This window comes from Pseudomonas viciae, from assembly GCF_004786035.1.
In the GTDB taxonomy this organism is placed as follows: Bacteria; Pseudomonadota; Gammaproteobacteria; order Pseudomonadales; family Pseudomonadaceae; genus Aquipseudomonas; species Aquipseudomonas viciae.
The window spans coordinates 4,710,080-4,823,247 of sequence record NZ_CP035088.1; the positions used below are offsets into that span (position 1 = coordinate 4,710,080).

Below are 113,168 nucleotides of genomic sequence, written 5' to 3' on the forward strand. Positions count from 1 at the left end.
GCCTTGGGCCAGGGGCACCGGCTCATCGCGTTCAGGCACGCGAACCGGCGGCACGCGCACGATATCGCCCGCCTGGAGCTTGTATTCGGGCTTGATCCGACCTTTGTTCACCCGCACTTCGCCTTTGCGCAAAATGCGGTAGATCAAGGTCTTGGGCACGCCTTTGAGTCGGGCCAGCAGGAAGTTATCGATTCGTTGGCCGGCATATTCCGGCGAGACCTCGAGCAGTTGAACGCCAGGGGTCGAAGGGGCAGTAGTCGTCATGGCGGCGATCATAACAATTTTTTATGGAATTGAAGCACTTAATCATTGCTGCTATAGTCGCGAACGCCGCCAAAAGTGGCTGGACAGCGGACTAACGGTCAAAAACCGGCCCTGACCAACGCAATTCACGAGGACGAGAGGCCGTCCTACGGGGCTTTCGCTACGTAACGGTAGAGTTTGCAGGTGTAACGAGCGCAGGTGACATGAGGCCTGAAATACGCGGCAAAGCAGAGTTTTGACTCGCCTTGCGCGCCACATTCACGGCCAGTTCACAAAGTGCAGTCAGCTACGAACGACCCCGAGCGAGAGCTTCGGAAACAACGCCTAAATTAGCCATGATGCGTGACCTCCCCTTTCGGAGCTCACGGTAAATGCCAACCCGCTGCGGATTCTGCGCGCGGCAGCACCCGATTATCAGGGATACGTGTAGGGTGGAGATGTACAACCGTCGGACTGTGTAGCACTAGGCTTATATTTAGACGCTTCATCTCGTCCACAGGCGCCGGTTGATTCCTCCTCCTGACTGAGTGCTTGAGTACCAGCAAGCAGGACGCGTCCGTCGCGACTTCGCCATCATTGGGTCGAACTCGCTGGACACTGGAATGGCCCTGCCACTTCCAGGACGCACCTGACACCGACCGTGAGAAGTCGTGTGTGCCGAACGCCGTTTCCGGCAGCCCGGAAACCGACGGTACTACATGAAAAGAATGCTGATTAACGCAACTCAACCCGAAGAGTTGCGTGTTGCACTGGTAGACGGCCAGCGCCTCTACGACCTGGATATCGAATCCGGTGCACGCGAGCAGAAGAAGGCCAACATCTATAAAGGCCGGATTACTCGCATCGAACCAAGCCTTGAGGCTGCCTTTGTCGATTTCGGCTCCGAGCGCCACGGCTTCCTGCCCCTCAAAGAAATCTCCCGCGAGTACTTCAAGAAAGCCCCTGAAGGCCGCGTCAACATCAAGGACGTCCTGAGCGAAGGCCAGGAAGTCATCGTTCAGGTCGAAAAAGAAGAACGTGGCAACAAGGGCGCAGCCCTGACCACTTTCATCAGCCTGGCCGGTCGTTACCTGGTCCTGATGCCGAACAACCCGCGTGCCGGCGGCATCTCCCGCCGCATTGAAGGCGAAGAGCGCAACGAACTGCGTGAAGCCCTGAACGGCCTGGTCGCACCGGCTGACATGGGTCTGATCGTGCGCACTGCCGGCCTTGGCCGCAGCAGCGAAGAAATGCAATGGGACCTCGATTACCTGCTGCAACTGTGGACCGCCATCAAAGAAGCCTCGCTGGATCGCTCCGCGCCGTTCCTGATCTATCAGGAAAGCAACGTGATCATCCGCGCCATCCGCGATTACCTGCGCCAGGACATCGGTGAAGTGCTGATCGACAGCGTCGAAGCCCAGGACGAAGCCCTGACCTTCATTCGCCAGGTGATGCCGCAGTACGCCAGCAAGATCAAGCTCTACGAAGACAGCGTTCCGCTGTTCAACCGTTTCCAGATCGAAAGCCAGATCGAGACCGCTTTCCAGCGCGTCGTCGAACTGCCGTCCGGCGGCTCCATCGTCATCGATCCGACCGAAGCCCTGGTGTCCATCGACATCAACTCGGCGCGCGCCACCAAAGGCAGCGACATCGAAGAAACCGCCCTGCAGACCAACCTTGAAGCCGCCGAAGAAATCGCCCGTCAGTTGCGCCTGCGCGACATCGGCGGCCTGATCGTCATCGACTTCATCGACATGACCCCGGCCAAGAACCAGCGCGCCGTGGAAGAAAAAGTCCGCGAATGCCTGGAAGCTGACCGCGCTCGCGTACAGGTCGGCCGCATCTCGCGCTTCGGCCTGCTGGAAATGTCCCGTCAGCGCCTGCGTCCATCCCTGGGCGAAAGCAGCGGCATCGTCTGCCCTCGCTGCAACGGCACCGGCATCATTCGTGACGTCGAATCGCTGTCCCTGGCGATCCTGCGCCTGATCGAAGAAGAAGCCCTGAAAGACCGCACCGCCGAAGTTCGCGCCCAAGTGCCGATCCCGGTAGCCGCGTTCCTGCTCAACGAAAAACGTAACTCGATCACCAAGATCGAACTGCGCACCCGGGCCCGCATCGTCATCCTGCCGAACGATCACCTCGAGACACCGCACTTCGAAGTGCAGCGCCTGCGCGATGACAGCCCGGAAGCCCACACCAACCAGTCCAGCTACGAAATCGCTGCTGCCGCTGCCGAAGTGGAAGAAGTCCAGCCGGCCGCCGCTACCCGCACCCTGGTTCGCCAGGAAGCAGCGGTCAAGACTGCCCCGGCTCGCGCCAACGCTCCGGTTCCGACCGAAGTCGCCGCTCCGGTTGCCGCCCCGTCCGCCGTGCCTGAGCCAAGCCTGTTCAAAGGCCTGGTGAAGTCGCTGGTCAGCCTGTTCGCCACCAAGGAGGAGCCAGCAGCGCCAGCCGTTGTCGCCAAGCCGGCCACGACCGAGCGTCCAGCCCGCAACGAGGAGCGCCGTAACGGTCGCCAGCAGACTCGCAACCGCAACGGTCGTCGTGACGAAGAGCGCAAGCCCCGCGAGGAACGTGCACCGCGTGAAGAGCGCGCGCCACGTGAGCCGCGTGAAGAACGCCAGCCTCGCGAAGCCCGTGAGGAAGCGCCAGCCGTAGCCCGCGAAGAACGCGCACCGCGTCCGCCGCGTGAAGAACGTCAGCCGCGCGCACCGCGTGAAGATCGCAAGCCACGTGGCGAACGCGAAGAACGTGTTCGCGAACTGCGCGAACCACTGGATGCCGCCCCGGCCGCTGCTGCCGTTGCTGCTACCACCGCTGAAGAGCGTCCGGCCCGCCAGCCTCGCGAAGAACGCGCACCGCGTCCTCCTCGTGAAGAACGTCAGCCACGCGCCGAGCAGGCAGCCGCCGCTGCCAGCGAAGAAGAAGTGCTGAACAGCGAAGAGCAACTGCAGGAAGACGGCCAGGACACCGCCGAAGGCGATCGTCCACGCCGCCGTTCCCGTGGCCAGCGTCGTCGCAGCAACCGTCGTGAGCGTCAGCGCGACGCCAACGGCAACGTGATCGAAGGTTCGGAAGAGTCCGAATCCACCGAGAACGCCGAAGCGCCAAGCGCTGCCGACCTGGCTGCCGGCCTGGCCGTGACTGCGGCAGTTGCCAGCAGCACAATCAGCGCCCCTGCTGAAGCCCAAGCCAATGAGCAGGCCGAACGCGCTACCGCTGTAGTGGAAAACGCACCGGTTGAAGCGCCTGTGGTCGAAGCCACTACTCCAGTAGAAGCCACCGCCTCGCCAGAAGTGGAACTGGCACCGGTACGTGAAGCCCAGCCTGAAGCCGAAACTGCCGCCGAGCCTGCACCGGTCGTCGAGCAGCCTGTGCTGGCCGCTGAGCCTGCATTTGAAGCACCGGCCGAGGAAAAAGCACCAGAGCCTGCCCGTGAAGAGCAGACGGCGTTCAACTGGACCGCAGAGCCCGTTGCACCGGCACCTGTTGTCGAGCCTGAACCGACCCCAGAGCCAGTGAAAGCGATCGAACCCGTCGTGGTCGAGCCTGCTCCAGTGGTCGAAGCGCCTGTGGTGGTTGAAGCACCAGCCCCGGTGGAAGAGCCTGCGCCTGCCAGCGCCCTGACCGCGAACGGCCGTGCGCCGAATGATCCGCGCGAAGTGCGCCGTCGCAAGCGTGAAGCCGAGCGTCTGCAGAAGGAAGCCGAACAAGCTGCCGCTGCCGCCGCTCAAGCGCCTGTCGTCGAAGCCGCTCCGATCGTGGAAGCAGTCGAGGCAGCCCCTGCCCCGGTCGCTGAAACAGCCTCTGAGCCAGCCCCGGCCGAACCGGCGCCAGTGACCGACGAGCCTCAGTACTCCGCTGAAGCTGAAGAAGTCGCACCGCGTCACATTGAAGCCTTGGAAAAAGAGCACGAGCCTAAACCTCACGCCTGATTCCATCGCCCAATAAAAAGCCCCGCCTGGTTATGCCAGGCGGGGCTTTTTTATACCCTCAAGTTATGCACACATCCGTATGGGAGCGAGCTTGCTCGCGATTGCGTCGGGTCAGCTTGCATCAATGCTGAATGCCGGACCGCTTTCGCGAGCAAGCTCGCTCCCACAGGGGATTGGCAGCGCTCATACAATGAATGTCCGCCACAGGGGGATTTTGCAGCGGCTGTTATTTGAAATTCAGAGCTTCAGGCACATCGACATCCCAAACAACGCCAGGATCATCCAGCGCCACCTCGACCACTCTCGCACCAGCAAACAACACCTTGGCGCCACGATCGCCGGTCAATGCCATCAATTTCGGCCCAAACCCACGACCAAACCCCACCGGATGTCCGTATTCACCGGCAAGGACCGGCACACTGATGCCATTCTCGCGGATTCCCGCCGTCACCCGCTCAATGCTCGACGGCAGGATGAACGGCATGTCACCCAGCACAATCAGCCAGCCATCAAGGTCCGGACAAGCCTGGACGCCGGCGGCAATGCTGTCCCCCAAACCGGGCGAGTCCAGTTCCACGAAGTCGCAACCGTAGGCCTGGGCCATGCGAATAGCCTGTGGGCGATCCTTGCTCGTCACCAGCACGCGTTTTTCCAGGGCGGCGGGCAAATTCACCAGCACCTGCTCGATCACTGACCGGACAGCGCCGTCACGCCCCGTGCAATCGGCCAACAATTTATCCTTGTCCGGGCCCGCAACCTGACGGAAACGGCTGCCCGTTCCGGCGGCGAGAATGATCACGCCAATCGACTGGGACATATTCCCTCCTCATCGGCGGCCTACAGCGGCTTTTTCTGCCGCAGCTCCACGCCATTCTTGATCGCCACGATTTCGGCCAGCAGCGACAAGGCGATTTCCGCCGGGGTGTGGCTGCCAATGTGCAGGCCGATCGGGCCATGCAACCGCTCGATGGCCTCTGCAGACAAGCCTAGCTGAGCCAGGTTATCCCGGCGCTTCCGGCTGTTGACCCGCGAGCCCAGGGCGCCGACATAAAACGCCTTGGAATCCAGGGCCGTGAGCAGCGCCATGTCGTCCAAGCGAGGATCATGGGTCAAGGCCACAATGGCCGTGCGCTCGTCGGTCTGGATGCTCAACACCGCCTCGTCGGGCATCCCCGAGACAAAGCGACCATGCTGCTCTTCCCAACCATAGACAAACTCCTTGCGCGGATCGCAGATCAGCACTTCAAAGTCCAACAGCCTGGCCATTTCCGCCACGTAACGCGACAGTTGCCCGGCACCGATCAGTAAAAGCCGCCAACGTGGACCATAGATAGCCCGCAGGACTTGGCCATCGAACACCAAGGCGTCGGTTTTGCTGGCCGGTGTCAGCGCCACGCTGCCGCTGTCCAGCGTCAGTTCACGGGCGACAATTTCATGGGCTTCGCAACGCTCCAACAGTTCGGCCACCCATTGCGGATCCCCCACCCGCTCTTCGGTCAGGCGCAAGGTACCGCCACATGGCAGACCGAAGCGCGCCGCTTCCTCGCGGGTGACGCCATAGGTGATGAGCTGCACTGGCGGACCGTCTGCCGGAATGCGACCGTCGTGCAGTCGCGCGATCAAGTCATCCTCGACACAACCGCCCGACACCGAACCAATCACCACGCCGTCTTCGCGCAGGGCCAGCATCGCCCCCGGCGGCCTCGGCGCAGTGCCCCAGGTCTGGACCACGGTGAACAACACCACCCGCTGCCCGGCGCGGCGCCACTCAAGCACGCTGCGCAGGACGTTCAGATCAACGCTATCCATCAGGCTTTGGCCTGTTGCCAGCCTTGCAGCTGATAGCGCACGGGCAGGTTGCGGATGCGCTGGCCGGTGGCGGCAAAAATCGCGTTGCACAGCGCCGGCGCAATCGGCGGCACGCCGGGTTCGCCGACGCCGCCCAACGGCACCTCACCCGGTGGCGTGACCAGATGCACAGCCACCTCCTTGGGCGCGAGGGACATGTGCGCGACTTCGTACATGTGGAAGTTGTCTTGCTGGACCTTGCCGTCCTTGAAGCTGATCTCCCCCACCATGGCATTGCCCAAGCCCATGACGCATGCGCCTTCGAACTGTGAGCGGATGCGCTCGGGGTTGATCTGCGGCCCGCAATCCACGGCGATGTCGGCCTTGTGCACGATCACCGTGCCATCATCCTTGACCTCTACCTCGATCACCGCTGCCACGTAGGTGACGAAGCTGTAATGCACCGCCAGTCCAAGACCACGGCCCTTGGGCAGTTTGCGGCCCCAACCGGCGGCCTTTGCCGCGGTTTCCAGCACGGTGCGGATCCGCCCCGTATCGATGGGATAACGCTCAGGGGACTCGCCGTAGTTCCACTCTTCGCTCAAGGTGCGCGGATCGATCTTGCGATCCGGGCCAAGCAATTTGACCTGATACTTCAGCGGATCCTGACCGGCCTTGTGGGCCAATTCGTCGATGAAGCTCTGAATCGCAAAACCGTGAGGAATGTTCGACACCGAGCGGTACCAGCCGACCCGGGTATGAGCGGTGGCGGCGGGGTTTTCCATGCGCATGTTAGGGATCGCGTAGGCCATATTGGTCACGCCCATGCCTACTTCGAACGGTGCTTCGTGGGTCATGCCCGGCGCAAACAACGCAGTGATGCTGGGGGCTACGGTACGGTGCAGCCAGCCGGACGGCATGCCGTCCTGATTCAGGCCGGCCTTCAGGTATTCGGCCGAAACGGTGTGGAAATACGAGTGATGAATGTCATCCTCGCGGGTCCATTGCACCCGTACCGCCTGACCCGCAAACTCCTTGGCGAGCACCGCCGCTTCGAGGACGAAATCGGGCTTTGACTTGCGCCCGAAACCGCCGCCGAGCAAGGTGATGTTCACCGTGACCTTGTCGAACGGGATGCCCAATCGTTCGGCGAGGCGCTCGCGGGTAACCTGCGGCGCCTGGCTCGGTGCCCAGGCTTCGCATTGGCCGTCCTTGAAACGGGCGACGGCGACCATCGGCTCCATCGGCGACTGAGACAGGTGCGGCAGGTAATAGGCCGCTTCCAGGGTTGAATCGGCCTTGGCCAATGCGTCGTCAAGGTCACCGGTGCTGCGTACGACTTTGCCGGGAGTAAGGGCAGCCGCTTCCAGTTCCTTGCGATAGGCGATGGAGTCATAACCGGCATTCGGCCCGTCGTCCCATTCGATCTTCAGCGCCTCGCGGCCCTTGATCGCCGCCCAGGTATTTTTCGCCACCACCGCCACGCCGCCCAGGGGCTGGAACTCCGAAGGCAAAGGGCGCCCTTCGATCTGCAGCACTTTGACCACGCCCGGTACTTTCAGCGCAGCGCTGCTGTCCACGGTCTTGACCTTGCCGCCATAGACCGGCGGACGGGCCACGACGGCGTAGAGCATGCCGTCGAAATGCACATCGGCACCGAACACGGCGCGGCCGTTGACGATGTCTTCGCCATCGATGGCCCGGGTCGCTTCCTTGCCGATGTAGCGAAACTGCGAAGGCTGCTTGAGGCGCAAACTGTCACCGGCAGGCACCGACAAGGCACTGGCGGCGGCGGCCAACGCGCCATAGCCCAGTTCGCGACCGGATGGCTGGTGCACGACCTTGTGCAACTGGGCACGACATTCACCCACCGGGACATTCCACTGCGCGGCGGCGGCCTGCTCCAGCATGGTTCGCGCGGCGGCGCCGCAACGGCGCATCGGCTCGTACCAGTGACGCATGCTGCGCGAACCATCAGTGTCCTGGTTGCCGAAACGCGCCTCATCAGCTGGTGCCTGCTGCACCTTGACTAGCGCCCAATCGGCGTCCAGTTCATCGGCCACCACCATGCTCAGACTGGTGCGTACGCCCTGGCCCATTTCCGAACGGTTGCAGATCACCGTCACGCGGCCATCAGCGGCGATGCTCACGTACACCTTCGGGTCGTCGACCGCGCCATGGGGCATGCCCTCGGCGCCGAATTTCTTTTCTTCGGCAAAGGCATCCGGCAGCCCCCAACTGGCGGCCAGCACCAGCACACCGGTGGCGCTCGCGCCTTTGAGGAAGCCACGACGGCTGAGGTTGCTCAGCACAAAATCATTGGGCAAACGGCTCATGCCTTGACCTCCTTCAAGTGAGTGGAGGCCTGGCGGATCGCGGTCTTGATCCGGTTGTAAGTGCCACAACGGCAAATGTTGCCAACCATGGCTTCTTCGATCTGCTCATCGCTCGGGTTGGGGTTGGTCTTGAGCAAGGCGGTGGCGGACATGATCTGCCCGCCCTGGCAAAAGCCGCACTGGGCCACGGCGGTATCAAGCCAGGCCTTCTGGACGATTTGTCCAACCGGATCAGCGTGAAGCGCGTCAATGGTGCTGATGTCCTGCCCTTTCACCGAACCAATCGGCGTGATGCAACTGCGCGCCGGGGCGCCGTCGATGTGGATGGTGCACGCACCGCACAGGCCCATGCCGCAGCCGAATTTGGTGCCGTTGTAACCGGCCACGTCCCGAATGGCCCACAGCAGTGGCATGTCCTCGGTCACATCCAGTTGATGGTCTTTTCCATTGAGTTTCAGGGTAATCATGGGCACGCCCGCATAGTGTTCGAGTTATGGGGTCGAGCAATCTGCCGCTTGGGTAACGGTTTGGTTGTCGCAGACTGGCTCAGGCTGATCGGGCTCTCTTGTGCACACACGCAAGGCGTCTGCACCGGGCCTTCAATGCTGACTAAATTAACCCAGGATCAAGCAAAACGCCCTGCACAATCCTGCACAAATGCTTCGTGTGCGAGGTTGTGCAGGGCGTTTTTGGCCGACGGCAAAAACCAGTTTCAGTACCGATTGGGCTCCATTTCCAGATCGACCTGGAAGCGCTCAGCAATGTCTTTCTGGATACGCAGGGCCAGGTTCAACAGTTGCGGGCCAGTGGCATTGCCGTAGTTGACCAGCACCAGCGCCTGCAACTTATGCACCCCGGCGTCACCTTCACGAAAACCCTTCCAGCCGGCCCGTTCGATCAGCCAGCCGGCGGCGATTTTCATCTGCCCTTCAGGCTGTGGATAAGCCACCAGGTCCGGGTATCGCACTTTGAGTTGCGCCACGTGGGTGGCCGGCACCAGCGGATTCTTGAAGAAACTGCCAGCGTTGCCCAGCACGGCCGGATCCGGAAGTTTTTCACTGCGAATGCTGCAAATGGCCCGACTGACATCGGTGGGCGTGGCCTGGTCGACGCCCTGCTCGGTCAACCGTTGACGAACCGGGCCGTATTCCAGATGCAGGTGCGCGGCGCGACTGAGAGCAAAGCGCACCCGCAGAATCAACCAGCGGCCCGCCTGCTGTTTGAACAGGCTGTCGCGGTAGCTGAAACAGCACTCTTCGAGGTTGAAGTCGCGCAACTCACCGGTCTGGCGATCCAGGGCGGTGAGGCCGGCGAAGACGTCCTTGATCTCCACACCGTAGGCGCCGATGTTTTGCATCGGCGCTGCCCCTACCGTACCGGGAATCAGGCTGAGGTTTTCCAATCCCGCCCAACCTTGCGCCAGTGTGTACTGGACGAAAGGGTGCCACGGCTCCCCCGCCTCGGCTTCGACCACTACGCGTTCGCCGTCATCGCTGAGCAGGCGAATCCCGTAGCTGGCCATGCGCAGCACCAGCGCATCGATGTCGCCGGTCAGCAACAGATTGCTACCGCCCCCGATCACCAGCAACGGCACCTCATGCTCGCTGGCATAGGCCAACGCCTGGCGAACATCGTCATCGCTGTAGGCTTCGGCGAACAACCGCGCAGTGACGTCCACGCCGAAGCTGTTGAAGGGCTTGAGGCTGACGCCAGCCTTTACCTGCAAGCTCATAACCGCCCCTTCAATTCGATCACCAGGCGATCCGTGGCGCGCTCGATCAGGTCCAACACCTGCTCGAAACCCTGCTCGCCGTCGTAGTACGGGTCCGGCACATCATCGAGTTCAGCTTCGTAGCGACGCAGGAACAGATCCAGCTCGGCCCGGCCATTGGCCGGTTGCAGGGCCTTGAGGTTGCGCAAATTGCTGCTGTCCATCGCCAGGATCAGGTCGTAGGCGGCGAAGTCGGCACGGGTCACCTGCTGCGCGCGCTGGGCCGACAGGTCGTAGCCGCGGCGCAGGGCTGCAGCCTGGCTGCGCTTGTCCGGAGCCTTGCCCACGTGCCAGTCACCGGTGCCGGCGGAAGCCACTTCCACCTGCCCGGCCAACCCGGCCTCGCGCAGCTTGTGCCGCAGGATGCCCTCGGCGGTGGGCGAACGGCAGATGTTGCCGAGGCAGACGAACAGAACCCGCATCAGGCCTCCAGCAGGCGACGAACGCGCTCGAGGTCTTCAATCGTGTCGACGCCGGTTGGCGGGGCGATCAGTGCATCGGCGACATGGATCCGCACGCCATGCCACAGGGCACGCAGTTGTTCCAGGGATTCAGTGTTTTCCAGCCAGCATGGGCCCCAGGCAACGAAGTCCTGGAGGAAACCGGCGCGGTAGGCATAGATACCAATGTGGCGGCGGTAAGGCACGCCTTCTGGCATGACGTCGCGGCTTTGCGCGAACGCATCCCGGGCCCAGGGCAATATCGCCCGGCTGAAGGTCAGCGCCAGGCCGTTGAGGTCGCTGACGACCTTGACCACACTGGGGTTGAACAGGGTTTGCAGATCTTCGATCGGCTCGGCCAGGGTGGCCATGCGCGCTTCGGGATGGGCCGCCAGGTTCGCGGCGACCTGATCAATCACGCTGGGCGGGATCAACGGCTCATCGCCCTGCACATTGACGACGATGGCGTCGGGTTCCAAGCCCAGTTGCTCGGCGACCTCCGCCAAGCGATCCGTGCCGGAATTGTGATCTTCGCGGGTCAGGACCACCTCGGCGCCAAAGCCCTTGCAGGCCGCCACGATGCGCGCATCGTCCGTCGCCACTACCACGCGTTGGGCGCTGCTTTTGCAGGCCTGTTCCCAGACGTGCTGGATCATCGGTTTGCCAGCGATCAACAGCAACGGCTTGCCTGGCAGGCGCGTCGAGGCGAAGCGCGACGGAATGACAACGGTGAAGGCTGCGGTCATTTGTCCAAACGCTCATCGGTGGTCAGGGTACGGGCTTCGCTTTCGAGCATCACCGGGATGCCATCACGAATCGGGTAGGCCAGGCCGGCGCCCTTGCTGATCAGTTCGGTCTTGTCGGCACTGAGCTTGAGCGGGCCTTTACAGACCGGGCAAGCCAGAATATCGAGCAATTTGGTGTCCATGAAATTCCCCTGGATAAAAGGTTTTAAGGCAAAAGCCGATCTGGCAACAGGCGCATCAACTGCGTATCGAACCAGTCCGCGAAGGCCGGCGACGGTGCTGCGTCTACCACCAGGTACCACCAGTGGGGCGCGGCGAAGGCACGGCATTTGACCGCGTCCTTTTCCGTCATGACCACTGGCAACGAAGGCGTGAAATTCAGCGCCTGGGCACTGTATTCGGCGTGGTCGGCAAACCCGTGCGGTATTGGCCGCCAGTGTAGCGTTTCGAGGGTCTTGAAGAAACGCTGGGGATTGCCGATGCCGGCCACGGCGTGCAAGGCCTGGCCGGGTGGGAAATGATCGAGGGGCCGTCGTTCGCCACTGGCCAGGTTCACCAGCGCGGTGGGGCGCAATTGGAAGGCAAAGCCGTCTTCGTGATCAGCACTGGCGCCGTTGTACAGCACAGCGTCAACCGAGCGCAGGCGCTCAACCGGCTCGCGCAACGGACCGGCGGGCAGGCAACGTCTATTACCCAGGCCACGGGCATCATCGATCAGTACCAGCTCAAGGTCGCGAGCCAGCCGATAATGCTGCATGCCATCATCGGACAGGATCAGGTCCAGCGGTTCGGCTTCCAGCAGTGCCCGGACCGCGCGGCTGCGATCGGGATCGATCATCAGCGGCACGCCGGTGCGTTGGACGATCAACAGCGGCTCGTCACCCGCGACATCGGCGCCCTGCCCGGCCTCGACCCGCCAAGGCAGTTGCGGCGGCTTGGCACCATAACCCCGGCTGACCACCCCGACCCGCAGGCCACTGCGCTGGCAGTGCTGGATCATCCACAGGATCAGCGGCGTCTTGCCGGTGCCGCCTACCGTGATGTTGCCGACCACGATCAGCGGCACGGGCGGCTGGTAGATCTCGCCCTCCCCCGCCAGGAAGCGCTCGCGCTTACCCACCACCACTCGCCGGTACAACCACTCCAGCGGCCGCAGCAATACCAGGGCCGGATGACCGTCATACCACGCGGCAAGCAAGCGATCGGACATGGCCATCAGGGTGCAGGCGCCGCCTCGACGGTGGTCATGCGCAGATGGCTGAAGCCGAGCTTGCCGGCCGCGTCCATGGCGGTGATGACCGATTGATGAGGCGTCTTGCCATCGGCGCTGATCGACAGCGGCAGCTTAGTGTCGCCACCGGACTCCTTCTGCAGGGCGTCGATCAGGCTCGCCAGGTCACTCTTGGGCAGCAACTGGTTGTTCACCGAGAACGCCCCTTCGGCGCTGATGGTAATTTCCAGGTTCTTGAGCTGCTGGTCTTCGGCCGGCGAGCCACTGACGGCTTGCGGCAATTCAACCTTGAGCTGGGTTTCCCGGGTGAAGGTGGTGGTCACGACGAAAAACAGCAACAGGATGAACACCACATCGATCAGCGACGCAAGGTTGATCTCGATGTTTTCCCGTGGTTTGCGGCGGAATTTCACTTCTTGCCCCCGGCCAGGTCCACGTCACGATCGCCCTGCACCACCTCGACCAGCTTGATGGCTTCCTGTTCCATGCCCACCACCAGTTCGTCCACGCGTCGTTGCAGGAACCGATGGAAGAACACCGCAGGGATACCCACCATCAGGCCCGCGGCGGTGGTGATCAAGGCCTTGGAAATACCGCCCGCCAGCACCGCAGCGTTAGTGGTCATGCCGGAGCCGGTGAACGCGCTGAAAATGTCGATCATGCCCAGCACCGTACCCAGAAGGCCCAACAGGGGGGACATGGCAGCGATGGTGCCCAGGGCGTTGATATAGCGCTCCAGTTCATGGATGACCCGGGCGGCGGCTTCCTCGATGCACTCTTTCATGATCTCGCGACCATGCTTGGAGTTCGCCAGGCCCGCGGCGAGGATTTCCCCCAGGGGCGAACTGGCCCGCAGCTCCTTGAGCTTGTCCTTGTTCAGTTGCTTGTCCTTGATCCAGACCCAGACCTGCCCGAGCAGATGCTCCGGAGTCACGCGGCTGGCCCGCAGGGTCCACAGGCGTTCGGCAACGATACCCAGTGCCGCGATGGAACTCAGAATGATCGGCAACATCATCCAGCCGCCGGATTTGACCAATTCCCACACAGTGACAGCCCCCTCGAAAAAGTGCGCCACTTTATCATACAGACTCGCCTTGGAGGCTCGACCTGCCGATAAGTCCGTCGCGCGAGCTGACCCGAGTCAATGTTTGGCCTGCGGCCCGACAGGCGGCGGATCACGCCAATACCGCCGCTGCCTGGCCTGGGTGAAGGGGGGTTCAAAGGCCCCCAGTTGCAGACGAATGGCGCCCTGTTCGGCACTGTCGTAGATCGCCAGGCCCAACCGACGGTAACGAGCGATCACCCGGGGATGCGGATGACCGAACGCGTTGCCTTGCCCCCGGGAGATCAGCACCGAATGAGGATTCAGACGCGCCAGCAGCGCCATTGACGATGAGCTGCGACTGCCATGATGCGGGGCGGCCAGCCACTGGCTCGGGGCCGCCAGGGGCCCGTCGAGCAAGGCCTGTTCAGCATGACTATCGATGTCGCCAGTCAGCAGCAAGCGCTCGCCGCCGGCCTCGACCAGCAAGACGCAGGACTTCTGGTTGCTTTCACGGGCAGCGGACCATTGCCACAATTGGAACCTGACCCCGTCCCACTCCCAACCTTCGCCGCTGTCGCATGCTCCGGCTTGCAGCTCATCAGGCAGCGCGGCAGGATCGCCGCTGATCACCCGCCTCGTTGGCAGCCCGCTGCGCACCGCGCGAGCGCCGCCGGCGTGATCGGCGTCGGCATGGCTGAGCAGCATCAGATCCAACGCCTGTACCCCCAGTTTGCGCAAAGTCGGCAGCACGACGCGCTCGCCCGCGTCGGCCTCGCCGAAGCGCGGCCCGGCATCGTAAAGCAGGCTATGGCGACGGGTGCGCACGAGCACCGCAAGCCCTTGGCCGACGTCCAGGTGCCAGATTTCGGCATGGCCTTGCGGCACGCTTTCTCGCGGTGGAAAAACCATCAGCAGCAGCATTGGCCACCCCAGCACCCGCAGCGGCACCCCCTTGGGCAGCAGCAGCAAAAAAGCCCCGAGGGCGGCAATACACCAGGCCCAGAGCGGAATCGAAACAGGAACCCATGCCGGCATCCGCCCGGCAACCAGCGCCAGCCCCTTGAACAGCCAATCGAGCAAGCCACCGGCTATCCACAGCAGCCCTTCACCGAGCAACGGCACCGGCAACAACGCCGTGCCGAGCAACGCCGGCGGCAACACCAACAGGCTGATCCAGGGCACCGCCAGCAGATTTACCAGCGGCCCGCTGAGGCTGACCGGCAAGCCCAATATCACCAGTAACGGACACAGGCCGAGCGCAACCAGCCATTGGGCACGGGTCCAGGTTTGCCACCAGCGCCAGGGCCCCAGGCGAGCGCCAAAGGTGAACATCAATATCGCCACCGCCGCAAACGACAGCCAGAACCCCGGCCGCAGGCTGGCCAGCGGATCGAACACCAGCACCCCGACAAAGGCCAGCAGCCATGCCCACCAGGGGTCCGGGTGTTTGAAGCGCAAGCGCCAGAGGAGCACCAGGCCGATCATCGCGCAAGCCCGCCGCACCGGCACCTCGAACCCAGCGAGCAAGCCGTAGCCCAGGGCTGCGGCGAAGGCCAGCGCACAAGCCCAAGGCAACCACGGCAGACCCACCGGCCACAGCCCATAACGCGCCGCACCGGCCACCAGCAGGTACACCAGACCGGCGAGCAGACCGATGTGCTGCCCGGAAATCACCAGTAAATGGACGGTGCCAGTGTCTTGCAGTACCTGCCAATCTTCGCGGCTCAGCCCGCTGCCGTCGCCAAGCACCAAGGCCGCCAGCGCACCGGAGCGCCCGTGGGCATCCACTTGGGCCAGAGCCTGTCGCACGCCGTCGCGCCACGCACCTTGGGCCGCTTGCAGACGAAGGCCATCCTTCACCGTGCCGGTCGCCCCGATGCCTCGGCTCAACAGCCAGGCTTCATAGTCGAAACCGTGTGGGTTCAGTAATCCGGCCGGCCGTTTGAGCTTCACAGCCAATCGCCATCGCTCGCCGCTGCTGACGGGCGGACCACCGAACCAGGCCAGACGCATCGACGCCGGTAGCCGGGTGCGACGCGAACGGGCATCGGCCAGTTCGAAACGCACCACGTCCTCGCTGTGCTGCGGCAAGCCGACGACACGCCCTTCGACCCAGCGGGTTTCGCCATCCAGCACGGCAGGCAACCGGTCGGCCAATGCCAACTGCGCCGACAGGCAGGCCCAGGCCAACCCGAACAGAAAAAAACCCAGCGGGTAGGTGCGAAACGGCAACACCATCAACCCCAGCACCGGCATGGTTGCAATCAGCCAAAACGGCGGCAATGCCGGTAAAAAAACCGGGGCCAACAGCCCCAGTGCAAACGCGACCAACCCTGTGCGCATAACCCCATCCTTGAGAGCCCTTTCGTCAGGCATAGCCGGTCAGGGGCACCCTCGGCGTTATCAATTGTCACAAAGTCTGAATCTACCCGCCGTAGAATCCGGACATACTTGCGGCTTTATTGCTTTGAACCGACCGAGAAGCCTTATGCCCCGGCGCCTTTTCAAACGCTACATGCCAGACCCAGAGAGCATTCGGGAACACAAATCCTTACGTTTTCTCGGCACCCTGCTGCACGATCCCAACCTTTGGCACCTCAATCGCCATTCAGTGGCCAGGGCGATGGCCGTTGGTCTGTTTGCCGCGTTCCTGCCGATCCCCTTGCAGATGTTGCTGGCCGCCGCACTGGCCATCACGGTGCGCGGCAATATACCGATTGCCGTGAGCCTGGTCTGGCTGACCAATCCGATCACCATGCCGGCGGTGTTTTTTTGCACCTACCAGACCGGCGCCTGGCTGATGGATGTGCCTGCCCGGACGTTGCCGGAAGAACTGACCTGGGAATGGATCAGCGACCAGCTGTCCACGTTGTGGCAACCATTTCTGCTGGGATCGGTGGTGACCGGCCTGGTGCTCGGCGCCCTGGCCTACTTCGTCACCATGAGCTACTGGCGCTGGTGGGTGACCCGGCAGTGGAAACGGCGCAAGAAAAGCCGGATGTAAGATGCGAAAAAGGCCTCCCGAGCAGGGAGGCCTTTTTTGTGGTGTTTTTACTGGCCTCTTCGCGAGCAAGCCCGCTCCGACAGGGAGATTGTGGTGAACAGGCGTTTTGCGGCCATCCCGGAACAGTGTGGGAGCGGACTCGCGAAGAAGGCGTCGCGATCTTACTAGGTACGCATCCCCCGCCCACTGACCAACAACCGCGCGCACCCGACATAGAGCACCACGGTCGCCACCAGCATGAAGGTAATCGCGACACTGATCTTGATGTCCGAAACCCCGAGGATGCCGTAGCGGAAGGCATTGACCATATGCAGCACCGGGTTGGCCAGGGACACGGTCTGCCAGAACGGTGGCAGCAGGGAGATCGAGTAGAACACCCCGCCCAGGTAGGTCAGCGGCGTGAGCACGAACGTCGGGATGATGGAGATGTCATCGAAGTTGCGCGCAAACACGGCATTGATGAACCCCAGCAACGAAAAGATCGTCGCCGTGAGCACCACCACCAATATCGTCACCCCCAGATGGTGCACCTGCAGGTCGGTGAAGAACAGCGACAGCAGGGTCACGATCAAGCCCACTGCCAGGCCGCGCAACACGCCGCCCAGGGTATAGCCGATGAGGATCGTATGGGGTGAAACCGGCGAGACCATCAACTCTTCGATCGAACGCTGGAACTTGCTGCCGAAGAAACTCGACACCACGTTGCCGTAGGAGTTGGTGATCACCGACATCATGATCAACCCCGGCACGATGTAGTCCATGTACGTGAAGCCGCCCATGTCACCGATCTGGCGGCCGATCAGGTTGCCAAAGATCACGAAGTACAAAACCATGGTGATGGCGGGCGGCAGCAGGGTCTGCGGCCAGATCCGCATGAAGCGCCGGACTTCGCGATAAACGATGGTATTGAGGGCGATGAGGTTGGGGCGCAGTTCGGAATTCATACCGCCACCTTCGCCAGATTTTTCTCCACCAGAGACACGAACAACTCCTCGAGGCGATTGGTCTTGTTGCGCAGGCTCTGCACTTCAATGTGCTGCAACGCCAGCTGGGTGAACAGCCCGGTAATGCCGACGGCTTTATCCACCTGGACTTCCAGGGTGCGGTTGTCCACCAGCCGGGCCGGATAACCAATGAGCTGCGGCGCGACCTGCAGATCATTTTTCAGGTCCAGCAGGAAGGTTTCCACATGCAGTTGGCTGAGCAACTGCCGCATGCTGGTGTTCTCGACGATGGTGCCGTGGTCGATGATGCCGATGTTGCGGCACAGCTGCTCGGCCTCTTCCAGGTAGTGCGTGGTGAGGATGATGGTAATGCCTTTCTGGTTCAACTCGGTGAGGAAGGTCCACATCGAACGACGCAGCTCGATGTCCACACCCGCGGTCGGTTCGTCGAGAATCAGCAGGCGCGGCTCGTGCACCAGCGCACGGGCAATCATCAGTCGGCGCTTCATGCCGCCGGACAATGAGCGGGACGGCACGTCACGCTTGTCCCACAGGCCCAATTGGGTCAGGTACTGCTCGGCGCGCTCGTTGGCGATCTTTGGCGGGATGCCGTAGTAGCCCGCCTGGGTCACGACGATGTCGAAGGTCTTTTCGAACTGGTTGAAATTGAACTCCTGGGGCACCACGCCGATGCAGCGCTTGAGGGCGGCGGGCTCGCGGTCCAGGTCATGGCCGAAGATATTCACCGTGCCGCTGGTTTTGTTCACCAGGGTGGAAAGAATGCCGATGGTGGTGGATTTGCCGGCGCCGTTGGGGCCGAGCAGGGCGAAAAAGTCACCTTCGGCGACGTCCAGATCGATACCACTCAAGGCCTGGAAACCGTTGCCGTAGGTTTTGGTTAGCTGCCGGATGGACAGAGCGGAACTCATATCGGATTTATGCACCAAGAAGGGAGGAAAGAATGAGATAAGGGCGCGCGGCGAGCAATACAACCACGGCGCACGAAGGCAATGGTGCGTGGCGTCGCCGCACAAGTACAGTCACGTGTGTCGATAGTAAGTATTAAGTCAACGCGGTCATGACAGCCTTGCGGTAAGCCGCACGCGCTTGCAGCCGCGCGTACCAGGCCTGTAGATGCGGCCTCGCAGCCCGTTCGATGGGCATCTCGAACCAGGCATAAATGAAACTGCCGAGGGGGATATCGCCCATGCCGATTTCATCACCCGAGAGGTAAGGCTGTTCACTCAAGGCCTGCTCGACCATCGCCAGCAAATCTTCACACTCCTTGATCGCCGCCTTGATGGCCGGCCAATCCTGCTGCTCGGCCGGGGTGCGCAAGACGCCCCAGAACACCGTGCGAAACGGTCCGGCAAAGGACGATGTGGTCCAGTCCATCCATTTTTCCGCCGTGGCCCGCGCCTGGAGATCGGTCGGATACCACGCCGATCCCGCTGCATGGCGAGCCATCAGGTAGCGCACGATGGTGTTGGATTCCCAGAGCACGAAGCCGTCGTCTTCGATCATCGGCACGCGACCGTTGGGGTTCTTCGCGCGATACTCGGGCGTGTCGACCACTCCAAATGCACCGCCAGCGTCGATGGCCTCATAGGCCAGCCCCAGTTCTTCGGCGCACCACAATGCCTTGCGCACATTCGATGAGTTTTTCCGGCCCCAGATCTTCAGCATCACGGCTTCCTCGATGGATAAATGCCGCAGCAGCATACGCCGGATCAGTTGCGACTCAAATCACCCTGCATGTCACCGAGCAGGAGGGGCACTCGATCGCCAAACAGGTGTGGATAACATTTTTCCAAGTGTTCGAAAAAGAACGCTTCGGGCACATCGGCGAACTGGCCGTGGTCGGTGACGTACTCCATCAGCTTGGCGCCTTGACGGTTGAACGGGTGGAAAACGCTGTCATGGCGACCGTCGAACGCCAGCGGTGCCACATCGAACAACTCACACAAGCCCTGGTTGAACGCCGGCGTGGCTTTGACCCAGCGCTCGTTCAGGTACAGCTCGGTATAACCGTGCATGGCGAACACATCACTCTTGAGCAATTCCAGCAGGCGCGGCGTGGACAGGTGATTGCGTACATCCGCCAGGCCGATGCGCGCCGGGATACCGCAATGTCGGGCACAACCGGCCAGCAAGGTGGCCTTGGGCACGCAATAGCTTTCGCCCGCAGCCAATGCATAACTGCCACGCAGGGTCGCCGGATCGCGGCTGAAGGTGTAAGGGTTGTAGCGCACCGCCTCGCGCACAGCGTAATAAAGGTTGATGGCTTGATCGAGGGGATCACGGCCTGTGCCGCGATGGCCTTCGGTAAACTCGATGACTGCCGGGTGATCGCTGTCGATGAACGGGCCGGGGTTCAGGTATTGCTGCATGGGGAAGACCTCTCGAGAAACATCACCACCCGTAGGAGCTGCCGAGTGCAACGAGGCTGCGATCTTTCCCCAGACAATTGAACGCTGAGCGAAGACCGACAGATCAAGATCAAAAGATCGCAGCCTTCGGCAGCTCCTACAGGAGGGCTTGCCTCGAGTTTATCCACAGCCCCTTCGCAGCAATAACGGCATTTCAGCCAAACAATGGCGTTTTCTCACTTTATGAGCGAACGAATTCCCACGGTTGTTGCCAACCAGACTGGCGCAATGCATCCAGGGTTTCCCACGAAATCAATCACATTGCGCTGACCACCGGTTTTGCAGATGCCGTCTAAGCTCTGAGGGTCGGTTTGCCCTGGTTCACGGAGGATTACCTATGCTGTTGTTGTGGATACTGGTTCTGGTCGTCGGGATAGCCTGGCTGGCGCATCGGCGCACCGCCCCGCTGCCGGCGCTGGGGATCGTCGCGGTCTACCTGTTGGCCATGGGCATTTTGAGCCACGCGCCCGGTTGGCTGATGCTGGTCCTCTGGGTGGTACTCGCCGCCGTCGCGGCTCCGCTGCTGTTGCCAGACCTGCGCCGCAAGTATTTCAGCGCGCCGATGTTCGACTGGTTCCAGAAAACCCTTCCGCCCATGTCCCAGACCGAGCGTGACGCCATCGACGCCGGCACGGTGTGGTGGGACGGTGAACTGTTCAGCGGCCGGCCGGACTGGGACACGCTGCTGGCCTACCCCAAGGTGCAACTGAGCGAAGAGGAGCAGGCATTCCTCGACGGTCCCACCGAAGATCTCTGCGCCATGGTCAGCGACTGGCAGATCGGCCAGGCCATGGACCTGCCGCCTGAGGCCTGGACCCACATCAAGGAACACGGTTTCTTCGCGCTGATCATTCCCAAGGAATACGGCGGCAAAGGCTTTTCCGCCTACGCCCACTCCCAAGTGGCCATGAAACTGGCGACCCGTAGCGGCGACCTGGCGTCCACCGTGATGGTCCCCAACTCCCTCGGCCCAGCGGAGCTGCTGCTGCACTACGGCACCGACGAACAACGCGACCATTACCTGCCACGCCTGGCCCGTGGCGACGATATTCCCTGCTTCGCCCTGACAGGGCCATTGGCCGGCTCCGACGCCGGAGCGATGCCCGACACCGGCATCATCTGCAAGGGGCAATGGCAAGGCCAGGAAACCCTCGGCCTGCGCCTGAACTGGGAAAAGCGCTACATCACCCTTGGACCGGTGGCCACCCTCCTCGGCCTGGCCTTCAAGGCTTATGATCCTGACCACCTGCTGGGTGACGAAGAAGACCTGGGTATCAGCCTCGCCCTGATTCCCACCGATACTCCAGGCGTCAATATCGGCCGCCGTCACCTGCCCCTCGGCGCCGCGTTCATGAACGGACCGAACTGGGGCAAGGACGTGTTCATCCCGTTGGACTTCCTCATCGGCGGCCAGGCAATGCTCGGCAAGGGCTGGATGATGCTGATGAATTGCCTGTCGGTCGGACGCTCGATTTCCCTGCCGGCGGTGGGCACCGGTGCGGCGAAGTTCACCAGCCTGGTGACCGGCCAGTACGCCCAGGTGCGCGAGCAGTTCAACGTGCCGTTATCGGCATTCGAAGGCATCCAGGAAGCCATGGCGCGCATCGGCGGCAACGCCTGGATGATGGACGCTGCACGCATGCTGACCGCCAATGCGGTGGACCTGGGGGAAAAACCCTCGGTGCTGTCGGCGATCCTCAAATACCACCTGACCGAACGCGGCCGCGAGTGCATCAGCCACGCCATGGACGTACATGGCGGCAAGGGCATTATCATGGGCCCGAACAATTACCTGGGGCGCAGTTGGCAAGGTGCACCGATCTTCATCACGGTTGAAGGCGCGAACATCCTGTCGCGCAACCTGATGATCTTTGGCCAGGGGGCGATCCGCTGCCATCCGTTCGTGCTCAAGGAAATGGCCCTGGCCACCCGTGAAGACAAGGACCAGGCACTGATCGAGTTCGACGGTTTGTTGCTCAAGCACATTGGCTTCGCGGTCAGCAACGCCGCCAGCACCCTGGTGCTGAACCTGGGCCTGGGGCATTTCGAAAGGGCCCCCGGCAATGCCTTGAGCCAGGGTTATTTCCGCGACCTCAACCGGCAAGCGGCGGCGTTCGCCCTGCTGGCGGACCTGAGCATGATGCTGCTGGGCGGTGAGCTCAAACGCCGCGAACGCTTGTCGGCACGCCTGGGGGATGTACTGAGCAACCTCTATTTGGCCTCCGCCGCGCTCAAGCGTTACCACGACCTGGACTCGCCCGACCACATGGCACCGTTGTTTACCTGGGCCATGGAAGAAAGCCTGGGCCAGTCGGAGCGTGCGCTGGACGAACTGCTGAGCAACTTCCCGAACCGGGTGCTGGGTTGCCTGTTGCGCCTGGTGGTGTTCCCTTTCGGCCGCCGCCACAAAGGCCCGAGCGACAGGCTGGACGCCGAAGTGGCCGCCGTGATCGGCCGGGCCAAGGGCGATCCCACCCTCGAAGAGTTGCTGCAAGGCTGCTATCGACCGCAATCGACCGACGATCCGGTGGGTGCCCTGCAACACGCCGCCGACCTGCTTGCCGCCGCCCAGCCGCTGCATAAAAAACTGCACGTCGCCGTCAAGCAGGGCCAGCTCAACCCGGCCCCCGGTGAACACCTTATTGACGCAGCCCTGGAAGCCGGTGTGCTGCAGGTGGACGAAGCCCAGACGTTGCGCACGGCCGAAGCAGCGCGACGCAAGGTCATCGATGTGGATGATTTCGATAAGGAGGAACTGACGCTGGCCGAGACAAAAGTCCGTTGATCCTCCCTACCATGTAAAAGCGGGCGCAAGAGCTTTATACTCCTGCGCCCGTTTTGCTCTTGAGGACTTATCTCGTGTCCAATGTCGTTGCCGATCACCTTGTCTTGCTTGACCACTTGCGCAGCATCCTGGTCGCCGTGGGTGAGGCCGAACAGGTTCCCGAAGAAAGCCATGCCCTGTTTCTGGAACGCTTCGACGAGTTGCGCGCGCAGTTGCCCGTTGACCCGATCGAAAGCCAATACCTGGGCCAGGACCTGCTGTGCCAGGTGATCGTCCGTTACCCACAGATCGCCCACCTGGTGCCTCGCGACTTGCTCTGGTACTTCGCCGGTGACTGCCTGCACTACATGCCCGACGAAGAAATCGCGCTGTACCAGGCCTTGGAAGAACGTCGCTTCGAAGCCGAACAAAACGACGAACCCTTCGACTGGAACCAGGAAAAGCAATTGCTGGCAATGTCGGACCAGGACAGCAAACACTGATTGCGATCGTTCATGCAAAAGGCCCGCACGGTTAACCTGCGGGCTTTTTTTGCTTTGCCAAAGGGTGTTGCATGGACCGGCCTCATCGCGAGCAAGCTCGCTCCCACACTAGGTCGATGGCGAGCACACATTCTGCATTTACAGCAGTTCCCCTGTTGGAGCGAGCTTGCTCGCGATGAGGCCCGTTAAGACAACCCATCACTCTCTGGCAGCTCATAGTGCGCCGCCTCTTTGCTGGAACCACTCCCCCCACCCACCGTGTGCAAGGTCGGCTCCTTTGCCAGGCACTCCACCAGATAATCAATGAACACCCGCAATTTCGGCGGCAGGTAACGGGTCGGCGAATGCAGTAACCACAAGCCACCGTGGTAGGAAGCCAGGAACGTCCAGTCTGCCAGCACTGGCACGACCGCCCCCTGCTCCAGGGCATACCGAGCCGTGAAGTACGGCAAACTGCCAATCCCGATGTGTTGCAAAACCGCCTCCAGTCGCACGCCCGTGTGATTGGCCGCATAGCGGCCGCGCACGCCTACGGTGACCGACTTGGTGCCTTTCTTGAATTTCCAGCGAGCGTCACTCGGGGTTTCCCCCAGATAAATGCAGCTGTGCTCCAGCAAGTCCTGGGGATGTTCGGGGACGCCATGCTCGGCCAGGTATTGCGGGGTGGCGCAGAGCAAATGATCGATGCTCAACAACTGACGGCCCACCAGCCCGGCGGGAGGTTGATCGGTGATCCGAATGGCCAGGTCGACGTGATCATCAATCAGATCGACTTGCCGATCTTCCAGAAGCAGTTCCACATCGATCTGGGGATAACGACGCAGGAACTCGGGTATGTGGGGATGAATCACAAAGCGCCCCACCGCCTTGGGCACGCTGACCCGAATCCGTCCCTCGGCTTGCTGGGTGAATTGGCCGCTGATTTCCATCACAGAGCGGGCAGACGCGACCATTTCCTGGCAACGCTTGAACACTTCCTCCCCGCCATCGCTCAAGCGCAACTTGCGCGTGGTGCGTTGCAACAAGCGAGTCGCCAGGGCCTTTTCAAGGCGGGAGATGCTGCGACTGACAGCCGATGGCGATGAACCGGACTGGCGGGCCGCTTCGGAGAAGCTACCGGTCTCCACGACCTTGACGAACATGGCCATTTCGACGAGCAGTGGAAGCGGTAGATTTGTGCTCATGACGCAACAGTCCTTTGAAATTTGAACGGATTATCAACAATTTCCACACGACTTATAATCCCGAAACAAAATTTCTAATACGGATATGGAATGACACTTCGCCTCTTTTTCCATAGCGATGACCTCAAGGCCAACGTGGAAGTCCTGGATTGCAGCCCCTGGGAAAATGAATTTGCCGTGGTACTGCGCGCCACACTGTTCCACCCTCAGGGCGGCGGCCAGCCTTTCGACACCGGGTGGATCGGTGAGAGCCAGGTGCTGCGTGTCGTCCAGGACGGGCAACAGATCATTCACTATGTCGACCGCGCAGTGGCCTCGGGCATGATCTCAATTCGCGTGGATGAACAGCGCCGACAGCTGAATTCGCGCCTGCATTCGGCCGGGCATCTGATCGGCCATTTCGCCGAAACCCGTGGCTGGACACCCATCAAGGCTCATCACTGGCCCGGCGAAAGCCGTGTGCAGTTCAAACCTGGGGAGGATCCTCAGGAGCTGGACGCATCAATCATCCAGCAAGGCATCAATGAGTGGATCGCCGCCGACCTGCCGCGCCTGGTCGCATTGCGCGAAGGTTCGCGAGAAGTCGGTTTTGGCGAGCTGGCCCCCTATGGCTGCGGCGGCACTCACGTGCGGTGCCTGCAGGAACTGGGCACGGTCACTGTCGCCGCGCTTTCACAGAAAAAAGGAACGTTGTCGGTTCACTACCACGTGGACTGACACTCCGCGGCCAGGAACACGGCTCACGGTGAGCGTTTATCCGCTGAGCAACGCCTGCAACTCTCCTACTCGCCAGGTGAACCTTCTTGCTTTTATCTCCACCCACCGCGGGAAGTTTTCCCCGGGGACGTTTCTTCGCGCTTTCAAAAGAGGCACGCCATGCCAGACGCCCTTACACCGCAAGCACTGTCCCCTCTTGAGTTGCCCATTGTGTTCACTCCCGGCGCGTGGCAACGCGCAGTCATGCTTGAGCACTCAGATCACCCTGAAAACCTGCTGCTCGATCGACTGAGCAACGTATTGCGCGCGGTCTTTGAGACTCGCCAGGCCTATCCACACGAATCTTATGTGGTATTCGAGTTCATCCAAGTCGCCTCAGCGGCTGGTCCACAGCCTGATACGTTGCTGCAACTGAGCCTCAGTCTGTTCCACGAGCCGGACCAGCCTGATGCTCTGCTGATAGCGCTTGCAGGAGATCACCCGCATTACCAGGCCTGAAATCCGTCAGCAAAAAAAGCATCAAAAGACAGTTTATTGACGGCCATGCAAGCTCCAACTTTCCTTCCGTCACTTTTTAGTCGTTTTTTTTGATCGAGGCGTGGCGCTTTGCCATGCTTGAACTACCGTCAAAAAGAAGCGAACAGGGGGCCAGTCAAACCGCTCCTCAAACAACCTGATCGATGCCGGTCACCTGCTCGACATCCCGGATATTCCGGGGCCAAGAAAGGTTATATGTAAGCTGCCTGCCATTCAGTCAGGCCGGTGTAATGCGCCCGTTTGCTTGCTCAGACGAGGTCTGTCGCCGGAACCACTGGAGGGTTGGGTGAGATATGAAGGGGCAGCCCGGGCCCCTTAAGTGATCCGAGGCATCTGTAAGCCTAAGGACGGCCTCTCTATCGAGGATCACTTCATGACCCATCGTACCGTGCCTGTTTTAAAAAAATTCATTCATGGCCTGTTCTGGATGGGCCTTGGCCTGGATGCGGCGCAGGCCGCAGCGGCAAATTGTTCACAACTGGACAGTTTGCCGGCAACCTTCGAGGTCGGCCAAGGGCTTCAGAACGAACTGCGCATCCTCGCCCCTGTGACGAAGTTGGCGGTGGGCGACCCGAAAATTGCCGATGTGCAGCCCAGTGGCAGCGACGCCTTCATTCTCACGGGCCTGATGCCCGGCGCCACCAGCCTGATGGTTTGGACGGCGTGTTCGAAAACGCCCCGCCAGAGCATGATCTTCGTCAAAGGCCGGGCCACTGCGGCGCTGACCAGCGCCGCGAGCGTGCCTTCCGAAGACCCGATGCTGCTGGCCCAAGTACAGACCGACATCCGTTTTGTCGAGGTCAGCCGGACCAAACTCAAGGAGGCCTCGACCTCGATCTTCGGCAGTCGCGGCAACTTTCTGTTCGGCGCACCGAGAACCCTGCCCACCATCGGTGGCGTGGTTCGGCCTTCATTGCCGGTCAATAACGACATGTTCAACCTGTCCTTCGCCACCGGCCAGACGCTGCTGATGATCAATGCGCTGGAAGGCAGCGGTTTTGCCTATACCCTGGCGCGTCCCAGCCTGGTGGCCCTCAGCGGGCAGAGCGCGAGTTTCCTGGCCGGCGGCGAGGTGCCTATTCCAGTGCCCAGTGCCGGCAGCGATAACGTGTCCATCGAGTACAAGGAATTCGGTATCCGCCTGACCCTGACACCGACTGTCGTAGGCAAAAACCGCATCATGCTGAAGGTGGCACCGGAAGTCAGTGAGCTGGATTTCACCAATGCGGTGAACATCGCCGGCACGCTGGTTCCAGCGCTTACCGTGCGCCGTACCGATACCAGTATTGCCCTGGCCGATGGCGAAAGCTTCGTCATCAGCGGGCTGATCAGCACCCGTAACGCCTCCCAGGTGAACAAGCTTCCGGGGCTGGGTGACGTGCCGATTCTCGGCGCATTCTTTCGTGACAACTCCATCAACCGCGAAGAACGGGAGCTGCTGATGATCGTCACGCCGCACCTGGTCCAACCCTTGGCCGCCGACGCACAACTGCCGACGTTGCCGGGCGAACAGCTGCGCAACTATGACCCGAATTTCTACCGCATGTACTTCCTCGAACACGGCGAGTTCGACAATCGCAGCGGGCTTTCCCAGTGAGCCGGCGCTTGATGGGCAAGGAGCCAAGTGTTCAACCTGATGCGAGGGGACATTCAATGAAAGCAATGATCGCGATTGCAGCAGCGTTAGTGCTCACCGGCTGCGCCAGCAATGGTGTGGCTTCCCGCCAGGCCAGTTGCGCCAAGCCCGGATCCGATCAGGAACTGGCGCTGAACCTGGCCGATGACATGGCCAATGATGGACGGTTGTACGCCAGCCTGGCTAACCTCGAAGGTTTGCCCGAAGACTTGGTCCAGGTTCGCCTGCGCAAGGCCCGGGTGCTGCGCCTGATGGGGCGCAACGAGGCAGAGCCGTTGTACAAGAGCCTGCTCGGGACGTGCCTGGCCGCAGACGGCGAACATGGCCTTGGCCAGTTGGCGGCGGCCAAAAATGATCATGCGACCGCCACCCAACACCTGGAGCGTGCGGTGCGAATGACCCCTACCGACGGAAGAATGCGCAATGACCTGGGGGTCGTCTACCTCAACCAACGGCGGATCCCTGAAGCACGCTTCGAGTTCATGACCGCCATGGAGCTCAAACAGTCCGACTCACTGGCGGCGCTCAATATGGTGACGCTACTGATTTACCAGGACAACTGGAAACAGGCGGCTGAACTGGCAAACATGGCCAACCTGAGCCCCAAGCAAGTGGCAGATGCGCAAGCCCGCGCGGAAAGAATCAGGGGCACGGCCACTGGCGCGGTGACGTCACAAGCGAACCACCTGACCGAGGTGGTTGACGCCTCATCCGGTGCGGTCAAGTAGAGCGTTCTGAGGAGTCCAAGAGATGAAATCCAAACAACTGATGATCGTGTGCATGGCGTGCCTGTCTACCACCGCCTGGGCGATTGAGCCAGGCCCCTCTTCGGCGGCGCAACAAGGCACCGAGAGCTGGATGCAACTGCAGATTCGCGGCGTGGTTGCCTCCACCCATCTGCAAACCGCCTCGGCCACCGAACGCGAACTGGCCATGCAACGCTGGCTCAACAGCTTCAACTACCCGATCCCGGAATTCTTTGACCAGGACTCCGGGGGAGACATCACCAGTAGCAAATGAAACACCGCAGGAACAACGAAAAGATCGCAACCTTCGACAACACCTGCACTCGATCCGGTGTAGGTGTTGTCGAAGGTTGCGATCTTTTGGCTTGTACGGTCGGGTGATAACAGGAGAAAACCTGTGGGGGGCTCGCGAAAGGGCCCTCACATCCAACATCCATGCAAACTGACCCACTGCCTTCGCGAGCAAGCCCGCTCCCACAATGGGCCTGCGGTGAACACAGACTCATGAACACCCAACATCACCTGTGGGAGCGGGCTTGCTCGCGAAAGGGGCCCTCACATCCAACATCCATGCAAACTGGCCCACCGCCTTCGCGAGCAAGCCCGCTCCCACAATAAGCCTGTGGTGAACACAAGACTCATGAACACCCAACATCACCTGTGGGAGCGGGCTTGCTCGCGAAAGGGCCCTCACATCCAACATCCATGCAAACTGGCCCACCGCCTTCGCGAGCAAGCCCGCTCCCACAATAAGCCTGTGGTGAACACAAGACTCATGAACACCCAAAATCACCTGTGGGAGCGAGCCTGCTCGCGATGACGGACTGACATTCAACACCTTCATTGACTGTCAAACCGCTATCGCGAGCAGGCTCGCTCCCACACTAGGGCCTACGTGTTCTACATATTCCCAAAGGCCCTGAACACGCCGATCATGGCAGGGCCGATGGCGACCAGGAAGAAACTCGGCCACAGGCAGAAGATCAGCGGGAAGATCAGCTTGGTGCCGATCTTCGCGCCCATTTCCTCGGCGGCCTGGGTGCGCCGGTCACGAAACTCGTCGGCGTAGATGCGCAGGGTGTCGGCCACGCTGGTGCCGAAGCGAATGCTCTGGGCCAACAGGCTGACCAGCCCCTGGATATCCTCCAGGCCAGTGCGCACGGCCAGTTGCTTGAGCGCCTCGGTACTGGTGATGCCCGCACGAATCTGTGCATTGACCAGGGCCAACTCCTCGGCCAACTCCACCTGGCTGACCGACATTTCCTCAGCCACCCGTTCAATCGTCGTGGGCAAGGCCAGGCCCGATTCGACACACACCACCATCAAGTCCAAGGCATCCGGAAACGCCGCCCGCAGCCGGGTTTGTCGGGCCTGTTTGCGCTTGCCGACATACAGCGCCGGCAACAGCCATCCGATACCGACCACCAAGGTGAGCGCCAGCAGAACGATGGCGGCGTTCACCTTGATCATCGGCAACAACAGTACCGCAACGCCAAGCAGCGACAGCGGCAGTATCAGACGCACGGCCCAGTAAACCTGCACCGCCGAAGCGGAACGATAACCGGCGTGCGTCAGCAGGGTCTGGGTAGCCGATATCCGGGTCGGGTCGTTCGAGGCAAAGCGCTGGCCCACCCGCTCCAGCAAAAGTTGCAGGTTCCCCGGCGCCTCCTGCCCTGCCGAGCTACCTGAATACCCCCGTTTGATCAGCGCCAGGCGCCGCTGCACCGGGTCCTGCAACCCCATCATCAGCAGAAGCACGGCGACCACCGCCAGCACCGTACTGAGACCGACCACGGCGATGAACAACAGCCGTGCCACCTCCTCGTTTCCGGTAAACCGACTGAACAACCCGAGCAAAAAGTCCATGACTGATACCTCGCGGTAAAACAGCGCTTAAACCTGGATCCGAATAATTTTTCGTATCCAGAAAATCCCGATCAACATGGCGCAGAAGGCACCGATGATCAGCTTGTGGCCGATCGGGTCGTTGATCAGCACCGGCATGTAGCTGGGGCTCGTGAGGACGATGGCGATCGCCAGCACGAAGGGGATCGCCACCAGCACCCAGGCCGACATGCGCCCTTCCGCCGACAACGTCCGGATCTTGCGCTGGAAGCGAAAGCGTCCGCGGATCAGCCGGCTCAGGCGCTCCAGCACTTCGGTCAGGTTGCCACCGGTTTCACGGTGGATGAGGATCGACGTCACCAGCATCATCACCGTCATGCTCGGCATGCGCTCCAGCAAGCCAAGCATCGCCCGGCGCACGTCGTTGCCGTAGTTGATGTCGGCGAAGGTCATGCCGAACTCCTGGGCAACCGGCCCCTTATGTTCATCGGCGACCAGACGCAGGGTTTCGTTGAACGGGTGCCCGGCCCGCAAGGCCCGGCACATGGCGTCCAGCGCATCTGGCAAACCTTCCTCGAACGCGGCGAAACGCTTGCTGCGATCACGCATGATTTTGAACAGCGGCAGCCAGGTCACCACAAACGTCGCCAGCAGCGCCATCCACCACAGCGGCGAAACCATCAGCACCACGGCACCGGCCGCCACGCCCAGGACCAGCCCCAGCACCATCACCCGATAAGCCCGGTATTCGTGGCCGGCCTGCTCGATCAGTTGCGTCAGGTTGGCCATGAACGGCAGCTGTTCAAGCCAGGCCTCCAGGGGCGACAGGCGCGTCAGGTATTTCTGCCGCAACACGGTTTGCATGTTGGGCAAATGGTTGGCCTTCTCCAACACATGCAGGCGCCCACGGATGCGCTTGCGCATTTTGCCGGCCTCGCCGAACACCGGCACCACTACGCCCTGGGACAAAAGGAAGACCGCAATGAACACCATGGCGAGAAAAATCAGGATGAACTCACTGGGAATATTGCTCATGACTGCCGGGCCTCCATCCACTCAGGGCGGAACAGCGTCAGCGGCAATTCAATGCCGCGTTTGGCCAACACATCGCGGAACGCCGGGATCATGCCGCTGGGCCGATAGTCGCCAAGCACCTCACCGTGTTCACCGATGCCATGGCGCACAAAGGAGAAAATCTCGGTCATGGTGATGACCTCCCCTTCCATGCCGTTGATCTCTTGCATGCTGACCACGCGTCGCTTGCCGTCTTCTTGACGCTCCAGCTGGATCACCACATCGATGGCCGAGGCAATTTGTTGACGCATTGCCTTGATCGGAAACGTCGCGCCGGTCATCGACACCATGTTCTCGACTCGACCCAAGGCATCACGCGCGGTGTTGGCGTGAATCGTGGTCAATGAACCGTCGTGGCCGGTGTTCATCGCCGTGAGCATGTCCAGCGCCTCGGCACCGCGCACCTCGCCGATGACAATACGGTCCGGGCGCATCCGCAGGCTGTTGCGCACCAATTCGCGCTGACTCACCTCGCCGCGCCCCTCGATGTTCGAAGGCCGGGTTTCCAGGCGCACCACGTGGGGCTGTTGCAGTTGCAACTCGGCCGAGTCCTCGATGGTGACGATACGTTCGTTATGGGGAATGAAACTGGACAGCACATTGAGCATGGTGGTCTTGCCGCTGCCGGTCCCGCCGGAAATCAGCACGTTCAGGCGCCCACGGACGATGGCCTTGAGCAACAAGGCGATGGCCGGGGTCATGGTGCCCACCTGGATCAGGCTGTCGGTATTGAGCAGATCCACGGCGAAGCGCCGGATCGACATGCTCGGACCGTCGATGGCCAGCGGCGGGATGATCGCGTTGACCCGCGAGCCATCCTTGAGGCGGGCGTCCACCAGCGGCGAGGACTCGTCGATACGCCGCCCCAGGCTGGAGACGATACGGTCGATGATGTTCAGCAGATGCTGGTCATCGCGAAAGCGCACGTCGGTCCTTTGCAGTTTGCCGAAGCGTTCGACGTACACCGAGGCAAAGCCGTTGACCAGAATGTCGGACACACTATGGTCGGCCAGCAGCGGTTCCAGCGGCCCCAGGCCAAGCACCTCGTCGGTGATCTGCTTGATGATCAACTGACGGCTGACCGAACTCACCGGCGCCGAATGCTCCTCGAGCAGGCGCTGGCAGATGTCGCGGATCTGCCGCGTGGCCTCGACTTGTTCGAGAGCATCGAGCAAGGACAGGTCCATGACCTTGAGCAACTGCTGGTAGATTTTTTCCCGCCACTCGGCTTCCACCGGGGTGACCTGGCTGCGGGTTTCGTAGAGCACGTCCGGGATGGCCTGCTCCCAGGCCATCAGTGCTTCTGCCGGGTCTGCCAAGTCGTCGCCCTGCTGGGCGGTCACTGAAGAACCCGGTTTACCGGACTGTTTGCGCAAGCGGTTGCGGAAATCACTGATCATGGGTCATCCCCCGAAGAAACGGTTGAAGGCGCGCTTGAGCAGGCCTTTGTTCGTGGCCATCTGGTGACCGACCAGGTCTTCGGTCAAATCGCGCAGGGCGACGGTAATGGCCGCCCTCGGCGCATGCAGCCCCAACGGCACGCCAGTGTTCTGACTCTGGCTGACCAGGTTGAAGTCATTGGGTAATTTCGACAGGTTCGCGCAACGCAGCGCCTCGCCAATATCCTTGAGGCTGACCGCGGCGCCTTTGTCATAACGGTTGACCACCACCTGCAACTGGTCGCCGCGCACACCCAGGTCTTCGCGCAAAATCCGCACCAGGGCACTGGCATCACGCAGATGGCTGACGCTCTGTTGCACCACCACATACACCCGGTCCACTTGCTCCAGCACGGAGCCGGTGAGGTGGTCGATCTGCCGCGGCAGGTCCACCACCACCCAGTCATAGCTGGCACGGGCCAGTTGCAACAGGGCGTCGAGCTGTTCAGGTTGGGCGTCCTGGGGCAAGCACAGCTCGCCGGCCCGACCACCGAGCACATGCAGGGTCGGGCTGAAGTGACTGCAGAAACCGCGCAGCGCAACGCTGTCCATGTCCTCGATCTGTTGCAGCACTTCCAGATGGCTATGGGACTGCGCCACATCCAGGTAATGGGTCACGCTGCCAAATTGCAGGTCCATATCCAACAACAAGGTGTTACCTGCCCGGGCGCTCAACTGTTGAGCCAGATTGCAGGCCACCAACGTCCCACCGGAACCACCCTTGGCGCTGATCACGGCAACCAGCTTGCCTTCGGCACCGTTGCCGAGGCGAACCTCCGCCACCAGACGATTCAGGGCGGCCACCAACTCCATCTCGGCGACGGGCTCGGGCAGTACATCCCGAGCCCCGGCCTGCATCGCCAGGCGCATGCCCTCCTGCTCGCCCAACGGTCCGCACACCAACATCGGCGGACGCTCGTGGGCCGGACGCTGCAACAACGCCGCCAACTCTTCGCGCCACAGGTGGCTGACCCGCAGCAACAGTAGATCGGGCATCCGGTCCAGGCCGTAGAGCGGATCGACATGGCCGTTGCTCACCAGGCGCGTGCTCACTTCCAGGCACGGCATGCGCTGGCAGACGCATTGCAGGTCACGCAGGGCCGAAGCATCGCGGCTGCTGATCAGTATTCGCAACCCGGCTTTGCCGGTGGCGGTCGAGAGCGGAGTTTCCCTGGTATTCAGCATGGTGTGATCTCCCCGGAATCGGAATGACGCCCAAGGCTTTCGCGTGGCAAGGTTGCCCGGAACGCGGGCAAGGTAATGGGCACGCCTAAGCCGGGAATGAACAAATTGAACACGAAGTTCTGCACGCTCAGGCGCACGTAGCGGATGGCACGAAAGCCGTTGGCACCGGACGTATCGGCGGGGTTCGCCACCACGGCACCGTTAACATCCAGATAGGTCAGCGCCAGGTTCGAGGTCGCCAGGCTGCTGATCAGTTGGCTGGTCCCGGTGTCCGTCGCAGCGTTGAAGATGGCCCGGCGCAACACCACCGGATCGCTGATATTGCACACCGCCGCCAGCCGCACGCCACGCCTGGCGGCTTCATCCAGTGCGTTGACAGTGAAATACAGCCGGCCCATTTCCACCACGCCGAACAGCAGGATGAACACCAGCAGGCCCACGAAGGAGAATTCCACGATATAAGTGCCGCGCATGTGTTTATTGTTCATCACAACACCCTCATGACAGTGGTCGCGACCAGTGGGATACCCAGCGCAATGGCATTGCCGAAAAAACCCGGGATCGACCCGCTGCAGTTGCCCGCGCCGATCACCGGACAGAAGGTGTAGGTAATGGTGACGCGCACATGGTCGATGCCCTCGGCGGCGACCTGCACGTTCGCCGTCGTCAACCCGGACACCACTGCGCTGCCGGCCTGGCTGGGCACGCCATACACCGCCACGTTTTTCGTCTGGGTCAGCAGCGTGTTGCTCAAGGCAACGGTGCCGAGGGTGGAATTCCAGGCCTGGCCGGCGACGAAGCGATTGGCGTCACGGCTGGCCTGCAGCAGCACGTTGTACTGAAAAAGCATGCGGCCGAACTCGCCGAAGGCCAGTAACAGCAGCAGCAACAACGGCAGCACCAGAGTGAACTCCACTAGTGCCACGCCTTGCTGGGCCTGCGGTGCTTTGAAATGGACAAGTCCCATGACGCCTCCTACGAGTCGGTGCTCGGAGTGCCGCTGCCGTTGAGATAGGTTTTGTAAAGCTGGATGATCTGCGGGCCGGCGTCGCTGGACGGTGTGGGACCGGGCACGTTGTCACCTTCACACTCCTCGACGAACTGGCCGAAGATGATTGAATCAGAGCCTCCGCCGTTAACCGGTTGTACGACGAAATAGCAGCCGAACCCGAGGACGGGGATCGAGGTCGAACCACTGAGTTTGCCGGTGCAGTCGCCGATCACGATTTTCAGCATCCGCCGTTCGAAAACCCCGTTGCTTTCACAGCCGCTGCCCGCCCCGGCCACGCACGCAGCGACACTCGCCCGCCAGTCGTTGTAGTCCAGTATCGCGGCTGCACCTGCCGTGAGATTGCCGTTGTTCGACGTGATGGGCTGCCCTTGGTATTGCGCCTGGGAGAGCGCATCGTTGTAAGTCATCGCCGGTGTGCTGGACGCGGTGACCAGGTCCGGTGGATAGTCCGAGGAACTGACCGGGCCGTTATAGATACCAAAGCGCGTATTCAGGCCCTGGGACGTCGGCCCGGCTTTGTTACCCGGCGCGGTCTGAACGTTGTCCCCTACGTTGCGACAGACCGAACCACCGCCCGCCAGGTCTTCCCGGACCGCACTGCCGCCGGAACCAAAATCGAGCAGTTGGAAATTACCCGGCCCGATAGGCGAGGTATTACCCGCCGCTGTCTTCAGGACCTCCAGGTCACCGAAGCGATACCCCCAGAAGTTACCGGCGGCCGGGTCGTATTGAGAGGTATCACCGCAGACCATCAACGGCGCCAGATCACAGGGGGCCGTGGGGCTGGGGCCGGCGGTGGCAATTGCCGCCACTCGTTTATTACCGAGGCCGGCGCTGCCCATCGTTTGCACGAAACTCCAGAAAAAACCGTTCAGCTGATAACTGGACACCGACACCCGCACGTATTTGGCATCCGCAGGTCCTGGGTACGAGAACGGGCCATAGACGCTGCTGGAGAGCTCCACCGCGGCAAATGCGCCCGGGTTGCCGGCGACAGCGGTTGCCAGTTCAGTGTTACCCGCGGCGTTGGCATTTCGTGTCAGCGTGTCCAGGGCCGCCGCTCGGGTGGTACTGGCCATGTTTACGCCACCCGTCACCTGGCTCAGGGTCTTGGCGCCGCTCAGGGCCGCAGCATCCACTGCATTTTGCACCCGCGTTTTGTTCAGCAGCATGTGTCCGCCGTCCAAGGCCAATGCCGCCATCATGGAGATCGCCATCAGGGCGATTACCATCAATACACTTACCGCCCCTATCTGACGTTGCGGCACAGTTAAAGGCTGCCGAATACTGGGGTTCATTATCACGTCCTCGTCTACTGACGTTGAGGATCGGCATCGCCTGGGGCCGGGATTTTTCCGCGCCCGTCAGCGAACGTTGACCACACTGCGCTCGATACCGCGGATCACCGTGATCGAGGCATCGTCCTGTGCCTTGGCGATGCGTTGCACTATGGGTTTTGGCGTCGGAACAGCGGCGACCGGCGCGGCGGGTGTCGGCGCCGCGACCACGGCCTTTTTCTCCAGGTTCAGCGGGTTGCGCAGTGCCAGTTGCAGCTTGCCTTCGGTCTGCGCGGTGACCAGCACCTCCGCTTCGCTGGCCGACATTTCCAGCGTCACGGCCCGCACCACCACCGGTTGGGTTTTGTCGGTGCCGGCAGTCTGGTCCACCGCCAGCACCCGCAGGTTTTCCAGGATGGTCCGCGACACGGCATTGTTACTGCCGGCACTGGTGGTCTTGGTCGCCAGGACATCGACCCGGTTACCCGGCAAGAGGAAACCGCCCACACCGACCACATCGTCCACGCGTACCGAGATGGCGCGCTTGTCGGGGGCGATCAGCGAGGCCAGGGTGCTGCCGCCCAAGTGCTCGCTCAACCGCGCCCCCCGCACGATGTCGCCGCGCAGGATGTCGAATGTGGCGATCTTGCCCACCGCTTGCTCGCTGGAATCGAAGGCGTCGTCCGGGATCGTATCCATGGGCATGCGCACGGTCGTGACCTGCTGGGCCTCGACCATCTGCCCGAAAGGAATTTCCACCGTGGCCACCACCACGCTTCGCAGGTGGTCATCAGGTTTGGCGTTAAGGCGCGCGCTCAGCCAGGAGTCAGCCATCCATGCGGCACCAAGGCCCATTACCAGGGAAACGCCTATCAGCGAAAGCGTACGAGAGCTCATGTCGGTATCTCCGAATCAAAGGAAGTCGAGCTGAACGAAGTAGTTGTGCCAGGCCCATTCCAGCTCTTGCGGCAACAGGGGCCCGGAACCGCCCAGGTAACGCTGGCGGTCCAGCGCCATGTTCAGCAGGTCACGGGGATGGCAAGGCACCAGCGGCATGCCTTCGCCTGCATACAGCCGCTGCAGCACATAGCGCACCAGCAGCGGGTCATACGGGATACCCAGGCGTTCGCATTCCTGGCGCCAGATGCGTTCGTACTCCTCGGGCTTGAGGTAACCGAACTGCACCTTGTAGCCGATGCGCCGCAGGAAGGCCTCGTCGGCCAGCTCCAGGGGGTTGAGGTTGGTGGAAAACACCAGCACCAGGTCGAACGGCAATTCGCAGTGCCGGCCACCCCCCAGGTTGATGAAGTCACGCTTCTCTTCCATGGGCACGATCCAGCGATTGAGCAGCTCGGCTGGAGCCATGCGCTGACGCCCCATGTCATCGATGATGAACAGCCCGTTGCTGGCCTTGAGCTGCAACGCGGCCTGGTACTGGCGGGTGAAGGGGTCGTAGCGCACGTCCAGCTGTTCCATGCTCAACTCGCCACCGGTGATAACGATGGGGCGTTTGCAGCACAGCAGGCGGCGGTCGATGCCTTCATTGAGCATCAGGTTGTTCGATTGGCTGTTGTCATCCAGGCGCTGGTGCACCTGCGGATCGTAGATCTCGATCACCGATTCGTTGATGACAATGGCGTGGGGCACCCAGATGGCCTCGGCAAACAGGCGGATCAACCGACTGCTGACATACGTCTTGCCGGTGCCGGCCGGCCCATAAATCATGATCGCCCGGCCGGAGTTCAGCGCCACACCCAACTGGTCGAGCATTCCTTGGGTCAGCACCACGCCAGCCAGGGCCCGGTTCATATCATTGGCGGTGACGCGGCCATGGTGAATCGTCTGGATCTTGATCAGGGAGCGATAGGTACTTACCGGAAAAGGTGCCGCACCGATATAGCCGCTGCGCGCCAGGGCGTCACGGGCGAAACTGCGACCGCGCTCGGTCAGGCCGTAGCGCAGTGCCTGTACACTCGTCTGTCCGACCTGGCCAAGCACCTCGACGCGACCGTCCTTGCGCAGGAACGCCAGGACCTCTTCCAGTACCGCGCCGGTCAAGGCCAGGCGCTCCACCAGCCGCGTCATGTCCAGCACACCGGCATCGTGCAGATGCTTGCACACCAGCTCACCCAGGAAACTGTCGGTCAGGCCGGTGTCACGAATGGTGCACGGCTGAGGCGCCAGGCGTTGTACCGCGTCCCGTTCGCTGGGGTAGGCATCGCTATCGTTGATGACGTGCATGACTAGACTCCCCAGCCGTCGGCAACCAGTTGCCAGTAAACGCTGTTCAAAGTACCGATCAGGATCGCAATCGAATAAGGAAAGGGTTTGCCGGCCACCTCATCCGAAGTGGGCGCCAGATAAGACTGGGCTCGCACAATCAGCCAATAGCGCCCCAGGGTCTGGAGCAGTTGGCCGCGGGCCAGAACGATCAGGAAACCGCACACACCGCCGGCGATAAGGCTGAACAGCGCCGCCCACAGTGCGTAATGAAAAGGCAGGAAGCTGCCGACCATGGTCATCAACTTGACGTCACCGGCGGCCATGCCACCGACTGCATACATAGGCAGGAACAGCCCGAAACAGATCAGCATGCCCAGCAGGCTATCGCCCAAGCCGGCGATCCCGCCGGTATACACCTGGCCGGCCAATCCCAGGGCAAGGCCCAACAGGACCAGCGTGTTGGGGATGCGGTGGCGACGCAGGTCGCTCACCACCGCCACGCCCAGCAGTCCCAGCATTAGTACCGTCGACACCAGCAATTCCATGGACATGATGCGTCTCCCTAGGGGTGGTTATCGTTAGCAGGCAACGTTGCCATTGGCGGCTTGGCACAACGCCCGGATCTTGGTATCCACGGCGCCGCCCAGAAGGACGAATGCCGCCGCTACCAATACCGTGATCAAGCCACCCGCCACCGCGTATTCAACGATGGTCAGGCCGTCTTCATCTTTGGCGAACTTGCTGATCGAAGTGCTTATTGTCTGGAAAGTCATTTCATGAACCTCACGCTCGTAAGTAGTAGTAGTGCTACGAAGTTGGAGGGGACAGCGCGAAGTCCATTTGATTTATTCGTTGTACTCACTGCAAAAGAGTCGCAAGCGTTATTCCTTGAGGGTTACCGTGTCCCCGTCACCGTAAGTCGTCGCTGTCAGCAGGCAACGTTGCCGTTGACCGCCTGGCACAGTGCACGGATCTTGGTATTCACGGCGCCGCCCAGGAGAACAAACGCTGCGGCGACCAATACGGTGATCAACCCACCGGCCACGGCGTATTCCACAATGGTCAGGCCATCTTCATCTTTGGCGAACTTCAGTACCGAAGCCTTGATTGTTTGAAGAGTCATTTCGCACACCTCATCGGGGTTGTTTTTTCAAGGGCAGTACATTGCGAACTGCCTGATGCAACCCTAGTCAGCAGGTGGTGATAGCCGTTAGGAGGATTTTGCACATCGCTAGGATTTTTTTGCGGGGATCCAAGGTTGTGCCGTGCCATCGACACCCCCAGGGACCACCGTTTGAGGGGCATCGCGCTAAAAGGTGGTGGTTTTATAAAAATTTATTCGGCGAGATAGTGGCACATTGGCAATACTGCTAGCTAAAGGGCAGTAAGCACCGCTGAGTAAGCCTATGACCTCACACCTGACGGGCAAGCCAAAGCTGTTGTGGTTCGATCTGACTCACGATCGCTCCACCAAGGAACTCATCAGCCAGTTCGAGGACACCTGCGACTGCACGTTGGCGAAAAACGCCATGTTGTCCAATGGGGAACAGGCCGACATGATCTGCATCCATTTCGATCGTCCGGACACGCCAGGCTTGAGGCGTTTGCTGGAGATCAAGCGCACCGTCCCGACTATCCCCATCACCATGTTTACCGTGCAGCATTCCGAAGAGCTGGCAGTCTGGGCCATGCGCTCCAGCGTCTGGGAATACATGGTGCTGCCCTTTTGCGCCACCGAGCGTAAGCGCTATCTGACAGCCGTGGTGCAATTGTGTGAACTGCGCCGCCATGCCAACGGCCAGCGCAAAACCTCGCAGATCGACCATTCCCCGACCCTGCCGGACAGCATCCGCCTGACCGCAGGGCACCAGAAACACCAGGCCCTGAGCCACATTATGCTGTACATCGACCAGCATTTTCGCGAAAGCATCGATCAACGAGACCTGGCAAAGCGCTGCGGTATGACGACATTTCGTTTCAGTCGCCTGTTCAAGGAGGCCAATGGGCTTGGTTTTACCGACTACGTACTGAACAAACGCATGAGCTTTGCCAAGGAGCTGCTCGACAACAGCCAGATGCCTATCACCAGTATCGGTTATGAGGCCGGTTTCAAGGACCCCTCCTACTTCGCCCGCGCCTTCAAGCAATACGCCAACTGCACCCCCAGTGAATACCGTTCGGCCTACTCGATACGCAGCGCAAGCCCTGCACAAACGCCGGATGATACGGCGATAGAAGCGCTCGAAAGCCTTGTGCATAGCCTTGAAGGTTGAAGGTTTTTTCGAGAAAGAGCCCTGCGAGCGTGCGACGCAAGGGCTCAAAGGCTCAAGGAGCGAGCTTTCTTCTCTCGATAGGGACTGACAGAACAATGCTGGTACGCGTCTCACCGTACGCATTGATATTGGCAATAATACTCTCGATCTCAGCCATCGACCTGGCATAGATCCTGATCAGATAGGAGTCGTTACCGGTGATGTGCAGGCACTCAACGACTTCGGGGATGTCGGTGAGCGTCGCTATGAGTTTGGCTTTCGCCGGTTTGAGGGTGGTGATGCCAACGACAGCGGATATGCCGTACCCCAGTTTGGTTGGATCTAACTGAGCGCTATACCCCTTGATCACCCCGGAGTCTTCCAGTTTGCGCAACCTGTCAGTGGTGGCGGGAATAGAAAGACCCGCGTGTTTGGAAAGCTCTGTGATAGAAATGCGGCCACAGTCCTGTACCTTCCCCAGGATTTTTACGTCTATACGATCCATGTGCGTTTCCCCCAGAAAAAGTATAAATTTTAATGAAAAGCCCGTGTTTTTCATTAAAAAAATCATGCCCCAAAATAAAGCAGAGTGCTAGTCTATTTCCTGCCTGAAAAGCCTAAAAATAATCTGGGCAAGCAATAGCTCTCCTCTTTAGCACGACGCACTGCCTAATAAAATAATTTCTCTCCAGGGATGGTGTTCGCATGGAAGATGAAAAAATAAAGTGCAGCAAAAAGTCTGACCTTTTCACCCGTTACATTGGAACGCAAGTCCTAGAACTTCGCAGTTTCAAGAGGGATCAGTTCCTGATGTACTTGACGGGCGTCAGTTTCTTTTCAATAGGCGCCACGTGTTTCATCATCAGCCAACTGGGCACCGACCCATTAGATGTCCTGATCATCTCGATAGATAAAATACTGACATTCGGAATGGGCATTTGCTCGGCGATCGTGTCGTTATTCTTTCTAACTTGGTGGATGCTTTGGAACAAAAAATACCCGCCAATAAGTCCATTCATTACAACGACACTGACAGGCCTGCTGATTGATCTCTGGTCCCTGCTCGGGCTTGGAGAGTATTTGATCGTCAGAATGAATGCATACACATTATTGGCGACGGGCCTGGTGTTGTGCGCCTATTCATCGGCACTCATCATCATGAGCGGTATTGGCATCAGAATCATGGACCTCGTGGTACTGACCATGGTTTCCAAATGGGGCTGGTCATTCACCAAAGCCAAGATGATCATTGAAATCGGTATTTTCTCGACTGGCTGGCTTTTAGGCGGCCCCTTTGGCGTGGGAACGATTGCCTTCCTGCTGGTGATCGGCCCGCTTATTCAACCCTTCATGAATATGAATGCCAAGCGCTTTTCACTTAAGAACTACGGACTGATCCGCGCTTCTTCTGCTTACTAATAACTACAAGATGACGGCCACCGCTGGCGGCGGCATTGTTTCGCCTCGACTATTTTAACCGATGATGTTGATAGCAACTTCCGTGATGAGGAGTGAGAGATGGACACTGCAAAAAGTAAAAACTGGACCCTGGACAGCACCCCGGCAAAACTGGAAGAAATACTTCCAGGGGGCGCGGTAAAGTGTCATCTTTCCCCACGAAATTGTGTCATACAGGAGGGCAAGGTAGGTTTTTGCAAAGTGCGCGGAAACCGTGGAGGTCGACTCGTTACTTTGAATTACGGCAAAGGCGTTCACAGCACCGAAGAAACCATCGAAACCGAGGCAGTGTTCCACTTTGCTCCTGGTGAGCGAATTCTTTCCCTGGGCAACATCGGTTGCATGCTCAACTGCGGTTATTGCCACAACTGGAAGACCTCGCAGGCCAAGTATGTCACCGACAAAGACGTCTACTACTACACCCCTGAGCAGGTAGTGGAAACCGCGCTCAAGCATGGAATACGCGTTATTTCCTGGACCTACAACGACCCTGTGGTCTGGCATGAATTCATCCTCGACACGGCAAAGCTGGCCAAGGAAGCGGGCCTGATCAACCTCTATAAGTCAGCCTTCTTTATCAGTGAAGAAGCCATTGATGAGTTACTGCCAGTCATTGATATTTTCTCGATTTCACTCAAATCCATTTCCCCCGAATACTATCGGAAAGTCACAACAGGCTGGGTAGAGCCAGTCCTGGCCGGTATCAAGAAAGTCTACGACGCCGGCAAATATGTTGAAGTCAGCACCTTGATGGTGACCGACATCAGTGACGATGAAGACACCGCCCGGAAAATCAGCCAATGGGTACTGGATGAACTGGGTCCGAATGTGCCCCTGCACTTCGTACGGTTTCACCCCGATTACAAAATGAGCAACAGTATCCGCACCCCCGTGGACCGGCTCCTGAAAGCACGGGACGTTGCCCGGAGCATGGGCGTCGAGCATGTCTACCTGGGTAACGTAAATGATATCGAGGGCACCAACACCAGTTGCAATAACTGTAACGCCCTGCTCGTCACCCGCTACGGTTTGAACGCTGAAATAATCGGCCTGGACAGCAAAGGATGCTGCTCCCAGTGCGGACACGATGCGCATTTCAAATTGCTGGGCGAACCCGAAGCGAACACAACTGTTGAACTGCAGGAGGAGGCACTGAGCGATTACGAGAAGCGAAAATTCGAGTGGCACGGGGATATCGTATCGCTGCACGCCCAAGTACTGAATACCGAAGACTTCGAACAGACTGTGTACCTGCGGCGCAATTATACCGACGGGCACAACAGCGATTGGAAATCGCTGACACTGCGAGCGCATGAAAGCTATCGATTCATTATCGCCAAGGCACGCATCGATGAATCAGGCCCTGAGGTCTGGCTTCCCAAGGGAGTGAACTCTAACCTTCATGAAGTATTCGACAGGGCTCACTTCCCAACCGAGTCGATTGAAGAGATTGGTATTTCGCAGAATGACATTACCCCGACCATTGGTTATGAGGGCAAGCAGAACATGTATGAGCAGGTCATCAAAATGGTCAGCCAGTCATGAATGTGTCTACTGAAATACTTCATATCAAGGTGGATGATCGAGAGGCCCATCCCTCGGTAACACCTATTTATCAGTGCAGTGCTTTTAGTGCGGATTCGGCGTTCTTCTACTCGAGAAAAGCCAACCCCAATGTGACTGAATTGGAACAGGTTGTCGCGGCCCTGGAAGGCAGTGAATACGCCTTGGCCTACAGCACTGGGATGAGCGCCATTTACATGGTTTTGGAGCTGTTGAAACCGGGTGGCTCGCTGGTAATCAACAAATTCATCTATGGCTGTTCCTATAAGTTGTTTCAGAGGTATGCGGCACGTATCGGTGCGCAACTGACGATCCTGGACCTCACCACAGAAGAAGGTTTGAAAGCGTTGCCGGCGAACGTCGACATGGTCATTTTTGAAACACCGACCAATCCGTTCCTGAAAGACATCGATATTCACGCGGTCAGCAAGGCCGTCAAGCAAAATAACCCACAGGCCCTGGTGGTCGTTGACAACACCTGGGCCACCCCGATATTCCAGAAGCCACTGAACTTTGGCGCCGACATTTCACTGTACAGTGCAACGAAATACTTCTCCGGGCATAGCGATGTCATGGGCGGTTTGGTACTGGTCAACAATGAAGTGATTTATAACCGCTTGCTCGAAGGGCGCTTTTATTCAGGCTCGATACTCACCCCCAATAGCGCCTGGCTGCTTCGTCGAAGCATGCAGACGTTCAACCTGCGAATGGAGAAACACAGCCGTACCACGTCCAGCATGCTCAACTACCTGCGAGAACTGCCTTTTATTGAGAAAGTTTATTATCCGCGGGTCGATGGCAAACAATTGACCGGCTATGGCGGCATTGTGTTCGTTGATATCCGACCCGACTTGGTTGCCTTCTACAAAACGTTTACCGGTGCGCTCAAGTGGTTTGGCACGGGCACGGGAATGGCCTGCGTGACTTCGATGGTTGCGCAGCCCTTTAGTGGTAGTCATGCCTCAATGACCGATCAGGAAAAAGCCGACATGGGCATTGAAAAAGGCTTGGTTCGATTGTGCTTTGGTTTGGAGGACCTTGAGGATCTTAAAGCCGACCTGCTGCAAGCATTCGAAGCCACGGAGAATAAGGTCAATCAAAAAAGCTCACTCAATCCTGCCTGACGGGTGGTAATCATCAGCAACGAGCCTTAAAAGGGCTCGTTGCTTTTTTAATGGAGCAGCGAGATTGTCCAGCGCATTCGAAAACACAATATTCGAAGACCCCATTCTGAACGTTATCCACCTTCTAAACTCCATCGCCCAGGAAAACCCGGAAGCCATTTCCCTGGCTTCAGGTCGGCCGGATGATGAGCAGTGTGACCCCGTGCTCATCGACAAGGGGTTGACCCGTTACCAACAGCACGTCGCCAGTACTGAGCAGTCACTTGCAACACTGCTTTGCCAATATGGAAAAACCGCTGGAGTCATCAATGACATCCTCGCCGACTATTTGCAGGTGGATGAAGGGATAAAAGTTCTTAACCCTGAAAGCATTGTGGTGTGCATGGGCTTTCAAGAAGCTTGCACTTTGACGCTCTTATCCATCTTTGAGGGCGGCGGTATTTTATTGGTGCCGGATCCGGTGTTTTCCGGGATTACGGGGATTGCAAAACTGCTAAGGATAAAAATCCTACCCGTGCCCATGGCGACCTTTCTCAACCCCACTGCCCTGCGCAAGGTAGCTGAAGACCTTGAATCCAGAGGGGAAAAAATCAAAGCACTGTATGCGATTGCGGATTTCAGCAACCCCACCGCCGACAGCCTTTCCTATCACGACAGGCGGGCGATGCTGCGTTTAGCCAAGGAAATGGATTTTTTCATCCTCGAGGATACTGCCTACAGCTACTTCAGATACGAGGGAGAGAAAATTCCGTCGATGAAGTCGATCGACAGCAGCCGAGTGTTCCTGCTGGGTTCATTTTCAAAGTCGATTTTTCCAGGCTTGCGCATGGGCTATGTGGTCGCTCCAGAAGGCGACGGGGTTATGCCCTTCAGCACCAGGCTGTGCAAGGCCAAAAGCCTGGTCACGGTCAATACCCCGGCCCTGTGCCAGGCTGTTGTCGCAGGGCTACTGATCGAGAACCATTATTCGCTGAAAGGGTTGAACCAACCCAGAGTGTTGTCTTACACAAACAAAAGAGACCACATGATTAAATGCCTTGAGCGGCAATTCCCACTCAAGGCTGACGCCCGAAGAACGATCACCTGGAATCATCCGGCAGGCGGCTTCTTCATCAATGTGCACCTGCCTTTCGTCTTTGGATATTCTGAAATGTGCGAATGCGCCAAGGACTTCAAAGTCATTGTGTTTCCCACTTCCTTGTTCTCACTGACGAACGACGCGGTTACTCAGGTGAGGTTGTCGTTTAGTAATGCGACAACGCCCGAGGTCACACAGGCAATAGACCGTTTCAGGGCATACGTTGAGTTTAAAATGCCCTGAAACACCCCTCTCACGCTGCCGTGGCCAGCATGACGCCAGTGGCTACTTGGTAAGCGCCCAGAATCGTGATGGTTGCCCCGGAAAGGTAGTTGATCAATTTGAGCTTTGATTGGGCGATCCTGGCCTTGAAAATGGAGGAGAAGCCGCTCAATCCCAGCCACCAGGCCGCCGAGCCCAGAAAGATACCTGTCACCATGGGCAGCACTGAGTGCTGACTGCTTTGATCACTGACCATACCGTCACTCAGCGCGGCGAATATCGCGATAAACGATAAGATCGTCATGGGGTTCGACAGGGTCAAGAACAGCGTGGTCGAGTAGGCTTTGAACATGTTGGCACGCTCACCCGCCATAGCGGTTGCGCCGCCCTTCGATCGGATCGTTTGATAACCAATGTAAGCGAGGAATACCCCGCCGAAAATGCACAACCATGGTTTAAAGCTAATGAGCGTTGCGATGATGGCCGTGACCCCCAAGGCCCCAATAAATCCATAGATCGAATCGGCGGTGGCCGCCCCCAACCCTGTCGCGAAACCGGCTCTCCAGCCGAGCATGAGACTTCTCTGTATACACAACAGCCCAATGGGTCCCACAGGCGCTGCAATGCAAAGCCCGATGACCATTGATTTAACGAAAATCAACATAAATGCACCTCCTGAATGGGTACTGGAAGGTTAGGAGAAGTGCATTTTTTTAGAAATTAATTATTAATCTTCGTCACGCCATATCCCTCAGTTTTGCATGAAGTGCTCTCATTCCCCCTTCATTATTAAGGTGAAGCAACACCCCGACCCTCAGACAGAACAATCCACGAAAATTGTTCGTTAGAGGTTCACGGAGACTGACTCTCTACACCCTGAGGATTGAACTGAGTTTTTCACGCGCATAAAAAAACGCCGCTCAATGAGCGGCGTTTTTTTGAATTTGGAGCGGGAAACGAGACTCGAACTCGCGACCCCGACCTTGGCAAGGTCGTGCTCTACCAACTGAGCTATTCCCGCAAATGGCGTCCCCTAGGGGACTCGAACCCCTGTTACCGCCGTGAAAGGGCGGTGTCCTAGGCCACTAGACGAAGGGGACACGCTGCCCGGAACACATGGTGTGTGTTCCAGTGCCCAGACCCGCATCCTAAGATGCCGGCTCTGGTTTCACTCAGCCCTGCCCGAAAGCAACGCTGTTTAAAAATGGAGCGGGAAACGAGACTCGAACTCGCGACCCCGACCTTGGCAAGGTCGTGCTCTACCAACTGAGCTATTCCCGCATTGGCGTCCCCTAGGGGACTCGAACCCCTGTTACCGCCGTGAAAGGGCGGTGTCCTAGGCCACTAGACGAAGGGGACACACGTACAACATTCACTGCTTACCGCGTTTAGCTGAGTGCTTTACGCTGTAAGTGGCGCGCATTCTATGGATGGATTGGAGGGTCGTCAACCCCCAGATATAAATTTATTTAAATCAATGACTTCGCCCGGTTTGGAGGCCATTCGCAGATTTTGCTCGCCTGGTCTCTGACGTCTATATTCTGTCGCCCGCCAAGACGCTATAGTCGCGTCTGGCAAATAGTGGCAATGTGCATCTACTTAGCTGTGCTTCATATAAACAGCACGACGCCCGTCTAATCACGTCGCACGGGCCTATGCGCTTAAAAGCCAAGCCACTACACTCATAACATGCGAACCCCATTAAAGAGGTCTTACCGGTGACACCACTCATGATCACCCTGCTCGTCGTAGCCGGGATCGCACTGTTGATTGCCATTGGCTACATGAACCATGTGGTGGAAAACAATAAGCTGGAAAAGGCCCGCACCAAGGTTGAACTCAACGACCGCATGCGTCGCTGTGGCGAACTCACGGAAACCTTTCCGGGGCAGTTGATGACCCCGGCCCTGAAATTGCTGATGACGCGCCTTGAGATGAACGTCTGCCAGCGCTTGCTGAACCTGGAGAAAACCAATAACGCGGTCAAGGCGCGCCTTGATGAACTGAACGCATTAGCCGCCCAAGGTGAATCGATCCCGGTAAACAATCCACCAGCACCGATCCTGACCGAGGCCAAGGCCAAGGATGTGCGGTTTCTGCTCGAGGCTTTGCATGGTCAGATCACCCGCGCCGCCCAGGACGGTTTTCTGCCAGCCAACGAAGCCAAGCGCTGGATCCGCGAAGTACGGCACATCCTCGTCCTGTTGCACATCGAGTTCTTCAACAACCTCGGTCAACAAGCCTTGCAGCAAGAGCAACCAGGCCAGGCCCGCCTGGCATTCGAACGCGGCGTGCAATACTTGCGCAAACAACAGGAACCGCAGGTCTACGCCGAGCAACTGGCCTACCTGGAGAAACTCCTGGGCCGGGCCAATGCCATGGTCCTGGCCAGCACCCAGCCCGTCGAAGGCGAAGTCAACCAGTTGACCGAAGGCTTGAAGGATGACGAAATAAACGACGAGTGGAAGAAGAAGAAGGTTTACGACTGAAATGTGGCGAGGGAACTTGCTCCCGCCAAGCTGTGTAGGAGCTGTCGAGTGCAACAAGGCTGCGGTCTTTCTCCAAACGCTTGAGTCCCAAGCGAAAGATCAAAACATCGCAGCCTTCAGTAGCGCCTACACAGCCCAACGGGAGCAAGCGCTCATGGAACAAATCACAACCTGAAATGCCCCACCATCCCCTTCAGCTTAACGCCCAACTGTGCCAGCTCAATGCTGGACGCGGCATTGCCCTGCATCGCCAGGGAGGATTGATCGGCGCTGGCCCGAATACTGGTGACGCTGCGGTTGATCTCCTCGGCCACTGAACTCTGCTGCTCGGCCGCAGCCGCGATCTGCTGGTTCATCTGTTGGATCAACGACACAGCAGCAGCAATGCTTCCCAGGGCGCTTTCAGTCTGCAGTGCATCGCTGACCGCCATTTTCACTAGCTCGCCACTGCTCTGGATCTGCTGCACGGAGGTGTGGGCCGCTGAGCGCAAGGCGCTGACCAACCGCTCGATTTCCTCGGTGGACTGTTGCGTGCGCCTGGCCAGGGCCCGCACCTCATCGGCCACCACTGCAAAGCCCCTGCCCTGCTCACCGGCCCGAGCAGCCTCAATGGCGGCATTGAGCGCCAGCAAGTTGGTTTGCTCGGCAACGCTCTTGATCACACTCAATACCGTACCGATGTTCTGGATCTCCGCGCTGAGGCTTTCAATGCTGGTGCTGGCCGAAGTGGCCGAATCGGCCAGTTGCTCGATACGCACCATGCTCTGACGCACCACCTGTTGGCCGCTCTCGACTTTATCGTCGGCGGTCTGGGCCGCTTGAGCCGCTTCTTCGGCATTGCGCGCCACGTCGTGGACGGTGGCGGTCATCTGGTTCATGGCCGTGGCGACCTGCTCGGTTTCCTCTTTCTGGCTGCTGACCTCCAGGTTGGTCTGCTCCGTCACGGTCGACAGCGATTGGGCGGAGTTGGCCAACTGCTCGATACCGGCCTGCAAGCCACTGACGATACTGCTCAGGCCGGCCCCCATCTGTTGCATGGCCAGCATCAACTGACCAATTTCGTCGCGGCGCGTCACTTCGACCGTAGCGCTCAAGTCACCCGCCGCAATCTGCTGGGCGACACGAATGACGCTGCGCAGCGGTGCAACGATCAACCGGGTAATGACCCAGGCCGCGATCAAGCCCACCAACAGTGCCAGGGCCGACGAACCGATGATCAGCAGCGAGTTCTTTTTCAGTTCGGTCCGCATCGCACCGTCTTCGGCGCTGTAGGCCTGGTCTACCCGCTCCACGACTTGGGCGGCCCGCTCGTGCAGTTGTTGGTAGACGATTTTTTCCTTGGCCAACAGCCCGGTGTATTCGGCCAGTTGCTGGTTGAACCCGGCGATGTGCCCGGCCACTTCGTTAAGCACGGTCTGGTAACCCGGGTCCTTGATGACGGCCTTGAGCGCTTCAGCCTGTTTCATGGCCTGCTCGGCCTGTTCAATATTGCCTTGCCCGACCGCCTCATCACTGCCTTTGCGACTCTGGTCCAGACGGACCCGCGCTTCGTTCATGGCCTGCAGCATCAACCGCGACACTTCGCTGATCTGGTTGGCCTGCTCGATGAACTCAGCGCCCTCCTTGCCTTCGGTGTCTTTCAAGGTATAGGCGCCATCGTCCGCCAACCCCGCCTGTAGCACATCCAGGTTATTGGCGACGCTGGACACCGACCAACTGGCCATTTCCAGCGCCAGGTCCTTGCTCTGGCTCAAGCTGACAAACTCGTCGAACGCTTTGCGATAAGCCGCCAGCGCCTGCTCGACGTCGCTCATCACCGGGCCATTGGCCGCCGACTGCGCCTTGAGCACGTTCGCCAGGACAATCAGCCCGTCGACGCCCTGGCGCAGGGCGTCGGCCGTCTTAGCGTCGGAGCGCAGGGCGTAGTCCTGCTCAAGCAGGCGGACCTTGAGTAGCTCGCTGTTAAGGGCGGACATCTGTTTGAGCCCCTCGAAGCGATGGCTGATGGTCTGCAGGGACCAGACTCCGATAGCCGCCACCACAGCAGTGAGCAGTAATACCAGGACGAACCCGATACCCAGTTTTTTTGCCATACCGAGGTTGGCAAAACGTCCTTGCACGGCCGAAATCATTGCGCTCAGTCCTCTGCCAGTGTGTGTTGATTGCAGATTCGCAACGAGACGCCCCGCAACACAAGATGCTGGCGTCGGAATAATGGCAAAAAGCTACAGCCGCGTCGTTTTCAGGACACTCAAGGTCGATCCAAGGCCGCGGCCCGGAAAAATGCTTGTGCCCTGGGGTCCAATGCGTAGGCCACGTTGATCCGCAACCAGTCACTGTCGGCACCTGAAGGGCTGAAGGCCGTTCGCGAAGACAGCGATACGCCAAACCGCTTGGCCAAGCGTTGTAGTCCAGCGTAGTCACACAATGGCGGACGTGCCCAGATGAACAGCCCACCGACCGGTTTGCCAAAGACTTCCCAGTCGGCGTCTTCCAGCACCTGCAACACCGCCGCCCGATCGGCATTGAGACGTTGGCGCTGGCGCTGGACCAGCTTGCGATAGGCACCGTTGGCCAGCAGGCGGGCGAGCACCGACTCACAAAACCGCGATCCGCCCATGCTGGTAATGCCCTTGACCTCGCTGAGGCGCACGATGACGGATGGCCCGGCCGCCACGAAACCGACTCGCAACGAGCTGCTCAGGGTTTTCGAGAAGCTGCCAACGTAGACCACGTCGGCGTCCAGCGCCGCCAGCCGGGTCCGCGCCGAACCCTGGAAATCGGCATAGACATCGTCTTCGATCACCAGCATGGCGTGTTTTTTTGTCAGTTGCAGCAGCCGCTGGGCCACGGCCGGGACCAGGCTGCTGCCGGTCGGGTTATGGCAGGCGCTGTTGACGAACAGGGCACTGGGCCGATGAGTTGCCAGGAGGGTTTGCAGTGCATCGACGTCCGGGCCGCGCGGGGTCCTGGGCAGTTCGATCATGTCGATCTTATACAGCCTGAGCAGCTCGAACAGTTTCGAATAACCGGGGCTTTCCACGACGACGCAGCTCCCCGGCTGCAACAGTGTCCGCACGATCAGGTCCAGCCCGTGGGTGGCTCCGGTCGTGGTCATGATCAGGTTCTTATCGGCTTCGATATTGAGCAGCTTCAGGCGCCGGGACAGTTGCTCGCGCAAGGCGGGCAACCCCAACGGCGTACTGTAGTTGAACAGCCCCGCCATATCGGTGCGGGTAACCTGGCGGATCGCATAGCCCAGGTCATCGCTTTCACGCCAGCTCTCGGGAAGCCCGCCACACCCCAACTTCAACGCCCATTGCGAACTGCCGGGCAAATGCCCCTGGATCGGTGGCGCACCTTGCGGCCGATTTTCGTCGAGGGTGTCAGGTGACGGGGCGACAAAAAAACGAGAGCCGTGACGGGACGCCAACAGCCCTTGGGCAACCAGGCGTTCGCACGCTTCGCTGACACAGGACTGGCTGAGCAGATTCTCCCGCGCCAGTTGCCGGATGGATGGCAAGCGAGTGCCCGGTTGCACCGCATCCTGTCGGATCCAGCCTGCCAGCCCGTCGACAATCTGCTGCACGACGGGCACCAGGGCCTGTCGGTCGATTCTCAATTCCATGAGTAACCAAGCTCCTAAGCGTTTGTTTTATTTCCGGAAACAGTTAAGCACAGGCCGCCACCTGACGATGTACGACAACAGCCTCAAAACCGCTGATTCTCACTCCTTGAAACACATTGTCGGTCCCTTCCCAGGACTTTTCCGCCGCCCAAGAAAAAGCCCGCACCCAGTGCGGGCTTTTCCTACAAACTCAGCAGACGGTCCTCAGAAAGCCGTGACACCGCCGTCCACCGCCAGGGAATGACCCGTGGTGAATGCCGCTCCATCGCTGCACAAGTACAGCACAGCACTGGCGATCTCCTCGACCTTGCCAATACGACCCACTGGGTGCATGGCGTTGGCGAACTCACCCTTTTTCGGATCCGCCTCATAGGCACGACGGAACATGTCGGTGTCGATCACCGCCGGGCAGACCGCATTCACGCGGATTTTCTTCTTGGCATACTCGATGGCCGCCGACTTGGTCAGGCCGATCACAGCGTGCTTGGAGGCCGCATAGATGCTCATCTTCGGCGCCGCCCCCAGGCCGGCCACCGAAGCCGTGTTGACGATGGCCCCGCCGCCTTGGGCCAGCAGCAATGGTAATTGGTATTTCATGCACAGCCAGACGCCCTTCACATTGACGCCCATGATCGCGTCGAACTCATCGAGGGTGCCATCGGCCAGCTTGCCCTTCTCGATCTCGATCCCGGCGTTGTTGAAGGCGTAATCGAGGCGACCGTAGGTATTGATCACTTCGTTCATCAGGTTCTGCACGTCGTTTTCCAGCGTCACGTTGCAGCGCACGAACACCGCCTCGCCGCCCGCCTCTCGAATCGACTGCACCGTGCCCTCGCCGCCCGTCACGTCCAGGTCGGCCACCACCACTTTCAGGCCCTCTGCCGCGAACGCCTGGGCAGTGGCGCGGCCAATGCCCGCGGCTGCGCCCGTTACCACGGCGACCTGTCCAGAAAACGTCATGCTCATTGTCAGTTCCTCGAAGAATGCGGGGGATGACGCCAGTCTAGCCACAGGTCTCGATGACGCGGCAGCACTATCCAATTGCCGTTTGAGCATTCATGGGCGCCAGTGATAAAGCGCCTGGCCGGACTATCACTGTGTTGGATCGAAGTGCATTCGCTGCATCAGCAAACCTTGCGGCAAAGGCTTCGAAGGTCTATCAACAAGGCTTCATTCATCTTGAGTGCCAGCCATGACTGCCCAGACCAATCGCCAGTTCCTGCTCGCCAAACGCCCGGTGGGCGCCGCGACCCGCGAGACTTTCACTTATCAACAAGTACCGGTCGGCGAACCGGCAGCCGGTCAGATCCTGGTGAAGAACGAGTATTTGTCCCTGGACCCGGCCATGCGCGGCTGGATGAACGAAGGCAAGTCCTACATTCCACCAGTGGGCATCGGTGAAGTGATGCGCGCATTGGGTGTAGGCCAGGTGATTGCATCGAACAACCCGGGGTTCGCCGTCGGGGACTACGTCAACGGTGCGTTGGGCGTGCAGGATTATTTCCTCGGCGAGCCGAGAGGCTTCTACAAGGTCGATCCGAAACTGGCGCCGCTACCCCGTTATTTGTCCGCGCTGGGCATGACCGGCATGACTGCCTATTTCGCCCTGCTGGACGTTGGCGCGCCCAAGGCCGGCGAGACCGTGGTGCTGTCGGGTGCCGCCGGTGCGGTGGGCAGCATTGCCGGGCAGATCGCCAAGATCAAAGGCTGCCGCGTGGTAGGCATCGCCGGTGGGGCCGACAAATGCAAGTTCCTGATCGATGAACTGGGCTTCGACGGCGCCATCGACTACAAGAGCGAAGACGTCCATGCCGGCCTCAAGCGCGAATGCCCCAAAGGCGTGGATGTGTATTTCGATAACGTCGGTGGCGACATTCTGGACGCAGTGCTCAGCCGCCTGAATCTCAAGGCCCGCGTGGTGATTTGCGGCGCCATCAGCCAGTACAACAACAAGGAAGCGGTGAAGGGCCCCGCCAACTACCTGTCGCTGCTGGTCAACCGAGCGCGCATGGAAGGTTTCGTGGTCATGGACTATGCCGCGCAATTCGCCGCCGCCGGGCAGGAAATGGCCGGCTGGATGGCCAAGGGGCAACTCAAGAGCAAGGAAGATATCGTCGAAGGGCTGGAGACGTTCCCCGAGACGCTGACCAAATTGTTCAGTGGGGAGAATTTCGGGAAGTTGGTACTTAAGGTCTAGTCACAAAACACCTGTGGGAGCGGGCTTGCTCGCGAAGGCGGTGAGTCAGCTGGCATACATGACGCCTGACACTCCGTCTTCGCGAGCAAGCCCGCTCCCACAAGGGGAACCTCAGAGGTTGATCAGGCCAGTTCGGCCACGACCGACGCCAACGCCTTGGCCGGATCCGCTGCCTGGCTGATCGGACGGCCGATCACCAAGTAATCGGAGCCAGCGTCCAGCGCCTGGCGCGGGGTCAGGATGCGGCGTTGATCGTCCTGGGCACTGCCCGCTGGACGAATCCCCGGGGTCACCAGTTGCAGCGACGGATGGGCCGCTTTCAAGGCGCTGGCTTCCAGGGCCGAACAGACCAGACCGTCCAGGCCGGCCTTCTGCGCCAGCGCCGCGAGCCGCAGCACCTGCTCCTGAGGCTCGATGTCCAGGCCGATCCCGGCCAGGTCCTCGCGCTCCATGCTGGTCAGCACGGTCACGCCGATCAGCAGGGGTTTGGGGCCGCTACGCTGATCCAGCACGTCACGACAGGCTGCCATCATGCGCAGGCCACCGGAGCAGTGCACGTTGACCATCCACACGCCCATCTCCGCGGCAGCCTTGACGGCCATGGCGGTGGTGTTGGGGATATCGTGGAATTTCAGATCCAGGAATACTTCAAAACCCTTGTCACGCAGGGTACCGACGATTTCCGAGGCACAGCTGGTGAACAGCTCCTTGCCGACTTTGACCCGGCAGAGCTTGGGGTCCAACTGGTCGGCCAGCTTCAGGGCGGCGTCACGGGTAGGGAAATCCAGGGCGACGATAATGGGCGTCTGGCAGGCGGACATGAGCGGGCTCTCAGGCAAGTCGAAATCGGCGCGCATTGTAGCGGAACCAGCGCCGGTGCGGGACCCGATGATCGGTAAATCATCATCGCGTCCAGAGCAGCATGGACGATGCCGGCCTTTGTGTCGAAGCCGATACACTCATGACATGCGTGCAACATGCCGGCACGCTACCGTCTGGCGCCGCACCCCGTCCTTTCAGCGCTTCACGCCTCGCGGCACGACGCCTATGCTGAAGCCTCAACCTCGCCGCCTTCTTTGCGGTTGGCAGCCTACCTGGCAGATGATGCATCCATGCAGAACACCCCTGTTGCAAATTCTGACGATCAAAAAGCGCCCGACGATGACAAGCGCTGGAGCACCCGCGCGCTGATCGTCGACGACGACGTGCCGATTCGCGAGCTGCTGATCGATTACCTGGCCCGTTTCAGCATCCGCGCCAGCGGCGTGACCGATGGCGCGGCCATGCGCCTGGCAATGCAGGCCGAGCATTTCGACGTGGTCGTGCTCGACCTGATGCTGCCGGGGGAAGATGGCTTGCAACTGTGCCGCTGGCTGCGCGCCGAATCGGACATCCCGATCCTGATGCTCACCGCCCGGTGCGAACCCACCGACCGCATCATCGGCCTGGAACTGGGTGCCGATGACTACATGGCCAAGCCCTTCGAACCCAGGGAGCTGGTGGCGCGGATCCAGACGATCCTGCGCCGGGTGCGTGACGACCGCACCGAACAGCGAGCCAATATTCGCTTCGATAACTGGCGGCTCAACAGCGTGCTGCGCCAACTGATCTCCGCCGACGGGCTGGTGGTGCCGCTGTCCAACGCCGAATTCCGCCTGTTGTGGGTCTTCATCGAACGGCCGCGCCGGGTACTCAGCCGCGAGCAACTGCTGGACGCCGCCCGTGGACGCTCCATCGAGGCGTTCGACCGCAGCATCGATCTGCTGGTCTCGCGCCTGCGCCAGAAGCTGGGCGACGACCCGAAGGCGCCGCAACTGATCAAGACCGTTCGCGGTGAAGGCTACCTGTTCGACGCTCGGGACATCGGCTGATGCGCTTGCGCCTCGACTCCCTGTTCGGCCGTCTGTTTGGCGTGCTGTTGCTGGCGATCGTCCTGGCGCATCTGTTGGCGTTTGCCTGGTTTGCTCACTACGACAGGCCACCACCGCCCGGGCCACCGCCGGAATTTTCCCGACAAACCGAAGGGCGACCAGCCTTCGGTCCGCCACCCAACCGACCTGCGCGCCCCTGGTTCGGCGGCCCGGTGGTGCCGCTGACGTTCCAGTTCGTGTGCCTGATCGTGGCCGCCTGGTACGGTGCGAAATTGCTGACCCGGCCGATCCAGCGCCTGAGCGAGGCCGCCGAGCGCCTGAGCGAGAACCTCGACAGCCCACCACTGGAAGAAACCGGCCCCCGGGAAGCGCGGCAGGCGGCCCATACATTCAACCTGATGCAGCAACGGATTCGCGAACAGGTGCAGCAGCGCTCACGCATGCTCGGCGCGGTGTCCCATGACCTGCGCACTCCACTGTCGCGACTCAAGCTGCGCCTGGAGCAGATCGATGACCTCAAGCTGCAAGGCCAGATGCGCCAGGATTTGAACGACATGATCGGCATGCTCGACGCGACCCTCACCTACCTGCACGAACAGCGCACCAGCGAAGCCCTGCAATGGATGGACGTGCAGGCGTTGGTGGAATCGCTGAGCGAAAACGCCCAGGACCAGGGCGCCGATGTGCAGGCCAGCGGCTCCTGTGCGCCGCTGCAGGTGCAGCCGATGGCACTGCGCTCGTGCCTCAACAACCTCATGGACAACGCCCTGCGTTATGCCGGTCACGCCTTGATTACCCTGGAAGACCAGCCTCACCAGTTACTGATCCGGGTCATCGACCACGGCCCGGGTATTGCGGCGGACAAACGCGAGACAGTATTCGAACCCTTCTATCGCCTGGAAGGCTCGCGCAACCGCAATTCCGGCGGCGTCGGCCTGGGCATGACCATCGCCCGGGAAGCCGCAGAACGCCTCGGCGGGCAGTTGAGCCTGGAAGAAACGCCGGGGGGTGGGTTGACGGCGGTGATCAGCCTGCCTCGCGCCTGAGAACACACCTATCACCTGTGGGAGCGAGCTCGCTCCCACAGGGGCCAGCGTTGATCCGGAGGTTTTGTACACCCACCGGTACAAACTCCACACACCCACGACAACTGCCCCGCCGACGCTGCATAAGCCGGTGCACCCACCGGCATTCCAGCCCAAGGAGAGCGCCCATGATCGGTAGCGTCAGCAGTTACTCGCCCTACACCAGCACCAGCAGTACCGCGACCAGCAGTGCCCGCAGCCAGCAGTTTCAAAAGGAGCTGCTCAGCAAGCTCGACAGCAGCGGCGACGGTTCGGTTGATCAGGACGAATTGAGTACCGCCCTGTCGCAGAAGAGCGACGACGGTATCCTGGTCAGCCTGAGCGACAATTTCAGCGATCTGGACAGTGACGGCAGCGGTGACTTGAGTAGCGAGGAAATGGCCGCGATGGCCCCTCCACCTCCACCTCCACGGAACCAGGCGCCGGATACCGAACTGGCCGAGGCGCTGCTCAGCACCTTGGACGCCGACGGTGATGGCACGATCAGCAGCGATGAATTGAGCAGCGGCCTGGCCAGTGCTGGCAGCGATGCCGACAGTCAGCAAGTGTTCTCGGCGCTGGACAAGAATGAAGACGGTACCGTCAGCGCCGACGAACTCGCCGCCAGCCTCGCCCCACCGCCTCCACCACCGCAACAGGCCTCCAGCGAAGAGCTGTTCAGCCAGCTCGACAGCGATGGCGACGGCAGTGTTACCGCCAGCGAACTGACCAGCGCCCTGCAGGCCAGCGACAGCACCGCCACGAGCACCGACACCAGCGCAATGCTGATCAAAGCACTCGACAGCGACAGCAGCGGCGGGGTCGACAGCGACGAGTTCAACAGCACCTTGCAGGCCGGACGCAGCAGCGACAGTTCCACCGCCCAGGCCAATGGCAGCGAAGCGTTGAACAGGATGATCGCCAACCTCAGCCGGCAATACTCGCTGGATAACGTCGCGACCGTGGGGAAACACCTGAACGTGGCGACTTGATTCACCGGGGCTGCACTCGTAGGAGCTGCCGAAGGCTGCGATCTTTTGATCTTTCGCTTGGATTCAAGGGTCTGGGGAAAGATCGCAGCCTCGTTGCACTCGACAGCTCCTACACAGCTCCTACGCCCCCAGCGGGAGCAAGCTCCCTCGCCACAGGTGCTCGGCATTCACACTATCGTGCCTGGCTCTTGCTCCAATCCGTCAGCAAACTGTACGCCACCGCCAGCAAGGTCGGACCGATGAACAGGCCGATGAAACCGAAGGCGATCAAGCCGCCGAACACCCCCAGCAGCACGATCACCAATGGCAGGTTTCCGCCACGGCTGATCAGGTAGGGTTTGAGCACGTTGTCCACGCCGCTGATGATGAAGGTGCCCCAGATACCGAGGAACACCGCCATCCCATATTCACCCTTCCACGCCAGCCAGGCCGTGGCGGGGATCCAGACCAGCGGCGGCCCCATGGGAATCAGGCTGAGCAGGAAAGTGACGATACCCAGCACCAGCGCCCCCGGCACCCCGGCGATCAGGAAGCCGATCAGTGCCAGCACGGCCTGGGCCGCCGCAGTACCGATCACACCGTTGACCACCCGTTGCACCGTTCCGGCCACCAGTTCGATGTAATAGCCGGCACGGTCGCCGATCAGGCGCTCCAGCAGTCCATGGACGAACACCGCCAATCGTGGGCCGTCGCGATAGAAAAAGAACACGAACACAATGCTCAGGGTCAGTTCGAGAATCCCACCGCCGATCTGCGCGCTGCGGGCCAGCAGCCAGTTGCCGACCTGCCCCAGGTAGGGTCTGATGGACACCATCATTGCCGCACCCTGCTGGTCGATGCTGTTCCAGATACCCACCAACCGCCCGCCCACCAGCGGCACGCCGGCCAGCCAGGTCGGGGCTTCGGGCAGACCGTCAACCTGCACGTCCTTGATGAACGCCGTGGCATCGCGCACATGATCGGCCAGGTTGAACCCCAGCCACACCAGCGGTACCGCCACCAACAGCATCCAGCCCAACGTCAGCAACGCCGCCGCCAGGGATTCGCGGCCATTGAGCCAGCGGGTCAGCAGGCGCATCAGCGGCCAGCTGGCGAACGCCAGCACCGCGCCCCAGAACAGCGCCGACCAGAACGGCGCCATCACCCAGAGGCTTGCGCCGAACAACACCAGGAGCAGGATCTGCACCAACAGCCGATCGTTATTGAGCATGTAAGGTCTCGAAAATGGACAGGGCCAGGGTCACGGCGTGAAGCCCGTCACCCGCAACAGCTTATCGCAGCAACTCAAGGTGCAGGCCCGCCACATCGCCACGGGCAGCTTCCATCCGCGCCGCCCGGACACCCTGGTCAATCAGCGCCTGGCGCCAGGTCTCGGCCTGCGGACCGGCGATACTGACCCGCAGGCCCGTGTCCAGGTTCAGCGCCCGGGACAGCAGGCGTAGCCAGGTGTCATCCGGCTCACCGGCAAGACGCGGCAAGTCCAGCACCCCGGTGTCCTTGAGTTGGCGCAGCAGCGTGGCCGAGGTCGGCAGCAACTCGCCCAGTGCTGCGCTCGACTCGAACTGCTCGACATGCAGGTAGGCCTTGCGGTTACCGCGCGTGATGCCGTACAGCGCAATCAATGTGTTGTCCGCCGGTGGCGCCAGGCGCAACAGCAGATAGGCCTGACCATTGTCGGCACCGTAGAGCTTGGAATTGCCGAATACTTCGTTGGCCCACAGGCTGCTTTCACCGCAATCGCGGGCCTGGCACCAGAACAACAGCTCGGCGCCCTGCTTCTGCAACGCTTCGCGAGCGGCGGTAAAGGCTTGGGTGGCGGAATGTTCCGGCGGCAGCTCGTAAGTGACCGACGTGACATTGCCACGGGCCTCGACCTGGCCGTCGAAGCGCAACTGGCCGCTGATCCTACGGATCGAGCCCATGGGGTAGACGCGCTCCAGGTCGCTGGTTTGCCGGTAATCGACGATCTGCGCATCGGGCAGGCGTGGCACACGCTCCAGATCGTGACTGCCGGGCACATCGACGGCGAACGACGCCGGGCTGAAGCAACCCAGCGCCAGCAGGGCGAGTGAATGAACGGATAATTTCATCGGATCGGCATGGCCTGAGTCACTTGGACGAAACAGGCGTCGTCGATGCGCCGCGTGGCGGGTAAACAGAGATCTGTCATGGTTGTCTCCCTTTCAACCCGCCCAGCCTCGACAGTTGCCCGGCGCAAGTCAAGAAACGGTGAAGAACCGATTGAAACAGTCTGCTACAAGCGCGGCACCGTCCTCGTCGTTCAGGTGCAAATGATGGCCGCCCGGCAACTGCTCATGACTGAAGGGTAGACGCTCCAGCAGTTCAGGGTGCTGGGCAAGCATGCCGTCGGCCGCCACCACCAGGTGCGCAGGACAAGCGACCCGCGCGACGAAGGCCATGGCCTGCTCATCGGTCAGGCGCAGCGGCGATGGCAAGGTCAGGCGGTTGTCGGTACGCCAGGTGTAACCTCCCGGCACCGGCATCAGGCCACGTTGGGCCAGCAACTCGGCGGCCTCGCGGCTGACCGCCACCAGTCCTTTCATGCGCGCTTCGATGGCCCGATCGAGGGTTTTGTAGACCGGTTTGCGTTTTTGCTGCAAATCCAGCTGCGCTTGCAGGGCCATGCCCATGCGTTCGGCGGCGTTATCGCCTTTGGCGGTCGGAGGAATCACCCCGTCGATCAGGCCCAAGTGCGTTACGCGTTCTGGCAACGAGCCGGCCAGCACCAGCGAGACAATGGCGCCCATGGAGTGCCCCAACAGGGCGAAACGCTTCAAGCCCAGTTGTTCGGCGACTTGCAGCACGTCATGGGCATAGTCCCACAGGGCGTAACCGGCTCCGGGCGGCCGATGCCCGGAGTGACCGTGGCCGGCCATGTCCAGGGCAATCACCCGCAGGCCTGCAAGCCTTGGGGCCAGCCGGGCGAAGCTGTTGGCGTTGTCCAGCCAGCCATGCAGGGCGATCACTGGCCGGCCCTCTTCCGGGCCGAACAGATGGGCCGCCAGTTCGATGTGGGGCAAGCTCAGGCGGACTTCTTCGACCCCACTCATCGGCTGCGACCTTCCCAGCGCTGGAGCAAATCCTTGAGCAGATCAGCCGTGTCTTGCGGCCGCTCCAGGGGGAACATATGGCCGCCAGGCATGCTCAGGGATTCGCCCTGGGGCATGCGCCCCACCGAGCGGGTGTGATGCCCCATCACTACCCGACTTTGCCGGCCGCGCACCACCGCCAGCGGCACTTTGAGCTTACGGGTCCGTCCTGGGCTGGTGTGCGGCACGCCACGGTAGATGCTGATTTCCGTGGCCGGGTCGAAGCGCAGCCGCAACCGATCGCCAACTGGCTGCAGGCCATGTTGCAGGTAGGCGTCGAAGCAGTCCGGGTCAAACCCGCGGAACAGTGTCTTGCCGGCAAAATACGCCCGGGCCGACGCCAGGTCAGCGAACTCTTCACGCCGTCCCAGGGTCCGGCCGGCCGGGGTCAGGCGGTCGATGAAGCCCAGGCGCTTGGCGGCCAGGATCACCCATTGATCGGTGCGAGTCAGCACCGGCGAATCGAGCATGACCACGCCCCGGTACAACTGTGGGCAGCGCAGCGCCGCGTGCAGGTGCAGTACGCCGCCCAGGGAATGGCCGACGCCCCACACCGGCCCCGCCTGCTGTTCCAGGTGGTGGATGAGTTCATCCACCAGGTTGTGCCAGTTGTCGTCCACCGGGAAACGCGGATCATGGCCGTGCAATTCCAGGTGCGCGACCTCGTACTGCGGCGCCAGCGCGGCGAACAGCTTGCCGTAGGTGGCCGAGGGAAAACCATTGGCGTGGGCGAAAAACACCTGTTGCGACATGACAGCCGATCCATTGGGGAACTGGGGCTGATTGTCCGCAGAACCTGGCGGCACGGCAATGACCGTAACTGACAGGAATGATGACAGTCGGGGTTGGGCTATGGGGGGCAATGGGCAGTGAAACTGTGGCGAGGGGATTTATCTCCTCGCCACAAAGGCCCTCTCCTGCCCCGAAAAGTTAACGAGTTTCAACGCGCCGGCGGTTGCTCGCCCAGCGGCACCACGGCCATGGTCAGGCGCGACACACAGTTGACCTTGCCCTCGTCGTTGGTCAGGCGGATGTCCCAGACCTGGGTGGTGCGCCCCAGGTGCACCATCCGCGCCGTAGCCGTCACGCGACCACTGCGCACGCCGCGCAGGTGGTTGGCATTGATTTCCAGCCCCACGCAATAGAACTTGCTGGCGTCCACACACAGATAGGCGGCCATCGACCCGACCGTTTCCGCCAGCACCACCGACGCACCGCCATGCAGCAGGCCAAATGGTTGGTGAGTACGGTGATCGACGACCATGCTGGCGGTCAGGGATTCGTCGTCGAAAGACTCGAACCGAATGTCCAGCACTTCGCTGATGGTGTTCTTCCCGGCGGCGTTCAGTTGCTCGATGTTGGGGGGGGTGCGCCACAGACTCATCGTTGCCCTTCCTTTGTGATTTTCAGGGTGCTCAATCTTAGGGGTGCTTGATGCCCTTGAGCATCATCACCCCAGCCAACGGCAGATCGCCTTCCAGCTCAGCCAGGCCAGCCGTTTTCACCTGCTCAGGTTGTTGCAGATGACCATGTTGCAGCAAGCCCAACAAGCTACCCACCAGAGGGTTATGGCTGACCAGCAGCACATCGCCCTGATCATCGAGGTGTTCCAGGACTTTTTGCGGCCGGGTGTCCGGCGTGAGCCAGTCCACCGTGATCAGTTCCGGCTGAAAACCCAGCGCTTGGCGCACCAATAGCGCGGTCTGCTGGGCGCGCAGGTAGGGGCTGGCATAGATGGCGCTCAACGGTTGACCGATCAACTGCGCGGCGCTGCGCAACACTTCCTCGCGACCATGAGCGGTCAGCGCCCGCTCGGGGTCGGGACGGGCGCCGTAGGGCTCGGCTTCACCGTGGCGCAATACCCACAGCTTCATAGCTTCGGCTCTTCGTCACGAACCGGATGCGGGGCCGGTGCCACAACGTGAGGAGCTTCCCCCTCCGGGGCGCGCGGGGTTGGCCAATCAGCGAACGGCCAGGGTTTCTGGTCACTGTGGAAAGTGCCGAAACGGCCGATCTGGGCCAGGAACTGGCTCAGGCTGTCGCCGAAATTCATCAGGCTGGCGCTGGGTGCGCCGTAGATCAGCCGATAGATCAGTTGCACCAGCACCACGGCGCCGAGGATGAATTGCGCCACCTGCCAGACCAACAGATAAATGACCATCCACAGCACACGCAGCAGGATGGATTCGTATTGGGGCTGCTCTTTCGGATCGTTCATAGCTCGCTCCTGCTTGCGCTCAATAAAGGCTCAGTTGAAACCGCTGGTGGAAATGAAATCGACGTCGGTCTTCGGTTCGCCACGCATCAACAGTTCGATCACCTGTTCCAGCGTGCGCCCTTCGAACAGAATCGCATGCAACCCGGCGACCAGCGGCATGTACACCTCGGCCTCCTGGGACTTGGCCTTGAGGACCTTGAGGGTGTTCACCCCTTCGGCCACTTCGCCCAGGCGCGACACGGCTTCATCAAGGCTAAGGCCCTGGCCGAGGGCGAAACCGACTTGATAGTTGCGGCTCTTGGGCGAGGAACAGGTGACGATCAGATCGCCCACCCCGGCCAACCCCAGGAAGGTCATCGGATTGGCGCCCTGGCTGACGGCAAAGCGGGTCATTTCCGCCAGCGCCCGGGTGATCAGCATACTCTTGGTGTTCTCACCCATGCCCAGCGCCACCGCCATCCCGGCGATGATTGCATAGACATTCTTCAGTGCCCCGCCCAGCTCCACGCCAAAACGGTCGGCGCTGGCGTAGACCCGGAAGGTGCGACCATGGAGCGCGGCCTGGACCTGCTGACACAGGTCTTCGTCTTCACTGGCGACCACGGTGGCGGTCAAGGCGTGTTCGGCGATCTCCCGGGCCAGGTTCGGCCCGGAAATCACACCGATGCGCGCCTTCGGGGCGATCTCTTCGAGAATCTCGCTCATCAGCTTGAAGGTCTGGGCTTCGATGCCCTTGGTCAGGCTCACCAGCAACTTGCCACTCAAGCGTTCGGCATGGGGCGCCAGTACCGAGCGCAGGGCACTGGACGGCAAGGCGACGAAAAACAGCTCGCTGCCCTCAAGTGTCGCCTGCAAATCAGTGACCGGCTCCACTTCCGGGCGAATCTTGATGCCTTTGAGGTAACGCGGGTTTTCGCGGTTGACCCGGATGGCCTCGGCCTGCTCAGGGTCACGCATCCATTGGCGCACCGGGTGACCATTCTCGGCCAGCAGGTTAGCCACGGCGGTGCCGAAACTCCCGCCTCCCAGGACCGCAATCGGGCGCTGTTCAGTCATATGCAATCCGTTCATCCATACCAAGTGGCAATGCCGGGCATTATACGGAGCGGCCGGATCGCGACCAGCCCCGCCAACAATTACCGGAGGCTGTAGCAAGCTGACCATCAATTCCCCGGAAAATGCGGTCAACGTGAATGGAAAAGTCGTTCAGCTCGGTTAACATGCCCGCTATCCTTCCATTCCCAAAGGTCGTTCCGTGCCCGTTGGCCCTTCCCGTTCAGGCTCGTCACTGCTATTGGCGCTGATCATCAGCCCGCCAGTGCTGGCCGACGACTTGTTCGTGGACAGCCAAGCCCTGCCCCAAGTGCTGACGGCCACGCGCCTGAAGCAATCGCCGGCGGCGGTGCCGGGCAGCATGACCGTGCTGGACAGCGAATTGATCAAGGCCAGCGGCGCCCGGGACATCAGCGAACTGCTGCGCCTGGTGCCGGGCATGATGGTCGGCAACATCAGCGGCAACCAGGCCGCCGTGAATTACCACGGCACCAACGCCAGCGAAGCCCGCCGCATGCAAGTGCTGATCGACGGCCGCTCGGTGTACCGCGCCGGCCTGGCCACGGTGGACTGGAGCGATATCCCGGTCGCCATGGAAGACATCGAGCGGATCGAAGTCTTTCGCGGACCCAACACCGTCAGCTACGGCGCCAACGCGCTGATGGCAGTGGTCAACATCATCACCCGCGCTCCCGCCGACAGCCACGGCACCCGGCTGAAAATCACCCGGGGCCAGCGTGGTATCAGCGACTGGTACGCCAGCCAGGGCAGCGGCTGGGAGAACGGCGACCTGCGACTTTCGCTGTCCGGCCAGGAAGACGATGGCTTTGACAGCAACCGTAACGGCGCCGATTACCGCGACAGCCGTCGCTTGAACCGCTTCAACCTGTCCGTCAGCCAGGCATTGAACGAGCAGCAGAGCATCGATTGGCAATTGAACGCCAAGGACGGGACCAATCAGCGGCCCTACACCTACCACCCGGTGTTCGCCGGGATTACCGCCGCCGGCGACAATTCCGACGTTATCGCCAAGGACTACGCCGGTTCGCTGCGCTGGAACCTCGACCTGGACCCCAACCACAGCCTTTATGTCCAAGGCTCGATCCAGCACTGGGATCGTCAGCAGACCTGGCGTGCCTGCGATGCCGAGGTGTCCTTCAGCCCGCAACTGACCGACCTGTGGCAGCTCAACCCGTACTATGCCGAGAAGCTGGCGCGCAATATTCCCAGCTACCTCAGCAGCGGCGCGCCAGCCGGCACGCCACAGGAACAAGCGTTGGCCAACCAGGTGCTCGATCAATGGCGCAACGGCGCCTCGCAAACCCTGTGCGGCGATATCGACCAGAGCGCCCGGGAGTCGCGCTACGACCTGGAGATCCAGGACACCCTGAGCCTGTCCGACAGCCTGCGCCTGGTCACCGGGGCGAACTACCGGTACGACCGGGCCGACTCCGAAACCTATTTCAACGGCACCCTGGACGACACCACCTGGCGGCTGTTCGGCCAGTTCGAATGGCGGGCCACCGAGCACTGGCTGTTGCAGGGCGGAGCGATGTTCGAAGACACCCAACTGACCGGCAGCTCACTGACCCCGCGAGTGGCGGTCAACTACCTGATCACCCCGCGCCATGGCCTGCGGGCGGTGTATTCCGAAGCCGTGCGCTCGCCGGACATGTTCGAGAACAACGTCAACTGGAGCTATCAGGTCACCAACCTGCAGCCCACCGCCTTCGGCCAGAGCAGCGCCCGTTACTTCGTCCGGACCCGTGGCCCGGGGAACCTGGAACAGGAGCACATGCGCTCCCGGGAACTGGGCTACAACGGTTACTTCATGGACCTGGGCCTGACGGTCGATGTGAAGCTGTTCCATGACGAAATCACCGGCATGATCAGCGAACCGCTGCGCAATAATCAGTACATCGCCAGCAACAGCAACCAATCGCAGTTCTCCGGGGCCGAAACCCAGCTCGACTGGCGCCTGACCAGCGCCGACCGCCTGCGCCTGACCTACGCCTATGTCGATGCCCAGGCCAGCAACCCCCTCGACGAACAACTGACCGCCCGCAACAGCGGTTCGGCCGGCTGGCTGCGGAACTGGGGCCAGGGTTGGAACAGTGCGGTCTTCTATTACGCCGCCGATGCCCTCAACGGTTATCGCTTCGAACGGCTCGACACTCGGCTGGCCCGGCGCATCCCATTGGGCAAGGCTAGCCTGGAACTGGCGGGCGTCCTGCAACAGCGCCTGGACAATCAACCGACCACGTTCGTCGACAACCGCTACGACTCCCGTCACGTCCTGTATTTCAGCGCAGAGTTGTCCTTCTAGATGTCCCGGGGCCCATCACGCAAGACGCCATTTCATGGCCGCCTGTCGCTGGCGCTATGCCTGGTGTTTGCAGGGTTGCTGGCGACGATCGAGGCCCGCGCCGCCGAAATACTGCTGACCGGCGCCGAGGACAGCCCCGGCGTGCAGTCCTTCACCCAGGCCCTCAAAGCCCTGCGCCCCGAGGACAATGTGCGGTTCACCCCACTGTCCGGCTTGCCAGCGCCGGACAAATTGCCAGGCAATGTCCGTCTGGTCTTGCTCGACCTGCCCAGCCTCGACTGGCGCCTGCAGAAAACCCACGGACCGGCCACTCTGGTGCTGCGCATCAGTCGCCAGCAAGCCCGGGATCGCTTGGGCGAGGTCACGCCCGAGCACCTGAGCCTGCTCTGGAGCGACCCGCCCATGGCGCGCCAGTTGCGGCTGATCCGCACGGTCCTGCCGCAGGTGCGCCGGGTTGGCGTACTGTTCGACGGACACAGCGAGTTCTTGCTCAAGGACCTGCGCCAGGCCGCCCTGCCCCTGGGCCTGGAGATCGTGGCCGAACGCTGGGACGACACCAGCGACAGCCGCCCCTTGCAAAACCTGCTGGGCCAGAGCGATGTGCTGCTGGGCCTCGACGATCCCGACCTGTACAACCCCAAGACCGTGAAAAACCTCTTGCTCAGCAGCTACGCCCGGCAACGTGCGCTGATCGGGCCGAGCGCCGCCTTCGTCAAGGCCGGTAGCCTGGCCAGCACCTACAGCGACCAGGACGACTGGCTGGCGATCCTCGACGATCTGCTCGACCGCCCCGCCGCAACTTGGCCGCGCACCCTGTATCCGGCCCGTTTCAAAGTCCTGAGCAACCGACAGGTCACCCGTTCACTGGGGATCGAACCGATTGACGCCGAATCCGTCGCTGCGACGTTGGCCGAAGGAGAGCACCGCCCATGACCTTGCGTCGCCGTTGGGACATCAATACCCGCACCCAGCTCATCGCCCTCGGCCCGGCGCTGCTGCTGACCGTGCTGTTGATCAGCTTTTTCACCTTCGTGCGAATCCAGGACCTGCGCCAGGAACTCAATCACACCGGGCAACTGATCGCCAACCAACTGGCCCCCGCCACGGAATACGGAGTGATTTCCGGCAACAAGGAGGTGCTGGAAAGCCTGCTCGCCGCCACCCTGGCGACCCCCCACGTGCGTTTCCTGGAGATTCAGGACAGCACGGACAAGGTGCTGGTGTACGTCGAGCAGTCCGAGCAAACCCACGAGCGCACTCAGCAGGTAGAAGTGTTCCAGGCCCCGGTTCGCCTGCAACGTATTGCCCTGAACAATGATTTCCTGCAAGGCAACAGCACTTCAACCGAGGCGTCCGGCGAGGATTACCTGGGGCGGGTGATCGTCGGCATGTCCAGTGACGCCTTCAGCCAGCGCCAGCAGGAAATCCTGCTCAAGGCCGCCATCCTCGCGCTGTTCGCCCTGTTGTTCACCTTCCTGGTAGCGCGGCGCCTGGCAGCGAACCTGTCCCGACCGATCCGCGACATCGGCAACGCGGTCAAGGCGATCCAGCAAGGCGACTACAGCACGCCGCTGCCCATCGTTGACGACGGTGAACTGGGCGCCTTGTCACGGCATATCAACAACCTGGCCGACGGACTGGAGCAAGCCAGCCGGGAACAACACCAGGCCATGGCGCAACTGATCAAGACCCGGGAAGAAGCGGAAAAGGCCAACAGCGCCAAATCCGAGTTCCTGGCGATGATGAGCCATGAACTGCGCACGCCCATGAACGGCGTACTGGGCATGCTGCAACTGCTGGAAACCACCCGCATGACCGACGAGCAGCACGAGTACACGGCGCTGGCTTCCGAATCCACTGAACACCTGTTGAAGGTGATCAACGACATCCTCGACTTCTCGCGCATCGAGCGTTCGGCCCTGGAACTGGAACACATCCCGTTCAATCTGGCGGAACTGGTGGGCAGTTGCGCCCAGTCGTTCCAGCACAGCGCCGCACAACGCAAACTGGGCCTGGACCTGCAGATCCCCGACGACATGCAGGCCTTGCAGGTCCAAGGCGATCCGACGCGGATCCGGCAGATCCTGGTGAACCTGATCGGCAACGCGCTGAAATTCACCGAGCAAGGCCGTATCACCGTGCAGTGCCAGTGGCAGGCCCTGGATCACGAACTGCTGTGGTTCACCTGCACAGTACGTGACAGCGGAATTGGCATTCCGGCCGAGAGCCTGGAGCGCATGTTCGATGCGTTCCAGCAAGCCGACAGTTCGATTTCGCGGCGTTACGGCGGCACTGGCCTGGGCCTGCCGATCGCCCGCACCCTGGCCGAGCGTATGGGCGGCACGCTGCGGGCCCAGAGTGCAGAGGGCCAGGGTTCTGTGTTCACCCTCGAAGTGCCGCTGGCCCGGTCGCGACAGACCCCGCCGCCCCTGGTGCCACGACTGCCCAGCGGCAACGGCAATGGTGAAGGCCGCAACGTGTTGTTGGTGGAGGACAACCCGGTGAATCAGACGGTGATCGAAGCCATGCTGCGCAGCCTGGGCTTCACGGTGAGCGTCGCCGCCGATGGCGCTCAGGCCGTACGCAGCGCCGAAAGCCTGATTTTCGAAGCGATTCTCATGGATTGCCGGCTGCCCATCGTCGATGGCTACGAAGCCACCCGACAGATCCGCCAACTGCCCGGCTGCGGCGACGTGCCGATCATCGCCCTGACCGCCAATGCCTTGCAGGGCGACCGCGAAGCCTGCCTGGCGGCGGGCATGAACGATTACCTGGCCAAGCCGTTCAAAAGAGTTGACCTGCAGCAAATTCTGCAACGCTGGGTGCATTAGTGGCCGGTGTGACTGGCGTGAAAGGCGAAAGTGCGGCAGTCTTAGGCACCCGAACAGGCCCCGATTGGGGCTTGAATAAAAATTTCAGTGCACAGGTGTACATTCATTTCCCGTGTGCTGTGACTTTCACTACAACGCAATAGTCTATGAGTAAGCTGTCGATTCGAGGCGTGAACGCTTCGATCGGCCGGGAAGATTTGCCCCACCCTGCCGCATGGGACTATTGAGGAGCTCGCATGACCAAACAAAACGCCTTTACTCGGGAAGACCTGCTGCGCTGCAGTCGCGGTGAGCTGTTCGGCCCAGGTAACGCGCAACTGCCCGCCCCGAACATGCTTATGGTGGATCGCATCACCCATATCAGCGAAGAGGGTGGCAAGTACGGCAAAGGTGAATTGGTCGCCGAGCTGGATATCACTCCGGACCTGTGGTTCTTCGCCTGCCATTTCGAAGGTGATCCGGTGATGCCGGGCTGCCTGGGCCTGGATGCCATGTGGCAGCTGGTCGGTTTCTTCCTCGGCTGGCAAGGCCTGCCGGGTCGCGGTCGCGCCCTGGGTTCGGGCGAAGTGAAATTCTTTGGTCAGGTCCTGCCGACCGCCAAGAAAATCACCTATAACATTCATATCAAACGCGTCCTCAAGGGCAAGCTGAACATGGCCATTGCCGATGGTTCGGTTGCCGTGGACGGTCGCGAAATCTACACCGCCGAAGGCCTTCGGGTCGGCGTTTTCACCTCCACTGACAACTTCTAAGGGTTATCCGCATGCGCCGCGTCGTTATCACTGGTCTGGGCATCGTTTCGTGCCTGGGCAATGACAAAGAGACCGTCTCCGCTAACCTGCGTGCAAGTCGCCCTGGCATCCGGTTCAACCCGGAATATGCCGAAATGGGTCTGCGTAGCCAGGTTTCCGGCTCCATTGACCTCAACCTCGAAGAGCTGATCGATCGCAAGATCTATCGTTTCGTTGGCCATGCGGCGGCTTACGCCTACCTGGCCATGAAGGACGCCATCGCTGACTCCGGCCTGACCGAAGAGCAAGTGTCCAACCCGCGCACCGGCCTGATCGCCGGCTCCGGCGGCGCCTCCACCTTGAACCAGATGGAAGCGCTGGACATCCTGCGCGAAAAAGGCGTCAAGCGTGTCGGCCCGTACCGCGTCACGCGGACCATGGGCAGCACCGTTTCGGCCTGCCTGGCCACGCCGTTCAAGATCAAAGGTCTGAACTACTCCATCTCCTCTGCCTGCGCCACCAGTGCTCACTGCATCGGTAACGCGGTCGAGCAGATCCAGATGGGCAAGCAGGACATCGTGTTCGCCGGCGGCGGTGAAGAAGAACATTGGAGCCAGTCGTTCCTGTTCGACGCCATGGGCGCCCTGTCCAGCAAGCGCAACGACACACCGGAAAAAGCTTCCCGCGCCTACGATGCCGACCGTGACGGTTTCGTCATCGCCGGCGGTGGCGGTATGGTCGTGGTGGAGGAGCTGGAACACGCCCTGGCACGTGGTGCCAAAATCTACGCGGAAATCGTCGGCTACGGCGCCACTTCCGACGGCTACGACATGGTCGCACCAAGCGGTGAAGGCGCCGTACGTTGCATGCAAATGGCCATGTCCACCGTTGATGCACCGATCGACTACCTGAACACCCACGGCACCTCGACTCCGGTCGGCGACGTCGCGGAAATGAAAGGTGTGCGCGAAGTGTTCGGCGACAAGGCCCCTGCCATCAGCTCCACCAAGAGTCTGTCGGGTCACTCCCTGGGCGCCGCTGGCGTTCACGAAGCGATCTACTGCCTGCTGATGATGGAAGGCAACTTCATGGCCGGTTCGGCCAACATCGACGAACTGGATCCGGAAGTGGCCGACCTGCCAATCCTGACCAAGACTCGCGAAAATGCCACCATCAACACCGTGATGAGCAACAGCTTCGGCTTCGGCGGCACCAACGCCACCCTGGTATTGAAGCGCTGGCAGGGCAAGTAAGCCCCGCCGCTAACGCCACACAAAAAAACGCCCCGACTGGTTCGGGGCGTTTTTTTGCCTGGCAAATACACCTGAGTTCATTGTGGGAGCGGGCTTGCTCGCTCCCACATGAGGTCTACAGTGGGTGGAATTCAGCGCACGACAAACCGCTGCTGCGTCAGCAACCGATCACCCTGGAACACCATGAACCGCCACTCCCCCGGCACCACTTCGTGGCTTTCGGTGAATTCGTAGGCCATGACATCCTGGGGAGCGCCGGGCACCAGTTTCTGGATGACTTCGAATTTATCGTGGCGCACGCCATCTGGGGTGCGGATGCCAGGTGTGAAGTACAACAGGGTCAACGGCTGGTCATCTGCGACCTTGCCCGCCAACTGGTAGCGCATGCCGAACTTGGTGCCCAGCTTGGCCGGTACGCTTTCGGTCTGGCGGATCTGCTCGTTGCTGCGACGCAGGACCCGCTCCCCCGATTGCAGCTCGGCTTGCGGCCCTTGGAAGACGCCATACTCCACCGGGCCTTCGACACGGACTTCTGCCTGGGCCAGGCCGCAGGTCAACAACAGCGCGACCAGTGCGCTTGAACGGGTGAGGTGCATAGTGCGCTCCTTGATTGAGATGAGCGCGAGGGTATGACGTGGGGGTGACAGGCTGATGACACAACGGTGTTGGCCATGCCACCAATAGCCCGCAGACATGGTTGACCTGTGGCGAGGGAGCTTGCTCCCGCTGGGCTACGCAGTAGCCCCAAGGCCTTGACGACTGCTGCGCAGTCGAGCGGGAGCAAGCTCCCTCGCCACAATGTCTTTCCTATCTCGGGACAGTGCGAGGCAACACCGCCAGGAAATTATCCCGTGCAACCTTGCGCGCCACCTCTTCCGGCAAGGCATCGAGGAACGGATCGAAGCCGTGCAATTCCTTACCGAGCTTGTTGAATCGCCCAACCACATCCGACCCGACCATAAAGCGCTCCGGGAAGCGCTCCACCAGTTTTACCCACGCCTCGCGAGGCTTGCCCGCCTCGTCCAGCAGATACGGCGTGAGCACACTCCAGGACAGGTCTATGTACAAATTGGGATAGGACTCGAGCATGCGGGTCAGGGTCGGCAAGAGAAAATCCAGCTGGGTCTGGTGGCGATGGATTTCCATACTGGTGCCGGCGTGGGCCCAGATGAAGCGCGTGTGCGGGTGATTGCGCAACGGCTCTTCGATTTCGGCCAGGTACAGCGGATTTTTCTCACGCTTGGAGGTGATGTTGGAATGCAGTATCACCGGCAGGTCGTTCTCGGCCGCCAAATGATAGATCCGCGTCATCGCTTCGTTGTTGGCCCGCGGGGTGTCGCCCGAGGTCAGCGCCGTGAGGTCGTCATGGCGGGTGAACACCTCGCCGATGCCTTGCCACAGCCCCGGGTACAGATCGAGCATGCGCTGGATATGCGCGGCGGAGTTCTTGTCGTTGGGGTTGAAGCCCGACAGGAAGGGATGGAAGTGCTGGCGTTGTTCAGCGGTCAATTTGCTCACCGCCGCCGCGACAATCACGTCGGTGGCGCTGTACCAATAGGCGTCCGCATCGTCACCGGCGTAATAACGTGGGCGCTTGGGCTCATCCTCATGCCATTTCTTGGCGACCGGAACGCCGGAAATCATCACATGTTCAACGCGATTGTCCGCCATCGCCTTGAGCAGCTTGGGCATGCCGGCGGTTTCCTGGAAAAAATCGACGTAATGCAGGTGCGCATCGCTGTAGGCATATTCGCGGGCCATGGCGCCGCTGCCGGAAACAACCAGCAGCCAGGCAACGATCAGGCGGGTCAGGGGCACGGGCAGTCTCCAAAGGCCATAAGCAGCGTAGACCCCGCCCGTCCCGCCTGGGTTCAAGCGGCATGTGCCGCGGCTGGCGACGACGGGTTATGCTTTGCCCATTCGCCGTTCACCCTGGAAGACACCATGACCACGCCCCTGACCGTTCGCCCCCGCGCCGAAGACGTCGAAGGCCAGCCGATTCTTCGCCCATTGCCGTCCGCCAAGTGCCGCAGCGTCGGACCTTTCGTGTTTTTCGACCACATGCTGAAAACGGCCTACCCAGCCGGTAAAGGCATGAACATCCGCCAGCATCCCCACATCGGCCTGTCCACCCTCACCTACCTGTTCGAAGGCAAGCTCCAGCACAAGGACAGCCTGGGTTCCGACCAGATGGTGGCTGCCGGGGACGTCAGTTGGATGACCGCCGGCAGCGCCATTACCCATGTCGAGCGTACGCCCGAGTCACTGCTGGGCAGCGACTTCGTCATGCATGGGTTGCAAGTCTGGCTGGCCTCGCCCAAATCCCACGAACAGGGTCCAGGGCATTACAGCCATCATCCGGCACACAGCCTGCCGGTGAGCGAGAACCTGGGTGTGAGCATCCGCATGATCGCCGGGTCTGGCTTTTGCCTGGAATCGCCGGTTCCGGTGCTGTCTCCTACGCTTTATGCCGAATTGAATCTGCAAACCGCGACGACGTTGCTGATTCCCACCGAACATGAAGAGCGAGCGCTGTATGTACTGAGCGGTGAGGCACAACTGGAAGGTGAACCGCTGGAACCCCACGCGCTGGTGATACTGCCGGCCGGGGAAGAACTGACACTGTGTGCCGACAGTGATTGTCATGCCGTGCTGTTCGGCGGTGCGCCGTTGGATGGACCGCGACGGATCAACTGGAATTTCGTCTCCAGCGACCCGGCCCGGATCGATGAAGCCCGTCGACGCTGGGCGGCTGGGGACTGGCCGACCGTGCCAGGGGAAAGTGAGCGGATCGAGTTGCCCTGAGTTGAGAGTTGTCCCGGCCGCCCCCTTCGCGAGCAAGCCCGCTCCCACAGTGGATCGTGTCGTTCACAGATGTTGTGCTCGCCAGAGATCAAATGTGGGAGCGGGCTTGCTCGCGAAGGGGCCAACCCAGACACCGAAAACACTTAGCCCAAAAGCCAGACTCAGTCCTTGAACACCTCACCCAACAAATTATGCATCGACCTGAACGCTCGCCCGGCCACCTTGGCGTTGTACATCATCTTGCCCGGCACGTTGGCCTGTGGATCGGTGAACGAATGCACCGCGCCGCCGTAGCTCAGCAGTTGCCAATCCACCCCGGCAGCGTTCATTTCGTCTTCGAAGGCCGGCAGTTGCTCTTTCGGCACCAACGGATCGGAGGCGCCATGCATCACCAACACTGAACCCTTGATGTTCCGGGCATCCGCCGGGTTCGGTGTGTCCAGGGTGCCATGAAACGAGATCGCGGCTTTCAGCGGAGCGCCGGTACGAGCCAACTCCAGGGCACAGCAGCCACCGAAGCAGAAACCGAACGTGGCGAGGTTCGACGCATCGACCTGCGCATCGAGCTGATTCTGCAACTGCTCGAGCGCCGCCTGCATGCGTTTGCGCAACAGCGCCCGGTCGTTCTTGAGCGGCATCATCGCCGCCCCGGCCTCATCGGCATTGCTCGGGCGCACAGCCTGGCCGTACAGGTCGGCAATCAACACGACATAACCGTTGGCCGCCACTGACTTGGCGATCTCCTCGGCCCCCACCCCTACGCCCATCCAATTGGGCGCCATCAGCAAACCCGGACGCGAACCCTGCTGGCTAATATCAAAGGCCAGCCGGCCTTCATAGGTTTGGCCATCAATCTGATAGACCAGCGAACGAACCGTAACCTGACTCATGACGGACTCCTCTTGAACCGAACACCAGAAATGAAAAAACCCGCCGAAGCGGGTTTTTCCTGCACTTGATTAAGCTGACAGTTCAACCAACAGCTTGTTCAGGCGGCGAACATACGCCGCCGGGTCTTTCAGGCTGTCGCCGGCCGCCAGGGCCGCCTGGTCGAACAGGATGTGCGACAGATCGCCGAAACGCTCTTCGCTCTGCTCGTTGTCGAGTTTTTCCACCAGCGGGTGAGCCGGGTTGAATTCGAAGATCGGCTTGGAGTCCGGGACTTTCTGGCCACTGGCTTCGAGGATCTGGCGCATCTGCAGGCCGAGGTCCTGCTCACCGATGGCCAGGATCGCCGGGGAGTCGGTCAGGCGGTGCGAGACCCGCACTTCGCTGACGGCATCGCCCAGGGCCGTCTTGATCCGCTCAACCAGGCCTTCCTTACTCTTGGCGACTTCTTCAGCGGCTTTCTTGTCTTCTTCCGAATCCAGGTTACCGAGGTCCAGGTCACCACGCGCCACGTCGACAAAGCTCTTGCCGTCGAACTCGTTGAGGTAGCTCATCAGCCACTCGTCGATGCGGTCGGTCAGCAGCAGCACTTCGATGCCTTTCTTGCGGAAGACTTCCAGGTGCGGGCTGTTCTTGACCTGTGCATAAGTTTCACCGGTCAGGTAGTAGATCTTGTCCTGACCTTCCTTGGCGCGGCCCAGATAATCAGCCAGACCCACAACTTGCTCGCCATCGTCACCCTGGGTCGACGCAAAGCGCAGCAGGCCGGCGATTTTCTCTTTGTTGGCGAAGTCCTCGGCCGGACCTTCTTTCATTACCTGGCCGAAATTCTTCCAGAAGCTCTTGTACTGATCCGGCTCGTTCTTCGCCAGTTTTTCCAGCATGTCCAATACACGCTTGGTCAGCGCCGACTTCATGGAGTCGATGATCGGGTCTTTCTGCAGGATTTCCCGCGAAACGTTCAGGGACAGGTCGTTGGAGTCGACCACACCCTTGATGAAGCGCAGATACAGCGGCAGGAACGACTCAGCCTGGTCCATCACGAACACGCGCTGCACGTACAGTTTCAGGCCGCGTGGCGCTTCGCGCTGGTACAGGTCGAACGGTGCACGGGCCGGCACGTACAACAGCGAGTTGTATTCCAGCTTGCCTTCGACCTTGTTATGGCTCCAGCTCAGCGGGTTCTCGTAGTCGTGGGCGATGTGCTTGTAGAACTCCTGGTATTCCTCGTCCTTTACTTCGGTGCGTGGACGGGTCCACAAGGCACTGGCGCGGTTGACGGTTTCCCATTCCACTTCCGGCTTTTCTTCGCCTTCGGCAGCGCTGACTTCCTTCGGCAGCTCGATCGGCAGCGCGATGTGGTCGGAGTACTTCTTGATGATGTTGCGCAGGCGCCAGCCATCGGCGAACTCGTCTTCACCGGACTTGAGGTGCAGCACGATGCGGGTACCGCGATCAGCCTTGTCGACGGTAGCGACTTCAAACTCGCCCTCGCCCTTGGACGACCAATGCACGCCTTCGCTCGCAGCGAGGCCGGCACGGCGGCTGAACACTTCGACCTGATCGGCAGCAATGAACGCGGAATAGAAACCAACGCCGAACTGACCGATCAGGTGGGAATCTTTCTTCTGGTCGCCGGAGAGGTTTTTCATGAAATCGGCGGTGCCGGACTTGGCGATGGTGCCCAAGTGCGTGATCACCTCTTCGCGGCTCATGCCGATGCCGTTGTCTTCGAGGGTGACGGTTTTCGCATCCTTGTCGAAGCTCACACGGATTTTCAGCTCAGCGCCGCCTTCCAGCAATTCTGGCTTGGACAGGGCTTCGAAACGTAATTTGTCGACAGCGTCAGAGGCGTTCGAGATCAGCTCGCGAAGGAAAATTTCCTTATTCGAATACAGCGAGTGAATCATCAGGTGCAGCAGTTGCTTCACCTCGGTCTGGAAGCCCAGGGTTTCCTTTTGAGTTTCCACGCTCATGGTCATCAAACTCCAAGTGGATGGTGGTGTCCGCCTCGCTGAGATTGGCGGCGGGATGTCCTCAAGGTGGGGGCAGCGATGATGATTTCAAGGGCCAGCGGTTTTTGCGGGCTCCTGGATCTTGAAATGCGCCCGGGCGGTGGCAATGGGTTCGGCTTCGACGTCCTGCCAGGCGGTGATCGCAACGTTGGCCACCCGCCGGCCCTGGCGCCAGACCTGGCACTTGGCATAGGTGTCGCGAAACTGCCCGGCGCGCAGGTAATCCAGGGAGAAGTCGATGATTTTTGGCACGCCCGGCGCGCCCGTGGTGATCAGCAGATAAACGGCAGCCGACAGCTCCATGAAACCGGCAATGACCCCGCCATGGATCGCCGGCAATAAAGGATTACCAATGTTGTCCTTGTTGGCCGGCAGGCGAAACAGCAGCCCATCGCCCTGGCGTGAGCATTCCACGCCAATGAGTTGCGCATAGGGGATCGAGGCCAGCAGCAGCGCGTAGTCGCCTTGCTCGCAAGCTTGGCGCAGTTGTTCCTGGGTGATATCGCTCATGGCTTGTCCACCGCAGCCTGCGGGCCGCCTGTTTTGATGCCCCTGGCGTGCTGGCCCAGGCGCATGAAGGTGCCCACTACATGAGCAATGGGGTGCTCCGGGTCGTCCTGATAGGCGAAACCACGGCTGAAGATCACGTCCGGGGTGACTCGGTAGCATTGGGCGAAGCCGTAGACATCCTTGTGGGGTTCGGCAGCGTGCATGTAGTCGATGCGCAGGTCCAGGGTCGGACAAACCTCGAACTGCGGCAGCACACACAGGGTCGACATCCCGCAGGCGGTGTCCATCAGTGAGGTCAACGCGCCACCGTGAATAATGCCTGAGAGCGGGTTCCCGACGATCCGGGGGCTGTAAGGCAGGATCACGGTCAGCCCATCGCGACTGGCGCTGTGCAGTTTCAAGCCCAGTACCTGGCAATGCCTAAGTGCGGATAAAAAGCGTGTCGCACGCTCAAAAACGGGGTCTTCGGCCATTCGGTTAACGCTCCAGTGAGTGACGAGACCTGACAACAGGCGCGATCCACAAAGTTCCATCGCAGTGCAAAGTTATATATCTGTTACGTAACAGGAACTTAATCCGCGGGCCGGCGTTCAAAAGGCCAGTAGTTATTTCCATAAGGAGAAACACCCCATGCGTAAGACTTTTGCTATTGCCTTGATGTTGGCCGCCTCCCTCGGTCTCGCTGCCTGCGATAAAAAATCCGAGGACAAAGCTCAAGATGCCAACCAACACGCTGAGCAAGCTCAGCAAGACATGAACAAAGCACAGGATAAAGTGAACGACGCGGCGAAAGAAAACGCCGAAGCCGCCAAAGCTCAGGCTGAATCGAACGAAGCCGCTGCGAAGGAAGAAGCACCTGCTACCGCGCCTAAAACCAACTGATACGGTTTTAGTGACAAAAAGAAACCCGCCTGGTGCGGGTTTTCTTTTGCCTGGGATTTAGCTGATCGATCAGGCGGCCTCTTTACCAACCTCAGTCGCTGGCGCTTCCGTCGGGGTATAGACCATGACGTCGAGCACGTCGGAGTGAAACTCGCGCTGATACAACACAAACACCACACCCGCACTCATCAGCATGAATAACCAGGGGCTGACGAACCACGCCAACATGGTCATGCCGAAATAATAAGAACGCAGGCCGAAGTTGAACTGGTTGGCCGCCATGGAAATCACCCGCGCCGCCCTGAGTGCAAAGGCCTTGCGCTCCTGCTCCGAGACATGACGCTCGCCGATCATCGGCGCCGAACCGATCAGGACCGCCGCGAAGTTGTATTGGCGCATACACCAACTGAAGGTGAAAAACGCGTAGACAAACACCAGCGCCAGGCACAGCAACTTGACCTCCGCCATCCCCTGGGAAGCCTGCTGCACCATCGGCAGGTCCGCCAGCAACGACACCGCCCGATCAGACGCCCCGAGTACCGTCAGGATACCGGCCAGGATAATCAGCGTACTGGAGGCGAAAAATGACGCGTTGCGCTCCAGGTTACCGATCACGCTGGCATCGGCGATGCGGTTCTCGCGCAGCAGCATGCGCCGCATCCAGTCTTCGCGGTACAGGTGCATCACGCTGGCCAGGCAGGCGGTGTCGCGAGCCTTCCAGGTGGCATAACGGGTGTAGCCGCCCCAGCAGATGATGAACCAGGCGGCGGCAAGCAGATGGATCAGGTTGGCTTGGATGAATGACATTCGATTTCCTGTGTGACGAAAACAAAGCTGTGGCAACTTGCAATGGACCCTGTGGGAGCGGGCTTGCTCGCGAATGCGGTGTATCAGCTACAAATATGCCGTTTGACACACTGTATTCGCGAGCAAGCCCGCTCCCACAAGGTTTTGTGTAAGCTTTTCAAGACACTGCTTCGACGTTAGCCCACGGAAAAAGACACCGCACTCAAAAAAAATGCCCCGTATCGATTGATACGGGGCATTTCGGTTGTAACCGGTGGACCTGCCTGTAGCGGCTTAAGCCAAGGCTTCGCTGCGTTTGCCCAGCAGACGATCACACACCACGGCCACGGCCAGGGTCATCACCGAAGGCACCAGCCAGGCCAGGCCCTGCTCGCTCAGCGGCAAGTGGGCCAGTTGCGTCGGCATCCAATCCGCGAAACCGGCACCCTTGAGCGCATCGATCAGGCCAAACAGGAACGACACCAGCATCACCGGACCGACAATGCGCCCCTGTTCATGCCAGAAGTCCTTGCAGAAGCTCAAGGCCACCAGAGCGATGCATGGCGGGTAGATCGCGGTCAGGACCGGAATAGAGAAGGCAATCAGCTTGGTCAGGCCCAGATTGGACACCAGCAGCGAAAACGCCGCCAGGATCACCACCAGAGTCTTGTAGGACAGTGGCAGGACACGGCTGAAGTATTCGGCGCAGGCGCAAGTCAAGCCGACCGCGGTCACCAGGCATGCCAGGGAGATCAACACCGCGAGGAAACCACTGCCCAGGCTACCGAAGGTGTGTTGCACGTAAGCGTGCAGCACAGCGGCGCCGTTGGTCGCGCCCGTCGCTACTTCATGGCTGCCCGCCCCCAGGCGGAACAGGCTGATGTAGACCAAGGCCAAACCAACCCCGGCAATCAGCCCGGCAATGATGGCGTAGCGAGTGATCAAGGCTGGCGACTCGACGCCCCGGGAACGGATCGCGTTGACGATGACGATACCGAACACCAAAGCGCCCAGAGTATCCATGGTCAGGTAACCGTTGATGAAGCCTTGGGAGAACGGCGCCGCCACGTATTCAGGTGTCGCCACGCCGATATCGCCGGCGGGCAAGGCAAACGCGGCGATGCCCAGCACGGCCAGGGCGATGATCTTCAGCGGCGCTAGGAAGCGCCCGACGGTGTCCAGCAGGCGGCCCGGATAGAGCGAGATGAAGAACACCAGCAGGAAATACACCGCACTGTAGAGCAACAGCGCCAGCGGGCTTTCGCCGGTCAGTGGCGCCAGGCCGACTTCAAACGAAACGGTGGCGGTACGCGGCGTGGCAAACAACGGGCCGACCGCCAGGTAGCACACCGCTGCCAGCAAACCACCGGCGACCTTGCCGATGGGGCTGCTCAGGGCATCCATCGCGCCACCGACCTTGGCCAACGCAACGACGGTGATGACCGGCAGGCCGACTGCGGTGATCAGAAAGCCCAGCGCCGCCATCCAGACATGAGGCCCGGACTGCAAACCGACGATAGGCGGGAAAATGATATTGCCAGCCCCGACGAACAGGGCAAATGTCATGAAACCAAGCGCCAGGATGTCCTGGCCTTTCAACACTTTCATTAAGGAAACCACACTACTGAATCGGAATTTAGAGAGGGATTTCCCCGAGGGTAGAGGGAAATGCTGCCGATCCGTATGAGATCGACCCGTTTAGCGCGTCGCTTCCTTGTGGGCAGCGGTCGCAAAAATGGCTGCTAGCCTAACGAATTTAAGCGACAAACGCACTGTTAAGGGGCGAAGTATCCGATACGCGACATTTCCGTGTCGCGTTTACATATCTATTTTTCCGAGTGGAGTCCTGTGGCAAGGGGATTTATCTGTGGGAGCAAGGCTTGCCCGTGATGCAGGCGCCTTGTTTACCCGGGAACCGCGTCGTCTTCATCACGGGCAAGCCTTGCTCCCACAGTGCCAGAAATGACAAAGGCCACCCGAAGGTGGCCTTTGTTGCTGGAACAAAAAAGTCAGCCGAAGCTTACTTCTTCATTTCCCAGCCAGTCAGCTCGGCCAGGGCCTTGCCGATGTCTGCCAGCGAACGCACGGTTTTCACGCCTGCGTCTTGCAGTGCAGCGAATTTCTCGTCTGCAGTGCCTTTGCCGCCAGAGATGATTGCGCCCGCATGGCCCATGCGCTTGCCCGGAGGAGCAGTCACACCAGCGATGTAGGAAACAACCGGCTTGGTCACGTTGGCCTTGATGTAGGCAGCGGCTTCTTCTTCAGCCGAACCGCCGATCTCACCGATCATCACGATCGCTTCGGTCTTCGGGTCTTCCTGGAACAGCTTCAGGATGTCGATGAAGTTCGAACCTGGGATCGGGTCACCGCCGATGCCGACGCAAGTCGACTGACCGAAACCGGCGTCAGTGGTCTGCTTCACAGCTTCGTAAGTCAGGGTGCCGGAACGGGAAACGATACCGACCTTGCCTGGCAAGTGAATGTGACCTGGCATGATGCCGATCTTGCATTCGCCTGGAGTGATCACGCCTGGGCAGTTAGGGCCGATCAGGGTGATACCCAGCTCGTCGCACTTGACCTTGGCTTCCAGCATGTCGATGGTCGGGATGCCTTCGGTGATGCAGACGATCAGCTTGATGCCGCCGAACGCTGCTTCAAGGATGGAATCCTTGCAGAAAGGAGCTGGAACGTAGATCACGCTGGCGGTGGCGCCAGTGGCAGCTACAGCGTCTTTCACAGTGTTGAAGACAGGCAGGCCCAGGTGCTCGGTGCCGCCTTTGCCCGGAGTTACGCCGCCAACCATCTTGGTGCCGTATTCGATGGCTTGCTGGGTGTGGAAACTACCTTGCGAACCGGTAATACCCTGGCAGATAACCTTGGTGTCTTTATTGATCAGGACGCTCATTATTTGCCCTCCGCAGCTTTAACGACTTGTTGAGCAGCGTCGGTCAGGCTGGTAGCAGCGATGATGTTCAAACCGCTTTCTGCCAGTACTTTAGCGCCCAGCTCAGCGTTGTTGCCTTCGAGGCGAACAACAACCGGGATTTTCACGCCGACTTCTTTCACGGCGCCGATGATGCCTTCGGCAATCATGTCGCAACGAACGATGCCGCCGAAGATGTTGACCAGTACTGCGGCGACGTTGGTGTCGGACAGGATGATCTTGAACGCTTCGGTTACGCGTTCCTTGGTAGCACCGCCGCCCACGTCGAGGAAGTTGGCTGGCTTGCCGCCATGCAGGTTGACGATGTCCATGGTACCCATGGCCAGGCCAGCACCGTTGACCATGCAGCCGATGTTGCCTTCCAGGGCTACGTAGTTCAGTTCGAACTTGGCAGCGTGCGCTTCGCGCGGATCGTCTTGCGACGGATCGTGGAAAGTCTTCAGCTTAGGCTGACGGTACATGGCGTTGGCGTCGATGTTGATCTTGGCATCGAGGCAGTGCAGATCGCCGTCGGCCTTGATCACCAGCGGGTTCACTTCCAGCAGCGCCAGGTCGTGATCCTTGAACAGCTTGGCCAGACCTACGAAGATCTTGGCGAACTGAGCAACTTGCTTGCCTTCCAGGCCCAGCTGGAATGCCAGCTCGCGACCCTGGAATGGCTGGGCGCCAACCAGTGGATCGATAGTGGCCTTGAGGATTTTCTCAGGGGTGTCGTGAGCGATTTTCTCGATGTCCACGCCACCTTCGGTGGAAGCCATGAACACGATGCGGCGGCTCGAACGGTCAACGACCGCGCCCAGGTACAGCTCTTTAGCGATATCAGTGCACGATTCAACCAGGATCTTGGTGACTGGCTGACCGTTGGCGTCAGTCTGGTAAGTCACCAGACGCTTGCCCAGCCACTGCTGTGCGAAGGCTTTGGCGTCTTCTTTGCTGCGAACCAGCTTTACGCCGCCCGCTTTACCGCGACCACCGGCGTGAACCTGGGCTTTGACAACCCATTCGCTGCCGCCGATTTTGTCGCAAGCTTCTGCTGCCGCTTCCGGGGTGTCTACCGCGTAGCCGGTGGATACTGGCAGGCCGTACTCAGCGAACAGCTGCTTACCCTGATACTCGTGAAGATTCATGCTTATTACCGTCTTCGTTAGGTACTGCGCATTCGGTGCTGCACCGTTCTGGTGCCGCACCACCTGTGACTGCTGCTTGCGTAGCGTTCCAGTTAACCGGTTCGGCTACGCAAGGCTGCGTCCAGCGGATATTCCGCGGTGAGTCTTGCTCGCAAGGCTCACGACGGGCCATACCGCCGTGGTTTCTTATTGTCTATTAACGCTTCTTGCGGTTGGCCACGTGGATGGCGCCGCCATTTACGGCCAGGGCCGCTTCGTGCAAGGCTTCAGACAGGGTCGGATGGGAGAAGACCATCATGCCCAGATCTTCAGCGCTGGTGCCGAATTCCATACCGATCGCGCCTTGCTGTACCAGCTCGGCAGCGCTTGGACCAATGACGTGAACGCCCAATACGCGATCCGTCTTGGCATCGGCGATCACTTTCACGAAACCACCGGTATCGTTGGCTGCCATGGCACGGCCACTGGCGGCGAACGGGAAGGTGCCGACGTTAACTTCAACGCCTTCGGCTTTCAAGGCCTGCTCGGTTTTACCGACCCATGCGATTTCCGGGTGGGTGTAGATAACCGATGGGATCAGGTCGTAGTTCATCTGGGCTTTGTGGCCCTTGATGCGCTCGACAACCATGATGCCTTCTTCGGACGCCTTGTGCGCCAGCATCATGCCGCGTACCACGTCACCGATGGCGAAGACGCCCGGGACGGCGGTAGCGCACTGGTCATCGACGTGGATGAAACCACGTTCGTCGATCACCACGCCGCTGTCGGCAGCCAGCAGGTCGGTGGTCACCGGACGGCGGCCGACCGCAACGATCAGCTTGTCGAACGTGATGGTCTGCTCGCCATTGGTGTCGGTGTAGTTCACCACGACTTCTTCGCCGTTGACCTTGGAACCGGTCACGCGAGCGCCCAACTTGATGTCCAGGCCTTGCTTGGTCAGGGTTTTCAGCGCTTCCTTGGAAACCGCGGTGTCAGCGGCCATCAGGAAGGTGTCGAGGGCTTCCAGCACGGTCACTTGCGCACCCAGGCGCGACCATACCGAACCCAGCTCGAGGCCGATTACGCCAGCGCCGATCACGCCCAGGCGTTTTGGCACGGTCTGGAATTCCAGGGCGCCCGTCGAATCGACGATCACGTTCTGATCGACCGGAGCCGGTGGAATATCGATCGGACGCGAGCCTGGAGCCAGGATCACGTTCTCGGCTTCGATCACTTCAACCGAACCGTCCGGCTTGGTGACTTCGACTTTCTTGCCGGCCAGCAGCTTGCCGTGGCCCTGGATCGAGGTCACGCCGTTAGCCTTGAACAGGGTGGCAACACCGCTGGTCAGGTTCTTGACGATGCCAGCCTTGCGGCCAACCATCGCTGCGACGTCCATCTTGACTTCGCCGGTGGAGATACCATGGACGTTGAAGCTTTCTTTCGCTTCCTTGTACTTCCAGGAGCTGTCCAGCAGCGCCTTGGATGGAATGCAACCGACGTTCAGGCAGGTACCGCCCAGGGCCAGTTTGCCCTCGCCATCGGTGTATTTCTCGATGCAGGCAGTGCTAAGGCCAAGTTGCGCAGCCTTGATGGCTGCTACGTAGCCGCCAGGGCCCGCACCAATCACTACCACGTCGAATTTCTGAGTCATGAGTCATTCCTTTTCGAATCAAACCGGACGGTCACTTGTGGCGACCGTCGTGGGGACGAAACCGGTTGTTTCAGCAAGAGGCCGGTCAACCGACCGGCCCTCGCGGCGAAATCAGATATCCAGCAGCAGACGCGCCGGATCCTCAAGCAGGTTCTTGATGGTGACCAGGAACGTCACGGCTTCTTTACCATCGATCAGGCGGTGATCGTAGGACAGTGCCAGGTACATCATCGGACGAATCACGACTTGACCGTTGATTGCCATCGGACGCTGGATGATGTTGTGCATCCCCAGGATCGCCGCTTGCGGTGGGTTGACGATCGGGGTCGACATCATCGAACCGAATGTACCACCGTTGGTGATGGTGAACGTACCGCCGGTCATCTCTTCGATGGACAGCTTGCCGTCACGGGCCTTCTTGCCGAAGGTGGCGATGCCGCCTTCGATTTCGGCCAGGCTCATCAGTTCGGCGTTACGCAGTACCGGAACCACCAGGCCACGGTCGCTGGAGACCGCAACACCGATGTCGGCGTAGCCGTGGTAGACGATGTCGGAACCGTCGATCGACGCGTTGACGGCCGGGAAGCGTTTCAGCGCTTCGGTGGCAGCCTTGACGAAGAACGACATGAAGCCCAGGCGTACGCCGTTGTGGGACTTCTCGAACAGGTCCTTGTACTTCGAACGCAGGGCCATGACTTCAGTCATGTCGACTTCGTTGAAAGTGGTCAGCATCGCCATGTTCGACTGGGCTTCTACCAGACGCTTGGCCACGGTAGCGCGAACGCGGGTCATCGGAACGCGTTTTTCAACGCGATCGCCGGCAGCGAACACCGGAGCGGCAGCCGCTGGCGCGGCTGGCTTGGACGGGGCAGCGGCTGGAGCGGCTTTCTTGGCGGCAACGGCTGCAACCACGTCTTCCTTGGTCACACGACCACCCTTGCCAGTACCGGCAACGGAAGCGATGTTGATGCCGTTCTCTTCAGCGATCTTGCGCGCAGCAGGTGCTGCGACTGGATCGTCTTCGCCATCGGCAGCTGGAGCAGCGGCTTGAGCGGCAGCCGGTGCAGCGGCGGCTGGAGCGGCGGCAGCGGCGCCACCCTCTTCGATCGAGCCCAGGACCTGGTTCGACAGAACGGTAGCGCCCTCCTCGGCAACGATTGCGCCCAGCACGCCGTCAGCTTCGGCCAGTACTTCCAGCACGACCTTGTCGGTCTCGATGTCGACGATCAGGTCGTCACGCTTGACGGCCTCGCCTGGTTTCTTGTGCCAGGTGGCAACGGTGCCATCGGCAACCGATTCCGGGAATGACGGGGCTTTGATTTCGATAGCCATTATCTGTGGGTCCTTAAAATTCGGTTTCAGTCAGCGCGAAGGCGTTAAACAGTGAAGGCATCTTGCAGCAGTTTTTCCTGCTGCTCGGCGTGCATCGACGCATAACCACACGCAGGTGCAGCGGAAGCATCACGGCCGGCATATTCCAGGCCCAGGGCCTTGTTATGGTTGCCAATGCTGCGACGCAGGTGATGCTGGCTGCTGTACCACGCGCCCTGGTTCATCGGTTCTTCCTGACACCACACCACGTGGGTGAGGTTGGTGTAAGCCGCGATGGCTTCCATCAGGTCCTCTTCCGGGAACGGATAAAGCTGCTCGATACGCACGATGGCGATGTCTTCGCGGCCTTCGGCACGACGTTTTTCCAGCAGGTCATAGTAGACCTTGCCGCTGCACAGGATCAGGCGAGTCACTTTCGCCGCGTCCAGGGTATCGATTTCCGAAATAACGGTCTGGAAGGAGCCTTCGGCCAGATCCTCGAGCGTAGAGATCGCCAGTTTGTGACGCAGCAGCGATTTCGGTGTCAGCACGATCAGCGGCTTACGCAGCGGACGGATGACCTGACGACGCAGCAAGTGGTAGATCTGAGCCGGGGTCGTCGGTACGCAAACCTGGACGTTGTGCTCGGCGCACAGTTGCAGGTAACGCTCCAGACGTGCCGAAGAGTGCTCCGGCCCCTGCCCTTCATAACCGTGTGGCAACAGCATGGTCAGACCGCAGAGACGGCCCCACTTGTGCTCGCCGCTGGTGATGAACTGGTCGACAACCACCTGGGCACCGTTGGCGAAGTCGCCGAACTGGGCTTCCCAGATCACCAGCGCATTCGGCTCGGTGGTGGAATAGCCATATTCGAACGCCAGGACAGCTTCTTCGGACAGCAGCGAATCGTACAGGTCGAAACGTGGCTGGCCTTTGTACAGGTGTTGCAGCGGGATGTAGGTGCCGGCGTCTTTCTGGTTGTGCAGCGCCGCGTGGCGGTGCGAGAAAGTACCGCGGCCTACGTCCTGGCCGGTGATGCGAATCGGGTGACCTTCGAACGCCAGGGTCGCGTACGCCATGGTTTCAGCGTAACCCCAGTTGATCGGCAGGCCGCCGGCTTGCATCTTCTGCCGGTCTTCGTAGATTTTCGCGACCTGGCGCTGGACCACGAAGCCTTCCGGGATCTCCAGCAGCTTGGCGGACAGTTCTTGCAAGGTCTTGAGATCGAAACGGGTGTCGTGACGCGCAGTCCAGGCATGGCCCAGGTACGGGCGCCAGTCCACGAACAGCTCTTTGTTCGGCTCTTTGACCAGGCTTTTTACAACGTGCAGGCCGTTGTCCAGGGCATTGCGATATTCATCGACTTTTTCCTGGACGCGCGCTGCATCCAGCACGCCACCTTGGGTCAGGCGCTCGGCATACAGCTCACGAGTGGTGCGCTGCTTGGCGATCTGCTGGTACATCAGAGGCTGGGTGCCGCTAGGTTCGTCGGCCTCGTTGTGGCCGCGACGACGGTAGCAGACCAGGTCGATCACCACGTCACGCTTGTACTGCATGCGGTAATCAATGGCCAACTGGGTCACGAACAGCACGGCTTCCGGGTCATCGCCATTCACATGGAGAATCGGCGCCTGGATCATTTTCGCGACGTCGGTTGCGTACTCGGTGGAACGCGAGTCCAGCGGGTTGCTGATGGTGAAACCGACCTGGTTGTTGATCACGATGTGCACGGTACCGCCGGTCTTGAAACCGCGGGTCTGCGACATCTGGAAGGTTTCCATGACCACGCCTTGACCGGCGAATGCCGCGTCACCGTGGATGGAGATCGGCAGCACCTTCTCGCCGGTCGGGTCGTTGCGACGATCCTGACGGGCACGGACCGAACCCTCGACCACCGGGGAAACGATTTCCAGGTGGGATGGGTTGAAGGCCATGGCCAAGTGGACTTCGCCACCTGTGGTCATCACGTTGGACGAGAAACCCTGGTGGTATTTCACGTCACCGGAGCCCAGCTCGACCTTCTTCTTGCCTTCGAACTCGTCGAACAGCTCGCGCGGGTTCTTGCCGAAGGTGTTGACCAGCACGTTCAGACGGCCACGGTGGGCCATGCCGATGACAACTTCCTTGGTGCCGTAGGAACCGGAACGCTGGATCAGCTCGTCGAGCATCGGAATCAGGCTTTCGCCGCCTTCCAGGCCGAAACGCTTGGTGCCCGGGTATTTGGTACCCAGGTATTTCTCCAGGCCTTCACCGGCGGTAACGCGCTCGAGCAAGTGGCTCTTGATGTCGGTGGAGTACGTCGGACGGCCACGAACGCTTTCCAGACGCTGCTGGAACCACTGGCGCTGCTCGGAATCGGTGATGTGCGTGAATTCAGCGCCGATGGTGCGGCAATATGTCTGCTGCAACGCTTCGTGAATTTCGCGTAGGCTCGCTTCCTCTTTGCCGATGAACAGGTCGCCGGCACGGAAGGTCGTATCAAGATCGGCATTGGTCAAGCCGTAATGAGTGATCGACAGGTCTGCAGGTGCAGGACGCTGCCACAGTCCCAGCGGGTCCAGCTGGGCTGCTTGGTGGCCACGCATCCGGTAGGCCTGGATCAGTCGCAGCACTTCAACTTGCTTCTTCTCATGCTCGCTGCTCACACTGCCGGCAGACACCGGTTGAGCGCGGCGCTGGTTCTTTGCCAGCAGCACGAAATGATCGCGAATTGTCGAGTGCGAAACATCAGTGGCAGAGTTACCGTCAGCCGGCAACTTCTGAAAGTAGGTGCGCCATTCTTCTGGCACAGCGTTAGGGTCGTGCAGGTAGAGCTCGTAGAGCTCTTCCACATAGGCAGCGTTACCACCGGAGAGGTGGGCACTGTTCCACATGCGCTGCATCACGCTTTCTTGCATGCTTGGTCACCCTCGATTAGGGGAACACCACCGGCGAAAACACCGAGCAAACTTGCAGAAGTCCGAGTGCAGCGACTAAAACAAGCCACTTAGGATCACGCTGATAGTCCGGGTACCAGCCCGGATGCCCCTGCTTGTCTCATTTCTTCAAAATAAGAACTGCCGCTTTGTGAGCGGCCGTTCTGGTTATAGCCTGAGCGCGGGTTGAAGCCCGCGCCTGGCCTTCTACGGGTACAGCGGTTCTACGGGTACAGCAGCTGAATCACACGCCGCTTTGCAGCAGCATGTTACGTACGTGACCGATGGCCTTAGTCGGGTTCAGGCCTTTCGGGCAGACGTTGACGCAGTTCATGATCCCGCGGCAGCGGAATACGCTGAACGGGTCATCCAGTGCAGCCAGACGCTCGGACGTCTTGGTGTCACGGCTGTCTGCCAGGAAGCGGTACGCTTGCAGCAGGGCGGCCGGGCCCAGGAACTTGTCCGGGTTCCACCAGAAGGATGGGCACGAGGTCGAGCAGCAAGCGCACAGGATGCACTCGTACAGACCGTCAAGCTTCTCACGCTCTTCCGGGGACTGCAGACGCTCGATGGCCGGAGCCGGCGTGTCGTTCTGCAGGAATGGCTTCACCTTCTCGTATTGCTTGTAGAAGATGCTCATATCGACGACCAGGTCACGAATAACCGGCAAACCTGGCAGCGGACGAACGATCAGCTTGTTGCCCTTGACCACCGCGGACAGCGGCGTGATGCAGGCCAGGCCGTTCTTGCCGTTGATGTTCATGCCGTCGGAGCCGCAAACGCCCTCACGGCAAGAGCGACGATAGGAGAAACCCTCGTCCTGCTCTTTGATCAGGGCCAGCACGTCCAGCACCATCAGGTCTTTACCACCGGTATCGACCTGGAAATCCTGCATGAACGGCGCAGCGTCCTGATCAGGGTTGTAGCGATAAACACTGACTTGCAACATGGCGGCCACCCTTAATAAGTCCGAATCTTAGGTTCAAAAGTCGGAACAGTCTTCGGCGAGAAGTTCACAGCACGCTTGGTCACGCGCTTGTCACCCGGGAAGTACAGGGTGTGGCACAGCCAGTTTTCGTCGTCACGATCTTCAAAGTCTTCACGGGCGTGAGCGCCGCGGGACTCTTTACGTACTTCGGCAGCAATGGCGGTAGCTTCAGCCACTTCCAGCAGGTTCTGCAATTCCAGCGCTTCGATACGGGCAGTGTTGAACGCCTGCGACTTATCGTTGATCTTCACGTTGGCAATTCGTTCACGCAATTGCGCCAACTGGGCAATACCCTTCTGCATGTATTCGCCGGTACGGAATACACCGAAGTAGTTCTGCATGCAGTTTTGCAACTCGCGACGCAGGGTCGCCACGTCTTCGCCTTCGGTACGCTCGTTCAGGGCGGACAGACGCGCCAGGGCGGCTTCGATGTTGGCGTCGGTGGCATCGTCGTATTCGATACCTTCGGACAGCGCTTTCTCCAGGTGCAGGCCAGCAGCGCGACCGAAGACCACCAGGTCGAGCAACGAGTTACCGCCCAGGCGGTTGGCGCCGTGGACCGATACACACGCCACTTCACCCACTGCGAACAGGCCAGGGATGATTTCGTCGACGCCTTCGGCGTTCTGGGTGATTGCCTGGCCATGAATGTTGGTGGCAACGCCGCCCATCATATAGTGGCAGGTTGGAACCACTGGAACCGGCGCGACGACCGGATCGACGTGAGCGAAGGTCTTGGACAGTTCGCAGATGCCTGGCAGGCGGCTGTGCAGCACTTCCTCGCCCAGGTGGTCGAGCTTGAGCATCACGTGGTCGCCATTCGGACCGCAACCGTTGCCGGCGATGATCTCTTTAACCATCGAACGGGCAACCACGTCACGACCGGCAAGGTCCTTGGCGTTCGGAGCATAACGCTCCATGAAACGCTCGCCGTGCTTGTTGATCAGGTAACCACCTTCACCACGGCAACCTTCGGTGACCAGTACACCGGCGCCGGCGATGCCGGTTGGGTGGAACTGCCACATTTCGATGTCTTGCACCGGCACGCCAGCACGCAGGGCCATGCCGACGCCGTCACCGGTGTTGATCAGGGCATTGGTGGTGGAGGCATAGATACGACCTGCACCACCAGTCGCCAGTACAGTGGCCTTGGCGCGGATGTAGGTGGTTTCGCCGGTTTCGATGCAGATCGCGATCACGCCGACAAAAGCGCCATCCTGGTTTTTCACCAGGTCGACAGCGTAGTACTCGTTCAGGAACACGGTACCGGCTTTCAGGTTGCCCTGATAAAGGGTGTGCAGTAGCGCGTGACCGGTACGGTCGGACGCCGCGCAAGTACGCGCAGCCTGGCCGCCCTTGCCGTAGTCCTTGGACTGACCGCCGAACGGACGCTGGTAGATACGACCTTGCTCGGTACGCGAGAATGGCATGCCCATGTGGTCCAGCTCGTAAACGGCAGCCGGGCCTTCCTGACACATGTATTCGATAGCGTCCTGGTCACCGATGTAGTCGGAACCCTTGACGGTATCGTACATGTGCCAGCGCCAGTCATCGTTCGGGTCGGCCGAAGCGATGGCGCAGGTGATGCCGCCCTGGGCGGAAACAGTATGCGAACGGGTCGGGAAAACCTTGGTGATCACGGCAGTCTTGTGACCGCCCTGCGCCAGTTGCAGCGCTGCGCGCATGCCGGCACCGCCACCACCAATGATGATGGCGTCGAAAGAAATCGTTGGAATGTTAGCCATGGATCAGATACCCCAGAGAATCTGCACACCCCAGACGAAGTAAGCGAACATCGCAACGCCGCATACTGCCTGGAAGAGGAAACGTACGGCAGTCGCCGACTTGCCGAACGCCATTGGCGTCAGGTAGTCGGTTGCAATGGTCCACATGCCGACCCAGGCGTGAGCGCCCAGTGCGACAAGCGCCAGCAGACTGAAAATGCGCATCCAGTTGTTTGCGAACAGTTCATGCCATTGGGCGTAGCCAATGCCAGGGTTTGCCACGACATATCCGATCAGGAAAATGAAGTAAGCCGCGAGAACGACCGCAGACACACGCTGTGCCATCCAGTCATAGAGGCCCGAACGCGAGAGGTTCGTGACGTTGGTTACCATATCCAGACTCCTGCCAGAACGATCAACACCGCAGACACGGCGATAATGATTTTCGAGCCCAGCTTGCCGCCTTCCAGCGTCTCACCGATGCCCATGTCCATGATCAAGTGGCGCACACCGGCGACCAAGTGATACAGCAAGGCGGACAGGATGCCCCAAATCACTAGCTTGGCTAGCGGACTGGTCAGACACGCTTTCACCTGACCGAAGCCTTCTTCCGAGTCGAGCGACTTGTCCAATGCATAAAGCATGATGGCCAGGCTGACGAAGAGAATGACACCGGAAATTCGGTGAAGAATGGACGTGTAAGCAGTGACTGGGAGTTTGATGGTCCTTAGGTCTAGGTTTACAGGTCGTTGGCTTTTCACGGCTTTTTTTCACACTGAAGAGCCCCTAACAATCAGGGCAAAGTTGTTGGGGCGCGCACTGGTCAGGTACTCACCACCCAGGGAGTGACGACCCCCAAGAAAGCAGGCCCAAAAGCCCCTGGCGGTCGGTGGCCGAGTATAGACAGTTAGGCTACTAATGACAACGCGTTCACCTTCCCCTAATAGCGCATTGCACATATGAGGCAAAAGGCGTAAACGGCAGGTAATTTCGCGGAAAAAGTCCGGTTAAAGCCTTCTGGAGCAAGACTTTAGGCAAATTGACATTCGGATTTATCTCACTATAGTGGTGCGGGCCCTGCGTGGGGGGTCTGTCTGATGATTCCAAGCATTAATAGGAGGCCACATGGCTGACAAAAAAGCGCAGTTGATCATCGAGGGCGCAGCCCCCGTCGAGCTGCCCATTTTAACCGGCACCGTTGGTCCCGATGTAATCGACGTACGGGGCCTGACGGCCACGGGCCGTTTCACCTTTGACCCAGGTTTCATGTCGACCGCTTCGTGCGAGTCGAAAATCACCTATATCGACGGCGACAACGGCATCCTGCTGCACCGCGGCTACCCGATCGAGCAACTGGCTGAAAAATCGGACTACCTGGAAACCTGCTACCTGCTGCTCAACGGCGAGCTGCCAACCGCAGAGCAAAAGGCCCAGTTCGTCAGCACCGTGAAGAACCACACCATGGTTCACGAGCAGCTGAAGACCTTCTTCAACGGCTTCCGTCGCGATGCCCACCCGATGGCTGTCATGTGCGGCGTTGTCGGCGCCCTCTCGGCCTTCTACCACGACTCCCTGGACATCAATAACCCCCAGCATCGCGAAATCTCCGCGATCCGCCTGGTGGCGAAGATGCCAACCCTGGCAGCCATGGTCTACAAGTACTCCATGGGCCAGCCCATGATGTACCCGCGCAACGACCTGACCTATGCAGAGAACTTCCTGCATATGATGTTCAACACCCCGTGCGAGATCAAACCGATCAGCCCGGTACTCGCCAAGGCCATGGACCGGATCTTCATCCTCCATGCCGACCACGAGCAGAACGCCTCCACCTCCACCGTGCGCCTGGCGGGCTCCTCGGGTGCCAACCCGTTCGCCTGTATCGCCGCCGGTATCGCTGCACTCTGGGGCCCGGCCCACGGCGGTGCCAACGAAGCGGTACTGACCATGCTCGATGAAATTGGCGATGTCTCGAACATCGACAAGTTCATCGCCAAGGCCAAGGACAAGAACGATCCGTTCAAGCTGATGGGCTTCGGTCACCGGGTCTACAAGAACCGCGACCCGCGCGCCACCGTCATGAAGCAGACCTGCGACGAAGTGCTCAAGGAACTGGGGATCAAGAACGATCCGCAACTCGAACTGGCCATGCGCCTGGAAGAGATCGCCCTGACCGACCCGTACTTCATCGAGCGCTCGCTGTACCCGAACGTCGACTTCTACTCGGGGATCATCCTCAAGGCGATCGGCATTCCAACCAGCATGTTCACCGTGATCTTCGCCCTGGCGCGGACCGTGGGCTGGATCTCCCACTGGAAAGAAATGCTCTCCAGCCCGTACAAGATCGGCCGCCCGCGCCAGCTGTACACCGGCTACGAGTCGCGTGATATCACCAAGCTGGAAGACCGCAAGTAAGGCCTGCCTTGCAATAAGGTCTTAAGCTGCACCGAAACAGCCCCTGCTTCTTATATAAGAGCAGGGGCTGTTTTGTTTGTGCCCTCTTTGATATCCGCGGTGACTGGTCCGGCGCCTTCGCGAGCAAGCCCGCCCCCACACTGGATCTGTGTACGACGCCAATTCCCTGTGGGAGCGGGCTTGCTCGCGAAGGCGTCATCACTCACACCACAGTTATCACACGCAAAAAAATACCCCAGCCTCTCGACTGGGGTATTTCTTCAAACACTTACCGCTACATCAATGGTTAACCGCCCCACTCGCCCCCAAACCAGTCTGCGAACGCACGAACTGCGGGAAGAACAGCGCCCGCTCGTTTGCGCCTTCAGCCGATTTGTCGGTGATGGAGAAGAACCAGATGCCGACGAAAGCAATGGCCATGGAGAACAGCGCTGGGTATTCATACGGGAAGATCGCCTTCTCGTGACCCATGATCTGCACCCAGATGGTCGGACCGAGCACCATCAGGCCCACGGCACTGACCAGGCCCAACCAGCCGCCAATCATGGCGCCACGGGTGGTCAGCTTCTTCCAGTACATCGAAAGCAGCAGTACCGGGAAGTTGCAGCTCGCCGCGATGGAGAACGCCAGGCCCACCATGAACGCGATGTTCTGCTTCTCGAACAGGATACCCAGGCCGATCGCCAGCACCGCCAGGGCGATGGTGGTGACTTTCGACACGCGAATCTCATCCTTCTCGTTGGCCTTGCCTTTCTTGATCACGCTGGCATACAGGTCATGGGACACCGCCGAGGCACCGGCCAGGGTCAGACCTGCTACCACCGCCAGGATGGTGGCGAAGGCTACGGCCGAGATAAAGCCCAGGAAGATGCTGCCGCCCACGGCGTTGGCCAGATGCACCGCTGCCATGTTGTTGCCACCGAGCAAGGCACCTGCCGCGTCCTTGAAGGCCGGGTTGGTGCTGACCAGCAGGATCGCGCCGAAGCCGATGATGAAGGTCAGGATGTAGAAGTAGCCGATGAAACCAGTGGCATACAGCACGCTCTTGCGCGCTTCCTTGGCGTCGCTCACGGTGAAGAAGCGCATCAGGATGTGTGGCAGGCCAGCGGTACCGAACATCAGCGCCAGGCCCAGGGAGAAGGCCGAGATCGGGTCCTTCACCAAGCCGCCAGGGCTCATGATCGCCTCGCCTTTAGGGTGCACCTTGACCGCTTCGGCAAACAGCATGTTGAAGTCGAAGTTGACGTGTTTCATGACCATCAACGCCATGAACGAAGCACCCGACAGCAACAGCACCGCCTTGATGATCTGTACCCAGGTGGTCGCCAACATACCGCCGAACAGCACGTAGAGGCACATCAGGACACCCACCAGGATCACCGCGACGTGGTAATCCAGGCCGAACAGCAGTTGGATCAGCTTGCCGGCACCAACCATTTGCGCGATCAGGTAGAACGCCACCACGACCAGCGAGCCGCAGGCGGACAGACTACGGATCTGGGTTTGCCCCAGGCGATAGGACGCCACGTCGGCAAAGGTGTATTTACCCAGGTTACGCAGGCGCTCGGCGATCAGGAACAGAATGATCGGCCAACCCACCAAAAAGCCGATGGAGTAGATCAGACCATCGTAGCCAGAGGTAAACACCAGGGCGGAAATACCCAGGAAGGACGCCGCCGACATGTAGTCGCCCGCGATGGCCAGGCCGTTCTGGAAGCCGGTGATCTTGCCGCCGGCCGCATAGTAGTCGGCCGCCGAGTTGTTTTTCTTGGACGCCCAGTAGGTGATGTATAAAGTCGCGCCGACGAAGGCCACGAACATCAGGATAGCCGCGACGTTGAGGGGTTGTTTCTGCACGGCACCGGTCAAGGCTTCAGCCGCCCAGGCGCCCGGTGCGAACGCTGCGATGCTCAATAGAGCCAGTAGACGCCGGATCATTGCTGAGCCTCCTTGAGAATCGCATTGTTCAGGTCGTCGAACTCACCGTTTGCGCGCCGCACGTAGATACCGGTCAGGACGAAGGCCGAGAGAATCAGGCCGACTCCGATGGGAATACCCCAGGTGATGGTGGACTCAGGCGTGATCTTGGCCCCGAGAATGTGTGGCCCATAGGCGATCAGAAGAATGAAGCCGGAATACAGCCCAAGCATGATCGCCGAGAGAATCCAGGCGAACTTTTCCCTTTTTCTCACCAGCTCCTTGAAGCGCGGGCTGTTTTGAATCGAGAGGTAAATGCTGTCGTTCATTGTTTTTATCCTCGCAGCACAGATTTAAGTTGGAACAACCCTACTCTATGCGGCTCAAGGCCAGGTTCCAGACGACCTTAGTATTAGAACGACATGACGGACTCGCCAGTTTCCCGCAAAACTTTCGCAATCCCCTGTGGGAGCGGGCTTGCTCGCGCATGCGACCTGCCTGTGAATCCGCTGCTGGCTGACCCACCGCTTTCGCGAGCAAGCCCGCTCCCACAGGGGTTTGCGCAAGCTGAAAAACTGCAGGCACAAAAAAACCGCATGACGCAAAGTCATGCGGTTTTTCCGAACAGCTAAACCAGGCCGATTACTTGCCGGTCCACTCCTTCACGCGGTCCGGGTGCTTGGCAACCCAATCCTTGGCTGCGGCTTCAGGCTTGGCACCCTCCTGGATCGCCAGCATGACTTCGCCGATTTCGTCTTTCGAGGACCATTGGAATTTCTTCAGGAAGGCGACCACTTCAGGCGCCTTGGCCTCCAGTTCCTTGCTGCCGATGCTATTCACGGTTTCAGCCGCGCCATAGACGCCTTTCGGGTCTTCCAGGAAGCGCAGTTTCCACTTGGCGAACATCCAGTGCGGCACCCAACCGGTGACAGCGATGGATTCGTTTTTCTTCTCGGCACGGGTCAGCTCGGCAATCATGCCGGCGCCGGAACTGGCCTTGAGTTGATAACCGGTCAGGTCGTAATCCTTGATAGCCTGTTCGGTCTTGAGCATCACACCTGAACCGGCGTCGATGCCGACAATGCGATTTTTGAAGCTTTCATCGGTCTTGAGGTCAGCCACGGACTGGGCCTTGACGTACTCCGGCACGATCAGGCCGATTTTTGCGTCCTTGAAGTTGGGGCCATAATCGACCACTTGATCCTTGTTCTTGGTCCAGTAGTCGCCGTGGGTGACGGGCAACCAGGCCGAGAGCATTGCATCGAGCTTACCGGTGGCTACGCCCTGCCACATGATCCCGGTCGCGACGGCTTGCAGTTTCACGTCATAGCCGAGTTTCTGCTTGATGACTTCGGCCGCCACGTGGGTGGTCGCGACGCTGTCGGACCAGCCGTCAACGTAACCGATGCTCAGGGTTTTGGTTTCGGCGCTGGCCAGGGTGGAGCTGATCGCCAGTACCAGTGCGGCACCTGCGCCCAAGAGTCGTCGCATCTTCATCGTTACTTCCCCGAAAGTGCTGCGCCCGGCGGATGCCGAGCAGCGTCAACGTATTGTTATGGTGCACAGCGCCCCCATCACGCCCGCCTGCAAACCGGCCCGAACGCCAGTGGAGTACTGACCTGTCGATCATCAACCTGCGCCGATATGGAACCTGCTCTGCCTGCGACGTCCAGGCAACGAGAAACGACATCAGAAAGCCAGTAGACGATTTCGGCTGTCTTCGCCACTTATCCCGTCCGAATCTTGCGCAGCCCAATTCCCCGAGTCATCAGATAACTATCCGCTACTGCGCGCGAACGTGTATCGTCCCGCTACTATTATCGCGCCCCGTCCGCGCCTGTTTTGTGTCCGTCATGGCACTTGGCTCTGCTTCGGTGGTCATAGGCTGCGAACCTCATTCGGCACCTTCCTCTTAGGGATCTCGTCATGCTCCGTTCCTTGCGCTTCGCTGCCTTCGCCGGCGGCCTTATTCTGAGTGCGTCCGCGCTGGCGGTGGATATCGATGCCGCCAGCTACGGCTACCCCCTGACCAACCCGTTCGAGGCGACCATCGCCACCACGCCGCCGGACCTGCGCCCGGAGCTGCCAGCGATCGAGGACATCAATCAGGCGGATCACAGCCTGACCCTGCGCCCGGAGCGCGAGTTCATCCTGCCGGACAACTTCTGGCCGGTGAAAAGCCTCACCTACCGCATGGCCACCCAGGATAAACCCGCGCCGCTGATCTTCCTGATCGCCGGCACCGGTGCACGCTACGACAGCACCCTCAACGAATACCTCAAGCAGCTTTACTACAAGGCCGGCTACCACGTGGTGCAGCTGTCATCGCCCACCAGCTTCGACTTCATGAGTGCCGCTTCGCGCTTCGCCACGCCGGGTATTTCCAAGGAAGATGCCGAGGACATGTACCGGGTGATGCAGGCCGTGCGCGCGCAGAACCCGAAACTGCCGGTGACCGAGTATTACCTCACCGGCTACAGCCTCGGCGCCCTGGACGCAGCCTTCGTCGCGCACCTGGACGAAACCCGACGCAGTTTCAACTTCAAGAAAGTGTTGCTGCTGAACCCACCGGTGAACCTCTACACCTCGATCACCAACCTGGACAAACTGGTCCAGACCGAGGTCAAGGGCATCAACAACACCACCACCTTCTATGAACTGGTGCTGAATAAGCTGACCCGCTACTTCCAGCAAAAAGGCTACATCGACCTCAACGATGCCCTGCTCTACGACTTCCAGCAGTCCAAGCAACACCTGAGCAACGAGCAGATGGCGATGCTGATCGGCACCTCATTCCGTTTCTCGGCAGCCGACATCGCCTTCACCTCGGACCTGATCAACCGTCGCGGCCTGATCATCCCGCCGAAATTCCCGATCACCGAAAGCACCAGCCTGACACCGTTTCTCAAGCGCGCGCTGCAATGCGACTTCGACTGCTACCTGACCGAGCAGGTGATCCCGATGTGGCGTGCGCGCACTGACGGCGGCAGCCTGTTGCAACTGGTCGACCAGGTCAGTCTGTACGCGCTGAAGGATTACCTGCAGGCCAGCCCGAAGATTGCCGTCATGCACAATGCCGATGACGTGATCCTTGGCCCAGGCGACCTGGGCTTCCTGCGCAAGACCTTTGGTGACCGCTTGACGGTTTACCCACTGGGCGGTCACTGCGGCAACCTTAACTACCGCGTCAACAGCGACGCCATGCTGGAGTTCTTCCGTGGCTAAATATCTCCTGCTTATCGCTGCGTTAATGAGTGCCGGCATGGTCCACGCCGATAACAGCAAGGCCAACGCGCCTGTGGTGGTGGATTCCGACGGTTTCAAGGAGCCGCTGAGCAAGCTCAAGTTCAACCCGGGGTTGGACCAGCGCGAGTTCGAACGCTCGACCCTCAACGCCCTGAACGTCTATGACCCGCTGGAATCCTGGAACCGTCGGGTCTACCACTTCAACTACCGCTTCGACCAATGGGTATTCCTGCCCGTCGTTGATGGCTACCAATACATCACCCCAAGCTTCGTGCGCACCGGAGTGAGCAACTTCTTCAATAACCTTGGGGACGTGCCGAACCTGATGAACAGCCTGCTGCAATTCAAGGGCAAGCGTTCGATGGAAACCACGGCGCGACTGCTGCTCAACACCACCGTTGGCATCGCCGGCCTGTGGGACCCGGCCACCGCCATGGGCCTGCCGCGCCAGAGCGAAGACTTCGGCCAGACCCTGGGTTTCTACGGTGTACCCGGTGGCGCGTACTTCGTACTGCCGATCTTCGGTCCGTCGAACCTGCGCGATACCTCGGGCTTGCTGGTGGACTACACGGCCGAATCGGCGATCAACTTCCTGAACGTCTCCGAAGTCAGCGGCAACCACCCGGAGCTGCTGCTCCTGCGCGCCGTGGACAAGCGCTACCAGACCAGCTTCCGCTATGGCCAGCTGAACACGCCGTTCGAGTATGAGAAGGTGCGTTACGTGTACACCGAGTCGCGTAAGTTGCAGATTGCCGAGTAAGCCAACACAAAACCAATGTGGGAGCGGGCTTGCCCGCTCCCACAGTTTTAATGCGTTGTCTGGGTTAGCCTTTCAGCGCCTTCCAGACTTTGCCGACCGCCAGCACACCCACCAACACCGCTGCCCCCGCGACGATCCCCGCCACCGCATTGAGCAACATCGGCACGATAAACCCAGCGCCGCCGGCACTGGCTGCCACGCCTTCGATCCAGTGATGCACCACCGGCACACCATGGGTGAGGATGCCGCCGCCCACCAGGAACATCGCCGCCGTGCCGATCACCGACAGGCTTTTCATCATGTAGGGCGCGGCACGCAGGATGGCGCCGCCGATGCTTTTGGCGGCTTGTCCTGGCTTCTGTGTCAGCCAGAGGCCCAGGTCATCGAGCTTGACGATGCCGGCCACCAGGCCGTAGACACCAACGGTCATGACGATGGCGATGCCCGACAACACGATTACCTGCTGGGTCAGCGGCGCATCGGCGACGGTGCCGAGGGTAATGGCGATGATTTCCGCTGAAAGAATAAAGTCAGTGCGTACCGCGCCTTTGATCTTGTCCTTTTCAAAGGCCACCAGATCGACCGCCGGATCAGCCACGGCCTCGACCAGTTGCGCATGTTCAGCCTGGTCTTCGGCCGGGCTGTGGAGGAACTTGTGGGCCAGTTTTTCGAACCCTTCGAAACACAAGTAGGCGCCACCCACCATCAACAACGGCGTCACCAGCCATGGCACGAAAGCGCTGATCGCCAGCGCCGACGGCACCAGGATCAACTTGTTGATAAACGACCCCTTGGCCACTGCCCAGACCACCGGCAGCTCCCGCTCGGCACGCACACCAGAGACTTGCTGGGCATTGAGCGCCAGGTCATCGCCGAGTACCCCGGCGGTTTTCTTGGCGGCCATCTTGGTCATCAACGCAACGTCGTCGAGCACGGTGGCGATATCGTCGATCAATACCAGCAAACTGCTTCCGGCCATGGAGGGGCTCCTTGAATAATAATGCTGCGCAGCATACCGCGAGCGGCGGTGCCATGGGGGCATTCTTGAGCGCCGCGCGAGGCCGGTGCTACCATGCGCCACCGCCAGAACAGGCAAGGAACCCCTGGGTTTATGAGCACTATCCGCGAGCGCAACAAAGCATTGATCCTGCGTGCCGCCAGCGAGGAATTTGCCGACAAGGGCTTCGCCGCGACCAAGACCAGCGACATCGCGGCCAAGGCCGGCCTGCCCAAACCCAACGTCTATTACTACTTCAAATCCAAGGAAAACCTCTACCGCGAGGTCCTGGAAAGCATCATCGAACCGATCCTCCAGGCCTCGACACCGTTCAATGCCGACGGCGTGCCGGGTGAAGTGCTGAGCAACTACATCCGCTCCAAAATCCGCATCTCCCGCGACCTGCCCTTCGCCTCGAAAGTCTTCGCCAGCGAAATCATGCATGGCGCCCCCCACCTGAGCCCCGACCTGGTGGAGCAACTCAACGCCCAGGCCCGGCACAACATCGACTGCATCCAGACCTGGATCGACCGCGGCCAAATCGCCCCGATCGACCCCAACCACCTGATGTTCAGCATCTGGGCCGCGACCCAGACCTATGCCGATTTCGACTGGCAGATCAGCGCGGTGACCGGCAAAGCGAAGCTCGATGAAGCGGATTATGAAGCGGCGGCACAGACGATTATTCGGTTGGTGTTGAAGGGGTGTGAGGTGAGCTGAAAGACTGTGGTGAGCCCATTCGCGAGCAAGCCCGCTCCCACAGGGGATTTGCTGCGTTCAGACATTTTGTGTCCATCACCGAACCTGTGGGAGCGGGCTTGCTCGCGAAGGCGCCAATCCACTCACCGCAAATTCAAGCAGTAGCCCCCGCATCTGCCAGCAACCCCACCCCCTCCACAGCCCTGACCGCCACCTGCTCATCAAGGTCCGAAACATCCCCACTGACACCAATCGCCCCAAGCACTTTCCCATCCTGGTCCCTGATCAACACCCCACCCGGTGCCGGCACGACGCTGCCCTGACCCACCCCATTCAAAGCCGCAAAGAACGCTGGGCGTTGCTGGGCGTCCTGGGCCAACAGGCGTGAGCCTTTGCCCAAGGCGATGGCGCCCCAGGCTTTGCCGATGGCGATTGGTGGGCGAAGCAGGCTGGCGCCGTCTTCGCGCTGCAAGGTGATCAGGTGTCCGCCGCTGTCGAGGACCGCGACGGTCAGCGGTGCAGCGCTGACTTCACGACCTGCGGCTAGGGCCTGCCCCGCCAGGCCAAGGGCGACTTTCAAGGTTAGAGCGCTCATGGGTGCTGTCCTTCTTTTGTTATGGGAGAGCCTTATGGGTTTCGCTTTCGGCAAAACCGGATGCAACAAATAGAACACAACAAACTACATTTTTGTATACAAAAATCGCCGTTACCGACATAAATCATAGGATCTTAGGCCTTCCGACGAATGAAGCAGGCACTTGAGGAAAGGGATTGACCTGTCCAGCCAGCCGTGAATACACTCGACACACCAGCCACTTGTATACAATTACAAAACGTAAGAGGCACAAAACAATGAGCAAAATGAGAGCAATCGAAGCCGCCGTCCTGGTGATGCGCCGTGAAGGCGTGGACACCGCCTTCGGCATCCCGGGTGCTGCTATCAACCCGCTGTACTCTGCCCTGCAAAAGGTCGGCGGCATCGATCATGTCCTCGCTCGCCACGTTGAAGGCGCCTCGCACATGGCCGAGGGCTACACCCGCACCAAGGCCGGCAACATCGGCGTGTGCATCGGCACCTCGGGGCCGGCCGGCACCGACATGGTCACCGGGCTCTACAGCGCATCGGCCGACTCGATCCCGATCCTGTGCATCACCGGGCAAGCGCCCCGCGCCCGACTGCACAAAGAAGATTTCCAGGCTGTGGATATCACCAGCATCGTCAAACCGGTGACCAAGTGGGCAACCACCGTGCTGGAACCAGGCCAGGTGCCGTACGCATTCCAGAAAGCCTTCTATGAGATGCGCTCTGGCCGTCCAGGTCCGGTGCTGATCGACCTGCCCTTCGATGTGCAGATGGCCGAGATCGAATTCGACATCGACACCTACCAGCCATTGCCGCTGGCCAAACCCGCCGCCAACCGCGCGCAGGTCGAAAAGGCCCTGGCGATGCTCAATCAGGCGGAGCGCCCGCTGCTGGTGGCCGGTGGCGGCATCATCAACGCCGACGCGAGCGAACTGCTGGTGGAGTTCGCCGAGCTGACCGGCATTCCAGTCATTCCTACATTGATGGGCTGGGGCACTATCCCCGACGATCACCCGCTGATGGTCGGCATGGTCGGCCTGCAAACCTCCCACCGCTACGGCAACGCCACGCTGCTCAAGTCGGACGTGGTGTTGGGCATCGGCAATCGGTGGGCCAACCGTCATACCGGTTCGGTGGAGGTCTACACCGAGGGTCGCAGGTTCATTCATGTGGACATCGAGCCGACCCAGATCGGCCGGGTGTTCACCCCCGACCTGGGTATCGTTTCCGACGCGGCTTCGGCGCTGGCGGTGTTCATCGAAGTGGCCCGCGAATGGCAAGTCGCCGGCAAGTTGAAAGACCGCAGCGCCTGGTTGCAAGACTGCCAACAGCGCAAGGCCAGCCTGCAGCGCAAGACTCACTTCGACAACGTGCCGGTCAAGCCACAGCGGGTGTACGAAGAAATGAACCAGGTGTTCGGCAAGGACACCTGCTACGTCAGCACGATCGGCCTGTCGCAGATCGCCGGGGCGCAGTTCCTCCACGTGTATAAGCCGCGCCACTGGATCAACTGCGGCCAGGCAGGCCCATTGGGCTGGACCATTCCCGCCGCGCTGGGGGTGGTCAAGGCCGATCCGAGTCGCAAGGTCGTGGCGCTGTCGGGTGACTATGATTTCCAGTTCATGATCGAAGAGCTGGCGGTGGGTGCGCAGTTCAAGCTGCCGTATATTCACGTCGTGGTGAACAACTCCTACCTGGGGCTGATTCGCCAGGCCCAGCGCGGGTTTGACATGGACTACTGCGTGCAACTGTCCTTCGACAACCTCAATGCACCGGAGCTCAACGGTTATGGCGTGGACCACATCGCCGTGGCCGAAGGCCTGGGATGCAAGGCGCTGCGGGTGTTCGAGCCGTCCGGCATCCAACCGGCGCTGCGCCAGGCCCAGGCGATGATCGAGGAATTCAAGGTGCCGGTGATTGTCGAGATCATCCTGGAGCGGGTCACCAATATCTCCATGGGCACCGAGATCAACGCCGTCAACGAGTTCGAAGACCTGGCGCTGGTGGGCAACGATGCACCGACAGCCATTTCGCTACTTGACTGACATCCCAATGTGGGAGCGGGCTTGCTCGCGAAGACGGCTTCAGATCCAACAAAGATGTCGGCTGACACACCGCTTTCGCGAGCAAGCCCGCTCCCACAGGGGCCTGCCAACTATCTACAGGAGACCACCATGCCACGCTTTGCAGCCAACCTGTCCATGCTGTTCACCGAGCTGGATTTCCTCGCCCGTTTCGAAGCCGCCGCCAAGGCCGGTTTCACAGGCGTCGAATACCTGTTCCCTTACGACTACAGCTCCGCCGAGCTCAAGGCGCTGCTCCAGGCCCATGGCCTGACCCAAGTGTTGTTCAACCTGCCGGCCGGCGACTGGGCCAAGGGCGAGCGCGGCATTGCCTGTCTGCCGGACCGGGTTGAAGAGTTCCGCTCGGGCGTTGACCTGGCGATCGCTTATGCCCAGGTGCTGGGCAACACCCAGGTCAACTGCCTGGCCGGGATTTGTCCGCAGAACTGCGATACGGCCCTGGTGGAGAAAACCTTCGTCGCCAACCTGAAATACGCCGCCGAGAAGTTGCAAGCCAAAGGCATCAAGCTGGTGATGGAGGCCATCAACACCCGCGACATCCCCGGCTTCTACCTGAACAACACCGCCCAGGCCCTGTCGATCCGCGAGCAGGTGGGCAGCGCCAACCTGTTCCTGCAATACGACATCTACCACATGCAAATCATGGAAGGTGACCTGGCCCGAACGCTGTCGGCGCACTTGGGCGAGATCAACCACGTGCAACTGGCCGACAACCCGGGGCGCAACGAGCCGGGCACGGGCGAGATCAACTATCACTTCCTGTTCGAACACCTGGACCGCATCGGCTACCAGGGCTGGGTCGGCTGCGAATACAAGCCACTGACCAGCACCGAAGCGGGATTGGGCTGGTTGAAAACCCATAACGCGATCTGACCCAACTCTTTCCTAATGTGGGAGCGGGCTTGCTCGCGAAGGCGGTGTACCAAACCGCATCTTCGTGAGCTGACACACCGCCTTCGCGAGCAAGCCCGCTCCCACAGGAAAGCAGTTCCCCATTTGCTTGAAACAGCGATAAAAACAAGAGGATTTTCCCATGGCTAAAATCGGATTCATCGGCACCGGCATCATGGGCCACCCCATGGCATTGAACCTGCAAAAGGCCGGTCACAGCCTGTTCCTGTCCCAGCACCACGACGCGGCCCCGGCCGACCTGCTGGCCGGTGGCGCGGTGGCGTTGGCCAACCCGAAGGAAGTGGCCCAGGAAGCCGAGTTCATCATCGTCATGGTTCCGGACACCCCGCAGGTCGATGATGTGCTGTTCCGCGCCGATGGCGTGGCAGCCGGTGTGAGTGCGGGCAAGGTGGTGATCGACATGAGTTCGATCTCCCCCACCGCCACCAAGGCGTTCGCGGCGAAGATCAATGCAAAAGGCGCGCAGTACCTCGACGCCCCGGTGTCCGGCGGTGAAGTCGGCGCCAAGGCCGCGACGCTGAGCATCATGGTCGGTGGCGACAGCGCCGCCTTCGAGCGTGCCCTGCCGCTGTTCCAGGCCATGGGCAAGAACATCACCCTGGTGGGCGGCAACGGCGACGGTCAGACGGCGAAAGTGGCGAATCAGATCATCGTCGCCCTGAACATCCAGGCCGTGGCCGAAGCCCTGTTGTTCGCCGCGAAAAACGGCGCCGACCCGGCCAAGGTCCGCGAAGCGCTCATGGGCGGCTTCGCTTCATCGAAGATCCTGGAAGTGCACGGCGAGCGCATGATCAAGGGCACCTTCGACCCGGGTTTCCGCATCAGCCTGCACCAGAAAGACCTGAACCTGGCCCTGCAAGGCGCCAAGGAACTGAACATCAACCTGCCCAATACCGCCAACGCCCAGCAAGTGTTCAGCACCTGCGCGGCCATTGGCGGCAGCAATTGGGACCACTCGGCGCTGATCAAGGGGTTGGAGCATATGGCCAATTTCTCCATCCGCGACAAATAAGCCCTGCACTACCCCCTGTGGGAGCGAGCTTGCTCGCTCCCACAGGGTCCGCATCAACGCTAAGAATAAAAATCGGGAGCCCGCCATGTCGGTCGATCCGCAACAACTGCTCCGCGAGCTGTTTGCCACAGCCATCGACGCGGCCCATCCGCAGCACGTCCTTGAACCCTATCTGCCCAGCGATCGCAGTGGCCGGGTGATCGTCATCGGGGCCGGCAAGGCCGCCGCCGCCATGGCGCAAGTGGTCGAGCGTTGCTGGCAGGGCGAAGTCTCTGGCCTGGTGGTGACCCGCTACGGCCATGGGGCGCCCTGCCAGAAAATCGAAGTGGTCGAAGCCGCCCATCCGGTGCCCGACGCCGCTGGCCTGGCCGTGGCCCAGCGGGTGCTGGAAATGGTCAGCCATCTCAGCGAAGACGACCGCGTCATCTTCCTGTTGTCTGGCGGCGGTTCTGCCCTGCTCGCCTTGCCCGCCAAAGGCCTGACCCTGGCCGACAAACAATCGATCAACAAGGCCTTGCTCAAGTCCGGCGCCACCATCGGCGAGATGAACTGCGTGCGCAAGCATCTCTCGGCGATCAAGGGCGGGCGCCTGGGCAAAGCCTGCTGGCCGGCGACGGTCTATACCTATGCGATTTCCGACGTACCGGGCGACCTCGCCACGGTCATCGCCTCCGGCCCCACCGTGGCCGACCCGAGCACGTCGGCCGAAGCCCTGGCGATCCTCAAGCGCTACCAGATCGAGGTGCCGGCCTCGGTGCACCGCTGGTTGCAAAGCCCGGAATCGGAAACCATCAAACCCGGCGACCCGAGCCTGGCCCGCAGTCACTTCCAGCTGATCGCCCGCCCGCAGCAATCACTGGAAGCGGCCGCGGTGAAAGCCCGTCAGGCCGGTTTCAGCCCGTTGATCCTCGGCGACCTGGAAGGTGAATCCCGGGAAGTGGCGAAAGTCCACGCCGGCATCGCCCGGCAAATCGCCCTGTACGGCCAGCCACTGGCGGCACCGTGCGTGATCCTGTCCGGCGGCGAAACCACAGTCACCGTGCGCGGTGATGGCCGTGGCGGACGCAACGCCGAGTTCCTGCTGAGCCTGACCGACAGCCTCAAGGGCCACCCCGGCATCTACGCACTGGCCGGTGACACGGACGGCATCGACGGTTGCGAAGACAACGCCGGCGCCCTCATGACCCCGGACAGCTATCGCCGCGCCGCCGAGCTGGGCCTGAGTGCCAGCGATGAGCTGGATAACAACAATGGCTACGGCTACTTCGCCGCGCTGGATGGGTTGATTGTCACTGAACCGACCCGCACCAACGTCAACGACTTTCGCGCCATCCTGATTCTCGAGAGCCCCAGGCATGACGCCTGTTGACCCATTCGTGGTGCATCGGAAGGTTGATCTAGCGCCTGTTCTGTCCTCATCGCGAGCAAGCCCGCTCCCACAGGTTATTTGTTTACACCGCAAATCCAGTGTGGGAGCGAGCCTGCTCGCGATGAGGGCACCCCGGTCCATCAGATACACAGCCTAACCATGCCCAACACCCATTGCCCCGACTGGGCCACCGCCCTGCTCAACGGTTTCAGCCAGATTTTCCTCCAGCGCCATCCCCTGTGCGGCCTGTTGTGCCTGCTGGCGACTCTGCTCACAGCGCCCGGCCTGTTTGGCGGCGCACTGCTCGGCGGCGTCGCCGGATTGCTCACGGCCCAGAGACGCGGTTACGCCAAGGTGGATCGGCAGGCCGGCCTGTTCAGTTACAACGGCATCCTGCTGGGGTTGCTGCTGAGCCTGGCATTGCCTTGGTCAGCGTTACTGCCACCGTTGATCATCGCCAGCGCTGGTCTCAGCGCGATGCTGACCCAGCAATGGCTCAAGCGTACTCGCGACCCACAATGTCTCTCGGCCTACACCGCGCCCTTCGTGGGCCTGGGTTGGTTGCTGCTCAGTTTCGCCCCTGCACAACCCGCGCCTCTGCCGGTCGAACTGACGATGCCCAGCCTGCTGGCCGCCCTTTTGAACGGACTCGGCCAGGTGATGTTTCTCGACCACCCGTTGGCCGGAGGGCTGATCGCCGCAGGCCTGCTGATCAGCAACCGTCGCGCCGCCGGCTGGGCACTGTTCGGTTCGGCCGCCGGCCTTGCATTCGCCGTGCTGCATCATGAAAACGCAGCCGCCCTTTCAGGACTTGCTGGATATAACCCGGCGCTGGTGGCTCTGGCTCTCGGCCAACAGCACCGCCAGCCATGGCTGCCACTGGCCGGTGTGCTCCTGGCAATGCTGCTGACACCTGGCTTTGCCGCCCTCGGTTTGGTGCCGCTGACCGCACCGTTCGTCCTGGCCTGCTGGCTGATCCAGGCCACTGGCCGAGCGTGGCACCAGGCCAGCCTTGATGCCGCGCCTTGCGCTCTGCGGGACAATCGCCCTAGGCTTCGCTGATTCTGATTCAGGCGAAGCTTATGGACAGCAGCAACAATTGGCGTGAACGGCTCTACGTCATGATTTTCCAGAGCGACACCGTGGCCGGCCGGCGCTTCGACAGCACGCTGCTGTTGATCATCCTCGCCAGCCTGGTCATCGTGATGCTCGACAGCATCGACAGCGTGCACAAAAACTACGCGACGCTTTTGGCCGCTATCGAGTGGGGTTTCACCTTTATCTTCATCGTCGAGTACGGCCTGCGCCTGTACTGCTCGCCCAAGCCCCTGCGCTATGCCTTCAGTTTCTACGGCCTGGTGGATCTGCTGGCGATCGTGCCGGGAATCCTGGCGTTGTATTACAGCGATGCCCAGTACCTGCTGATCATTCGAATCATCCGTATGCTGCGGATTTTCCGGGTGCTCAAGCTCAGCCCTTACCTCAAGCAGGCCAACTACCTGATGGCGGCGCTGCGGGGCAGCAAGCAGAAAATCATCGTGTTCCTGGTCAGCGTCTCGACCCTGGTGACCGTGTTCGGCACGCTGATGTATGTCATCGAAGGCCCAGGGAATGGCTTCACCAGCATTCCCAAGGGCATCTATTGGGCTATCGTGACACTGACCACGGTGGGTTTTGGCGACATCGTGCCCAAGACGCCACTGGGCCAGGTGGTGTCATCCCTGGTGATGATCACCGGTTACTCGATCATCGCCGTGCCAACGGGGATCTTTACCGCCGAACTGGCCACGGCCATGCGCGCTGATCAGCTCAAGCACGATTGCCCGGTGTGCAGTAAAAACAACCACGAACATGGCGCCGCTTTTTGCTCACGTTGCGGCAATGCGTTGTTTAAGAAACTGGAATAAGCAAAGCACTTTTTGATGCTTGAAGGTCTATAGGCTTGCAGCTAGTGTGCTGGCTAATTGCCTAGCCCCCCCGTTCAAATAAAAGGAATTGGTAAGTGAAGAACTTCTTTGGCGCTTCCCTTCTCGCCGCCGGCCTGACCTTCGGCAGCCTGGCCCACGCCGCCCCGACCCTGCTCAACGTGTCCTACGACGTGATGCGCGATTTCTACAAAGACTACAACGCCGCCTTCCAGAAACACTGGCAGGCCGAGCACAACGAAAACATCACCGTGCAGATGTCCTTCGGCGGTTCCAGCAAGCAGGCGCGCTCGGTGATCGACGGGTTGCCGGCGGATGTCATCACCATGAACATGGCCACCGACATCAATGCCCTGGCGGATAACGGCAAACTGGTGCCTGAGAACTGGGTCACCCGTCTGCCGAACAACAGCGCTCCGTTCACCTCGGCCACGGTGTTCATCGTACGCAAAGGCAACCCAAAAGCGCTGAAAGATTGGCCCGACCTGCTCAAGGACGGCGTGCAGGTGATCGTGCCCAACCCGAAAACCTCCGGTAACGGCCGCTACACCTACCTGTCGGCCTGGGGTTATGTGCTGAAGAACGGTGGCGATGAAAGCAAAGCCAAGGACTTCGTCGGCAAGTTGTTCAAACAGGCGCCAGTGCTAGACACCGGTGGCCGCGCCGCGACGACGACCTTCATGACCAACCAGATCGGCGATGTGCTGGTGACCTTTGAAAACGAAGCCGAGATGATCGCCCGCGAGTTCGGTCGCGACCAGTTTGAAGTGATCTACCCGAGCGTCTCCGCTGAAGCCGAGCCACCAGTGAGCGTGGTCGACAAAGTGGTCGAGAAAAAAGGCTCCCGCGAAGCCGCCGAGGCGTACCTCAAATACCTGTGGTCGCCTGAAGGCCAGGAAATTGCCGCCGCCAACTACCTGCGTCCACGGGACCCGGCCGTATTAGCCAAATACACCGACCGCTTCCCGAAAGTGGACTTCCTGTCGGTGGAAAAAACCTTTGGCGACTGGCGCACGGTGCAGAAGACGCACTTCAATGATGGTGGGGTTTTCGACCAGATCTACAGCGGGCAGTGAATCGCGGGGAGCGGCCCCACCCGCCTCTGTAGGAGCTGCCGAAGGCTGCGATCTTCTGATCTTGATCTTTCGCTTGAGACTCAATTGTCAGGGACAAGATCGCAGCCTCGTTGCACTCGACAGCTCCTACGGGGCTGTTCATCATCAATAGCAAGCATGTCTGATATCAGCCACAAAGCCTGTTCCAGAGCAGCGCAACTCTTTAGCCTCACGCCATCTTCCTAGTTACTGACGAGAATGCCATGAGTGCCCACCCCGCCACCCTGACCCGAGGCATGGTCCTGCTGTTCGCTTTTTGCTGCGGAGCCATCGTCGCCAACATCTACTATGCCCAACCGATCATCGAACTGATCGCGCCGGATGTCGGCCTGAGCAGCACCATGGCCAGCCTGATCGTCTCGTTGACCCAGATCGGTTATGCCCTGGGCCTGTTTTTCCTGGTGCCGCTGGGCGACTTGCTGGAAAACCGTCGCCTGATGATCCTCACCACCGTAGTGGCGATTGCCAGCCTGTTGGCAGCTGCGTTCACCGATCAACCGAACGTGTTCCTGCTGGTCTCGCTGCTGGTGGGTTTCAGCTCGGTGTCGGTGCAAGTCCTGATTCCCCTGGCTGCGCACCTGGCGCCGGAGGAGTCCCGAGGGCGGGTCGTGGGAGGGATCATGGGCGGTCTGCTCTTGGGGATCCTGCTGGCGCGGCCGATCTCAAGCCTGGTAGCCGATCACTTCGGCTGGCGGGCGATGTTCATGATCGCCGCCGCATTGATGGCCGCGATCAGCATCGTCCTGGCACTGACCGTGCCCAAGCGCCAGCCCGACCACAGCGCCTCCTATGGTCAACTGCTGGGCTCGCTCGGCACCCTGCTGCGCCAGCAACCGCTGTTGCGGCAACGGGCGTTTTACCAAGCCTGCCTGTTCGCCACGTTCAGCCTGTTCTGGACCGCCGTGCCGCTGGAGCTGTCACGCAACCATGGCCTGTCCCAGACTGAAATCGCCCTGTTCGCCCTGGTCGGTGCCATCGGCGCCATCGCCGCGCCCATCGCTGGTCGCCTGGCGGATGCCGGCCATACCCGCAACGCCTCGCTGCTGGCGATGCTGTTCGCCAGCTTGAGCTTTCTACCGGCGTTCATTCATCCGCTGTACAGCGTCATCGGCCTGGCCGTGACCGGCGTGGTCCTGGATTTCTGTGTGCAGATGAACATGGTCCTGGGCCAGCGCACCATCTATGCCTTGGATGCGAAAAGCCGCAGCCGGCTGAATGCGCTGTACATGACCAGCATCTTCGTCGGTGGTGCCTTCGGCTCATCGATCGCCAGCGCGGTGTACGAACACGGCGGCTGGTTGTGGGTGGTGATCGTCGGCAGTGCCTTCCCGCTGTTGGCCTTGCTGCGCTTCTTGAGTGCCGCGCAGAAACCAACCCTGGCAACGGCCTGATATCCACCCATGAAAAATGCCCGGTCGCTCGAGGCGCCCGGGCATTTTTCATGGAGCAGTCAAATCCGCACGTTGCCTCGCGGCCCGGCGATCGCCCAGATGATCAGGCCCAGCACCGGCAACAGAATAATCAGCAGCACCCAGAGGATTTTCATCCCGGTTTCCGCGCCGCTCTTGAGCACATTGATGATCGCCCAGATATCGAGCGCCAGGATGATCAGGCCGATCAGGCCGTTGAAGGTGGAACCCATGGTGTCGCTCCCAAATGGTGATAGGCACCCTTAGGATAGCGGGCCCCCGGCGAGGGTTCCGTTTTATTGCTTCAGACGTGGACAGCAACCTTGAGGGCTTCCAGGGACGGCGCGGCAGCGATGCCAACTTCGCCACACAGCTCCAGCACCCGCGGCACGTCGTTGCCGTACACCAGCACCATTTGCAACTCATCATCGAGCAACTGGCTGAAGTTCATCAGCACATAACCGCCATTGTCCTTGTTCAGGCTGCTCATCTGGATCTGGATGCGGTTGAGCGCGGTCAGGGCTTCGGTTTTTGCCAGTTGCTTGGGCTTGAGATTGAACGCCACGCCGGGGCCGAACGAGGCGATGATCTGTTCGAACAGGTCCACGTAGGTGTCGGCCTGGAACAACACGGTGTCCGGCAGGCTGCCCACCACCACCCATTCACCCAGGGGGATCGGG

The 113,168-nt window shown here is 60.4% G+C and carries 106 protein-coding genes, 4 tRNA genes and 1 pseudogene (2 of these 111 running past the window's edge); 38 read left to right on the forward strand and 73 right to left on the reverse strand.

Annotated elements, in window-relative coordinates; all coding sequences use genetic code 11:
- Positions 1-264 carry the 5' end (the start) of a 23S rRNA pseudouridine(955/2504/2580) synthase RluC gene (gene rluC, locus EPZ47_RS20545; protein ID WP_135846473.1) on the reverse strand. Its footprint begins 693 nt before the window's first position, so the window shows 264 of its 957 coding nt (coding positions 1-264); its start codon is at positions 262-264; the stop codon falls past the left edge of the window.
- Positions 265-962: 698 nt separating this feature from the next.
- Between rluC and rne the strand changes: the two genes are divergently transcribed.
- Positions 963-4,181, forward strand: a complete 3,219-nt coding sequence (gene rne, locus EPZ47_RS20550; RefSeq protein WP_135846474.1) for a ribonuclease E — start codon at positions 963-965, stop codon at positions 4,179-4,181.
- Positions 4,182-4,407: 226 nt separating this feature from the next.
- Here rne and EPZ47_RS20555 read toward each other — a convergent pair whose 3' ends face one another.
- The 12 genes from EPZ47_RS20555 to EPZ47_RS20610 all read right to left on the reverse strand — a co-directional run bounded on the left by EPZ47_RS20555 (position 4,408) and on the right by EPZ47_RS20610 (position 15,881).
- The gene (locus EPZ47_RS20555) at positions 4,408-4,998 is read right to left on the reverse strand and encodes a nucleotidyltransferase family protein (RefSeq protein ID WP_135846475.1); all 591 of its coding nucleotides are present in this window, start codon (positions 4,996-4,998) and stop codon (positions 4,408-4,410) included.
- Between the two features lie 20 nt (positions 4,999-5,018).
- Positions 5,019-5,990 carry an XdhC family protein gene (locus tag EPZ47_RS20560; RefSeq protein WP_135846476.1) on the reverse strand — a complete coding sequence of 324 codons (972 nt, stop codon included), beginning with the start codon at positions 5,988-5,990 and terminating at the stop codon, positions 5,019-5,021.
- On the reverse strand, positions 5,990-8,305 hold the full coding sequence (locus EPZ47_RS20565) for a xanthine dehydrogenase family protein molybdopterin-binding subunit (RefSeq protein ID WP_135846477.1): 2,316 nt from the start codon (positions 8,303-8,305) through the stop codon (positions 5,990-5,992). Before EPZ47_RS20565 ends, EPZ47_RS20560 begins: the two co-directional genes overlap by 1 nt.
- Complete coding sequence (locus tag EPZ47_RS20570) at positions 8,302-8,772, reverse strand: (2Fe-2S)-binding protein (protein WP_135846478.1); 471 nt, start codon at positions 8,770-8,772, stop codon at positions 8,302-8,304. The genes EPZ47_RS20565 and EPZ47_RS20570 overlap by 4 nt, the downstream gene beginning before the upstream one ends.
- Positions 8,773-9,017: 245 nt before the next feature.
- Positions 9,018-10,037 carry a UDP-N-acetylmuramate dehydrogenase gene (gene murB, locus EPZ47_RS20575; RefSeq protein ID WP_135846479.1) on the reverse strand — a complete coding sequence of 340 codons (1,020 nt, stop codon included), beginning with the start codon at positions 10,035-10,037 and terminating at the stop codon, positions 9,018-9,020.
- Positions 10,034-10,498, reverse strand: a complete 465-nt coding sequence (locus EPZ47_RS20580) for a low molecular weight protein-tyrosine-phosphatase (protein WP_135846480.1) — start codon at positions 10,496-10,498, stop codon at positions 10,034-10,036. Before EPZ47_RS20580 ends, murB begins: the two co-directional genes overlap by 4 nt.
- A complete protein-coding gene (kdsB, locus tag EPZ47_RS20585) occupies positions 10,498-11,262 on the reverse strand; it encodes a 3-deoxy-manno-octulosonate cytidylyltransferase (protein ID WP_135846481.1) in 765 nt (254 codons plus the stop codon). Before kdsB ends, EPZ47_RS20580 begins: the two co-directional genes overlap by 1 nt.
- Positions 11,259-11,444 (reverse strand): Trm112 family protein, encoded by a 186-nt coding sequence (locus EPZ47_RS20590; protein WP_003179363.1) that lies wholly within the window; start codon positions 11,442-11,444, stop codon positions 11,259-11,261. The genes kdsB and EPZ47_RS20590 overlap by 4 nt, the downstream gene beginning before the upstream one ends.
- Positions 11,445-11,467: 23 nt before the next feature.
- Positions 11,468-12,478, reverse strand: a complete 1,011-nt coding sequence (gene lpxK, locus EPZ47_RS20595) for a tetraacyldisaccharide 4'-kinase (RefSeq protein WP_135846482.1) — start codon at positions 12,476-12,478, stop codon at positions 11,468-11,470.
- Positions 12,478-12,906 carry an ExbD/TolR family protein gene (locus tag EPZ47_RS20600; protein ID WP_135846483.1) on the reverse strand — a complete coding sequence of 143 codons (429 nt, stop codon included), beginning with the start codon at positions 12,904-12,906 and terminating at the stop codon, positions 12,478-12,480. Before EPZ47_RS20600 ends, lpxK begins: the two co-directional genes overlap by 1 nt.
- A complete protein-coding gene (locus tag EPZ47_RS20605; RefSeq protein WP_178084272.1) occupies positions 12,903-13,538 on the reverse strand; it encodes a MotA/TolQ/ExbB proton channel family protein in 636 nt (211 codons plus the stop codon). The genes EPZ47_RS20600 and EPZ47_RS20605 overlap by 4 nt, the downstream gene beginning before the upstream one ends.
- A 96-nt stretch (positions 13,539-13,634) precedes the next feature.
- Positions 13,635-15,881, reverse strand: a complete 2,247-nt coding sequence (locus EPZ47_RS20610; RefSeq protein ID WP_135846485.1) for a DNA internalization-related competence protein ComEC/Rec2 — start codon at positions 15,879-15,881, stop codon at positions 13,635-13,637.
- Between the two features lie 145 nt (positions 15,882-16,026).
- Between EPZ47_RS20610 and EPZ47_RS20615 the strand changes: the two genes are divergently transcribed.
- Entirely contained in the window at positions 16,027-16,542 is a 516-nt protein-coding gene (locus EPZ47_RS20615; RefSeq protein WP_135846486.1) for a DUF2062 domain-containing protein, read from the forward strand.
- A 164-nt stretch (positions 16,543-16,706) separates the two neighbouring features.
- Here EPZ47_RS20615 and EPZ47_RS20620 read toward each other — a convergent pair whose 3' ends face one another.
- The 4 genes from EPZ47_RS20620 to EPZ47_RS20635 form a co-directional block, all read right to left on the reverse strand.
- The gene (locus tag EPZ47_RS20620; RefSeq protein WP_135846487.1) at positions 16,707-17,486 is read right to left on the reverse strand and encodes an ABC transporter permease; all 780 of its coding nucleotides are present in this window, start codon (positions 17,484-17,486) and stop codon (positions 16,707-16,709) included.
- Positions 17,483-18,415 carry an ABC transporter ATP-binding protein gene (locus tag EPZ47_RS20625; protein WP_135846488.1) on the reverse strand — a complete coding sequence of 311 codons (933 nt, stop codon included), beginning with the start codon at positions 18,413-18,415 and terminating at the stop codon, positions 17,483-17,485. Before EPZ47_RS20625 ends, EPZ47_RS20620 begins: the two co-directional genes overlap by 4 nt.
- A gap of 133 nt (positions 18,416-18,548) precedes the next feature.
- Positions 18,549-19,172: a glutathione S-transferase family protein gene (locus tag EPZ47_RS20630; RefSeq protein WP_135846489.1), complete on the reverse strand. Its 624-nt coding sequence runs from the start codon at positions 19,170-19,172 to the stop codon at positions 18,549-18,551.
- Between the two features lie 44 nt (positions 19,173-19,216).
- Entirely contained in the window at positions 19,217-19,876 is a 660-nt protein-coding gene (locus EPZ47_RS20635) for a transglutaminase-like domain-containing protein (protein WP_135846490.1), read from the reverse strand.
- A gap of 376 nt (positions 19,877-20,252) precedes the next feature.
- On the opposite strand from EPZ47_RS20635, the gene EPZ47_RS20640 reads away from it, so the two are divergent.
- Entirely contained in the window at positions 20,253-22,700 is a 2,448-nt protein-coding gene (locus EPZ47_RS20640; RefSeq protein ID WP_135846491.1) for an acyl-CoA dehydrogenase, read from the forward strand.
- 74 nt (positions 22,701-22,774) lie between these two features.
- Entirely contained in the window at positions 22,775-23,182 is a 408-nt protein-coding gene (locus EPZ47_RS20645) for a PA2817 family protein (RefSeq protein ID WP_003204309.1), read from the forward strand.
- A gap of 185 nt (positions 23,183-23,367) precedes the next feature.
- On the opposite strand, the gene EPZ47_RS20650 is transcribed toward EPZ47_RS20645, so the two are convergent.
- Positions 23,368-24,366 carry a LysR family transcriptional regulator gene (locus EPZ47_RS20650; protein WP_135846492.1) on the reverse strand — a complete coding sequence of 333 codons (999 nt, stop codon included), beginning with the start codon at positions 24,364-24,366 and terminating at the stop codon, positions 23,368-23,370.
- Between the two features lie 90 nt (positions 24,367-24,456).
- On the opposite strand from EPZ47_RS20650, the gene EPZ47_RS20655 reads away from it, so the two are divergent.
- The 5 genes from EPZ47_RS20655 to EPZ47_RS20675 all read left to right on the forward strand — a co-directional run bounded on the left by EPZ47_RS20655 (position 24,457) and on the right by EPZ47_RS20675 (position 28,276).
- Positions 24,457-25,083, forward strand: coding sequence for an alanyl-tRNA editing protein (locus tag EPZ47_RS20655; RefSeq protein WP_135846493.1), 627 nt, complete (start codon positions 24,457-24,459; stop codon positions 25,081-25,083).
- A 159-nt stretch (positions 25,084-25,242) separates the two neighbouring features.
- Entirely contained in the window at positions 25,243-25,581 is a 339-nt protein-coding gene (locus EPZ47_RS20660; RefSeq protein ID WP_135846494.1) for a hypothetical protein, read from the forward strand.
- Positions 25,582-25,993: 412 nt separating this feature from the next.
- Positions 25,994-27,217 (forward strand): type II and III secretion system protein family protein, encoded by a 1,224-nt coding sequence (locus EPZ47_RS20665; protein WP_135846495.1) that lies wholly within the window; start codon positions 25,994-25,996, stop codon positions 27,215-27,217.
- A gap of 56 nt (positions 27,218-27,273) precedes the next feature.
- Positions 27,274-27,984, forward strand: a complete 711-nt coding sequence (locus EPZ47_RS20670; RefSeq protein WP_135846496.1) for a tetratricopeptide repeat protein — start codon at positions 27,274-27,276, stop codon at positions 27,982-27,984.
- A 22-nt stretch (positions 27,985-28,006) separates the two neighbouring features.
- Positions 28,007-28,276 (forward strand): DUF3613 domain-containing protein, encoded by a 270-nt coding sequence (locus EPZ47_RS20675; RefSeq protein WP_135846497.1) that lies wholly within the window; start codon positions 28,007-28,009, stop codon positions 28,274-28,276.
- A gap of 626 nt (positions 28,277-28,902) precedes the next feature.
- On the opposite strand, the gene EPZ47_RS20690 is transcribed toward EPZ47_RS20675, so the two are convergent.
- The 12 genes from EPZ47_RS20690 to EPZ47_RS20745 form a co-directional block, all read right to left on the reverse strand.
- Entirely contained in the window at positions 28,903-29,868 is a 966-nt protein-coding gene (locus EPZ47_RS20690) for a type II secretion system F family protein (RefSeq protein ID WP_135846499.1), read from the reverse strand.
- A gap of 27 nt (positions 29,869-29,895) precedes the next feature.
- On the reverse strand, positions 29,896-30,882 hold the full coding sequence (locus tag EPZ47_RS20695; protein WP_135846500.1) for a type II secretion system F family protein: 987 nt from the start codon (positions 30,880-30,882) through the stop codon (positions 29,896-29,898).
- Positions 30,879-32,321, reverse strand: a complete 1,443-nt coding sequence (locus tag EPZ47_RS20700) for a TadA family conjugal transfer-associated ATPase (protein WP_135846501.1) — start codon at positions 32,319-32,321, stop codon at positions 30,879-30,881. The genes EPZ47_RS20695 and EPZ47_RS20700 overlap by 4 nt, the downstream gene beginning before the upstream one ends.
- A gap of 3 nt (positions 32,322-32,324) precedes the next feature.
- Complete coding sequence (locus EPZ47_RS20705) at positions 32,325-33,545, reverse strand: AAA family ATPase (RefSeq protein WP_135846502.1); 1,221 nt, start codon at positions 33,543-33,545, stop codon at positions 32,325-32,327.
- On the reverse strand, positions 33,539-34,033 hold the full coding sequence (locus EPZ47_RS20710; RefSeq protein ID WP_135846503.1) for a TadE/TadG family type IV pilus assembly protein: 495 nt from the start codon (positions 34,031-34,033) through the stop codon (positions 33,539-33,541). The genes EPZ47_RS20705 and EPZ47_RS20710 overlap by 7 nt, the downstream gene beginning before the upstream one ends.
- Complete coding sequence (locus tag EPZ47_RS20715; RefSeq protein ID WP_135846504.1) at positions 34,033-34,512, reverse strand: TadE/TadG family type IV pilus assembly protein; 480 nt, start codon at positions 34,510-34,512, stop codon at positions 34,033-34,035. Before EPZ47_RS20715 ends, EPZ47_RS20710 begins: the two co-directional genes overlap by 1 nt.
- 8 nt (positions 34,513-34,520) lie before the next feature.
- Positions 34,521-35,858, reverse strand: a complete 1,338-nt coding sequence (locus tag EPZ47_RS20720) for a pilus assembly protein TadG-related protein (protein WP_135848046.1) — start codon at positions 35,856-35,858, stop codon at positions 34,521-34,523.
- A 63-nt stretch (positions 35,859-35,921) separates the two neighbouring features.
- Entirely contained in the window at positions 35,922-36,731 is an 810-nt protein-coding gene (gene cpaB, locus EPZ47_RS20725) for a Flp pilus assembly protein CpaB (RefSeq protein WP_135846505.1), read from the reverse strand.
- Between the two features lie 15 nt (positions 36,732-36,746).
- The gene (locus EPZ47_RS20730) at positions 36,747-38,075 is read right to left on the reverse strand and encodes a P-loop NTPase family protein (RefSeq protein ID WP_135846506.1); all 1,329 of its coding nucleotides are present in this window, start codon (positions 38,073-38,075) and stop codon (positions 36,747-36,749) included.
- Between the two features lie 2 nt (positions 38,076-38,077).
- A complete protein-coding gene (locus EPZ47_RS20735; RefSeq protein ID WP_135846507.1) occupies positions 38,078-38,608 on the reverse strand; it encodes an A24 family peptidase in 531 nt (176 codons plus the stop codon).
- Positions 38,609-38,635: 27 nt separating this feature from the next.
- Positions 38,636-38,830 carry a Flp family type IVb pilin gene (locus tag EPZ47_RS20740; protein WP_135846508.1) on the reverse strand — a complete coding sequence of 65 codons (195 nt, stop codon included), beginning with the start codon at positions 38,828-38,830 and terminating at the stop codon, positions 38,636-38,638.
- 155 nt (positions 38,831-38,985) lie between these two features.
- On the reverse strand, positions 38,986-39,180 hold the full coding sequence (locus EPZ47_RS20745) for a Flp family type IVb pilin (RefSeq protein WP_008070254.1): 195 nt from the start codon (positions 39,178-39,180) through the stop codon (positions 38,986-38,988).
- 283 nt (positions 39,181-39,463) lie between these two features.
- Between EPZ47_RS20745 and EPZ47_RS20750 the strand changes: the two genes are divergently transcribed.
- The gene (locus EPZ47_RS20750) at positions 39,464-40,330 is read left to right on the forward strand and encodes a response regulator transcription factor (RefSeq protein ID WP_135846509.1); all 867 of its coding nucleotides are present in this window, start codon (positions 39,464-39,466) and stop codon (positions 40,328-40,330) included.
- A 52-nt stretch (positions 40,331-40,382) separates the two neighbouring features.
- Here EPZ47_RS20750 and EPZ47_RS20755 read toward each other — a convergent pair whose 3' ends face one another.
- The gene (locus EPZ47_RS20755) at positions 40,383-40,814 is read right to left on the reverse strand and encodes an Lrp/AsnC family transcriptional regulator (RefSeq protein WP_135846510.1); all 432 of its coding nucleotides are present in this window, start codon (positions 40,812-40,814) and stop codon (positions 40,383-40,385) included.
- 200 nt (positions 40,815-41,014) lie between these two features.
- On the opposite strand from EPZ47_RS20755, the gene EPZ47_RS20760 reads away from it, so the two are divergent.
- The 4 genes from EPZ47_RS20760 to EPZ47_RS20775 all read left to right on the forward strand — a co-directional run bounded on the left by EPZ47_RS20760 (position 41,015) and on the right by EPZ47_RS20775 (position 45,775).
- The gene (locus EPZ47_RS20760) at positions 41,015-41,728 is read left to right on the forward strand and encodes a YczE/YyaS/YitT family protein (RefSeq protein ID WP_135846511.1); all 714 of its coding nucleotides are present in this window, start codon (positions 41,015-41,017) and stop codon (positions 41,726-41,728) included.
- Between the two features lie 99 nt (positions 41,729-41,827).
- Positions 41,828-43,312, forward strand: a complete 1,485-nt coding sequence (amrS, locus tag EPZ47_RS20765; RefSeq protein ID WP_135846512.1) for an AmmeMemoRadiSam system radical SAM enzyme — start codon at positions 41,828-41,830, stop codon at positions 43,310-43,312.
- Positions 43,309-44,454, forward strand: coding sequence for a trans-sulfuration enzyme family protein (locus EPZ47_RS20770; RefSeq protein ID WP_135846513.1), 1,146 nt, complete (start codon positions 43,309-43,311; stop codon positions 44,452-44,454). The genes amrS and EPZ47_RS20770 overlap by 4 nt, the downstream gene beginning before the upstream one ends.
- 64 nt (positions 44,455-44,518) lie before the next feature.
- Positions 44,519-45,775, forward strand: a complete 1,257-nt coding sequence (locus EPZ47_RS20775) for an aminotransferase-like domain-containing protein (RefSeq protein ID WP_135846514.1) — start codon at positions 44,519-44,521, stop codon at positions 45,773-45,775.
- 10 nt (positions 45,776-45,785) lie between these two features.
- Here EPZ47_RS20775 and EPZ47_RS20780 read toward each other — a convergent pair whose 3' ends face one another.
- From EPZ47_RS20780 to EPZ47_RS20800, 5 genes are all read right to left on the reverse strand, one after another.
- Positions 45,786-46,418 carry a LysE family translocator gene (locus EPZ47_RS20780; protein ID WP_135846515.1) on the reverse strand — a complete coding sequence of 211 codons (633 nt, stop codon included), beginning with the start codon at positions 46,416-46,418 and terminating at the stop codon, positions 45,786-45,788.
- A gap of 281 nt (positions 46,419-46,699) precedes the next feature.
- Positions 46,700-46,775 (reverse strand) — tRNA-Gly (locus tag EPZ47_RS20785).
- A 3-nt stretch (positions 46,776-46,778) separates the two neighbouring features.
- Positions 46,779-46,854 (reverse strand) — tRNA-Glu (locus tag EPZ47_RS20790).
- A 105-nt stretch (positions 46,855-46,959) separates the two neighbouring features.
- Positions 46,960-47,035, reverse strand: a tRNA-Gly gene (locus tag EPZ47_RS20795).
- A 2-nt stretch (positions 47,036-47,037) separates the two neighbouring features.
- A tRNA-Glu gene (locus tag EPZ47_RS20800) sits at positions 47,038-47,113 on the reverse strand.
- Positions 47,114-47,484: 371 nt separating this feature from the next.
- Between EPZ47_RS20800 and EPZ47_RS20805 the strand changes: the two genes are divergently transcribed.
- On the forward strand, positions 47,485-48,243 hold the full coding sequence (locus EPZ47_RS20805) for a hypothetical protein (RefSeq protein WP_135846516.1): 759 nt from the start codon (positions 47,485-47,487) through the stop codon (positions 48,241-48,243).
- Positions 48,244-48,407: 164 nt separating this feature from the next.
- On the opposite strand, the gene EPZ47_RS30930 is transcribed toward EPZ47_RS20805, so the two are convergent.
- The 4 genes and pseudogenes from EPZ47_RS30930 to EPZ47_RS20820 all read right to left on the reverse strand — a co-directional run bounded on the left by EPZ47_RS30930 (position 48,408) and on the right by EPZ47_RS20820 (position 52,837).
- Positions 48,408-49,289 carry a methyl-accepting chemotaxis protein gene (locus EPZ47_RS30930; protein WP_406550188.1) on the reverse strand — a complete coding sequence of 294 codons (882 nt, stop codon included), beginning with the start codon at positions 49,287-49,289 and terminating at the stop codon, positions 48,408-48,410.
- Positions 49,269-50,375 (reverse strand): annotated as a pseudogene (locus EPZ47_RS30935) (HAMP domain-containing protein); the annotation flags it as partial. The gene EPZ47_RS30930 and the pseudogene EPZ47_RS30935, both read right to left, overlap by 21 nt.
- 119 nt (positions 50,376-50,494) lie before the next feature.
- A complete protein-coding gene (locus tag EPZ47_RS20815; RefSeq protein WP_135846518.1) occupies positions 50,495-51,871 on the reverse strand; it encodes an aminotransferase-like domain-containing protein in 1,377 nt (458 codons plus the stop codon).
- Between the two features lie 204 nt (positions 51,872-52,075).
- Complete coding sequence (locus EPZ47_RS20820) at positions 52,076-52,837, reverse strand: SDR family oxidoreductase (RefSeq protein WP_135846519.1); 762 nt, start codon at positions 52,835-52,837, stop codon at positions 52,076-52,078.
- Between the two features lie 226 nt (positions 52,838-53,063).
- Here EPZ47_RS20820 and EPZ47_RS20825 point away from each other — a divergent pair, with 226 nt between their 5' ends.
- Positions 53,064-54,068: an NADP-dependent oxidoreductase gene (locus EPZ47_RS20825; protein WP_135846520.1), complete on the forward strand. Its 1,005-nt coding sequence runs from the start codon at positions 53,064-53,066 to the stop codon at positions 54,066-54,068.
- 122 nt (positions 54,069-54,190) lie between these two features.
- Here EPZ47_RS20825 and pyrF read toward each other — a convergent pair whose 3' ends face one another.
- Positions 54,191-54,889, reverse strand: coding sequence for an orotidine-5'-phosphate decarboxylase (pyrF, locus tag EPZ47_RS20830; protein ID WP_178084273.1), 699 nt, complete (start codon positions 54,887-54,889; stop codon positions 54,191-54,193).
- A gap of 291 nt (positions 54,890-55,180) precedes the next feature.
- On the opposite strand from pyrF, the gene EPZ47_RS20835 reads away from it, so the two are divergent.
- The 3 genes from EPZ47_RS20835 (at position 55,181) to xopAW (ending at position 57,995) form a co-directional block, all read left to right on the forward strand.
- On the forward strand, positions 55,181-55,939 hold the full coding sequence (locus EPZ47_RS20835) for a response regulator (protein WP_135846522.1): 759 nt from the start codon (positions 55,181-55,183) through the stop codon (positions 55,937-55,939).
- Entirely contained in the window at positions 55,939-56,985 is a 1,047-nt protein-coding gene (locus EPZ47_RS20840; protein WP_135846523.1) for a sensor histidine kinase, read from the forward strand. Before EPZ47_RS20835 ends, EPZ47_RS20840 begins: the two co-directional genes overlap by 1 nt.
- Before the next feature lie 167 nt (positions 56,986-57,152).
- On the forward strand, positions 57,153-57,995 hold the full coding sequence (gene xopAW / locus EPZ47_RS20845) for a XopAW family type III secretion system calcium-binding effector (protein ID WP_135846524.1): 843 nt from the start codon (positions 57,153-57,155) through the stop codon (positions 57,993-57,995).
- Between the two features lie 172 nt (positions 57,996-58,167).
- On the opposite strand, the gene EPZ47_RS20850 is transcribed toward xopAW, so the two are convergent.
- The 8 genes from EPZ47_RS20850 to EPZ47_RS20885 all read right to left on the reverse strand — a co-directional run bounded on the left by EPZ47_RS20850 (position 58,168) and on the right by EPZ47_RS20885 (position 64,379).
- The gene (locus tag EPZ47_RS20850) at positions 58,168-59,205 is read right to left on the reverse strand and encodes an AI-2E family transporter (RefSeq protein ID WP_135846525.1); all 1,038 of its coding nucleotides are present in this window, start codon (positions 59,203-59,205) and stop codon (positions 58,168-58,170) included.
- Between the two features lie 61 nt (positions 59,206-59,266).
- Positions 59,267-60,085 carry a DUF4892 domain-containing protein gene (locus EPZ47_RS20855; protein WP_135846526.1) on the reverse strand — a complete coding sequence of 273 codons (819 nt, stop codon included), beginning with the start codon at positions 60,083-60,085 and terminating at the stop codon, positions 59,267-59,269.
- A gap of 129 nt (positions 60,086-60,214) precedes the next feature.
- Positions 60,215-61,066 (reverse strand): alpha/beta hydrolase, encoded by an 852-nt coding sequence (locus EPZ47_RS20860; protein ID WP_135846527.1) that lies wholly within the window; start codon positions 61,064-61,066, stop codon positions 60,215-60,217.
- Complete coding sequence (locus EPZ47_RS20865) at positions 61,063-61,857, reverse strand: alpha/beta fold hydrolase (RefSeq protein ID WP_135846528.1); 795 nt, start codon at positions 61,855-61,857, stop codon at positions 61,063-61,065. The genes EPZ47_RS20860 and EPZ47_RS20865 overlap by 4 nt, the downstream gene beginning before the upstream one ends.
- A gap of 188 nt (positions 61,858-62,045) precedes the next feature.
- Positions 62,046-62,489: a hotdog fold thioesterase gene (locus EPZ47_RS20870; protein ID WP_135846529.1), complete on the reverse strand. Its 444-nt coding sequence runs from the start codon at positions 62,487-62,489 to the stop codon at positions 62,046-62,048.
- Positions 62,490-62,526: 37 nt separating this feature from the next.
- Positions 62,527-62,979: a phosphohistidine phosphatase SixA gene (gene sixA, locus EPZ47_RS20875; protein WP_135846530.1), complete on the reverse strand. Its 453-nt coding sequence runs from the start codon at positions 62,977-62,979 to the stop codon at positions 62,527-62,529.
- Positions 62,976-63,323 carry a DUF4389 domain-containing protein gene (locus EPZ47_RS20880; protein ID WP_135846531.1) on the reverse strand — a complete coding sequence of 116 codons (348 nt, stop codon included), beginning with the start codon at positions 63,321-63,323 and terminating at the stop codon, positions 62,976-62,978. The genes sixA and EPZ47_RS20880 overlap by 4 nt, the downstream gene beginning before the upstream one ends.
- A 30-nt stretch (positions 63,324-63,353) precedes the next feature.
- Complete coding sequence (locus EPZ47_RS20885) at positions 63,354-64,379, reverse strand: NAD(P)H-dependent glycerol-3-phosphate dehydrogenase (RefSeq protein WP_135846532.1); 1,026 nt, start codon at positions 64,377-64,379, stop codon at positions 63,354-63,356.
- A 199-nt stretch (positions 64,380-64,578) separates the two neighbouring features.
- Between EPZ47_RS20885 and EPZ47_RS20890 the strand changes: the two genes are divergently transcribed.
- The 5 genes from EPZ47_RS20890 (at position 64,579) to fabB (ending at position 71,517) form a co-directional block, all read left to right on the forward strand.
- Complete coding sequence (locus EPZ47_RS20890; RefSeq protein ID WP_135846533.1) at positions 64,579-66,702, forward strand: TonB-dependent receptor plug domain-containing protein; 2,124 nt, start codon at positions 64,579-64,581, stop codon at positions 66,700-66,702.
- The gene (locus EPZ47_RS20895) at positions 66,703-67,635 is read left to right on the forward strand and encodes an ABC transporter substrate-binding protein (protein WP_135846534.1); all 933 of its coding nucleotides are present in this window, start codon (positions 66,703-66,705) and stop codon (positions 67,633-67,635) included. It begins immediately after the preceding gene.
- Entirely contained in the window at positions 67,632-69,533 is a 1,902-nt protein-coding gene (locus EPZ47_RS20900) for an ATP-binding protein (protein ID WP_135846535.1), read from the forward strand. Before EPZ47_RS20895 ends, EPZ47_RS20900 begins: the two co-directional genes overlap by 4 nt.
- Positions 69,534-69,769: 236 nt before the next feature.
- Positions 69,770-70,285, forward strand: a complete 516-nt coding sequence (fabA, locus tag EPZ47_RS20905) for a 3-hydroxyacyl-[acyl-carrier-protein] dehydratase FabA (protein ID WP_003204400.1) — start codon at positions 69,770-69,772, stop codon at positions 70,283-70,285.
- A gap of 11 nt (positions 70,286-70,296) precedes the next feature.
- Positions 70,297-71,517 (forward strand): beta-ketoacyl-ACP synthase I, encoded by a 1,221-nt coding sequence (gene fabB / locus EPZ47_RS20910; protein ID WP_135846536.1) that lies wholly within the window; start codon positions 70,297-70,299, stop codon positions 71,515-71,517.
- Between the two features lie 131 nt (positions 71,518-71,648).
- Here the strand turns inward: fabB and EPZ47_RS20915 are convergent, their stop codons facing one another.
- Positions 71,649-72,113 (reverse strand): DUF3859 domain-containing protein, encoded by a 465-nt coding sequence (locus EPZ47_RS20915; protein ID WP_135846537.1) that lies wholly within the window; start codon positions 72,111-72,113, stop codon positions 71,649-71,651.
- 211 nt (positions 72,114-72,324) lie between these two features.
- Entirely contained in the window at positions 72,325-73,341 is a 1,017-nt protein-coding gene (locus EPZ47_RS20920; RefSeq protein WP_178084324.1) for an amidohydrolase family protein, read from the reverse strand.
- 120 nt (positions 73,342-73,461) lie between these two features.
- Between EPZ47_RS20920 and EPZ47_RS20925 the strand changes: the two genes are divergently transcribed.
- Entirely contained in the window at positions 73,462-74,322 is an 861-nt protein-coding gene (locus EPZ47_RS20925) for a pirin family protein (protein ID WP_135846539.1), read from the forward strand.
- A gap of 161 nt (positions 74,323-74,483) precedes the next feature.
- Here EPZ47_RS20925 and EPZ47_RS20930 read toward each other — a convergent pair whose 3' ends face one another.
- From EPZ47_RS20930 to EPZ47_RS20945, 4 genes are all read right to left on the reverse strand, one after another.
- Positions 74,484-75,212, reverse strand: a complete 729-nt coding sequence (locus tag EPZ47_RS20930) for a dienelactone hydrolase family protein (RefSeq protein WP_135846540.1) — start codon at positions 75,210-75,212, stop codon at positions 74,484-74,486.
- A gap of 69 nt (positions 75,213-75,281) precedes the next feature.
- Positions 75,282-77,186 (reverse strand): molecular chaperone HtpG, encoded by a 1,905-nt coding sequence (htpG, locus tag EPZ47_RS20935; RefSeq protein ID WP_135846541.1) that lies wholly within the window; start codon positions 77,184-77,186, stop codon positions 75,282-75,284.
- A gap of 87 nt (positions 77,187-77,273) precedes the next feature.
- On the reverse strand, positions 77,274-77,735 hold the full coding sequence (locus EPZ47_RS20940) for a PaaI family thioesterase (protein WP_135846542.1): 462 nt from the start codon (positions 77,733-77,735) through the stop codon (positions 77,274-77,276).
- A complete protein-coding gene (locus EPZ47_RS20945) occupies positions 77,732-78,208 on the reverse strand; it encodes a PaaI family thioesterase (RefSeq protein WP_135846543.1) in 477 nt (158 codons plus the stop codon). The genes EPZ47_RS20940 and EPZ47_RS20945 overlap by 4 nt, the downstream gene beginning before the upstream one ends.
- 157 nt (positions 78,209-78,365) lie before the next feature.
- Between EPZ47_RS20945 and EPZ47_RS20950 the strand changes: the two genes are divergently transcribed.
- Positions 78,366-78,617 carry a hypothetical protein gene (locus tag EPZ47_RS20950; RefSeq protein WP_135846544.1) on the forward strand — a complete coding sequence of 84 codons (252 nt, stop codon included), beginning with the start codon at positions 78,366-78,368 and terminating at the stop codon, positions 78,615-78,617.
- A 69-nt stretch (positions 78,618-78,686) separates the two neighbouring features.
- Here EPZ47_RS20950 and EPZ47_RS20955 read toward each other — a convergent pair whose 3' ends face one another.
- The 11 genes from EPZ47_RS20955 to sdhC form a co-directional block, all read right to left on the reverse strand.
- Positions 78,687-79,424 (reverse strand): DUF599 domain-containing protein, encoded by a 738-nt coding sequence (locus EPZ47_RS20955; RefSeq protein WP_135846545.1) that lies wholly within the window; start codon positions 79,422-79,424, stop codon positions 78,687-78,689.
- Positions 79,425-79,697: 273 nt separating this feature from the next.
- Positions 79,698-81,011: a branched-chain amino acid transport system II carrier protein gene (brnQ, locus tag EPZ47_RS20960; RefSeq protein ID WP_135846546.1), complete on the reverse strand. Its 1,314-nt coding sequence runs from the start codon at positions 81,009-81,011 to the stop codon at positions 79,698-79,700.
- A gap of 412 nt (positions 81,012-81,423) precedes the next feature.
- Entirely contained in the window at positions 81,424-82,308 is an 885-nt protein-coding gene (gene sucD / locus EPZ47_RS20965; protein WP_003179236.1) for a succinate--CoA ligase subunit alpha, read from the reverse strand.
- Entirely contained in the window at positions 82,308-83,474 is a 1,167-nt protein-coding gene (gene sucC / locus EPZ47_RS20970; protein ID WP_007919879.1) for an ADP-forming succinate--CoA ligase subunit beta, read from the reverse strand. The genes sucD and sucC overlap by 1 nt, the downstream gene beginning before the upstream one ends.
- A gap of 196 nt (positions 83,475-83,670) precedes the next feature.
- Entirely contained in the window at positions 83,671-85,107 is a 1,437-nt protein-coding gene (gene lpdA, locus EPZ47_RS20975) for a dihydrolipoyl dehydrogenase (RefSeq protein WP_135846547.1), read from the reverse strand.
- 111 nt (positions 85,108-85,218) lie between these two features.
- The gene (odhB, locus tag EPZ47_RS20980) at positions 85,219-86,439 is read right to left on the reverse strand and encodes a 2-oxoglutarate dehydrogenase complex dihydrolipoyllysine-residue succinyltransferase (RefSeq protein ID WP_135846548.1); all 1,221 of its coding nucleotides are present in this window, start codon (positions 86,437-86,439) and stop codon (positions 85,219-85,221) included.
- Between the two features lie 44 nt (positions 86,440-86,483).
- A complete protein-coding gene (locus EPZ47_RS20985; RefSeq protein WP_135846549.1) occupies positions 86,484-89,315 on the reverse strand; it encodes a 2-oxoglutarate dehydrogenase E1 component in 2,832 nt (943 codons plus the stop codon).
- A gap of 262 nt (positions 89,316-89,577) precedes the next feature.
- Positions 89,578-90,282, reverse strand: a complete 705-nt coding sequence (locus tag EPZ47_RS20990; protein WP_024780617.1) for a succinate dehydrogenase iron-sulfur subunit — start codon at positions 90,280-90,282, stop codon at positions 89,578-89,580.
- A gap of 11 nt (positions 90,283-90,293) precedes the next feature.
- Entirely contained in the window at positions 90,294-92,066 is a 1,773-nt protein-coding gene (sdhA, locus tag EPZ47_RS20995; protein WP_135846550.1) for a succinate dehydrogenase flavoprotein subunit, read from the reverse strand.
- A gap of 3 nt (positions 92,067-92,069) precedes the next feature.
- Positions 92,070-92,438, reverse strand: a complete 369-nt coding sequence (sdhD, locus tag EPZ47_RS21000; protein ID WP_014339587.1) for a succinate dehydrogenase, hydrophobic membrane anchor protein — start codon at positions 92,436-92,438, stop codon at positions 92,070-92,072.
- Entirely contained in the window at positions 92,432-92,806 is a 375-nt protein-coding gene (gene sdhC / locus EPZ47_RS21005; protein WP_003179220.1) for a succinate dehydrogenase, cytochrome b556 subunit, read from the reverse strand. The genes sdhD and sdhC overlap by 7 nt, the downstream gene beginning before the upstream one ends.
- A 364-nt stretch (positions 92,807-93,170) precedes the next feature.
- Between sdhC and gltA the strand changes: the two genes are divergently transcribed.
- Positions 93,171-94,460, forward strand: coding sequence for a citrate synthase (gene gltA / locus EPZ47_RS21010; protein ID WP_003172803.1), 1,290 nt, complete (start codon positions 93,171-93,173; stop codon positions 94,458-94,460).
- 279 nt (positions 94,461-94,739) lie between these two features.
- Here the strand turns inward: gltA and EPZ47_RS21015 are convergent, their stop codons facing one another.
- The 3 genes from EPZ47_RS21015 to EPZ47_RS21025 form a co-directional block, all read right to left on the reverse strand.
- Positions 94,740-96,398 (reverse strand): cation acetate symporter, encoded by a 1,659-nt coding sequence (locus EPZ47_RS21015; RefSeq protein WP_135846551.1) that lies wholly within the window; start codon positions 96,396-96,398, stop codon positions 94,740-94,742.
- Positions 96,395-96,706 (reverse strand): DUF485 domain-containing protein, encoded by a 312-nt coding sequence (locus EPZ47_RS21020; protein WP_072406462.1) that lies wholly within the window; start codon positions 96,704-96,706, stop codon positions 96,395-96,397. The genes EPZ47_RS21015 and EPZ47_RS21020 overlap by 4 nt, the downstream gene beginning before the upstream one ends.
- Before the next feature lie 313 nt (positions 96,707-97,019).
- The gene (locus tag EPZ47_RS21025) at positions 97,020-97,874 is read right to left on the reverse strand and encodes a glycine betaine ABC transporter substrate-binding protein (protein WP_135846552.1); all 855 of its coding nucleotides are present in this window, start codon (positions 97,872-97,874) and stop codon (positions 97,020-97,022) included.
- A gap of 429 nt (positions 97,875-98,303) precedes the next feature.
- Here EPZ47_RS21025 and EPZ47_RS21030 point away from each other — a divergent pair, with 429 nt between their 5' ends.
- Both EPZ47_RS21030 and EPZ47_RS21035 read left to right on the forward strand, forming a co-directional pair.
- On the forward strand, positions 98,304-99,602 hold the full coding sequence (locus EPZ47_RS21030) for an alpha/beta fold hydrolase (RefSeq protein ID WP_135846553.1): 1,299 nt from the start codon (positions 98,304-98,306) through the stop codon (positions 99,600-99,602).
- Entirely contained in the window at positions 99,595-100,383 is a 789-nt protein-coding gene (locus tag EPZ47_RS21035; protein ID WP_135846554.1) for an MlaA family lipoprotein, read from the forward strand. The genes EPZ47_RS21030 and EPZ47_RS21035 overlap by 8 nt, the downstream gene beginning before the upstream one ends.
- 64 nt (positions 100,384-100,447) lie before the next feature.
- On the opposite strand, the gene EPZ47_RS21040 is transcribed toward EPZ47_RS21035, so the two are convergent.
- A complete protein-coding gene (locus EPZ47_RS21040; protein WP_135846555.1) occupies positions 100,448-101,362 on the reverse strand; it encodes a DUF808 domain-containing protein in 915 nt (304 codons plus the stop codon).
- A 132-nt stretch (positions 101,363-101,494) separates the two neighbouring features.
- Between EPZ47_RS21040 and EPZ47_RS21045 the strand changes: the two genes are divergently transcribed.
- Positions 101,495-102,100, forward strand: coding sequence for a TetR/AcrR family transcriptional regulator (locus tag EPZ47_RS21045; protein WP_135846556.1), 606 nt, complete (start codon positions 101,495-101,497; stop codon positions 102,098-102,100).
- 133 nt (positions 102,101-102,233) lie between these two features.
- Here EPZ47_RS21045 and EPZ47_RS21050 read toward each other — a convergent pair whose 3' ends face one another.
- A complete protein-coding gene (locus EPZ47_RS21050; RefSeq protein WP_135846557.1) occupies positions 102,234-102,674 on the reverse strand; it encodes a GlcG/HbpS family heme-binding protein in 441 nt (146 codons plus the stop codon).
- 257 nt (positions 102,675-102,931) lie between these two features.
- Between EPZ47_RS21050 and gcl the strand changes: the two genes are divergently transcribed.
- The 8 genes from gcl to EPZ47_RS21090 all read left to right on the forward strand — a co-directional run bounded on the left by gcl (position 102,932) and on the right by EPZ47_RS21090 (position 112,470).
- A complete protein-coding gene (gene gcl / locus EPZ47_RS21055; protein WP_135846558.1) occupies positions 102,932-104,707 on the forward strand; it encodes a glyoxylate carboligase in 1,776 nt (591 codons plus the stop codon).
- A 129-nt stretch (positions 104,708-104,836) separates the two neighbouring features.
- Positions 104,837-105,619, forward strand: coding sequence for a hydroxypyruvate isomerase (gene hyi, locus EPZ47_RS21060; protein WP_135846559.1), 783 nt, complete (start codon positions 104,837-104,839; stop codon positions 105,617-105,619).
- 160 nt (positions 105,620-105,779) lie between these two features.
- On the forward strand, positions 105,780-106,670 hold the full coding sequence (locus EPZ47_RS21065; RefSeq protein ID WP_135846560.1) for a 2-hydroxy-3-oxopropionate reductase: 891 nt from the start codon (positions 105,780-105,782) through the stop codon (positions 106,668-106,670).
- Positions 106,671-106,755: 85 nt separating this feature from the next.
- Positions 106,756-108,039, forward strand: a complete 1,284-nt coding sequence (locus EPZ47_RS21070) for a glycerate kinase type-2 family protein (protein ID WP_135846561.1) — start codon at positions 106,756-106,758, stop codon at positions 108,037-108,039.
- A 159-nt stretch (positions 108,040-108,198) separates the two neighbouring features.
- Positions 108,199-109,101, forward strand: a complete 903-nt coding sequence (locus EPZ47_RS21075) for an urea transporter (protein ID WP_135846562.1) — start codon at positions 108,199-108,201, stop codon at positions 109,099-109,101.
- Positions 109,102-109,121: 20 nt separating this feature from the next.
- A complete protein-coding gene (locus EPZ47_RS21080) occupies positions 109,122-109,946 on the forward strand; it encodes an ion transporter (protein WP_135846563.1) in 825 nt (274 codons plus the stop codon).
- A 95-nt stretch (positions 109,947-110,041) separates the two neighbouring features.
- Positions 110,042-111,040 (forward strand): sulfate ABC transporter substrate-binding protein, encoded by a 999-nt coding sequence (locus EPZ47_RS21085; RefSeq protein ID WP_135846564.1) that lies wholly within the window; start codon positions 110,042-110,044, stop codon positions 111,038-111,040.
- Positions 111,041-111,282: 242 nt separating this feature from the next.
- A complete protein-coding gene (locus EPZ47_RS21090; RefSeq protein ID WP_135846565.1) occupies positions 111,283-112,470 on the forward strand; it encodes an MFS transporter in 1,188 nt (395 codons plus the stop codon).
- Between the two features lie 59 nt (positions 112,471-112,529).
- On the opposite strand, the gene EPZ47_RS21095 is transcribed toward EPZ47_RS21090, so the two are convergent.
- Together EPZ47_RS21095 and EPZ47_RS21100 are read right to left on the reverse strand one after the other, a co-directional pair.
- The gene (locus EPZ47_RS21095) at positions 112,530-112,721 is read right to left on the reverse strand and encodes a PLDc N-terminal domain-containing protein (RefSeq protein ID WP_003223221.1); all 192 of its coding nucleotides are present in this window, start codon (positions 112,719-112,721) and stop codon (positions 112,530-112,532) included.
- 71 nt (positions 112,722-112,792) lie between these two features.
- Positions 112,793-113,168, reverse strand: partial view of a hypothetical protein gene (locus EPZ47_RS21100; RefSeq protein WP_135846566.1) — the 3' portion only. The gene runs 155 nt beyond the window's last position; only the last 376 of its 531 coding nucleotides appear in the window; its start codon lies beyond the right edge, outside the window; its stop codon occupies positions 112,793-112,795.

Coding starts and splice junctions, on each gene's coding strand:
- EPZ47_RS20715 (WP_135846504.1), bottom strand. CDS start 34,512: ATGGGACTTGTCCATTTCAAAGCACCGCAGGCCCAGCAAGGCGTGGCA.
- EPZ47_RS20625 (WP_135846488.1), bottom strand. CDS start 18,415: ATGAGTTCCGCTCTGTCCATCCGGCAGCTAACCAAAACCTACGGCAAC.
- amrS (WP_135846512.1), top strand. CDS start 41,828: ATGGACACTGCAAAAAGTAAAAACTGGACCCTGGACAGCACCCCGGCA.
- EPZ47_RS20740 (WP_135846508.1), bottom strand. CDS start 38,830: ATGACTTTCCAGACAATAAGCACTTCGATCAGCAAGTTCGCCAAAGAT.
- EPZ47_RS20710 (WP_135846503.1), bottom strand. CDS start 34,033: ATGAACAATAAACACATGCGCGGCACTTATATCGTGGAATTCTCCTTC.
- EPZ47_RS21095 (WP_003223221.1), bottom strand. CDS start 112,721: ATGGGTTCCACCTTCAACGGCCTGATCGGCCTGATCATCCTGGCGCTC.
- htpG (WP_135846541.1), bottom strand. CDS start 77,186: ATGAGCGTGGAAACTCAAAAGGAAACCCTGGGCTTCCAGACCGAGGTG.
- EPZ47_RS20805 (WP_135846516.1), top strand. CDS start 47,485: ATGATCACCCTGCTCGTCGTAGCCGGGATCGCACTGTTGATTGCCATT.
- sucD (WP_003179236.1), bottom strand. CDS start 82,308: ATGAGCGTCCTGATCAATAAAGACACCAAGGTTATCTGCCAGGGTATT.
- EPZ47_RS20885 (WP_135846532.1), bottom strand. CDS start 64,379: ATGACTGAACAGCGCCCGATTGCGGTCCTGGGAGGCGGGAGTTTCGGC.
- EPZ47_RS21030 (WP_135846553.1), top strand. CDS start 98,304: ATGCTCCGTTCCTTGCGCTTCGCTGCCTTCGCCGGCGGCCTTATTCTG.
- EPZ47_RS20780 (WP_135846515.1), bottom strand. CDS start 46,418: ATGTTGATTTTCGTTAAATCAATGGTCATCGGGCTTTGCATTGCAGCG.
- EPZ47_RS20730 (WP_135846506.1), bottom strand. CDS start 38,075: ATGCACGTCATCAACGATAGCGATGCCTACCCCAGCGAACGGGACGCG.
- sucC (WP_007919879.1), bottom strand. CDS start 83,474: ATGAATCTTCACGAGTATCAGGGTAAGCAGCTGTTCGCTGAGTACGGC.
- sdhA (WP_135846550.1), bottom strand. CDS start 92,066: ATGGCTAACATTCCAACGATTTCTTTCGACGCCATCATCATTGGTGGT.
- rne (WP_135846474.1), top strand. CDS start 963: ATGAAAAGAATGCTGATTAACGCAACTCAACCCGAAGAGTTGCGTGTT.
- EPZ47_RS20855 (WP_135846526.1), bottom strand. CDS start 60,085: ATGAAATTATCCGTTCATTCACTCGCCCTGCTGGCGCTGGGTTGCTTC.
- EPZ47_RS20985 (WP_135846549.1), bottom strand. CDS start 89,315: ATGCAAGAAAGCGTGATGCAGCGCATGTGGAACAGTGCCCACCTCTCC.
- EPZ47_RS20990 (WP_024780617.1), bottom strand. CDS start 90,282: ATGTTGCAAGTCAGTGTTTATCGCTACAACCCTGATCAGGACGCTGCG.
- EPZ47_RS20555 (WP_135846475.1), bottom strand. CDS start 4,998: ATGTCCCAGTCGATTGGCGTGATCATTCTCGCCGCCGGAACGGGCAGC.
- EPZ47_RS20565 (WP_135846477.1), bottom strand. CDS start 8,305: ATGAGCCGTTTGCCCAATGATTTTGTGCTGAGCAACCTCAGCCGTCGT.
- EPZ47_RS20930 (WP_135846540.1), bottom strand. CDS start 75,212: ATGAGTCAGGTTACGGTTCGTTCGCTGGTCTATCAGATTGATGGCCAA.
- EPZ47_RS21075 (WP_135846562.1), top strand. CDS start 108,199: ATGCCCAACACCCATTGCCCCGACTGGGCCACCGCCCTGCTCAACGGT.
- fabB (WP_135846536.1), top strand. CDS start 70,297: ATGCGCCGCGTCGTTATCACTGGTCTGGGCATCGTTTCGTGCCTGGGC.
- EPZ47_RS21045 (WP_135846556.1), top strand. CDS start 101,495: ATGAGCACTATCCGCGAGCGCAACAAAGCATTGATCCTGCGTGCCGCC.
- lpdA (WP_135846547.1), bottom strand. CDS start 85,107: ATGACTCAGAAATTCGACGTGGTAGTGATTGGTGCGGGCCCTGGCGGC.
- EPZ47_RS20945 (WP_135846543.1), bottom strand. CDS start 78,208: ATGGCCGAAGACCCCGTTTTTGAGCGTGCGACACGCTTTTTATCCGCA.
- EPZ47_RS21070 (WP_135846561.1), top strand. CDS start 106,756: ATGTCGGTCGATCCGCAACAACTGCTCCGCGAGCTGTTTGCCACAGCC.
- gltA (WP_003172803.1), top strand. CDS start 93,171: ATGGCTGACAAAAAAGCGCAGTTGATCATCGAGGGCGCAGCCCCCGTC.
- EPZ47_RS20560 (WP_135846476.1), bottom strand. CDS start 5,990: ATGGATAGCGTTGATCTGAACGTCCTGCGCAGCGTGCTTGAGTGGCGC.
- EPZ47_RS20750 (WP_135846509.1), top strand. CDS start 39,464: ATGACCTCACACCTGACGGGCAAGCCAAAGCTGTTGTGGTTCGATCTG.
- odhB (WP_135846548.1), bottom strand. CDS start 86,439: ATGGCTATCGAAATCAAAGCCCCGTCATTCCCGGAATCGGTTGCCGAT.
- EPZ47_RS20760 (WP_135846511.1), top strand. CDS start 41,015: ATGGAAGATGAAAAAATAAAGTGCAGCAAAAAGTCTGACCTTTTCACC.
- EPZ47_RS21050 (WP_135846557.1), bottom strand. CDS start 102,674: ATGAGCGCTCTAACCTTGAAAGTCGCCCTTGGCCTGGCGGGGCAGGCC.
- EPZ47_RS20670 (WP_135846496.1), top strand. CDS start 27,274: ATGAAAGCAATGATCGCGATTGCAGCAGCGTTAGTGCTCACCGGCTGC.
- sdhD (WP_014339587.1), bottom strand. CDS start 92,438: ATGGTAACCAACGTCACGAACCTCTCGCGTTCGGGCCTCTATGACTGG.
- EPZ47_RS20770 (WP_135846513.1), top strand. CDS start 43,309: ATGAATGTGTCTACTGAAATACTTCATATCAAGGTGGATGATCGAGAG.
- EPZ47_RS20675 (WP_135846497.1), top strand. CDS start 28,007: ATGAAATCCAAACAACTGATGATCGTGTGCATGGCGTGCCTGTCTACC.
- EPZ47_RS20635 (WP_135846490.1), bottom strand. CDS start 19,876: ATGCAGCAATACCTGAACCCCGGCCCGTTCATCGACAGCGATCACCCG.
- EPZ47_RS20900 (WP_135846535.1), top strand. CDS start 67,632: ATGACCTTGCGTCGCCGTTGGGACATCAATACCCGCACCCAGCTCATC.
- cpaB (WP_135846505.1), bottom strand. CDS start 36,731: ATGAGCTCTCGTACGCTTTCGCTGATAGGCGTTTCCCTGGTAATGGGC.
- EPZ47_RS20755 (WP_135846510.1), bottom strand. CDS start 40,814: ATGGATCGTATAGACGTAAAAATCCTGGGGAAGGTACAGGACTGTGGC.
- EPZ47_RS20650 (WP_135846492.1), bottom strand. CDS start 24,366: ATGAGCACAAATCTACCGCTTCCACTGCTCGTCGAAATGGCCATGTTC.
- lpxK (WP_135846482.1), bottom strand. CDS start 12,478: ATGGCCATGTCCGATCGCTTGCTTGCCGCGTGGTATGACGGTCATCCG.
- EPZ47_RS21025 (WP_135846552.1), bottom strand. CDS start 97,874: ATGAAGATGCGACGACTCTTGGGCGCAGGTGCCGCACTGGTACTGGCG.
- pyrF (WP_178084273.1), bottom strand. CDS start 54,889: ATGTCCGCCTGCCAGACGCCCATTATCGTCGCCCTGGATTTCCCTACC.
- EPZ47_RS20870 (WP_135846529.1), bottom strand. CDS start 62,489: ATGAGTCTGTGGCGCACCCCCCCCAACATCGAGCAACTGAACGCCGCC.
- EPZ47_RS20860 (WP_135846527.1), bottom strand. CDS start 61,066: ATGAGTGGGGTCGAAGAAGTCCGCCTGAGCTTGCCCCACATCGAACTG.
- EPZ47_RS20955 (WP_135846545.1), bottom strand. CDS start 79,424: ATGTCATTCATCCAAGCCAACCTGATCCATCTGCTTGCCGCCGCCTGG.
- EPZ47_RS20950 (WP_135846544.1), top strand. CDS start 78,366: ATGCGTAAGACTTTTGCTATTGCCTTGATGTTGGCCGCCTCCCTCGGT.
- EPZ47_RS20850 (WP_135846525.1), bottom strand. CDS start 59,205: ATGCTCAATAACGATCGGCTGTTGGTGCAGATCCTGCTCCTGGTGTTG.
- EPZ47_RS20865 (WP_135846528.1), bottom strand. CDS start 61,857: ATGTCGCAACAGGTGTTTTTCGCCCACGCCAATGGTTTTCCCTCGGCC.
- EPZ47_RS21015 (WP_135846551.1), bottom strand. CDS start 96,398: ATGATCCGGCGTCTACTGGCTCTATTGAGCATCGCAGCGTTCGCACCG.
- EPZ47_RS20580 (WP_135846480.1), bottom strand. CDS start 10,498: ATGCGGGTTCTGTTCGTCTGCCTCGGCAACATCTGCCGTTCGCCCACC.
- EPZ47_RS20940 (WP_135846542.1), bottom strand. CDS start 77,735: ATGAGCGATATCACCCAGGAACAACTGCGCCAAGCTTGCGAGCAAGGC.
- EPZ47_RS20705 (WP_135846502.1), bottom strand. CDS start 33,545: ATGCTGAATACCAGGGAAACTCCGCTCTCGACCGCCACCGGCAAAGCC.
- EPZ47_RS20665 (WP_135846495.1), top strand. CDS start 25,994: ATGACCCATCGTACCGTGCCTGTTTTAAAAAAATTCATTCATGGCCTG.
- EPZ47_RS20695 (WP_135846500.1), bottom strand. CDS start 30,882: ATGAGCAATATTCCCAGTGAGTTCATCCTGATTTTTCTCGCCATGGTG.
- fabA (WP_003204400.1), top strand. CDS start 69,770: ATGACCAAACAAAACGCCTTTACTCGGGAAGACCTGCTGCGCTGCAGT.
- EPZ47_RS20820 (WP_135846519.1), bottom strand. CDS start 52,837: ATGAGCATGACGTTTTCTGGACAGGTCGCCGTGGTAACGGGCGCAGCC.
- EPZ47_RS20835 (WP_135846522.1), top strand. CDS start 55,181: ATGCAGAACACCCCTGTTGCAAATTCTGACGATCAAAAAGCGCCCGAC.
- EPZ47_RS20690 (WP_135846499.1), bottom strand. CDS start 29,868: ATGGACTTTTTGCTCGGGTTGTTCAGTCGGTTTACCGGAAACGAGGAG.
- EPZ47_RS20735 (WP_135846507.1), bottom strand. CDS start 38,608: ATGTCCATGGAATTGCTGGTGTCGACGGTACTAATGCTGGGACTGCTG.
- EPZ47_RS20915 (WP_135846537.1), bottom strand. CDS start 72,113: ATGCACCTCACCCGTTCAAGCGCACTGGTCGCGCTGTTGTTGACCTGC.
- EPZ47_RS20615 (WP_135846486.1), top strand. CDS start 16,027: ATGCCCCGGCGCCTTTTCAAACGCTACATGCCAGACCCAGAGAGCATT.
- brnQ (WP_135846546.1), bottom strand. CDS start 81,011: ATGAAAGTGTTGAAAGGCCAGGACATCCTGGCGCTTGGTTTCATGACA.
- sixA (WP_135846530.1), bottom strand. CDS start 62,979: ATGAAGCTGTGGGTATTGCGCCACGGTGAAGCCGAGCCCTACGGCGCC.
- EPZ47_RS21065 (WP_135846560.1), top strand. CDS start 105,780: ATGGCTAAAATCGGATTCATCGGCACCGGCATCATGGGCCACCCCATG.
- EPZ47_RS21080 (WP_135846563.1), top strand. CDS start 109,122: ATGGACAGCAGCAACAATTGGCGTGAACGGCTCTACGTCATGATTTTC.
- kdsB (WP_135846481.1), bottom strand. CDS start 11,262: ATGACCGCAGCCTTCACCGTTGTCATTCCGTCGCGCTTCGCCTCGACG.
- EPZ47_RS20895 (WP_135846534.1), top strand. CDS start 66,703: ATGTCCCGGGGCCCATCACGCAAGACGCCATTTCATGGCCGCCTGTCG.
- EPZ47_RS20570 (WP_135846478.1), bottom strand. CDS start 8,772: ATGATTACCCTGAAACTCAATGGAAAAGACCATCAACTGGATGTGACC.
- xopAW (WP_135846524.1), top strand. CDS start 57,153: ATGATCGGTAGCGTCAGCAGTTACTCGCCCTACACCAGCACCAGCAGT.
- hyi (WP_135846559.1), top strand. CDS start 104,837: ATGCCACGCTTTGCAGCCAACCTGTCCATGCTGTTCACCGAGCTGGAT.
- EPZ47_RS20640 (WP_135846491.1), top strand. CDS start 20,253: ATGCTGTTGTTGTGGATACTGGTTCTGGTCGTCGGGATAGCCTGGCTG.
- EPZ47_RS20620 (WP_135846487.1), bottom strand. CDS start 17,486: ATGAATTCCGAACTGCGCCCCAACCTCATCGCCCTCAATACCATCGTT.
- murB (WP_135846479.1), bottom strand. CDS start 10,037: ATGAGCTTGCAGGTAAAGGCTGGCGTCAGCCTCAAGCCCTTCAACAGC.
- EPZ47_RS20660 (WP_135846494.1), top strand. CDS start 25,243: ATGCCAGACGCCCTTACACCGCAAGCACTGTCCCCTCTTGAGTTGCCC.
- EPZ47_RS20880 (WP_135846531.1), bottom strand. CDS start 63,323: ATGAACGATCCGAAAGAGCAGCCCCAATACGAATCCATCCTGCTGCGT.
- EPZ47_RS20630 (WP_135846489.1), bottom strand. CDS start 19,172: ATGCTGAAGATCTGGGGCCGGAAAAACTCATCGAATGTGCGCAAGGCA.
- EPZ47_RS21020 (WP_072406462.1), bottom strand. CDS start 96,706: ATGAACGACAGCATTTACCTCTCGATTCAAAACAGCCCGCGCTTCAAG.
- EPZ47_RS20610 (WP_135846485.1), bottom strand. CDS start 15,881: ATGCGCACAGGGTTGGTCGCGTTTGCACTGGGGCTGTTGGCCCCGGTT.
- gcl (WP_135846558.1), top strand. CDS start 102,932: ATGAGCAAAATGAGAGCAATCGAAGCCGCCGTCCTGGTGATGCGCCGT.
- EPZ47_RS20700 (WP_135846501.1), bottom strand. CDS start 32,321: ATGATCAGTGATTTCCGCAACCGCTTGCGCAAACAGTCCGGTAAACCG.
- EPZ47_RS20590 (WP_003179363.1), bottom strand. CDS start 11,444: ATGGACACCAAATTGCTCGATATTCTGGCTTGCCCGGTCTGTAAAGGC.
- EPZ47_RS20815 (WP_135846518.1), bottom strand. CDS start 51,871: ATGGAATTGAGAATCGACCGACAGGCCCTGGTGCCCGTCGTGCAGCAG.
- EPZ47_RS20925 (WP_135846539.1), top strand. CDS start 73,462: ATGACCACGCCCCTGACCGTTCGCCCCCGCGCCGAAGACGTCGAAGGC.
- EPZ47_RS20840 (WP_135846523.1), top strand. CDS start 55,939: ATGCGCTTGCGCCTCGACTCCCTGTTCGGCCGTCTGTTTGGCGTGCTG.
- EPZ47_RS30930 (WP_406550188.1), bottom strand. CDS start 49,289: ATGCTGGCCATGCAACAGATGGGGGCCGGCCTGAGCAGTATCGTCAGT.
- EPZ47_RS21040 (WP_135846555.1), bottom strand. CDS start 101,362: ATGGCCGGAAGCAGTTTGCTGGTATTGATCGACGATATCGCCACCGTG.
- EPZ47_RS20655 (WP_135846493.1), top strand. CDS start 24,457: ATGACACTTCGCCTCTTTTTCCATAGCGATGACCTCAAGGCCAACGTG.
- EPZ47_RS21090 (WP_135846565.1), top strand. CDS start 111,283: ATGAGTGCCCACCCCGCCACCCTGACCCGAGGCATGGTCCTGCTGTTC.
- EPZ47_RS20745 (WP_008070254.1), bottom strand. CDS start 39,180: ATGACTCTTCAAACAATCAAGGCTTCGGTACTGAAGTTCGCCAAAGAT.
- EPZ47_RS20825 (WP_135846520.1), top strand. CDS start 53,064: ATGACTGCCCAGACCAATCGCCAGTTCCTGCTCGCCAAACGCCCGGTG.